Here is a 114,350-nt window from a genome sequence, read left to right on the forward strand (position 1 = left end):
AGATTGTGTTGTTTTACCAGAGCCGTCTATTCCTTCGAAAGTTATGAACATAAGTTTTATAATTATAATACTAAAAAAGAATATGCAAACAGTATACATAGAAACCGTTTGACATTTAAATAATAAGACCGTAAATTACATATGGTATAATAATAGTCTATGGTTGCTCTGAATACTCCTAAAGTCGATTTTAGTTTTACTGCAAAAGATTTTAATCTTTTGGGAGTAGACAATAAATACTATACATTAAGTGACTGTTGTGGAAAAAATGGTCTTATTGTAATGTTTATATGCAATCACTGTCCTTACGTTCAGTCAATTATTAGCAATTTGGTAAGCGATGTTGATCAATTGAAAAAAGATTATCAGGTAAACACCATTGCAATAATGCCAAATGATGTAAATGAATATCCAGAAGATTCCTTTGAAAATATGATTAATTTTGCCAAGGAAAATAAGTTTACATTTCCATATTTAATTGATAGCACACAGAAAATAGCTAAAGAATACGGGGCTGTTTGCACTCCTGACTTTTTTGGCTTTAATTCCAATTTAAATCTTTGCTATCGTGGACGTTTTAACGACACAAAAAAAGAAAAAATTCAAAGCTATGAAGTAGGAAGTAGTGACTTATTTCAAGCTATGAAATTTATTGCAGAAACTGGTAATTCTCCAATTGACCAAAAATCAAGTATTGGCTGCTCAATTAAATGGTCTAATTCTACAGGTTAAATATCATGCACAGTGGCTCTCAGCATTTGTTTGATATTATAATTTTACTTTCTGCTGCTGTATTTATAGTCATAGCGTTTTGGAAAATGAATATTAGTCCAGTGCTTGGTTACTTCGTTGCAGGTGCAGTTATTGGTTCTCATGGATTTAATCTGATACACTCAGCTGAAGCAATGGATAATCTTGCAGAATTTGGTGTAGTTTTTCTATTATTCATTATAGGCCTTGAATTGACATTTGAACGCCTGATCGCTATGCGTATTCATGTATTTGGGTTCGGTTCTCTTCAAGTTATAGTTACCATGGTAGCAATATGGTGCATCGCTCTTGCTTTCGGAGTGAATACGAATATAGCGACAGTTATTGGTGGTGGGCTTGCGCTATCCTCAACAGCAATAGTGTTGCAGGTTCTGCAAGAAAAAGGTTCTCAAGCAAGTCAGGTTGGTAGGTTGTCGATAGCAGTGCTATTAATGCAAGATTTTGCAGTGGTACCATTAATAGTATTGGTACCTTTACTTGCTGGCAATTCTGAGCACAGCCTGATAAGCTCATTGGCAGGCTCATTAGTGCAAGCAGCTATTGCATTAGTGCTGATATTTATAACTGGTAGATTATTGCTTAGACCTTTATTTTCGGTTATTGCTAAAATGGAAAGTAATGAGATCTTTATATCAACAACGCTTTTAATAGTATTAGGAGCAGCATTTATTACTGAGCAATTTCATTTATCGTTGGCATTAGGTGCATTTGTCGCTGGATTGTTAGTTGCAGAAACAGAATATAGACACTCAGTGGAGCACGCAGTATTACCATTTAAAGATTTGTTTCTTGGCTTATTTTTCATGACTGTTGGTATGTCCATCAATACCGAACTTTTACTCAATAAGTTACCACTAATTACTTTATTATCGATTATCCTTATCGTTTTAAAAACATCTATCATATATATATTGTGTAGATTTTTTGGGTTTAAGAGTGCACCTGCTATACAAGCTGGGTTACTACTTTCACAAGGCGGTGAATTTGCGTTTATTTTATTTCGCTTAGCAAATGAACTAAATGTGCTACCAAGTGAAATCGCTCAAGTACTTATGATGGTAACTACAGTAACCATGGCTTTCACTCCTCTTTTATCGGGGCTTGGAGATTGGATAGCAAACTCATTTAGCACTGAGAAAACAATATTAGATGATGAAGCTGTTGAAACAGATACACAAGATCTTTATAACCATGTGATAGTTGCTGGATTTGGTAGAGTGGGATATATGGTAACAAAAATGCTTACGGCAGAGCATTTAAGTTACGTTGTTGTAGATATTCAATCGAAAATAGTCAAAGAAGGAAAAAGTGATAGTTTTCCTATATATCTTGGAGATGTTACAAGATGTGAAATTTTAAAATCGGTAGGAATAGAAAGAGCTCAAGCTCTCGTGGTTTCAATAAAGAATGAAGTTACTATAAAAAAAGTTGTTTCTTTAGTTGCTGCAAATTTTCCGCATGTAAATATTGTAATACGCTTACCAGATCTGAGTAATGTGGAGGTTTATAGAGATCTAGGAGCTAGTAAAATTATTCCTGAAACATCTGAGATAGGATTGCAGCTAGGTGGAGCTGCACTGAGCCTCAGTGGTATTAGCGAAAGTGGAGTTACGTCTTTAAAAAGTAGATTCAGAAAAGGCAATTACAGTATGTTAAAAGACCTTGGTAGTGATAAAGATGAATAACTACTTTTCTAATTTTATGTACAGAAAGCTTCAAGCTTTATTGAGGTTTTGCCTATAGTAAATTACGCACATAATCAACCAAGTTAAGGAAAGTGCAAACCAAGTGATTGCATATTCCAAATGCTTCATTGGCTGTATAGCTACTTTGCTGCCAAAATTGTTCGGCCACAATACACACTTCTCTAGCTTAATACCTAACTCATTGGAAATTTCCTCTGTACTCAGGGTAAACCATGTATTCGAAGCAGTATCGTTTTTGATGAACCAATTTTTGCTTTTATTGCTATCGCAATATAAAGTTCCATCTGCAACTACTTTTTCAATTTTTACTTTTTTCTCCTTTTTTTCTCTGACTATTCCTTTATTCACCAACATGTAACGTCCAGTGGTGAGCAACATAGGAGACAGCACGTGATAGCCGTGTTGCCCTGCAAAAACATATAGTTCTATGTCACTTAGAATCCCATCGATCTTGACATGCCTATAGTTAAATTTTTCAAGGTCGTTATTGGGCAATAGATGAACAACTGGAAGACTCATACTTTTAATAATATTATTCTTCCAGTTCAATCTGAATACTTGCCATAATCCTAATAAAAAAAGAAGCAAGCAAGGTATAATTAAAATAAATACTGTTTTTTTTAACACTCTATATTTGTGTTCTTAAATAGTTTTCAACACCCATTAGTTCAATAAGGTCAATCTGTTTCTCAATCCAATGGAAGTGCTCTTCTTCATTTTTTAACATCTCTTCTAATAACATTACACTAACAAAATCTTTTTCTTTCTCAGCGATAGAAATCGTTTCTTTGATATCCTTAATACCTTTTCCCTCTAATTTCAAATTAGCTTCTAAGATTTTCCGTATTGTGTCTTTTGTAAACTTTCCATCATGCTTTGATATTTCGTTTGTATCCTGAAAATTTGGAACTCCTTTGAATAACAAAATTCTTTCTGCCAACTTGTTTGCATGTTCAAGTTCTTCGTTAAGCTCATTTTTTACCTTTTCTGCAAGTCTATTAATTCCATTGTTTTTGAGAACCGCAAAATGCAAAAGATACTGACGTACAGAAGTCAGCTCATTGGTCAATAATTTGTTCAAATGTTTTACTATCTCTTCATTCATAATCTTCCCTTAGTTCAATTTATCAGCATAATTTATATGATAACGATGATTATAGCAACTCATTTAATAGTTCCTTTGATAACAACCGTATTAAATAGCATGTCGTGGTATGTCTGTTTCTTTTTAGAAAAACAAGCAACTAGATACCAGCAGAGAGTGAGCAGCACTATCATTACTTTCAATGCACTCAAGACATTCACTAATACCTCCTGATCTTGCAAAAATTCAGTAAGGACAACTACTACACTGTTTAACAAAGGAAGAAAAAACTGGGAAGTGCTTCTGTCAAACGCTAAATTCAAGTCTATTTTAGAATTATCTAAATTGATAGTACATATATTCATTAACCGTTGACCTGGAGTTGCTTGGGCCTTTGAAGATATAAAATATGTGAAGTAACTACAATTTACACACATGTATGATAGATGTAAGATCAACGAAGAATCCTCTAATAGCAGTATAATTAATAAAGTTGGAATTAATAAAATTGCTACATCTATTAAATATGCGCAAAAGCGCCTTTTTATGCTGGCAATCTCTGTCATTACCTATCTTCCAAATATTTTATTATGAAATCTGTAAGCTTATCAAAATGTTGAAAACATAACAAATCTTCATAACCGCTTATTGATTGACCGTATATAATAGGTAAACAATTGGCATTTTGTGCACACAGAACATCTGTGATGCTATCACCAACGAAAAACACATTTTCTCTATTTATAGGCAACGTACTCTCTTCTAGTGCGAATAGCAGTGGGATTGCAGATGGTTTATCTTCTGCAGTATCGCATGACCCAACTACTCTTTCAAAGTAAGAATCTAGTTTAAAATAGGTAACTTCTTCACGTAAATTAGTATTTTTCTTATTACTTACTATTGCTAGATAAATATTGTAGCTTTTCAGTGTCTGCAACATTTCCTCTACTCCTTGATTCAGAGCAATGTTTTGCAATAGTGCATCATCTAAATATTGTTGATATATCTGATTTGCTTTTTTCCACTGATCGCCAAATAAATTGACCATATAGCTCTTTCTCGACTCATGGGAATTTCTATCAGCAGCTTTATTACTATACCCCATTGAGTTTATGGTATGTTTAATAGCATTAAAAATGTTATCTTGAGTGTCAACTAAGGTATTATCCCAATCGAATACTACTGCTAACGGGCTGTTTTTCATTTCTATATTGTTATATATTTTAAGTTAATAAGTAAATAGCATTTTAATAAAAAAAATATAAAGAGGACGCTCTTGATAAACACTCTTTACCACAAGTTATGTTAACTGTTTTTTATATAATTAGCTAATATACTGGTTATATGATATATTTTAATAGGTAATAGGTATGGCTCAGACATCTAAAGAAAGTGTTGAAAAAAAGTTTAAAGATGTTTTTGAATGTTCTCCAGGTGCTTTTCCAGAAGGTACCTCATTAGAAGAGAAGGTTAATTATATCGCAAAAGGAACAGAGGCTCTAAAAGCTGTGAACAGTAAGGAGCTTGAGAACAAAATGAAAAACGTTGCAGAATTGAATCAGAAATTTGAAAGTCAAAAAGGACGTGCAGATGAAAAAGTACGTCAAGATTTTGAAAGAATTGCTGAGCTTGACCAACAATATAAAGGGAAGGGCATCTTCACAAGTGAAAAAGTTGCAGAATTAAAAAATGACAAAAAATTTCAAGAAGCAGCTAACACTCTTAGAGAAACTACAACAGAAGGTAAAAGTGTTGAACAGAGTGGACAAAAAAAGACTTCTGAGGCTTCTGTACAAACAGATACACAGCCATCAAGAGTTGAAGGGTTACGTAATCCAGAATTTCAAGAAGCAGCTAACACTCTTAGAGAAACTACAGCAAAAGATAAAAGCATTGAACAGAGTGGACAAAAAAAGACTACTGAAGCTTCTGTGCAAACAGATACACAGCCATCAAAGCACGATTCACAAACCGTTAGTCCTTCAGTGAGCAAGAGTTCTGTAAAAGAGAAGCTCAACAATAAAAAGCCTGAACAGGACAAAAAAGATAACATGCCTCAACCACAAGAAAATCAAAAAGAAGAAGGGTTTTTGAGTCTTCTGAAGCGCTTTGTTAAGAAAATGTTAGAAAAACTTTTGGGTGAGGATGAAAAGAGTGTGGAGAATACTCATGACATGAGAGAAGCGGCTCAAAAAAATACATCAAATAATGAAATGCAACAAAAAAGTATGGATCAGAGCTCTTTCATAAATATAAATGGAAAAGAGTTCAATTTAGAACCGGAAAAGGCTTTTAATTATCAGGATAAAGCTCTCAACATTAATATTACATACAATAGTCCTGAGACAAAGCAAAATCTGCAGCAAGATACAACTTCTCCCAATATTGCTAATGCGGTTAACTTAAATATTAATGGTAAGGAATATAGTGTCCAACCTGGTGAGTCTTTCAATCATAAAAGTCCCGGCTTAGAAATTAGCGTGGTGAATGGTCATCAACAAAGTAAAAACTTTGACAAGATTTTAGATCAAGATCGGAGCATAAGTGAAGGTTTAAAGCAAGCAACACAACTTGAAAACCCAATGATAACGCCTATTCATACTCCTAAAGTGAATGAAGTAAACACAGGTCGTGAAAGGTGATCCGCTTTCAAGCTTCATTAGTTTAAAAAAGTATTTAATTATACAATAATCCCAGTCGTCTAAGTGAGGAAAGTCACCTCTCCCCACTAGACTTCAAAACCGGACTTGTGGTAGAGTGGGCAGCCAGCGAGTTACTTGTTAAGTACTTTTCCAACAGCCCCTCTCCGAACCTTACTATTACCCATAAATCTATAAATGGTGAAAAAGCTGCTATTTTACTAATTCAACTTTCTACTATAAATAGATCTGACCTTACCCAGAAAAAGTAGAGAGAAAGTTAAGACGTTTTTGGAGTAAAATAAAACGTTTTTTCAAAGAGGTGTAATATGACAAATAGAAGAGAATATACAGCAGAATTTAAATTGGAAGCTGTTAAGCTGGTTAAAGAAACAGGTCAAACAAGTACAAAAATAACAAAAGATCTAGGTATAGATGGCAGTATGTTAAGTAAATGGGTAAGAAAATATGATGGAAAAATGTCTGGAGCATACGCATTTCCAGGCAAAGGAAAACTAGCTCCTTATGACAAAGAAAGATTTGATCTAAAAAAAGAGTTAGCAAGAGTAAGAAGAGAAAGAGACATTTTAAAAAAAGCCCTGGGATATTTTGCCAAAGAAAAAGAGTAAAATATTCTTTTATAAAAGAGCATAGAAATTGCTATAAAATACAGGAACTATGCAGGGTTTTGTGCTGGTGGTTATTATAAATGGATTGCTAAAGAAAAAAGCAATAAAGAATTAGCAAGGGAAGGACTTCTAGCAGAGATTCAAAAAAAGCATCTAAATGCAGATATGGAGCCCCTAAAATCCATAAAAGCTTTAGGCAAAAATTATAACATCAAAACAGTGCAAAATGTTATGCAGGAAAATGACATTATAGCCAAACTTAGACGAAGATTTAAAACTAAAAAACAACCAAATAATATGGTTATTGCTCCTAATATATTAGATCAAAATTTTATCACTGAGCAACCAAATAAAGTATGGGATTACTTATATAAAAACCAAGGAAGGTTGTTGGCAGCAATAATTCTCACGCATGGTAGTTAATGAGTCATACAATGACAAAACAATTAATTGTGGATTCTTTGCTTATGGCTGTTAACAAACGCAAACCCCCTGAAAATCTACTGTTACATAGCGATCAAGGGTCACAGTATACCTCTCAAAATTACCAATTTCTATTGAATACAAAAAACATCATTTCCAGCATGAGCCATAAGGGCTGTTGTTACGATAATTCTGTTGCAGAAAGCTTCTTCAGTTCACTCAAAAGGGAGCTGCTTATTGATACTTCTCAACATTCTGCTCAACAAACTAGAACTGCCATATTTGAATACATAGAAATCTTTTATAACAAACAACGTAGACATTCTACTATTAACTATTGCATTCCTGCACAATTTGATGCATCATTCTCATGACAAAATCGTCTTAACTTTCTCTCTACTTTTTCTGGGTAAGGTCAGTTAGAAATAGCTGTATGGGAAAAGGTGAAAGATGTACTAAAAAACCCAGAGATGATAAAAAAGGAATACCAACGTAGAGTATTAGAAAATAAAAATGATGAATCATCAGAGAAAAAGTTTGCAAGAAGAGAAAATCAAATAAAAGAAGGTATCGAAAAATTAATGGAAGATTATTATAGTCAAGAAAATGCAGGAGAGAAAGGATATATAAGCGAGGAAGAATTTAAACAGACAATGAGAAAAATGAAAGAACGCTTACAAGGGATAGAAGAAGAGAAAAAAAAGGTAGTTGATCAGAAGGCAGTAGAAAAAGGAATAAGTCTTATTATAAATAGCATAAAGAATTTTTATTCTAGTGTAAAATCGAACCTGGAACAGCTAGATTGGCAAACTAAGCGCGGCATTATTAAAGCATTAATAGGACAAATTAACATTGGTCGTGATCAGGTAGAAGTAGGATTTCAGATCGAAGAACCAGAGCAGGATGGGGGAATTCTTAATTTGTATCATTGTACTACATATCATGATAAGGGGGCTGGTGAAGGGTGTCAAGTAAGTTTTTTGTTTCTGTGGGCTACCTGGATGACAGGATTGCTCTTGAATTTGTATAGCTACATTGTCGGTAAATCTAAATTGCTTTAGTTATAGAAATAAATTTCGAGTCAGATGTGTATAAATTCTATATAATTTTTATCCTACTACTAATTTAATAAGATGGATCACATAGATATTATAAAATCAAAATTATTATTATCTGAAATAGTAGGTAAAAAAGTCAGGCTAATAAAAAGAGGAGATAGTTTTGTTGGGCTCTGTCCATTTCATAACGAAAAAACCCCATCTTTTTCGGTAAGTAATACTAAAGGATTGTATTACTGTTTTGGTTGCTTAGCTAGTGGTGACGCATTTGAATTTATTTCACAAACTGAAGGATTAAGCTTTAAAGAAGCATTGGAAAGATTAGCACAAGTTACAGGTGTTGAGTTACCTAAAAACCTTAATGTTACCAAAGAAGACAATAAACTATTTTCAACACTAAGCTTAGCTGCAAATTGGTTTGCACAAAAAAATCAGGGCGTTGTAGATTATTTAAAGCAGCGCAAGATTTTACCTGAAATCATAGATAAATTTAAGATAGGTTATGCACCAAGCTCTGGTTTGAAGGAGTATTTAAACTCTTCAGGTATTGAAGACAAAATTTTAATTGATATTGGATTAGTAAACAAAAATTTTCATGATTATTTTTATGACCGGCTGATATTTCCTATATACAACATTGCAGGAAGAGTTATTGGTTTTGGCGGACGTGCGCTGAGTTCTGAGCAACAGCCGAAATATTTAAATAGCCCAGAGAGTCAGCTCTTCAAGAAGAGGGAGAATTTATACGGATTAAACTTTGCTTTAAGCGAAATACGTAAAAAACAGCACATATTTGTTGTTGAAGGATATATGGACACTATAGCGCTACATCAAGCGGGAATTAGTAATGCAGTTGCTCCACTTGGTACCGCAATTTCTGCAGAACAGATAAAAAATCTATGGAGATTTGCTAAAGAAATCTCCATCTGTATGGATGGCGATAGTGCTGGACGTCATGCTGCTACCCGAGTTGCAGAACTTGCTCTGCCAATATTAGAGCCTGGATACACGTTAAAGTTTGTGACTTTGCCGAGTAATAAAGATCCATACGATATATGTAACGAACTGGAATACAAGAAAGAAGACGTATTGACTGCTCTTGACCATTCAACAAAACTGCATTCTGAATATTTATGGCATCACATAATCGATAGCAATTTGCAAAATTATGAAAAACTTGCTCCGGAAAAATATTCAATTCTTGAGCACAAGTTCATGGAATATGTAAATACTATTAGCAACAGCAGTATTAGAAGGTATTACAGAGATTATTTTTACAATAAGGCTAGTGAACTAAGAAGTAGCTTCAAAAAACAGATTTTTAATAGTAAAGCTAGAGCAACAAAAGGTGAGTATCTTCATAGCAAATCTCCAGAGCTAATTGAAGCAGAGCAAAATCAGGCCGTAATTTTACGTATAGCCGTAGAATTTCCTGAAATCTTGAACCGTCCTATATTTTTTGAGCAATTTTCTCATTTTGAATTTACTAATGAGATGAAAAGATTACAACAGCGTATAATTGATGTAATAAGTAACAAAAGCAAACTTGGTAAAGAGGCTTTGTTACAAGAATTGAAACAGTTTAACGTTATAAAGTATGTATTTGAAAAAACTAGCATACTAAGTAGCCAACTGAACGAGAGAAAATCTGCAGAAATTGTGTGGAATAATATAGTGTTACTAAAAGAATTAAATGCATTACGAAAAGAAAGAACCGAAGCGAGGCTGAGCGGTAATCTTGACTTAGAAGAAAGGTTGATAGAACAAATAAAGCAAATAGAAAGTAGTATACAAGAAATGCAAATGAAGTTTATTGAAAAGTAGACTGCTACAGTTAATTATTTTTAGATTGTTTGTCATTCTGCTGCTTTTTAACGGAATTTATACTGCCTCTTAGCAATAAAAAACTTACTTATAGTAGGAAAATGACATATTCTTGTGTTTGTTCTCACATAAAACTATTTATGGAGTGACAATGGTGCATGTATTATACTTACGTTTCTGATTCGAAAATTTATGCAGTTGTTTCTAACAAGATTGGTCAACAAATTCTATTATTTAAAGGTGAGAAACAAAGCAATCATCCTTTCTAGTATTGCTTTTATTCTACTGTTTTTTATCAGCAGTGCATTTTTAAAAAAAGATCAGGCGGTTCATAGTGATAATGCAACTAGTAGCTTTTCAGTAAAAACTCAAGAATGTGCGCCGCAAAACCGCACTATATATTTAAATTTTTCTGGTACAGTAAATCCCTTACATAGAGCTAGCCTTGTCTCAAAAATAAGTGGTAAGATTATTGCTATTTATTTACCTGATGGTGAAAAGGTAAAAAGAGATGATGTAGTGTTAAAGATAGAAAATTATGACAGGATTGAGCAAGCTCAGAAAGCTAAAGCTTTATTAAAGCAGCGTGAAATTGAGTATGATTCCTCTCACAAACTGAATAAAAAAGGCTATGGAGCACAAATAAAAGTAGAAGCAGCTTTTACTGCGTTACAAAGTGCAAAAGCTGACCTAAAAAGGCTAGAATTGGATTTAGAAAACACTGCAGTCAAATCTCCTATAGATGGTTATATTGATAAAATCAATGCAAATGAAGGGGATTTTGTTAATGTTGGGCAAAAAATAGCTGACGTGGTTGATTTCGATCAAATTCTTGTAGTGTTATATGTTTCGGAAAATGAAGTAAGTAAAATAGAGCTAGGCAGCACAGCTCAAATTAATTTACTGGACGGAAAAGAATTGGCAGGTGAAGTAAGTTTTATTAGTAAAATTGCTGAGCCTAAAACTGGGTCTTATAGGGTAGAGGTAAAGGTGACTAATAATAAAATGATATCCTTGCAGGGACTAACTGCCAACGTAAGACTACCTTCAGGCGAAAGATTTGCATATAAAGTTCCTTCTTCAGCCCTGAGCTTAAGTGACGAGGGTGCTCTTGGAATAAAGATTGTTGATGACAATAATTATGTAATATTTGCACCAATAGAAATTGTTGATCATGAGAGCGATGGGGTTTGGATAGTAGCAAATAACGAAGATAAACCCATAAAGTTAATAGTATTGGGCCACCTATTTGTTAAGCCTGGTGATAAGGTTTAAGACATAAGATACCGTCTTTATTGTCAACAAATTATTTAGCTACAAAGAATAAAAAATAATAAAAAGTTTTAATTTAGACTGATATCTTCTATAAATTAGTAACTCTGGATAAGTACTTTCAGTTTGTGTGGGCGTACTTATCCAGAGTTACACTAACTATAGTATTTCCCAAAATAAATGATAAAGGTATAATATGGAATTAATGAAATATGAGGTAAGTAATGGCATACAGTGTGGACTTAAGGGAGAAAGCTATCTCTTTGGTGGAAAGAGGGAAGTCAAAATCTGAAGTAGCAGATCTTCTAGAAATAGGAATTGCAACCTTGTACAGATGGCTGAAAAAGAAAGGAAACGGTGAAAGCCTGGAGGCAGGAAAGAATGGAAGTTTTATTCGAAAAATAGATCCAGAAGTACTCAAAGGATATGTCAAAAAACACCCAGCTAGCAGAAATGAAACAAAATCTAGGATTTGGAATAAATTCAATTTGGTATAGGTTAAAACAGCTAAAAATAACCTTAAAAAAAAGTCACAGAACGTAGTCAAGAAGATAGGCAGCGCTTTACCGATAAAATCTCAAAAATAGACCACTCTAGCATTTTATATATAGATGAAGCAGGAGTTGATAATAGATTATACCGAGAATATGGACGAGCTCCAAAAGGAGAAAAAATATATGCTCTGGAAAAAAGCGAGAGAGAGTAAGTATAATAGGCGGATGAGAAGTTCATTGCACCAATAACTTTCACGGGAGAAAGAAGTATTTAATGCGTGAGATATTACTGCCACAGTTAAAGCGTGGTACAACTATAGTTATGGATAATGCTATATTTCATAAGACTCCTAAAACAAAGTCATTAATAGAGTCTTTTGGCTGTCATTTGTTGTACCTTCCAGCATATTTACCAGCTCACTTTTACCCACAAATATAAAAAGTGAGTAAGCTAAATAATTTAGGATCAAAATGATAGAAACAAGTACAAGCGTGCAATATACAGATGGCTTAGGGGATAAATGGCTGGAAAGAGAGTTAAAACACATTAATTTGGGAGATATAAGGCTTAATAAAAGACTTATAAAAACAAGTTATTGCATAGAGGGTAAGGCATCTGAATCAAAGCTGTAGTGGGTGGAAAGAAGCTAAGGGTGCATATAAGCAATGAAAAGCTTGAAGATAAGGAAATTTATTCTTCCCATTATAAAGAAACTAAGGAAAGAATAAAAGGAAACCAGTTGGTATTTTCAGTTCAAGATACAAGTTATTTGGATTTTGACTCTCATATAAAGACCAAGAGACTAGGCAGTATTTCTAAAGCTTATACAAAGCATAAAATGGGTTTACTGTTGCATAGTGCCTAGCAAAGACGGATTACCTTTAGGTCTATCTTCCCAACAATGTTGGGCGCGTTCTATTAGGGAAGAAGAAACGGCACAAGAAAAAGCAAACAGAAAATACCGTACCTCCATAGAAGAAAAAGAAAGTTATAAGTGGATAACAGCTCTCAAAGAAACTATAAACAACCTTCCTCCAAATGTACAACTTGTTACCCTTGGTGATAGGGAAGCAGACATCTTCAAATTTTTATGGGTGGCTGAGACGTTAGGTAGTTTTTATGTAATCCGCAATCGAGCTAATAGAAGATTTATCTGTACTGAAGTCGGAAAAACAGATTTGCAAACACGCATCACTCAACTGCCAGTAAAAAAGAAAATTTCTCTAGAAGTTACTAAAGGTGGAAACCAGAGATCAAGGAAAGCTAATATTGAAGTTAAGTATATGAAAGGCTATATACCTATCAGATCTTCTTCCATTTATGGGTCAAAAGATACAATACATAAAATAAGTGATAAAATCCCTGTATATGTGGTAAGTGCAAAAGAAACAAATCCTCCTGATGGATTGGAAGCTGTCGACTGGACTCTACTAACTAATGTACCATACTTTAGATGCCATAGAAAAGATAAATTGGTATAAGCTAAGATGGAAAATTGAAGAGTATTTTAGGATTTTAAAATCAGGATGTAAGATAGAAAGCTCTCGCTTAGCTACAAAAGAAAGATTACAGAAGTTAATTGCTATAAAAAGTATAATCGCGTTTAAAATTTTATATTTGACAAAAGTGGCTTTATCAAATCCCATGGAAACTTGTACTAAAATTTTAAGCAACGAAGAGTGGAAGGTCCTTTACATGCGTGAGTATCGGGTAGCAACATTACCCGAAGAACCTCCAAACATAAAACAAGCTATTATTTGGTTAGGAAAATTGGATGGATTTATGAATAGAAAAAGTGATAATTTACCAGGGTCTATGACTCTATGGCGGGGCTATGAAAACCTTAAGGAGAGCATTGTTATGCTTCACATCATAACCTCTCAAAATTGTGGGTAAAAGTAAGATTTGAATCCTATAGAACACTATTGGCATATCATCAAAAGTCGCCTCAGACCTCTAATGCACCACTATACAGACTTGCAGCTTTTAGTTGGTAGTACCATAATGGAATTTTATCATTCATTTTAGAAACTACTATAGTTAGCGGAATCTATGCCAAGATACCGCGGCGGTATGACATGGGGAAACCTTGCTTGGGTCAGCTATAGTAAAAAGATTACTAAACATTTCTCCTTAATTAATTTTATTAAATATTAGCATAATAAATTAAGTTTAATATTTTTTTATTAAAATATTAAATTAAAATATTGATTACTTAAACAGTATGAATTATGATATTATTAATTTATATAGTTGAAATTTTAGGAATATGTTTATGCCAAAATATGTTAAGGAGTATATTAAGGAATATGTTAGTAATATTGCTGAGTCTAATATATTAAAGGTTTATACTTTCAAAAATGAATCTCAAATTCAGGTATTTTTCAAAATTGAAAATGAAGAAATTGATAGAATTTTTTCAGGACAAGAAATAGTAACATTTTTAAATTACACTACCAAAAAGAACTTAAACCTGAAAAAAAATATGATAGATCGTAAAAATAACTTTACCATTAGTAAAAACGTAAAACAAGGCATTATTAAAGATGTAGAAGGTATACGTAGAAAAAATGGTAGATATTCATATAAAGTACCAGTTTTATCACCTGAAGAACAATACGAGGAATTGTTTGAAAGCAAGCAAGCTATCCGATTTGATTTGAATCATTTTATGTCAAGCAACATATCAAAAAGCATGAACTTGAAGAATAGATTTGAAGAAACTTTGGGTTTTGACCCCATAAGTGTTGAAAGTGCAATCACACAAGGTGATTAATGGTATGTAAATCTCCTCTTGATATCAACCTTCGTTGTTGGGAAAGCAGATAAACCACGTCGAAAATTCGCTTAAACCTTCTAACCACAGGCAAAAAGGCGCTTTTTTAATTTATTTTATTACCATTGAAATTTATGCCGTTAACCACCTTATATAATGCCACTTATAGCACTTTCAACACTTATGGTTTTGACCCCGAAGAAGGGCTATGTCATCCGTTAAATTATTTTATTACTGCTATAGGACTAAAGAATAAAGAAGATTTTGCTAAGCTTCTCAAGCATGAATATGTTGTATCTGAGCAAGATTTTATAGCTTATGTTGATACAGGACAAGGACAAACGACTAAGTTATTAGCAATACAGGTTTTAGCGCAATGCTTACCTGTTCTTGATGTTCAGAGCATTGACAGGCGTGAAGGAGAATCATTTTATGATGAAATGATATACGATCAACTATGTAAAGATTCATTCTTGATGAGAAGACAAGTTAACATTGATCAAGAACAAGTCAAACGTGCTTTAAAGGATGTAGGAACAGAACGCTACTTAGAATTTATCTTTGCTTGTGGTACTTACTGTAAAAAGAATGGTACTGATAATTCCTATTACACCTCCAATAGTGATAGCGATTACCCCATAGATAATAATGATTATAACGTAAGCTCTGCACATTCCATGTTGGTGTATAAAGCAGAAAATAGTAAATATATATTTTTTGATCCTAATGAAGGGGCAGTTGGCTTTTGCCCCGATACAGGAGTTGCTAATTTAACCTCTGAAGAAATTTGTAAGACACTAGAGTTGGCTGTAAACCTTTATTCATACGATCAATATATTGAAGATTTTTTGATTGTTCCAGACAGTTTTTACACTTATGTTATGCTTGCAGATGCAACATTAATGTTAAAAAAAGCTGAACAATTTTACGAAACAGCAAAAGATCCAAGCTCAAAAATTGTAGATATATCTGTTAATAAAAATACTGGTAATTTATCATTTATACCTGTAATACCATAAAAGTGTATAATTGCTACAAGACTTGATTTTTAACCTTTCATGTAATACAAGTGCAATATAGTCAATTAAAGCAAAGCTATGCATCCAATCATATATCTACTCAACACGTTACTTGATTTTTATAGCTTCATTCTAATATGTTGGATTATCCTAGATTTGCTGATTAGGCTTAATATAGTGAACGTGTATAATGATACTGTCAATCGCATAATGCGCACCTTGAATCAGTTGACTTATCCACCACTAAAAATTATCAGAAGATACATACCACCGTTCAACGGATTAGATTTATCTATAATGATATTGCTAATAGCAATTCGCTTTGTACAATATACAATGAATTACTACTTTTAAGTAGATGCTAAAAAGATATCTAAAAGCAGCAGTATATCTATCACTCTTAATATATATATATATATCAGTTTTTAGCTACAACTATAAAGATCCTTCCTTAAACACAGCTACAAATGAGGAAGTGACAAATTTAGGTGGAATAGTAAGTTCATATTTAGCTGATATATTGGTTCAATTTCTTGGATTAACTAGTGTTACAATAGCTACAACCATAGTTTACTTGTTGATCTTCAGGCCATCAAAAAGGCTGCTAAAAATTCTCTATTTAATATTAATCAATTTAGGGATATGTGCTATACTACCACAACTTTCGCTAGGCATCACTGCAAGGTACAGACACAGTGGAATAATAGGGAATGCACTAATTAATAACTGCCCGTTTTATGTATTTGTGATAGTAACATCAATAGGTCTTATAGGATCGGTTGGTTGGAAGAGAACAATTTACTCTCTATTCTTCTTATGTAAAAAAATAGCTTGCTTATTTGTAAATGTTCCATTCTTCAGATCACATAAAACTGCTGAATATTCAGTTGCACCATTAGTAGTAGAAGAAAAACATAGAATTACTAAACAACAACCAAGAAAAAGACAGACCGAAGAAATTTTTAAACCTTCCAGTGAGTTCGAGTTTCCAAGCATTCATTTACTTTCTAAAGCAGAGGAGTCTTTGCAGAGAAAGCAGCTGAATAAAATGGAGAGCAATAAAAATTTATCTCTGCTGGAACAAGTCCTGAGTGATTTTGGCGTGCAAGGAAAAATTATCAGTGTATGCTATGGGCCGGTTGTGACTTTATACAAACTTGAACCACAAGCTGGCACGAAATCTGCAAGAGTGATTGGCCTTGCAGATGATATTGCACGTTCAATGAGTGCACTCTCTGCACGTATTTCAATAATTCGTGGGCAAAATGCTATGGGAATAGAGTTGCCGAACAAGGAACGAGAAATTGTAATGCTGCGTGATTTGCTTGAATCCCCAGAATACCAGAATGCAAACTTAAATCTTCCAATTGCGCTTGGCAAGGAAATAAGCGGAAAACCAGTTATTGCAGATCTGACTAAAATGCCCCACTTGCTTGTTGCTGGAACCACAGGGTCGGGTAAATCAGTTGCGATTAACACTATGATTCTTTCACTCGTTTATCGATTAAGTCCTGATGAATGTAAGATGATAATGATCGACCCCAAAATGCTTGAGCTTTCGATATATGATGCAATACCGCATCTAATAACGCCAGTGGTAACAGAGCCAAAAAAGGCTGTAGTCGCTCTTAAGTGGATAGTGAAAGAAATGGAAAATCGTTATCGCATGATGTCGTATTTGAATGTGCGCAACGTAATAAACTATAATCAGAAAATCACAGAAGCGATGAATAGTGGAATAGAATTGGAGCGCGTTGTGCAGATTGGCTTTAATTCAACAACAGGCAAACCTTTGTTTGAAAAAATACCAATCAAGATGGAGACATTTCCATATATTGTAGTGATCGTGGATGAAATGGCAGATCTAATGCTTGTTGCCGGTAAAGAAATAGAGTGCTCTATTCAACGTTTAGCTCAGATGGCTCGTGCTGCAGGAATACACATCATAATGGCAACACAACGTCCATCCGTGGATGTGATAACAGGTGTGATAAAGGCAAACTTTCCAACAAGAATCAGTTTTGCTGTTACTTCTAAGATAGATAGCCGCACAATACTTGGCGAACAAGGGGCTGAACAATTGCTCGGCATGGGTGATATGCTCTATATGGCCTCTGGTGGTAAGATCATTCGAGTTCACGGCCCATTTGTAAGTGATAATGAGGTGCAAGATATAGTTGATCATCTGAAAATGCAAGGTGAGCCGAATTACATGGAGGAAATCACCAAAGAAGATGAAAATTCTTCTGTGGAATCAGAAGGTGAAACAGAGGATGAAGAAAACGACCTTTACAACCAAGCAGTGGCCATCATTCAAAGAGATCAAAAAGTTTCAACCAGTTACATTCAACGACAACTTAGAATAGGCTATAACAGAGCTGCAAACATCGTTGAAAGAATGGAAAAGGAAGGTATTATCAGCGCTCCAAATTACTCAGGGAAAAGAGAGATATTGGTTGAATAACAGGGCTTCTTTTTTTGCAACCTTGTAAATACCTTAATTTAAGTTTCCGCACTTTCAAAAAGCAAGTCAAACAAAATTATTAAAAGGTCAATACATAATGACAGTTAATTTAATAATAATTTAAACATTGGGAATGTAAAATTATAATATATTAATTAACTAGGGGGTAAAAATGAGTGTAACTAAATGGGTACTTGGCTTTGATAAGTCAGATATAACAGCATTGCAGGGAAGTCAACAGATTGATGCTGAGCAGTTTCAAAAGGTATTTAGTGCATTAAAAGAATGGCAAGAAGCTCAAAAGATTGATGCTAAACAGTTTGAAGAGGTATTTAGTGCATTAAAAGAGTGGCAAGAAGCTCAAAAGATTGATGCTAAACAGTTTGAAGAGGTATTTAGTGCATTAAAAGAAAAGATTGGTACTGAGCAGTTTCAAGGTATGCAAGAGCACTTAAACGGCCTGCAAGAAAAAGTGGAAACACTTACAGAAGCAGTAGGAGAACAAGAAAAAACACTACTAATTTGTACCATAGCCACTGCTGTTGCTGTAACAGCGATAACTTGTTTTGTTGCATTCTGCATCTATCAGGGAGTTAAGCTTGAGAGGGAGAAAGAAAAGAACTCGCTTGATCAAGATACACCAAAAGCAAAACTTAGTAATGTAGATACTACCGATGGTACTGAAAAACTACAGAATAACTTAAAAGTGCAAACTATATAGCTGCATAACACTCTTCTTAAGAAGGTGTTACATAGCTTGTAACACCTTACTCTTCTCTTAGCCTATGTAGGTTTTTTGATAGCAAACATATCACTTTTTAGAAAAATATTTGTGACATATTATTGTAAAGTTAGTAAAGATTCTGGTTTACTTAAAGTTTGTTAATTGCTATCTTTTAAAACACGATATTTACTATAGCACCATATGCTTAGGATTTTTTCTAAAGTTTTGTTCATATTAATGTTTTTGGTTTCTAGCTTTTTTACTGTGCATAGTGCTGAAGCTAAGTCTAAGGTAAAGCTCAGTAAGAAATACATACCTCCTGGTAACCCTGGTGGTGCAAACTTTCATACAGATGAGGATTTTGCTGAGTCATATAAACTGTATGAGAAGCGTAGGGAATTGCTCAAGAAAAAAAAGTCACAAGATCGAGCTATAAATAAAGAAGATCTAATCAAAAAATTAAAAGAGAAAAAAATTGCTAGTCTTGATAATGAGCCAAATGACATGGAAGCTTGCATAGTCGACGATGAAGAGAGCGCTATGATAAATCAGCATGGTATTAATATCGCGCGTTTAAGGGGTGCTGTATTTATAGATCAAGAGCCAGTTTCCCAGTATGAAAATAAGCAGTATGAAAGTGAGCAGCATGAACAAGAAGGAAAAAAAATTACTTCAACACGAGAAAAAAAAGTTTCTCCTATGAATATCACTATAAAAAAAACTCCATCAAAAAGAACATGTTCACATGATTCTATTGCTAATTTGGATAACGTAGATGCTTATAGTTTGAATGGTTCGAGTTCATTTGGCAGTGTAGCTGACACAGTAAAATAGTATCACAATTAATAATATGCTAGATAAAGACCTAATATTGAATGATGATGCATATGAATTATCGCCGATTTCCAGGCACAAAACTCATGTTGTAGAAGTTGGAAAAGTAAAGATAGGTGGAAATAATCCTGTAGTTGTACAATCTATGGCGCTTGGCGTGCATATAGATTCTGATAATATAAAAAGTAGCGCAAAACATTATGCAAAAGAGATAACAGAACTAGCGCGTACAGGTTCAGAATTGGTGCGAATTGCCTTGAACTCAGAGGAGGTAGCAAGAGCAATACCTTATATAGTAGAAGAGATAAATAAAGAAGGTTTTGACGGTAAAATATTGGTAGGCTGCGGTCAATATGAGCTAGATAAATTAGTTCAAGATTATCCAGACAACATCAAAATGCTGGGTAAAATTAGAATCAATCCAGGCAATATAGGCTTTGGCCACAAACGTGATGAGAAGTTTGAAAGGGTTATAGAGTATGCAATAATGCATAATCTTCCGGTTAGAATTGGAGTAAATTGGGGTAGTCTTGATAAATACCTTTTACAAAAACTGATGGATGAAAACTCTTCGCTTAGTAATTCAAGGCCTTCTGATGTTATACTGCGCAAAGCACTTGTAATGTCTGCTCTTGATAGTGCAAAAAAAGCTGAAGAAATTGGTCTAAGTTCAAACAAAATAATCATTTCATGTAAAGTTAGCAAAGTACAAGATTTAATTTTAGTTTATACGGCACTTGCAAAATCTTCCAATTATGCACTGCATTTGGGTTTAACTGAGGCTGGTATGGGCAATAAAGGTGTGGTAAATACCGCAGCAGGGCTTACTTATTTATTGCAAAATGGCATTGGAGATACCATACGGGCTTCTTTGACTCAACGTCCTGGTGAATCGCGTACTAATGAAGTGGTGGTGTGTCAGGAAATATTGCAGTCTATAGGCTTGCGACACTTTAACCCTCAGGTTAATTCATGTCCTGGTTGTGGGCGCACGAGTAGCGATCGTTTTCGTATATTAACTGAAGAGGTGAATGGCTATATAAAAACTCATATGCCGATGTGGAAGAAAAAAAATCCAGGTGTAGAGCATATGAGCATTGCTGTTATGGGATGCATAGTAAATGGTCCTGGAGAAAGCAAACACGCAAATTTGGGAATCAGCTTGCCTGGATATGGAGAAAAACCTGTTTCAGCAGTCTACAAAAACGGCAAATATTTCAAAACTTTACAAGGTGATAATGTCTCTGAAGAATTTAAGGCAATTATTGATAATTATGTGAAGGAGCATTACACGTAACCTTTCACGGTTAATTAATAGATAAATCGCAAATAAAAAAGAAAATTAAACCTTGTTTTTCTTTTTTCGCTATTAATATATTTATAACACAATTGAGTTTAAATAATTGATATGAAAAGCTTTTTACTTATTTTACTATTAGTTTTGTCTCCATTTTTAGCATCATCTATAAGCATTGAGGACATCGAAGAAAATTGCAATTACGAATATTACCCTAAATTAGATTCTTCTTCTGCTGATGAGTTATACGTTATAAAGCGAAATTATTATAGATATGGTGAGAAATTAAAAATATTAGCAGATGAGAGGATAAAGGAGATCACTTTAGGCACTAGTGATAAATAATTGTAACCAGACTGCATTCTGTGATTTTTAGCAAAACACGATCTTTCATTTGAGCTTTCTTCAATTTAAAGTAAATACAGAAACTAGCTATTTTCAAAAATATGGTTGAATAATTGTTAATAACAGTGTATAATTATTAATAATTTCAAGCATTTTTGCCATGGCTCTTTCAAAATTTCTCGATCCTCGCAATGATTTGTGTTTCAAAAAAATCTTTGGAACGGAAAAAAATAAGAATATTCTTATCCACTTTTTGAACGATATTTTAGGGTTTACTGAGATAAATGCAATACAAGAAGTTGAGTTTCTTAGCACTATTATGGATCCCGAAGTTGCCTCTGATAAACAAAGTATTGTTGATGTTCTCTGCAAGGATTCTCACGGAAATAGATATATAGCAGAAATGCAGCTTGCTAGAGACAAGGGCTTTGAGAAACGTGCCCAACTGTATGCTGCTAAGGCTTATTCAAGACAATTAGATAAATCTGGCAACTACATTGATTTAAAGAAAGTCTTCTTTATTGCTATATCAAATTGTAACTTACTTCCTGAAGAAGTTGGTTATATCTCTACTCATAATATACGTGATATAAAAACCAACGGCCACTACTTAAAAGATTTTCAATTTATCTTTATAGAATTGCCCAAATTTTCAAAAAGTAAAGTAGAGCAGTTAGAAAGTATAGTAGAAAGGTGGTGTTTCTTTTTTAAATACGCAGAAGAAACAACAGAAGAGGACTTAAAAGAGATAGCAGAAAAAGCACCAATAATAAAGCTAGCATATGATGAGTTAGATAAGTTTCGTTGGAACGAAAAAGATTTAGTAGCTTACGAAGAAAGGATAATGGATCTACGCAAAGAAGAAGCTATTCTTGAATACAGACTTGATCTTGCTACTGAAAAAGGCAAAAAAATTGGTAAAGAGGAAGGGAAAATTGAAGTCGCAAAAGCAATGCTGGCTAATAATGTTGATGTCAACACTATTGTCAAGTTTACTGGCCTTTCTATTAGTGAGATTGAAGAATTAAGTGGAAATTTGTGAGCGGTTACAAATAATTTACCATTTCTTCTGGTTTCACTATCCTTTCAAACTCCTCCTCAGTGAGCAGTTGAAGTTTTGCTGCTGCTTCTTTTAGAGTGATATTTTCTTTATAAGCAAGCTTCGCTATTTTTGCTGCATTGTCGTACCCTATATGCGTATTTAATATAGTGACCAACATCAACGACTGATTCAGTAAATCTTTTATCCTCTCTTCATTTGCTTTAATACCAACTACACATTTTTCTGTAAAATTTAAACTTGCATCAGCTAAAAGTCTTATAGACTGCAAAACATTGTAAATTATCACTGGCTTAAACACGTTCAGTTCAAAATGACCACTTGAGCCACCAATTGTTACAGCAACATGATTTCCCATAACTTGAGTGCATACCATAGTCACCGCTTCACACTGAGTTGGATTCACTTTACCTGGCATAATTGAAGAACCAGGCTCATTTTCCGGTAACATTATTTCCCCAATTCCGCATCTTGGACCAGAACCAAGCAACCTTATATCATTTGCAATTTTCATTAAACTGACTGCTACTGTATTGAGTGTTCCACTGAGCTCAACTAAAGCATCATTTGCTGCTAGCGCTTCAAATTTATTGCCTGCTGAAGTAAATGGAAGGTTAGTAATTTCTGCAACTTGGCTTGAAAAATCTTCAGCAAAACCCTTTTTAGTATTGAGTCCCGTGCCAACTGCAGTGCCACCTTGTGCAAGCTCATATATATCACTTAAAGTTGATTTTACTCTCTCTATCCCCTTTTTAATCTGGGCTGCATAGCCAGAGAACTCCTGTCCCAGTGTTAGGGGCGTTGCATCTTGCAGATGAGTACGTCCTACTTTTATTATATCTTTAAATTCCTGAACCTTATTATCCAGCACCTTATGCAATTTTTCAAGATTTGGAATAAGCAAGCAGTTTATTTGCTCTGCTGCTGCTATATGCATTGCTGTTGGAAAGGTGTCATTTGACGACTGACCATAATTCACATGATCGTTTGGATGTATTGGAGATTTACTACCCAAATTACCACCTAAAATCTCTATTGCGCGATTGCTGATCACTTCATTCATATTCATATTAGTCTGCGTTCCGGATCCGGTTTGCCAAACAACAAGCGGAAATTCATTATTAAATTTGCCATCTATTACTTCCCTTGTGGCTGCGCAGATTGCGTCCCCTACCTTATTATCTATGCTACCCTGCTTCATGTTAACACGTGCTGCTGCAAGTTTTACTATTGCTAATGCTTTAATCAGAGGCTCTGGCATTTTTTCTGTGCCAATCTTAAAATTTTCTAAAGAACGCTGAGTCTGCGCTCCCCAGTAATGTTCACTTGGTACTTTTACTTCCCCTAAGCTGTCTGATTCTATTCTTACCATACTTTCTCCTTTGCATTAGAATTCTGTTACTCTACTACTTATAGCTGACCTAAGCAACATGTCATACCGCGAATGAATCGCGGTACCTCGGCATAGATTCCGCTAACTAGTAGCGGAATGACGAATTTGTCATTTTCCAAATTGTCGGTAAATCTAAGTCAGTTTAGCTATACTACATTTCTTGGTTAATTAAATCATATTGGATTTTAGTGTCAAGTGTACAAACATTGCAATATGGTACAATGTTACGACGATGTCATGCAAGTAGCCGACACTGGCATCCCAGTACCTTCATCCTGTCACCCCAGTGACCATGTAAGGAGGGCGTTATTCCAGTGCCAGCTACTCGTATGACAAGAAAGTAGCACTGGGATCTGGTAGACTCAAATCACAATGTTTGCACAATTGTACGCTTAGTTCTGGTCGCACGCTACCATTCTTGTACAGCCACAGATAGAAAATTTACGCTTTAAAAGGATCATATACATCGATTTCCTTAGAATTACTCTTTTTCAATTTTTTACTTAATAATCTCAAAATAGGCTGTAAATCACCATTAATTGATAAGCACAGCACTTCTTTATTAAGATAATTGGCTAGGTGATTCTTCTTTTCCAGAATTTCTGCTTCCCTCAATAAGTCGCATTTGTTCAGTACTACAATTTCTTCTTTTTTAACAAGATCGCTATCGTAAAGCTCCAGCTCATTATGTGTACAATTATAAGCTGAAATAACATCATCGTGAGTTGCATCAATTAAATGAAGTAAAATTTGACACCTTTCTATGTGCTTTAAAAATTTATGTCCGAGCCCAACTCCAAGGTGAGCATCAGTAATTATTCCAGGAATATCTGCTATTACAACTTCGCTATCATCCACTTTTGCCACACCTAAGTGGGGTCTTACGGTGGTAAATGGATAATCGCCTACTTTTGTATCGGAATTTGAGCAGCGAGTCAAAAATTTTGATTTACCTGCGTTTGGCATGCCAATAATTCCAACATCTGATAAAACTTTTAGTTTTAACAATACATGTTTTTCTTCGCCAGGCTGACCGTAAGTAAAATGTCTTGGTGCCTTATTAGTAGAAGATTTAAAATTAGTATTTCCAAGTCCACCTTTTCCACCCTGTGCTATTAAAAATTCCATATCAGGCTTGTCAAGATCGACTATTATCTCTTCACTTTCTTCATCAATTATTTGTGCACCGACTGGAACTCGAAGTATAACGTCTTTCCCTGCTGTGCCAGATCTATCCCTGCCTGCACCATTTTTCCCACTATCTGCTTTAATGTGTCTTCTATAACGAAAATGAAGCAAAGTGTTGAGATTAGCGTCGCTGATGAAAACTATGTTTCCACCCTTTCCTCCATTACCACCATTTGGACCACCAAATTCAACGAACTTTTCTCGACGAAAACTTGCACAGCCGTCACCACCGTCACCGGCTTTTAAACACAATTTTACTTCGTCTATAAAACCCATGCTAACCCACGATAATATTTAGCATCCTTTCCTAATGCGCTTTCTATTCTCATTAGCTCGTTATACTTCGCGAGTCTATCAGAACGCGATAGCGACCCGGTTTTTATCTGCCCGCAATTTGATGCAACTGCTATATGAGATATTGTTGTGTCTTCTGTTTCACCTGAGCGATGAGAAATAACAGCTTTATAGCCATTTGATTTTGCCATTTCAATAGCAGCAAAAGTTTCTGTTAACGTCCCTATTTGATTTGGCTTGATCAGTACAGCATTTGCCATTTTTTCCTCTATTCCTTTGCATATCAGTTCACAATTTGTAACAAACAAATCATCCCCTACTAATTGAACTTTACTCCCCAATTTTGCAGTAAGTAATTTCCAACCTTCGTAATCGTCTTCACTCATTGCATCTTCTATAGAAATTATTGGATATTTTTCCACAAGGTCACAATAGTATTCAGCCAATTTCTCTGAAGTAAGATCTCTGTTTTCAAATTTGTAAATTCCATCTTCATAAAAAGTAGATGAAGCAACATCAAGGCCTAGTGCAAAGTGATTTTGTGCTGAATAACCTGCTGATTCTATAGCGTATATGATCAAATCAAGTGCTTCTTCAGTACTTTCAATATTTGGTGCAAAACCACCTTCATCTCCTACGTTTGTGCTATAACCTTTTTTCTTAAGAATGCTACGTAAGTTGTGGAACACCTCCGCAGATATTCTGATTGCTTCACTGAAAGTCTCAGCACCGACTGGAAGAATCATGAATTCTTGGAAATTGAGCTTATTGTCTGCATGTACTCCACCATTAATTATGTTAATGAATGGAACCGGCATAACACTCATCTGCTCTCCTCCCAAATATCTATACAACGGTATTTTGAAACTGTTTGCTGCTGCTTTTGCAACCGCAAGAGACACACCCAAAGTTGCATTTGCTCCAAGTTTAGATTTATTTTTTGTTCCATCTAGTTCAATTAATGCTTTATCAATTGCATTTTGATCTGTTGCATCCATGCCGATAATTTTATTCGCTATCACTCCATTTACAGCTTGAACAGCTTTCAGCACTCCTTTACCACAATACCTTTTCTCATCTTGGTCCCTGAGTTCCAAGGCTTCTAATTTACCGGTTGAAGCTCCAGAAGGTACAGATGCTCTGCCTATTGCTCCATCACAGAGCTCAATCTCTACCTCAACAGTGGGGTAACCCCTGCTATCTAAAATTTCTCTTGCAAATACGTTATTGATTATCTTATTCATTGCATTAAATCCCTACTGTAAACTTTCTGTACAAACGTGTGATCTGAAGATAATTCTAGTTGTCATCCCAGTGCTCCGACACTGGGATCCAGTTTTACTACACAATTTTATCATATAAATCCTCCCAGTCTGGATTCTCTTTCTCGATTAAATTCATTTTCCATTTTCTTTGCCAACTTTTTAAAAGCTTTTCTCTAGTAATAGCTAAATTTATGTCTTGGAACTCTTCGAAATAAACCAATCTATAAACACCGTATTTTGACGTAAAACTAGAAACAGTTTCACTTTTATGTTCATAAATTCGTTTTATCAAATTTGATGTCACACCTACGTATAAAGTTCCGTTGCGTTCACTTGCAAGTATATAAACATAATAACTCTTCATATATAGTTGACTGGATTCCAGTGTCAAGCACTGGAATGACACCGGTACTTGCATTTATTCTATCGTTTAACTAGATGTTTGTATAGTTTCTGCTATGAGCTTCGCAGCTTCCTTTGCCAATTTAGCTATATTACTACCAGCACCAATAAATAATACTATATCACCTGGACTTGTCGAATCACTAATAAAATGTGAAATGAGTAGAGAATCATTCATGATTTTTACGCTATCAAACCCATTACTGATTAAAGCTTCTTGTATATCATTAATCCCACAACCAGGAATAGGCTTGTCTTCTGGGGGATGAACAGGGGTGAGGATGACATAATCAAATATCATGAAAATTCGTATGAATTCATCAAAAAAATTACGAATGCGAGCAAAACGAAGTGGTTCGATAATTCCTATTACTTTTCCTTTAGTAATCGAACGTGCAGCCGTTAAAGTTGCATATATTTCATTTGGATGATGGGCATAATCCTCAATTAACTTAACACCTTTAATATCGGCAATCAAAGAGAATCTTCTTGCTACTCCTTGAAATTCCAAAAGGCCTTTTTTAATCTCTGCATCGCTAATCCCGAGTTTTATTGCAACCGATATTGCAGCTAAGGCGTTGCTGACTTTGTGAATTCCAATTGCGTTTGACAGCACTACATTTTTTATATTTCTGGATCCCAGTGTCACGCACTGGGATGACAGATGGTGATGGGATGACACCTGTTCTTCTGTCATTCCAGTACTTGATACTGGAATCCAGTTGTTCAATACATCAAATTCTATGCTGTTAGCATGCTGCTTAATATTAACAGCTTTAATATTGGCACCCTCAAATCCAAACATCATAGAGTTACTTGCATCATAATTAATGCCTACAGAATCAGGCAAAACTGCAAAATCTGCTTTGCTTATAAACTGAGAGAATGCATTTTTAATATCGTCGAATGTACCATAATGATCCATATGATCGTCGTTAATACTCGTTATGACAGCAATATTTGCAGGAATCTTCAGCATAGTTCCATCTGATTCATCAGCTTCGATTAAAAAAATGTCACTCCTTCCAAGTCTTGAATTACTTTGATATGAATTCAGTATTCCTCCCACAATTACAGTTGCATCGACATTAGAATGATCAAAAATGGAAGCAATCATTGCCGTTGTCGTTGTCTTACCACTTGAACCTGAAACCGCTATCACATATTTATCTCTTAAAAGTTCAGCAAGTATGTCTGATCTATGCAAAATGGTTTTATTGTTATTTTTTGCCGCAATTAACTCCACATTATCAGATTCTATCGCAGAAGAATGTACAACTATTTGAGCTTGGCTTATATTATCAGCATTGTGACCAATGTAAACTTCTATACCCAGCTTTTGTAACCTATCTACATTGTCGTTTGACTGCGCATCACTGCCTTGAACTTTGTAATTGGAATTATGGAGAATTTCAGCAATGGCACTCATTCCGATTCCACCTATACCAATAATATGTATTATTCCTTTTTGAGTTTTGTTAATATTTAGCAGTAGATGTTTACTCATTACTAAATTTATTATAGTATAATTTAAAATCCTCATAGTATCGAACCCTCTTACCGAATACAATGATAAAAAACCTAACCTTTCTATGTCTAACATTTGTTTTGATAAGTAGCTGCAGTTTTAGCAACAGGTTTAATTGCACTGCAGGTCATTATAAAATTGGCAGCAGCTACACAATAAATGGTATAACTTATCACCCAAAAAACTGTAAACATCACGAAGAAATAGGAATAGCATCGTGGTATGGAATAGAAGATCATGGCACGCTTACAGCAAATGGTGAAGTGTTTAACCGCCACTTGATCTCTGCAGCGCATAAGACTTTGCCTTTACCCTGCTTTGTTCTTGTCACTAATTTAGAAAATGGAAGAAAGCTTGTTACAAGAGTTAACGATAGAGGACCATTTATTAAAGGCAGAATAATAGACTTATCAGAAAAAGCAGCTCAAGTCTTAGGATTTCATAAAGTAGGGCTTGCAAAGGTAAAAGTCCAATACCTAAGAAAGATGTCAGAACAATTGATACAAAATACTCCTCATTATAGAAAGCAATATGAAAAAGAAATGCAGAAACATCACCCGAAACAAGACAGTGCAGAAAGTAAGGGATATGTTGCATTTTTTAAAAGTGCTCAGGCTGCTAAATCAGCTGCATCGAAGCTTCGTAATCAAGGAATGAAAAATGTTAGATTGCTTTTTAAGAACAATCAATATTGTGTGAAAGTGAGTTATAGGTAGCGGTGAGTGCAGAATTTGAAAGATTTGGTTAATGTAAGAAACGCTGGCTAACTATTGTAAGTTAAAAATGTGATATAAAAAAGATATCAACAATTTATAGCTATACCGCCGCGGCGCTAACTAGTAGCAAGATGACGAGGTTATCGTCATGCCGCCGCAAACCGTCATACCGTGATTCATTCCACAACTGTACGAACATTACAATTTGAGCCTACCAGAAGGATGTCATCCCAGTGCCCAGACACTGGGATCCAGGAATTTTGATTGGGCACTAAGTTGATAAGCATAAAAGTGGCTGATCTTATGTTAAAACACAACGTTCTTGATGAGATTACGGCAAGGCTGGATTCCAGTGTCAAGCACTGGAATGACACCATTTGCTGTGCAGTTTACCTTCAAAAATGAATGTTCGTACAGCTATGGATTCATTCGCGGTATCTCATCCGCTAACACGTAGCAACTGTTCTCCCTTGTCATACCGTCACGGTATCTCTAGATCCCGCTAACACGTAGCGGGATGACGGTTTTTCAAATTGTCGTAAGTCAGTTTAGCTATAGCATTATAGAGACAAAGATCAAAATTTACTTATTTACGTCTCCAATTTCATTGTGTATAATGGAGACAAAGATTTATATTTTGTATTTTATGTCTCCATTATTTATTGGTAGGCAAAAAGCAACTACTGGAACTTACAGAAAAAAATACTGCTTCTTTTGTAGTAGTCAAAGGAAGACGTCGTATAGGAAAAAGTCGTTTAATTCAAGAGTTTGGTAAGCATTTCGAGCAGTATTACTCATTTATAGGTTTGCCACCAGAAAAGCATACTACAACATCCCACCAACTTAATGAATTTTCTAGACAAGTTGCTAGACAATTTTTTTGCTAGATATGATGACTGGAGTATGGGCAGTTGGTGAACGTCTACTATCAGGGAAAATATTATTGCTATTTGATGAAATTTCTTGGATGGGCTCAAAAGATCCAACTTTTTTAGGAAAAATAAAGAATTTTTGGGATACACAGCTATAACAAGCTAGTTTTTGTTGTTTGTTTCATCCTGAAAACATACTTAGTAGTACTGGTTTTGTAGGAAGAATATCGTTGACTTTAACACTCGGGACTTTCTGATTGCAACAGATTTTGGCCAAAAAATATTTCAGCATACGAAAAGTTTAAGGTGCTTGCAGTAACCGGCAAAATATTTGGAAGAGGTAAATTTTAAACATGGTGCTGAAGAAAATATTAAAAAGCTTTGTTTTACAAAAGGTGGGTTTTTAGTTGAGGAGTTTGACCAAATATTTTCAGATCTATTCATGCGAAAAACAGCTTTTTATAAGCAAATAGTGAGAGCTCTTTCTACTGGAGCTAAAGAACAGGAAGAAATTTGTACTGCTTTAGATATTGCAAGACATGGACGCATTTCTGAGTATCTACATGAGCTGGAGCTTGCTGGTTTTATTGCAAGGGATCACACTTGGAATATAAAAACTGGTACTGATTCACGACTCAGAAGGTACAGACTTCAAGATAATTATTTAAGGTTTTATCTAAAATATATTGAAAAAAATCTAGGAAAATTAATCGTGACACCTATTCTATAGGGTTATTCACGTCCCTGCCAGAGTGGATTGGACTTCAGTTTGAAAATTTGGTGCTGAACAATAGAAAGAGCATACATAATATCTTAGGAATTGACGAGCGAGAATCCATTTTTTCAGAGGAAGACAGGTGCTGGTTGTCAAATTGATTACATGATTCAAACAAGGTTTAACACCCTCTACATTTGCGAAATCAAATTTTCAAAAAATAAAATCGGTCATTCAATAATACAAGAAGTACAAAAGAAAATAGATACACTAAAGCGTCCAAAAGGCTTTTCATGTCGTCCAGTTCTTATTCACGTTAATGGTGTGAGTGATGACGTTATAGATAGTGATTACTTTTCAAACATAATTGATTTTGGAGAATTATTGAATTGTAAGTAATTCTTGCTCTACTTTTTCAACTTTGTGTCATTTAACATTGGAACAAGATTCCAGATGACATCTTTCTTGAACTCTTACTATAACAATGTTCGTACAGATATGTGCCACGCGCTGGAATGACATGGTGAGGCGTCATCCTGCTGCTCCTTTCTTGTCATGCCGCCGCGAACCGTCATACCGTCACGGTATCTCTTAGCCGCTAACACGTAGCGGAATGACGAATTACTTGACTTTTACAGGGATGACGGTTGTTGTTTAGCCATAAATATTTAAGAAATTTACCAAATGAAAAAAAAGGCAAAAGAAGCCCTGGGGTTATTATCCGCTTTAAAATATTGGCGTTTTTTATGTTTTAAACGCTTGATAAGCGAGATTCAGCCGCTTTTAATTGCAACTAACTTACGCTGCAAATGTTTAAGAAATTTACTAAGCAGAAAAAAAGACAAAGAATCCCCGAGTTAGCTAGTCTTTTACTATCTCTGTCGAGTATTGGCATTTTTTGATGTCTTGTAACGCTTTATAAGCGCGTTCAGCTTATTTAGATAAAAATCTAGATGTAGATGAAGTTTTGTAAAGACATACAGTATCTATATACTGCAAAAAATTAAACATAAGACGCCGATACATTAAGTAATCCTTACCTTTTAATCTGCAGATTGGCGAAAGCAAATACAATAGCTTCAGTTTCATGATAAGGGGGCTGGCGAGGCTTGTCAAGTAGTTTCTACCTGAAACCACAATATTCGCACAGTTGGAAAATGGTTGCGGGAGTAGGATTTGAACCTACGACCTTCAGGTTATGAGCCTGACGAGCTACCGAGCTGCTCCATCCCGCGTCGTTGCTTATTTAGTTATTATATATACAATAATAGAAAATAAAAGAATAAAATTACATTATGGTGTATATTTTGTGTATTTATTAACTTTTCTTGACATAATAGTTAGTTATATACGTCATAACCTACACAATGAAAAATATAACTTGATACTATGGTTTCCTGTGTGTCAGTGTGTAGGGATTTTAACCTATTTTTCCCTAAGTTTTGAACCAAGCTGCACTTTTACCATATCTATTTTTCTTTTGCTTTTACCCACACTAATTCTGATTGCAATATTGTATAAAAGGTACGCGATATTATGTATCGCTTTAATTGCAGTGCTCATAGGGTTTACAGCTAGTAAATTAAGAACAGCTTTAGTTGATACTCAAATTCTTGATAAAGAGAGATATGTAAAAGATATCGTTGCCACAGTGAAGGATATTAATGACAGGGGCTCATATAAACAATTTCTGCTCCATGTTGTAAAGCCCTCTGTCATCCCAGTGTCAGCTACTTGCATGACATCTTTGATTGATGATATATATCCAATTTATCACTCAACTGGACGTTCATGTAGTTATGCGTCACGCGCTGGCCACATTGCTCTAGATAACATCAGAATATCAGTTAGAACCAAAGTGGAAAAAGGCATTAAAATAGGCGATCAAGTAAAATTATCAGCAAAACTCTTCCCTCTAAAGATTGCGCCCTCGGAGTATGCATATGATTTTGCAAGAATAGCATATTACCAGAAAATAAGTGCAACAGGTTTTGCAACAAGCAAAATAGCCCTGCACAAAAAGGCTGAAGCAAGGAAATTTCTAGAGTATATAGAATCTTTCCGTCAATATATTTATGAAAACCTGCAGCAAAATATCAAAAAACCACATGCGGATATAATCTCTGCATTACTAATTGGTAAAAAAGATGGCATAGATCAAAAAACTATGGATGCAATACGAGATTCAGGTATAGCACATTTGTTTGCCATATCTGGTTTGCATTTATCATTCGTTGCTGGTCTGTTTTTTGTAGTGTTTCGTAATTTATTCGCAATATCTGAAACTTTGACTCTTAAGTATAACACCAAGAAAATATCTGCATTCCTTACTATCTTGCCAACCACGTTTTATTTGTTGATTACCGGTATGCAAATTTCTGCTCAGCGTGCCTACATCATGGTGATTTTAGTACTTGTTGCAATAATGATAGAGAGAAAATATCGAGGGTTAATAGCAATTGCGTTTGCTGCTTCAGTGATACTCTCAGTAGAACCAGAAGCAATTTTAAAGCCAGGCTTTCAGATGTCATTTTCTGCGGTTTTGGCACTGGTTGCCAGTTATCAAATTAATGCTAATAAATTGTTCAAAATAAAAATAATGAAATATTTTGTATCGATAATGATCAGCTCAGTAATAGCAAGTTTAGCAACTGTTCCGTACACGATATACAATTTTAATTATTTTTCAATTAGTGGCATTATCACAAATTTAGTTGCTATACCAATAGTTACATTAATTATTATTCCACTTGGAATAATTTATGTTTTGTTGATTCCTTTAGGTATTGAATGGATTATAGCGCCATTTATAGAGCGCCCAATTGACAGTATTTTGTATATAACAAACGCTATCGCTAGTCTTCAGTATTTGGTTATTCCCATTCGCACTTTTCCTGCCTCATCAATTATTATAATAACATTTGGGTTATTATGGCTGTGCTTGTGGGAAAGAAATTGGCGCTTCTTCGGAATTTTCTTTATTGTGCTGGGTATTTTCTCTAGTGCTATGTATAGAACTCCTGATATCTTGATAAGTGCTGATAATGTTGCTGCAAAGGAGAGTGACAACTTACTATATTCTCTCACCAGAAAAAATAGGAACTTTGTTGTCAAAACATGGGCAAAGCAAAATGGGCAGAACCAAATTTTGAATCATAAAAAATACAATAACTCAGATAAAAGGCTAAAATGTAACGATTATGGCTGCATATATAATAAAGGAAATAATAAGTCAGTGTTGCTAGCTTATAAAAAAGAAGATATTCTAGAAAATTGTGATAAAGTTGACTTAATAATTCAATTAAGTGAATTCGACTATTCAGTTTGTAATACTAAAACTATCAAATATGCCGATTTAGAAACACATGCAATTTGGTTAACAAATCGTTACATAAAGATTAATAAAGTGCGCTCCAATAGGCCTTGGCACATGTTGAAAAATTAAGAAACTTGATTTTAAGGTTTGGTTAATGTATACCTAAATAAATTTAAACTAGAAAAATGTTATGGTTACAGACACTAAAGATCCTTTCAAAGACTATTTTGATTTTTTAGGATTTAGAAAACTTTCTGACCAGCCCAGTAGAATTTTGAGCTCTATAAGAAAGTATTCTGGTACTATATCGATAGCAAGTACCATTGCTACTCTTATAGCATTTACTGCCTTTTCTATTCAGCCTGTTATAGTGGCCCTACCCAGATGGTATGAATTAGGTATTGCTTGGTTGGAAGCAAGAGAAGATAATCACTTCTCAGAGTGGATAGGGTCAATCCAAAATATTTAAGGTTAACCATGCAAGTATCGATGATGAGAAAACAAGGGAACTGGGATCAAGCAAAACAACTGCGTCAATTAGTGCAGGGTATGCCATCTAAGGATTCTTGCGATCCAAATTATCGACGTCTTTGGTATGTTAGAACCTGTTTAAAATCTCAAAGAGATGAGCTAAAGTAGGAACAGGTAAATAATGAGGTATATAAATGAGTCAAAGGTATCCAAGCGACATAAGTCGTGAGCAATTTGAAAAAATCAAACCAATTTTAGAAAGTAGGAAAAAGAAAACAAGACCAAGATTAATTGATATATACAAAGTATTTTGTGGAGTGTTATACGTGCTAAAAAGTGGTTGTCAGTGGAGAATGTTGCCAAAAGAGTTTCCAAGGTGGGAAAACATATATTACTATTTTCAAATGTGGAGTAAAAAGAAAGGAAAGGAGCCAAGCTTGTTGGTTAAAAAAAATTGGTTGCGACAAAACAGTGGTCGGAAAGAGAAAACCAGTTTCTGCATAATTGATGCTCGAAGCGTCAAAAACGCAGATACTGCTGAAAGAAAGGGCTATGATGCAGGTAAAAAGATTTTAGGGTCATATCGCAGTTGATACACAACACATGCAATTCATATAACAACGGCAGAAGCAACTGATCGTAGCAACCCCAGTTGCGAATTAGAAAGCAGTGAAAAAGCCAGGAAAATAGGGTAACCTCCGTAAATTATTCACAAAATAGAGAGGTTACCCATGAATAAAAATATAACAGAATTATTTTGCCTGATCGACGATTTTTGCAATTCAGTTGACAAAAATTTTGCAGAAAAACTTCTACCAAGTGGCAAAAAACCAACCAGGACGCCAGAGATTACGCATTCAGAGATTTTTACCATAATATTGCTATATCAAGTGCGACAATTTTAAAATTTTCTATGTGCATTATTTGAAATTATTATACGAAACAGCGTTTCCAAAATTGCCATTCTATAGTAGGTTTATTAGGCTAAAATCGCGGGTTTTATGGTATTTAGCGCTCTTAATGCAATGGTTTTGCGAACAGTCAAAAGTGACAGGGATTTCGTACATAGATGCAACATCTATCGCTGTTTGCCATCCAAAAAGGACCTCGAGAAACAAAGTTTTCAAAGGGTTGGCAAAGATTGGAAAGACTACCTATGGGTGGTTTTTCGGTACATCTAGTAATCAACGAAACTGGCAAAATTCAAGGGGTTACGGTGACAAAAGGCAACGTTGATACCTGTGCCAAATTTAACTCAGAAATTGACTGGATTATTGTTTGGAGATAAAGGATATATCAAAAAAGATCTTTTTCACGAATTATTCGATAGAGGGTTAAAGCTTGTAACCAGTATAAAAAAGGGTATGAAAAACTCATTAATGGCGCTAAATGAGAAGATTTTGTTAAGAAAAAGATCGATTATTGAGACAGTTTTTGGCTCTCTGAAAAACAAATTTGAGATTGAGCATACTCGCCACAGATCACCGATAAATTTTTTGGTACACATTTTTTCTACGCTTGTTTCATATTCCATGCAGCCGAAAAAGCCCTGCATTTCTAAGCTTTACTTCGTTGGCTAATCCGCAACTGGGGTTTTCAACAGTTTTAATTATATGACTGTCTAATATCTTTCTTTCAGAAATGGCATCGTTTTGGAAAAATCTATAAGCTGCTTTACTTTGATGCCAATCTTCACAAGCTTGATTTATTGAATGTTCAGGCGATTCAGCAAAACTATTAACTATTTTTAAAAGCCTTTTACTTAATCTTTTATCACCAAAATTAACAATTCCAAATTCACTTTCTGCCCATTCACCAGTTGAGGTGCTTAAATTTCTTTTTACCATATATTTCCATTTTTAGACCATAGATCTATTTATAGTAAAAAGTTGAATTAGTAAAATAGCAGCTTTTTCACCATTTATAGATTTATGGGTAATAGTAAGGTTCTGAAGTCGAGGGGAGAAGGCATAAGTGTTGAAAGTACCAAAAATGGCGTTATATAAGGTGATTGACGGCATCCTCCTGATATTAGGATAATTGAGCGTATAAAAGAATCATTAAGGTCTAACGTAAACTGTAATAGCGCTATTTTAAATCCGCGTAAGTTGTTTCTGATTTTATAAACGAGAAATAACAAAGCTGTAATAATGATCATATAAATATACACTTTGTATCCGTTCAGGCAATGGCGTCAACTTAAGGAAAAATATAAGCGATAGTGTGTAAAATTTCTCTCTAAATTTTTTACCATTAAATTATCCAGAAGCCGCAGGAAACAGCACTTTTGTTTCTATTTTATTTCAACAAAGAAGTTTAAAATGTGTCCTTTTTAGGTGAAACATGCAAAAAGGAAAAAATTTTATTCTACAAATTAAAAATATAATATACTCGAAAGCTTTTCAGAGAATCCATTGTGTTGAGTTTCACGCGAACAAGAAAACTCCCTTTTACGACAGTATTTTCTATGATTTTAAAGTTAGTTAAAAAAAGTTTGGGAATAGAATGTGAACTTATGGATCCACTAACTTGTAAAGTTCCACCCTCAAAGCAAGCTTTTTCTAAAGCAAGATATAAGATTTATCATACAGGTTTTAAAGAGTTATTGGAGCTAAGCATCCAAACAGCCTATCAAGATGAACCTGAGCTGGAGAGGCTATAGACTTATTGCAGCAGATGGTTCTGGTATGAGATTACCCAGCTCTGAGGAAATTGTATCCGAGTTTGGCCGTTTTAAACCAAATGGAACAACAGGCACAATGCCACCATTGGCAATTTGTTTGTTGATTTATGTACTTCACTGATTTGCAGTGCTCGCCTTGCGGCTTGGAATATAGGCGAACAAACGTTGGCGGAAGAGCAATTACCCGAAGTTATCACTCAAATGCGTTCATTAAATCAAAAGAAATTATTATTTATCTATGATCGTGGTTATCCTTCAGTAAAATTCATTCAGCAGCATTATGATTTGGAAGTAGATTTTATTTTTCGCTTGCAAAAAAGAAATTATAGCAAGCTATGGGAACGAATTGCATCTGGCGAATTAGATTTCGATTTTATATTAGAAAATGAAAAGCTAAAAAATAAAATGAAAGGACAGAAAGTAAGAGTTATAGTGCTGACATTAGCCAACGGAGAAACAGAGGACTTCACTTTTTGATCGAGAAAAATTTACTTTGGAAGATATCAGTAAAGCTTATGTATTAAGGTGGCACATAGAGGAGTGCTATAAACGACTCAAAGTAGGAGCAGAGTTAGAGAATTTTTCTGGGGTGAATTTAGAGGCTGTATTACAAGAATTTTGGGCAAACTTGGTCATGTGCAATATATTATCGCTTCATATGTGTGATGCACAAGGGCCTTGGAACCCAGATCAAATTGCTGAGTATCGTTTAAATTTTTCAGTTTTATTTGGTGTGATGAGACAGAAACTTTATCAAGTGCTTGTTGGAAATTGTTCGCCAAAAAACTTTCAAGCCCTTTTTGATAGAGCAAGTATACGTGCTAAAGTTAAGATCCGACCAGGGCGATTATATAGCCGCAACAAGGTAGATAAGCCCAAACGCCATCATGTCTTTAGGAGAGTTTGCTAATGAAAGCTCTTAAGTTGACGCCATTGGCTGAACGGATACTACACTTTTATCCCATTCATGGCATAACTTAAAAAGTGCTTATATCCAAGGTTTTGCTTTATAAACTTAAAAAATACCTCTATGTCCCACCTGCGCCTATATAGTTCTGTTACTTCATAAGCTGGCATTTCAAACAAGTTGGTTAAAAACCGTATTTCATTTCCAGTCTTGTTTCGTATTTTTATTAAACGTAGGTCATTGCCACTTTACTTTTTGCTTGATAGAGATTGACTGTTATATCCTCCAAAATTTCTTGGTTGTTGTTTTTGAGCAATTTCATTCTTTTCCATAATGTCATACCTTCTTTTTAAGTGAATTCTTGTAATAAATTTATATTCCTTTTTATCAAACTCAATGAAAGTTCCGGTTTTTGCAATTCCCCTATCAAATATCCTCTTTTTCAACTTTAGCTTCATTAATTGCTCTTACTAATGCTATATCTTCGCTACCTTCTTCTTGCCCTTTACAAAATCTTATGCTTGTCGGCTTTAATCCAACACTGACTTTCACTTATTACTCTTACCACCTACTTTTAACCCATCTTTTATAAGGTAACCTGATAAATTTATGATTGTTGAATCAAATCTATGTAAGTTATTAGATGTTTTTTTAGGTAATAATTTTTCAACTTTATTTATTAAATCGATATATATCCCTTTAAAATAATCAGAACTTTTAACCTTTTCGACAAACCGCTGTATGTTTTCATCATCATTTTTATCTATTACACATCTGTTTATTACCACTTCTAGCGCTCTTAGGCTTGTTTTCTGCCCCATTAATATTAGCTTCATTAGACCCTTAAATATAATTTTGCCCAATAGTTTACTTATCTACCTCACTCCAATCTTTCTAGGTCCTCATCTTTAATTAATTTTAGTATTCCTTCTATTTGATCCATTATTACCTCCATTTTTTTGTAATAATAGCTCTTTACATCCTTTCAGCACCACTTTCAACACTTATGGGGGAGAAGGGTGACTTTCTCTCCTTAGATAACCTCTAGCTATACGCAACAACTTTACTTTCAACAATTTTATTAGCAATAATACGACTTTCACAATCAATATTTATTATATCAGATAGTGAATTAATATCAGTATAACTATCAAAACTTTCCATTGTTGATTCCACTACCTCTACTATTTTTAAAAAGCCGATTCGTGACTTCAAAAATTCATTAACAGCTATTTCATTTGCAGCATTGAGCACAATACTGTTTGTTTGTGGAGCAGAAGAGTTTAACACTGCCATGCTAAGCTTTAGCGCAGGGAAATGCTTATGGTCTGGCTCTTGAAAGGTCAATTTTCCTTGCTTTGTTAGGTCTAGTTTATAATTTAAAGCTGATCTTTCTGGCCAAGATAGAGCATATGAAATAGGAATTGCCATGTCAGTCTCTGCAAGCACAGCAAAGTTGAAACCATCCTTATAAACTACGATTCCATGTACTATTGACTCAGGATGCACTACTGCTTCAATTTTATTCGGGCTGATATTAAACAAGTTATGTGCTTCTATTATCTCTAGTGCCTTATTCATCATTGTTGCGCTATCAACCGAGATTTTCTTTCCCATATTCCAAGTGGGGTGACTAAGCGCCTTATCTACCATGACATTTCTTAATTGCTCAAGACTATAATTTAAGAATGGTCCACCAGAAGCAGTAAGTATGATCTTTTCTACGCATTTATCGTCATTTTGCAAAACTTGAAAAATTGCGTTGTGTTCAGAGTCGATAGGGATTATTTGTACGTTTTTTTCTTTAGCTTTTTCGAGTAATAACTTTCCACCGCAAACAATGCTTTCTTTGTTTGCCAATGCAATGACTTTGGTACCGCTTTCTATAACTTCCATAACTGGCCCAAGGCCTGCAATGCCAACTATTGCAACAACTGAGAGATCAACAGGTATGGTAGCAATATTTGTAGCGCCAATTGCTATTTTTGCATCTGTACCAAGTAGACTTTCTTTTAAATCTTTGTAAAACCTTTCATCGGAGATAGCAACGTATTTTGCATTCAGCAGTTTTGCTTGGTGTGCCAGTAGAGCAAAGTCTGAATGGGCACTTAGTGCTTCCACTTGGTATTCTTCTTTTCTCTTTGAGAGCAAATCTACAGTCTTTTTTCCAATGCTTCCTGTTGATCCTAAAACTGAAACCTTTTTCACTAAGACAAACTCATAACAATAGCAACTTTTCTTATTAGGCCTTCTTGCATACTATTCAGCAGTTTTTAAGCGTTTAACCAAGTTCATGCCCGTGGTCATCGCCAACAGACGGTGAAGGACCAGGCGAAAAAGATTGACCATGGTGGTCACCTGCATCATGCATGTCTTGCAAACCATCAGCATTATGAGCCATTTCATTATTGGCATGAGGGTAATCATCTGAGTGAGGTCCATCATCACCATGAGCCATATCCATTCCTTCTGATGGCATATCTTCTCCACCTCCACCTGAAAAATATTCTGCAAGGCTTTCAAGAAATTTTATGCCAAACATATTACCTGATTTTCCAAGCAGTGTTACTAAACTACTGCCACTTACCAAACTTTCAAACACATTATTATAAGCAGCAATCGCCCCTTCATGAAAGTTGAACAACCACTTCATTCCATCGACAACTGTTGAAACAGAGTCACTATGACCAAGACCAAAACCACTTTTCTCACCAGCGGCTTCCTGGTGTTGCTGCTGCGCTTGCCATTCTGCAATATTTGGACCTTGAGCTTCACTCATAAATTTTTACTCTCAACCTTAAGCTATTATTTTATCACAAATATTGCAAAATATCAATAGAGCTTTTGAATATAGCTAATACAAACAACTTCTGCCACCTTATATAGGATCCAGTTTGAAAAAAATCTGAATTCCAATGTCTGCTACCTTTTACAAAGTTAAAACTTAAAAATATGACTGTTAGCAACAGTGTATATATCTTTAGCTATATATAACGAATGAATTTTTTTATATATTCGTTATTAGTATTTTGTATTTCCTGAACAGTTCCATGGGAAATGATCTCCCCTTCATATAATACTGCTATTTTGTCAGCTATTTTAAATGCGCTATGAATATCATGTGTAATCGTGATAATTGTAGTGTTAAGATCTTTAGATAATTTTATTATTATCTCGTTTACTATATCTGACATAATTGGGTCCAATCCTGAAGTTGGCTCATCTAATATGATGATTTCTGGATTGTGTGCAATTGCCCTTGCAAGTGCTACTCTTTTTTTCATTCCACCTGACAACTCTATTGGAAACATATCTGCTATATTTTCTTCCAATCCAACATCATTTAGCTTTTCGATTGCTAGCTGTTTTGCCTCCTTTTTGCTGATATTAAAGCGCTTTTTATAATTAAAAGATATATTTTCCCACACTGTAACGTAGTCAAATAAAGCGGAATTTTGAAATAAAACCCCAAATTTATTTTTGCTTTTACTATTTATTTTAACAGACCCTGAGTCTGGAGCAAGCAAGCCGATAATTGTTTTTGTTAGTACAGATTTGCCGCTTCCTGAGCCGCCAAGTATGACTAATGATTCCCCTTTTAATATATCAAAATTTAGATCTTTTAGTACTGTCCTATCATCAAAAGATAAGCTTAAGTTCAATATTGATATTATGGGATTACGCATGTATCAAAGTAATCATGTAGTTTGCTAAAATGATCAGTATGGACGATAAAACAACAGTTGATGTTGTAGCAACACCTACTCCTCGTGCACCTTCTTTGCAATGGTAACCGTAATAGCAGCTTGAGACAGAAATTATGGCACCAAATGCAGTTGCTTTAGTTAGCCCAGTTATAAAATCGTACGTATTAAAGAACTGAGCTGTGTATTTAATGTATATATTTAAATTGTGGTTAAATTCGAAGACTGCAGTGATACATCCTCCAAATATTCCTATTAGATCTGCACATACTGTAAGTATGGGAAATACTATGATTGACGCTAAAATCCTTGGTGCAATTAAATATTTGAAAGGGTTGATGTTCAAAGTTGTAAGGGCATCTATTTGCTCGGTGATGCGCATTGTACCAATTTCTGCCGCAATTGATGATCCAACCTTTCCTACCATTATTAAGCTGATCAAAACTGGTCCTAACTCTTTAATGATAGTGATTGTAACAAGTTTGGGTATTATCTGTTCTTGGTTAATTAATGAGTCACTCAAGCTGCTTTGTAAAACTATCGCCGCTCCTATAAAAACTCCAGTGAGCCCAACAATTGGCAGAGAGAAAAAGCCTATCTCTATAATTTGTCTTGCTACGTTGCTAAAATAATATGGCGGCACGAAGCAGTGGTATAGAGATTGAATAAAAAATATGAATGCACTACCAAGCCTTAACAAAAAATTGATAAAGTACCTACCAATTATTCTAACACTATTTATATCAAAAAAGCTCACTTTGTGTTCATTTTAGCTAGAGGTTAGTCTTACTGATTTTATTAAAATTTTTATTAACTTTATCGCAAAGTATAGCTGAGATATGTTTTAAGTTCAATAGCTAACGTAACTTTACCTTATACCGCACACAACTATACGAACGTTTATCTTTCTAAAAGCAATTTGCATAGCAAATGATGTCATTCCAGTCTGGAATGGCTTTGTTGCATAGCGTTCAGAAAAACTAGCAGTTACTGACAAAATTCATTATAAAATAGCCATTTAACCTTTGAAGAAAAAATATGCCACAGAAAATGAAAGTCAGTAACCAAAACGAGTATAATAAATTTCTCCAGGAAAGAGGAAATATTTTTCATTATATCAACGAAGCTATAGAAAATTGGTATGAAATTGGGCCAAAAATGCAGGGTGGCAACAATATTTATAGCAATAAAGTGGTGATTTTGATACATATAATAACCCATCTATTCAGAATAGGTTTGAGGCAAACAGTTGGATTTATAGCAGGATACCTTGAGCAAATTGGGAAAAATTTGCAAGTTATCAGCTATTCACAAGCATCAAAAGAAACTTAATATTAAGATCAATGATTGCAGAATTGATAAAAATAATATGGAAGATATCGAAATTGCTATAGATAGTACAGGTATCAGCATTTACAACCTGGCCACAGCAAGGAAAATAGCGAAAATAGAAAGTATCGCGGCTATAAACAAGTAAGAAAGCTACACGTAATGTTGAATATAAACAGCAAAAAAGCCATAGCTGTAAAATACAGTAACGGTGTCTACTCTGATCACTATGGAGCTTGCGATTTGCTTAAAGAAGTTAATTTTCAGCATGTCATAAAAGCACTATATGCAGATAGGGCATATGATAGGCACAAGTTTTATAAATTGTGTAACGAATATGATATAAAGACAAAAATTCCACCAATAAACAATGCGGCAGAACATCCAGAGATAGATTATATGTCTGACAGAAATGCTGCTATTAGGTTAATAAAATTATACGGTGAAGATGGCGTGGAAGAATGGAAAAAAGAAGTAAATTATGGCTTACATTGAAGGGTTTTTCTCAAGATTAAAGCAAATATTTGTTTAGAAATAAATCCGAAGTAAATCGTGAAAAAGAACTGCTCATTAAGTGCTATTTGCTTAATCAATTTACTGACATTGGTATGGCTAAATTCGAAATGGCTACATGAATTTATCGTAAATTACTACCAGTATAAGGTGCGATGCAACAAAGCCCGCTGGAATCCAGTTTCTACACAATTTAATCAAAACGCTGTATGATATGTTTTTTGTAATCAAGTTTCCTGGATCCAAGTAGTCTGGGCTACTTGGATGACACCATTGTGCTTGAGGTAAAATTGACTCCAGAATTTAATGGACTGCCTGCAAAAGCAAATATTTGTATAAATTGCAAGCTTCGCAAGAAGGATTTATAACTTAAATTATATAAACAGACCTTACTTATTTTACTATCCCTGTTTACTTCCTGTAAAAAACATGTTACTAATGAATTGAATTTTGTAGTAGAATGGAGGAAGTTTTGGCAGTTCCAAAAAGAAAAAAGTCAAAGTCAAGGCGTAATATGCATCGTTCTCATCATGCTATTGAGCCTAAGAATGTTGTGGTATGTTCAGCAACTGGGGAATTCATGTTGCCTCACAATGTAGCAGTCGATGGCAGTTACAAAGGAAAACGAGTTTTCATTAAGCAACAGGCAGAATGACTATTATGGTATGTTATCTACGATCAATAATAATATAGTTATTGCACTTGACGCTATGGGGGGCGATTTTGCGCCTCTTTCCGTAATTCAGGGCGCTGGTTTTTTTTTGGATAATCTTGTTGACCCAGGCATTAAAGTTCTTTTTCATATTTATGGAGATAAGGAAAAAGTATCTCCTTTGCTTTTGAAATATAAAAAAGTAAGTAACAATTCTGAGTTTACTCATTGTTCTGACAATGTCCTTGCAAATGATAAGCCATCTTTTGCGCTGAGACATCGTAAAGACTCAAGTATGAAAGCTGCAATTGTTGCAGTGAAAGAAGGTAAAGCTTTCGGAGTGGTATCTTCAGGCAACACCGGGGCGTTGATGGCAATTTCCAGATTTATTTTAGGAACATTACCAAGTATTTATCGTCCTGCTATTGTCTCTATCTGTCCAACTAAGACAAAAAGCTTCGCTTTGCTTGACCTTGGTGCAAATGTTGATTGTAATGCTGACTCATTATTTCAATTTGCGTTAATGGGTAGTATATTTGCAAAAATAGCATTAAAAGTTGACAATCCTGAAGTTGCTTTGCTAAATATCGGTACAGAAGAAGTTAAAGGTAATGACTCAGTGCGCGGCGCTTTTGAGTTGCTTAAAAACGCTCCAGGCATTAATTTCAAAGGGTATATAGAGGCAAGTGAATTTTTAGAGGGTAATATAGATGTGATTGTTGCTGATGGTTTTGTTGGCAATGTAATGCTCAAAACAGCTGAGGCAACCGCTAGTACCTTTATCAATCTAATAAAGCAGGAAGTATTCAACTCGTGGACAGCGAAAATGCTTGTTGGTATATTGTTAAAATCCAAACTGAATAAAGCATTAACGCGTTTTAATCCCAAAATTAGAAGTGGAGCTATGTTTTTAGGGCTGAATGGTATCATCATTAAAAGTCATGGAAATTCTGATGCTGTTTCTTTTGCCCATGCTATAAAATTTGCAGTAAATGCAATTAGTGAAAATTTAAATCAAAAGATAATTAACGGGGTAAGTCATATTGAATAAAAGTTTCATATTAAGCACTGGATCTTACCTACCAAGAAAAATGTTGAGTAACAACGAAATTGCATCGATAGTTGAGACAAGCGATGAATGGATAAGGCAGAGAACAGGAATAGCTCAAAGGCATATAGCAGATGAAGGAGAATTAACGTCAGATCTAGCTGTAAATGCAGCAAAAAGTGCTATAGAAAAAGCTAAAATTTCAGTGGATGAAATTGACTTGATTATAGTTGCAACAACAACGCCTGATAAAACTTTGCCTAGCTGTGCAACGATTGTACAAAGTAAGTTAAAATGTAAAAATGCATTTTCTTTTGATGTACAAGCAGCATGCTCTGGTTTTATATATGCAGTTACAGTTGCTGATTCGCTCATAAAATCTAACAATAGAATTAAATATGCGCTCGTTATTGGTGCTGAAATAATGTCTAGGATTGTTGACTGGGAAGATAGGTCAACTTGTGTACTCTTTGGTGATGGTGCTGGTGCAGTGATAATAAAATCGGAAATGGGTAGCAGCGGCATCATATCAACAAACTTACACTCTGATGGCAATGTGGACATATTATGTACGAACGGAGGGACATCCTCTATTGGTGATTCTGGAAAAATATGCATGAATGGAAGAGAAGTGTTTAAACATGCAGTGGATAAGTTAACAGCCTCAGTAGAGGAAACACTAAGATGCAATAATTTGAAAATCACTGATATTGACTGGTTAATTCCCCATCAAGCAAACATTCGTATTATTGAAGCAGTAGTAAAGAAATTAGATTTTCCTATAGAGAAAGTGATTAATACCGTTGATAAGCATGCAAACACCTCAGCAGCGTCAATTCCACTGGCCTTAGACTATGCAATACAAGAATCAAAAATAAAATCAGGAAATCTGGTACTGCTGATTTCAATAGGCGCAGGCCTGACCTGGGGTTCCGTGTTGCTGCACTATTAGACTTCCTGCATTACCTCCTGTCACCCAAGTAGCTATACTTGTAGAACATCACAGATTGCACCCATAGGGCACAGCCCTTACTATTACCCACAAATCTATAAATAATAAAGATGAAGGCTTTTATTTTATTAATTCGACTTTTTACTATAAAAAAAACTATAGTCTAAAAATGGAAATATATGGTAAAAAGAAATTTAAGCACCTCAACTGGTGAATGGGCAGAAAGTGAATTTGGAATTGTTAATTTTGGTGATAAAAGATTAAGTAAAAGGCTTTTAAAAATAGTTAATAGTTTTGCTGAATCGCCTGAACATTCAATAAATCAAGCTTGTGAAGATTGGCATCAAAGTAAAGCAGCTTATAGATTTTTCCAAAACGATGCTATTTCTGAAAGAAAGATATTAGACAGTCATATAATTAAAACTGTTGAAAGAGCTAAAGAATACTCAACTATCTTAGCTATCCAAGACACGAGTTATATTTCATATAAAAATCATAAAAAGACCGAAGGATTAGGGATTATAGCAGCAAGATTAAGATCTAAAACAACTGATTTTAAAACCCATGATGCATACAACGTTTGCAGTTACAACAGAAGATAGGATTATTGGATCAAAAAATTAGTACTAGACCTTCCTTAGCTGAAGACCTAAAGGAGTTGAAAAGAAGAAGCCATAATACTGCTCTTCCCATAGAAGAGAAAGAAAGCATACGGTATCACTTAAAGACTCTACTAAACATCCTGGATTAAAGGATGTTAAGGTAGTTACCGTTTGTGATAGAGAAGCAGATATTTATGATTTATTTGAAGTTGCTTCCACTAATCAATCTCTTTTTGTAGTAAGAGGAAATCAAAACAGAACAGTAAACAAGAAGTCGACTTATTCTGAAAAAGGTGGTAAAAGATTGTGGGATTTGATGAATCGCATGTCTTGTCAAGAAGAAATTCAAGTCTGCTCGCGATAATAAACCTCAAAGAACAGCAGTTTTAGAAGTAAAGTTTAGTAACTTTGTGATGAATGCATCAAAAAATAACGCTAGACGTAAAACCCAAAAACTTCCTAATTTAAATTTAAATGCTGTCTATGTTATAGAAAAATATCCCCCATTTGGCGAAGAGCCTATGAACTGGATTTTATTGACAAATATAAATATTAATAATTTTGAAGAAGCAGTAGAAAAAATACAATGGTATTGCTTAAGATGGAGAATAGAGGTTTTTCATAAAATTTTGAAATCCGGTCTTAAAGTTGAAGAATGTAGGCTCCAAACCGCAGATAGATTAATCCGCTTTCTTACAATTATGAGTATAATTGCATGGAGAATATTCTTTATCACATTGGTAGCTAGCAAACCTTTCTTGTACTGTCATACTGACTGATGATGAATGGAAGGTTTTGTATACCAAAATGCTTAAGACAAAAAACTATCCTGTGACCCCACCACCTATAAGAGAAATCGTGAGGTGGGTGGCCAAATTAGGAGGGTTTTTAGCCCGCAAAAATGACTTAGCTATAGCTCTGTGGAAGGGATGGAAACGTCTCTTTGATTTAGCAGAAGGATGAAGACTTGCTCATGAATTCTATACTTGTGGGTAATAGTAAGGGCACAGCCCAGTCGTCTAAGTGAGGAAAGTCACCTCTCCCCACCATAAGTGTTGAAAGTGGTGCTGAAAGGATGTAAAGAGCTATTATTACAAAAAAATGGAGGTAATAATGGATCAAATAGAAGGAATACTAAAATTAATTAAAGATGAGGACCTAGAAAGATTGGAGAGAGGTAGATAAGTAAACTATTGGGCAAAATTATATTTAAGGGTCTAATGAAGCTAATATTAATGGGGCAGAAAACAATGACCTTACCCAGAAAAAGTGGAGAGAAAGTTGGTACGTTTTTATAATAAAAAAATGTTTTTATAGAGAGGTACAATATGTCAAATGGAAGAGAATATACAGCAGAGTTGAAAGAAGAAGCTGTAAAACTTTTTAAAGAAAGAGGAGAAACAATTTCGAAAGTAGCAAAAGATCTAGGTATAAGCTCTAACGTATTAGGTAAGTGGATAAAAAAATATAACGAAAAGAAGTCAGTAGCAAATGCTTTTCCAGGTAGGGGTAATGTAGCTCCTTACGACAAAGAAAGATTTGATTTAAAGAAAGAGTTAGCAAGAGTAACAAGAGAGAGAGACATTTAAAAAAAAGCCCTGGGCAGTCAAAAAGAGTAAAATATTTTTTTATAAAAGAACATAGCAGCTGCTATAAAGTACGGGAATTATGTAGGATTTTGAATGTATCTGCTAGTGGCTACTATAAGTGGGCTGCGAGGGAAATAAGCAATAGAGAATTAGCAAATAAAAGCAGATATTCAAAAAAAGCTTCTAAATGTAGATATGGAGCTCGTAAAATTCATGCTGAATTAAAGGCTTTGGGTAAAAGTTGCAACTTGAAAACAGTGCAAAGTATTATGCAGAAAAATGGTATTCAGGCTATATTGAGAAGAAAATTTAAAATTAAGAAACAACAAACGGACAGTAGAGTCGTAATATTAGACCAAAACTTTATTGTCGATCAACCAAATAAAGTATGGGATTACTTATATAAAAACCAAAGAAGGATGGCTATATTTGGCAGCAGTAATCGACCTATACTCACATATGGTGATTGGCTGGTCAATGAGTAGTTCAATGAATAAACAATTGGTCATGGACTCTGTATTAATGGCCGTTAATAAACGTAAACCTGCCAAAAACCTACTGTTACATAGTGATCAAGGTTCACAATATACTTCACAAGGTTATCAATATCTCTTAGCCATAAAGAATATAGATGAGCCATAAAGGTTGTTGTTACGACAATTCTGTTGTAGAAAAGTTCTCTAAAAAGGGAGTTACCAATAGACACTTCTAAGCACTCTAAACAGCATATTAAAACTGCTATATTTGAATATATAGAAATTTTTTATAACAAACAACGTTACTATTAACTATTGCATCCCTGAACATTTTGATTCATCATTCTTTTTATAAAAAAACATTCTCAACTTTCTCTCCACTTTTTCTGGGTAAGGTCAGAACGCCACTAACTTCCTCCATCCCAGGTTGATTTTAAATTGTCCGGAATGCTGTATTATTTAAAATCCTAACATTTAACTCTTTTTTTGATAAACTTGTTTATTTGCTGTTTATTAAAATTTTCACTTCAAAATTTAACCTCACCAAAAGTATAAGAAGCCTGTCCAATGAAAAATTTGCAGTCCTTAACCTTCTATAGCTAACCCAAGAAAGGTTTCCCTACGTCATACCGCCGCGGTATCTCAGCATAGATTCCGCTAGCAAGTAGCGGAATGACGAATTTGTTGTTTTTCAAATTATCGGTAAACCTAAGTCACTTTAGCTATAAAATTATAAGTTATTGATATTTTTGCTCTTTTTTATCCTTAATCCAGAATTCGGATTAGTAGGGTGTCATCCAATTCTCAGTGGTAAATTAAGAAGGGTCTGCAATAACGAATGTAGCTAGGGATATAGTTGTTCTATTTTCCAATCGCTTCCCTCAACAAGGGTGTATCTAAATCTAATATGCTTCCTATATTCACCTTCTTGCCAAAATTCAATTACTTTTGGGATTACGCAAAATCCCACCCAAAAGTCAGGACGAGAAACTTGTATATTGTAAAATTCTTTTTCCTTCAATTTTATAGCTTGCTCAAAATCTTGCCAATCTTTCAGAATGCTCGATTGTTTTGAGCACCATGCGCTAATTTGACTATCGCGCGCTCGAGAAGAGAAGTATTTGTCAGTTCTTTCATCGTTTAGAAGTTTAACCTCTCCTTCAATTCGTACTTGCCTAGCAAATTCTATCCAATGAAACACTAACGCAGCTTTGGGGTTCTCAGTCAATTCTTTCCCTTTTTTACTGTTTACGTTAGTGAAAAACACAAAACCTTCTTTGCTATATTCCTTTAGTAATACCACTCTTGCAGATGGAATGCAGTCTTTGCTACAAGTTGCTAGCGTCATTGCAGTTGGTTGTTTACACGGAGAATTAAGTACTGCTTTATACCACTTTGAAAACAAATCAAACGGATCTTTTTCAGGTGAAAATATCATATCAAAAAATAAAATCTTAATTCTGGCACGCATTGCAAAAATAAGTGCTACGGCCATTTTGTCGTATAAGTGTTATGATATTGTTGCAGATCTTGCAAGGTTTTTGAACTTTACCATATACGTAAAAGTTATTTTGAAAGTATCCAGCAGATCCAGATGGCTGTGCATAATCTTTCAGTGTTGAACCGCCTGCAGCAATTGCATCACTCAGAGTATTTTTTACTTCAGTAGCAAGTTTTTCGCACTCTCTATAGGTCAAGTCTTTTGCTGACCTGAGTGGTGATATGCGGGCTCTAAACAAGCTCTCAGAAGCATATATGTTGCCTACGCCAACTATTAATTTATTGTCCATTAATGCTGATTTGATATTTGCTTTTTTGTTTTTCAGCAACTCCTGTAAATAGTCTCCACTGAATTCATCTGTGAGGGGCTCTATTCCGAAATCATCAAAAAAATTTACTTCTTGTTCTTTATTTAAGACAATGACTACTCCAAATCTTCTTGGATCATTAAAGATTATTGAAGTATTATCAGAAAATAAAAATACCACATGATCATGTTTATTCTTCACTTGATCGTGGTCAGCATATATAAGCTTTCCACTCATGCCAAGATGTATGATTACAGCCATACTACCATCTGTATTCCAGATCGTATACTTACCTCTACGCTTGATGTTGCGTATGACTTTGCCCTTTAGCATATCATCAATATTTTTTGTTATTGGGGCACGTAAATTCCAATTATTAACTATAACATTACTAATTTGCTTGTTTTTAATTTTATCAAGCAAGAAGTTAGAGATTACTTCCACTTCCGGTAGTTCTGGCATCTTGTCTACTCTGTTGCTGCTTTTTTCTTTTCAAAATATTTTGCTTTAAAGCTTTCGCTAATCTTTTTTTCTCCTCTTCTTTTTCCTTATTCTTTTTTATATTATTCATTATCATTATATATAAATCCTGCCGTTATAGCTCAGGTGGTAGAGTACGTCATTGGTAATGACGAGGTCCCAAGTTCGAGTCTTGGTAACGGCACACTGATTACACTTATAATATTGCATAACTTGTAAGCAAGGCTTAGAAGAAAGTTACAGAGGTAAGTTGTCATGCTTTTTCCATATCCTTTCTACTTTCTTGTTTTTGAGTAGCTCTAATGCTTTACAAAAGTGATGCCTTGTTTTACTTGGCACTATAATGTCATCAATGTATCCATATGATGCAGCAAAAAATGGATTAGCAAATTTTTCTTTATACTCTTTAATCAGTGTTTGCTGATCTTTTTCGTATCGAAATATAATCTCAACTGCACTTTCAGGGCCCATCACAGCTATTTCAGCAGTTGGCCAGGCATAATTTATATCACCTTTTAGATGTTTCGAGTTCATAACGATGTATGCACCACCATACGCTTTTCTGGTGATCAAACTAATTTTCGGCACGGTCGCTTCAGCGTAAGCGTAAAGCAGTTTCGCTCCGTGTTGTATTATATTATTGTATTCTTGATTTGTACCCGGCAGAAATCCTGGAACATCAATAAGTGTGATGATAGGAATGTTAAATGCGTCACAAAACCTTACAAACCTTGCAGCTTTTCTTGAAGAATCAATATCCAAACATCCTGCAAGGTGCATGGGTTGATTTGCAACAATACCGACAGTATTTCCTCCAATTCTACTAAAGCCAATTATGATATTACGAGCAAAATCAGGTTTTAGTTCAAAAAATTTCCTTCCATCACACACTTTTTCGATAAGTTCGTACATATCGTAAGAAGTATTGGGATTGATTGGAATTAGAGTGTTTAAGGATTCATCAATCTCATTAACATCATTACAGGTTGGTACAGATTTCGGTAGTTCTTGATTATTTGCTGGTAAAAAGGTAAGGAATTCACGCATTTTGAGTAGCATCTCAACATCATTATTGAATGCAAAATCTGCCACTCCTGTTTTGCTTGTATGAATTTTTGCTCCACCGAGGTCTTCGAAGCTTACATCTTCATAGGTAACCTTTTTTACTACATCTGGTCCGGTTATAAACATGTATGAACTATTCTTTACCATGAAAGTAAAGTCAGTTAATGCTGGAGAATAAACTGCACCTCCTGCACATGGGCCCATAATTAAAGAAATTTGTGGTATAACACCCGATGCATTTACGTTCCTTTGAAAGATTTCTCCATAACCAGCAAGAGAATTTACTCCCTCCTGAATTCTGGCTCCACCAGAGTCATTTAGTCCGATAATTGGAACCCTGGCATTAATTGCCATATCCATAATTTTGCATATTTTTTTTGCATGTGACGCACCAAGTGACCCACCAAAGACAGTAAAATCTTGCGAGTAAACGAAAACTTTTCTGCCATAAATAGTACCATGACCAATCACTACTCCATCACCTAAAAAATTAGCATTTTGCATGCCAAAATCAGCTGCGTGATGCTTCACGAATTTATCGTATTCTTCGAACGAATTTTCATCAAGCAATATACTGAGTCTTTCTCTAGCAGTTAATTTCCCTTTTTCATGTTGTTTGGTAATCCTGTCAGAACCGCCTCCTTTTTCAGCTTCTAGTGCTTTGGTTTTTAGATTTTCTAGTATTTTAAAGTCTTGCATACAATAAAGTAGTTTTCAAATTAGTTGTAGACTTTATTAAGTTTACAAACCCTATTAACTATACACATACACTATTGCTATATGCAACAGTGTATGTGTATCGTAATCATTAAAACTTTTTCAACCTAGACTTTGGCCACTACTCTGTAAACTTTCGACATTACTCTGAAGCTGCTGGACATTAGCATCGTCTATAGAAGAAAGAGGAGATTTATTTTGCACAAAACTTTTAGCAGCTTCAACAACCTTGCTTATACGTGGTTCTTTTTCTAGCTCTTTTAGGTACTTTGAGAAGATTTTACAACTTCTATCATCCATATTACTATTATTTTGCCAAAGCTTGAGGCATTTTCTGGTTTGTCAGCCTTTTCAGAAGATAGAGTCATTACAATCTTTTCACTGTTGCTTATTGGAAAAGTCATCTGGAATCTGCCCTTTATATCATGATATTTTCCATCTTGTATTCGTATTACATCATCTCCTTCCCCGATCTTTAATGCTCCATCTAAATTTTGAAATTCTGGATTACTCAGGAATTTTGCAGGAATCACAATGCTTGCTTCTGGACACTGTATACAATAAAATTTATTATCTCTTTCTACTATAACATCTTTTATCACATTTTCTTCTCCATCTTTTTCAATGCCCTCACATACAATTTGTTTTAGATTTGATAAATAGCTGGTATGTTTTTCCAGTAGACTTGTTGGCAATAACTTCAAAGCTTCCTCACTCATATAAGTGCCTGTTGAAACTAGATCGGACATTTTTGATGAAAGAAGATCTAGTTGATATCTTTCATAAGTGGACAACTCTTGTGTTTTTAGGATATATAAGTTGCGCACCAAAAAATCTATTAATGATGTATTCTCAGAGAACGCATAACATGGCATGCCAAACATTATCTTTTTGTCTTTTCCAAGTGCTATGAGCTCTAGCGATTCCTTTATCATTCCCTCTGCAACTGTCTCATCGCTATACAAGTGTAAGGTGCTAGCTTGACGTCTTGTGCTCAATAATGTACTCAAGGTATTTTCACGTATACATTCATCAACTTGTTTATACATTGTTATGTCTGATTGAGATGCGTTCGTCGCTTCTAACGCTTTAGGCTCACCTTCACCATCTTCTATTATAAAAGCTTTATTTAGTATATTGTGATCAAGTGTATCTTCTATTATAAAAGTTTTATTTAATACATTGTGATCAAGTGTATCTTCATCCTCAGGCTTATCCATATCCTTTATATATTCTGGTTTGTATGATACATTGAGTGTATCTTCAGACTCATCTACATCTTCATCATCCATGATCTTATCTTCAAAACCCTTGTAACTACCTGGAGAACCACAATACCCCTCATCTATCGAATCTGGATTATGCTTTTGTATACCTTGACCTACCATATATCCCCCTACTTGACATAATAAAACAAGAAATTCTAGTTATAGTATGCTCGCGTGATCTATAAAGTCAATAGTTAAATTGCAAGATTTCGGTTATAATTTACTGTGTATAGAAGGTGCTCTTAAATTATGCTAAAAATCGCTATAGTAGGCCTACCAAATGCTGGTAAATCAACTCTTTTTAATAGATTGGTGGGAAGAAAAGCAGCGGTGGTCAGCAATATTCCAGGGGTTACACGAGATAGAAGAGAAGGAATAGGCAGAATTAGCGATTTAGAGTTTAAAGTTATAGATACAGGAGGATGGAACGACCAAACTAGTTTTTCACTGCAAGTTATTGAGCAAATAGAATTTTCTTTATTGAGTGCAGATGTCATTTTCTTTCTTGTTGACGCAAAAGTGCAAAATGAGCAAAACAAAGAACTTGCAAAGTGGCTGAAGAGAAAAATGAATAAATCTGTAATCCTCATAGCAAATAAATGCGAGAGTCATAAGTCTGAAAATGTTGATTATTTGCAGTTTTTTGATTTTATAGGCCCGGTATACATCTCTGCCGAACATAATCTTGGTATGGTTGATCTTTATGATGCACTAGCTGGTGTTATTGAAGATTTAAATGAGGACACTGAACTACTTGAAAATGAATCCAGCAGACTTAGAATTGCAATCATCGGTCGTCCAAATGTCGGAAAATCAACTTTTTTAAACAGCTTGCTTACAGAAAACAGAGTAATAGTGAATTCAGAGCCAGGCACAACACGTGATTCTTTAGATATTGTATACGATCATAATGGAAAGCTAATTACTCTCATCGATACCGCAGGAATCCGCAGAAAGGCTAATGTTACAGATAAATTAGAATCAAGATTTGTTGAGAAAAGCTTAGAATCAATAAAGCGCTCTCATGTGGTAGTTTTAATGCTAGACTCCCTACTTGGTATTGAGCAGCAGGATTTATCAATTGGTGAAGCTGCAATCAAAGGAGGAAAGGGGATTATCGTTGTTTTAAATAAGTGGGATTTAATAAATAAAGATGACAGAAGTAAATTAATAAAATTTGTCAAACAACAGGAAGTGACTCGGTTATTCTTGGGAGTGCCAACTATAACAATTTCTGCGTTAAAAGGTATGCGCTGCGGTGATGTGGTAGATAAGTGTCTTGAAGTGAGTGAATCTTTGAACAAGAAAGTCAGCACTGCAAAACTGAATAAGTGGCTAATTGAAGCTTTAGATAGGCACTCTCACCCGCTTGTAAAAGGCAAAGCAGTTAAAATGAAGTATATCGCTCAAATTGGTACTAAACCTCCAGCTTTTTCTTTGATATGTAACATACCTGAAAGTGTTGATGAAAGTTACAAACGCTATTTAATTAATGATCTTAGAAAAAATTTCTTTGCTGAAGGCGTGCCAGTCAGATTACTTTTGAAAAAAAATAAAAATCCCTATGCAAAATGAATACTCTGCTTTATACTTTCAGGGATAATTTACTTAAAGTTATGTGTAATAACTCCAGAATTCCTACAGTCTTTCTGCTATCAAGTGCTTTTGCTCTAATTTTTGCATATGTGCTAGAATATTTTTTCAACATGCTGCCATGCAAGTTATGTACATACGAGCGAATAGTTTACTATATCGCCGGATTACTTGCAGTAGCGTGCATGCTTAAAAACAACAAAATTCTAATCTATGCAATGTTTTGCAGTTATCTCGTAGGTGCAATAATATCTTTTTACCATGTAGGCCTTGAACTTCATTGGTTTCATGACATTTTAGGATGCACAGAGCAAGTAAGTAGTAACGCTAGTGTAGAAGAGTTAAGAAATAATCTGTTAAACCCTAATTACTCTCCATCTTGTGACAGACCTCATTACGTTCTAGGTGTTTCCCTAGCAACATGGAATCTAATTTATCTCATAGTAGCTCTGTTCGTATCAGGTAAAGTGTATTGTGGAGAAAGAAAGAAATCTAAATAATTTAAGGTACAGCAACAATCGGTTCTTGCAACAAGCAATTAGAGTAAATCATGCTGGAGAATATGGAGCTATTTGCATTTATTCTGGTCAAAAATTTATTCTTAAAAAATCTTCTATAATCAATGAAATAATTGAAATGGAAGAGCAGGAAAAAAAGCATTTTCATTATTTTAATGAGAAAATCAAGGAGCAAAAAGTTCGTCCTACTGTTTTGTTGCCAGTTTGGCGTGTGTTAGGAATGTCGCTTGGCGTTGCAACTGCCATTATGGGCAAAAAAGCTGCTATGGCTTGCACTGCTGCAGTTGAAGAAGTTATAGGGGAGCACTACAGAGAGCAAGTTTCACATTTAGAAGATGGAGAATTAAAAGAAACTATAAGTAAATTTCGTGACGAGGAGTTAGAGCACAGAGATATTGCAATTCAGCACAATGCTGAAAGCGCATTTGGCTACAACATTTTATCTTCATTCATAAAAACAGGCTGCAAAGCTGCTATTTACTTGTCCAAGTTAATTTAACTAAGCAGCTTTCTTAAAGTGTTTTTAATGTTCTGATGACAACAGAAACCAGGAAGAAATTCAAGTGTAACAGTTACTTTATAACTATATTTACATATCACTATTATTAATAAATAATTAGTATTTGTAAATTAACTACATCCAGAGTATAGATTACTAAAGAGGGATAAAAGTGCGTTTTAATTTAGAACCAGGAGATACTGCTTGTGATGGTAGAAGTAAGCTCGTAGCTGTCAAAATAAATAACGAAGAAAGAATTAACTTACCTTTCACATCTTACATTTTCGATAAGGATCATTTTGTCATATCTAACTTTAGACACAATCCGATGAACGGCGTACTAACCAATTTATCTCAAGGACTACAATTAAAGCTAGAAAAAGCAGGAGATGATTATTGACCTTACCCAGATGGTATGATACTTAGTCAATTAAATAAGCAGATGATCTTAGCTACAAAAATATTTTTTACCTCATTTGTTTTTGGATTTATTCTTTTTCCCTATTTTATAAAGCTTCTAAAAAAAATAAGTAAAGATGGGCAACCAATTAGATCATGTGGACCAGAAAGTCATTTAATAACAAAAAAGAATGTACCACCTATGGGCGGAATAATAATACTGATTTCTTCTTTATTACCAATTTTACTCTGGGCTCAGTTAACACCAGAAATCTTGCTGCTGATATTGACAACTCTATTTTTTGCTCTACTTGGATTTATTGATGATTATTTAAAATTGAAGACAAATCACTATCGAGGTTTAAGTGCAAAAACCAAAATACTTATTCAGTTTATTGTTGCTCTGGTTGGTGTGTTTATACTTAAGCTATACTCTGCTGAAGGTTTTACAAAAACGTCCCTATTTAAAGGAGTAATAATTGATTTTGGCTATCTATATGTCCCATTCGCTGCGTTTGTAATTGTCGGCTCTTCTAATGCTGTGAATCTCACAGATGGTTTGGATGGCCTTGCTGCAACTCAAGTCATCACTTCCTTTGCTTTTTTGGGGCTAATTGCATACATAACTCAAGCAGATATGAATATTACTTTATTCTGCATTGCATTTATAGGAGCTATTCTAAGTTTTTTGTGGTTTAACACACATCCAGCAAAAATATTTATGGGTGATGTTGGTAGCTTGTCGGTAGGCGCAGCTTTAGGGTTAACTAGTGTCCTAATTAAAAGAGAAATGCTTTTTGCCGTTATTGGAATAATCTTTGTAATAGAGACTCTATCTGTAATTATTCAGATATCATATTTTAAATATACAAAGTTTAAATATGGAGAAGGAAAAAGAGTTTTTCTTATGGCACCAATACATCATCACTTTGAGAAGAAGGGATGGTCAGAAAATGTAATCGTTATGAAATTTTGGATAATTTCTATTATCTGTTCAGTTTTTACTATAACTTTCTTATTATAAAAACCTATGAAATACCCAGACTTTACATTAGAAAATAAATTATCAGGAGTGATAGCAGGAGTGGATGAAGTTGGAAGAGGTCCACTTGCTGGTCCAGTAATGTCTGCAGCTGTAGTGTTTATCGATAGAAATATAATTATTGATGGTATTAATGATTCAAAAAAATTGACTCCTCAATGTAGGCAAGTCCTATATGAAAAAATAACATCCGTTGCAAAATTTGGTATAGGAATGGCAAGCGTAGAAGAAATAAATTCATACAATATCTTGCAAGCAACAAAACTTTCAATGAAACGTGCGTTAATAGACTTGGACCTAGAATTAGATTATGTGCTAGTTGATGGTAATCAACCACCTGAAGTGAAATGGCAAGTGAAATCCATAGTAAATGGTGATAATTTGAGTACATCAATTGCAGCAGCTTCAATCGTTGCAAAAGTTACGAGAGATCGGCTTATGCAAGAATTGCACAATAAGCATCCTGAATATAATTGGTATAAAAATAAAGGATATGGGACAAAAGAGCACCTTAACGCTATTGGCCTTTATGGAATTACAGAACACCATAGAAAAAATTTTGCACCCATATCTCGGGCATTATAGCCTTTAATCACTCACCCTTTTTTGAAAGGCGCATTTTCATTAAATAGGCAAACTGTACTTGATCCATTCCTTAAGGTAAACACTGAACTCACCCTTTCGATTATCAGGTAGTCGTCAACTGTACGGAAGTTTACTAAAGACTCATACCCTGCAGAATCAACCATAAAAACTGCCGGGAAATCAGAGTTTATTTTATTGAATTGCAGATATGTAAATTTTCCATCATCAAAAACCTTAATTGGTATTATTGACTGACTGCCTTTAACGTGCGAGATGGAATAATTAAAATTTAATCCCTTCTTTACAACTTCAATGTCGTTTATATCAGGAATAATGTTATGACTAGCTTGTTCGAAGATATCACCGTTATTTGTTGTGTAAATCTCATCACTGCTAAATAGTGGATAAAGAAACCTTACTTCATATGCTAATCTTGGATCATCTAGTCCAGTTGCTTCTTCAGCATGAAGCTCAAAGTAATAAACTCTTTTATTGGTAATTATAGTTGCGTTAGTATCGGCAATATCATCTATAGGCTTAATAAACAATCTGTTACCTTGAGGAAGGAGTTGCCAACCAGTTGAATCACCCATTGAAAGGTTTTGTATTACCTCCCCTGGTTCAAACAATATGCTGGATTGATAACCATAAAAACCCGTATACTTATGTATAGCCTGTGGGTTATAATTTATCACCTTTATGTGATCATCTCCAGCTATTGAACGTGGCTCCTGTTTTGCAAGTGCATCACTACCACAGAGGAACAACAGTACGGCAAACAGTAAACCAATCATAATATCAAAATAAATTAATCTTCATTTTATCATTGATAGACATGCACTGCAACTGTTAAGCTATACTATAAACCCCAATTATAGGTTAGCAAGCGGTAGAAAAGGCAAGAAATAAGGCGAACTCCTTAAATACTTTAGAACTACAGGAGGCTTCACCTAAACGGATATACTTGGAATCCTGCCATTTTCACTTCGTAAACATACCAATAATTTTGTCCATTATTCCACCCATATTTGCTTCAGCTTGAGTATGCTCTATTTTACCACCATTCAAAATTAGTTTAGCATCTGACCCAGGTGATATATTAACAAATTTACTACCAACAACTCCACTGCTAGTGATCAGAGCTGAACTATCAATTGGCAATTTTATGTCTCTGCTTATACACATATCGATTCGTGCTACGTAGGTAGCTTTATCAAGTGATACACCAGTTATGCTTCCAACGTCCACACCAGAGATCTTGACACTATCACCAACTCCTATACCGTTAGCGTTAGCAAAAAGACCATATATTTTATTGCAATCCTTATAGTTTTTCTTTATGTAAGATAGCTTATCAATAGCAAAGAAAATCAGAAAAATAGTAAAAATTAATACAAATAATCCAGCGGTTATTTCAAGTATATTTGACCTTCGCATCTTTAGTTATCAGGACTCCAGCTTTTATAGTAATTTTTCACTTTTTGGTTTGGATAGTATGCATCTTTTGTACCCGTTAAATTAGGAGTATGTTTTACTTTTCTTTTTTTATTATTAACTGGTACTACATTATCAGTATAGTGAAGCCATATATGCCATTCCGGAGGCACTGTTGTAGGCTCAGAGACACTGCTATATATAACCCACCTTTTCCCTTTACTTGATTCATAGTAAGAATTTCCATTTTCATCTCTTCCTACAAATTTATCTTCTCTTCGTAATAGGCGTTTTATTGCATTACAAACTTTAGATAACATAAGGGTATTAAAACAAAAAGTATTATATATACTAATACTTTAACGATATATTAACAACAATTTAATGCAATTACCAATTTTACAAGTTATTATACCAATAATTGCATCAATGTTTTGCTTTCTTACCAAGAAACACAAGGTATCTTGGTTTATTTCTTTTATTGCAACAACAATCACTCTTATCATTTCATCGATACTACTCATTAAAACATATAAAGGCGAGATTATAACTTATCACCTTGGAAATTGGGCTCCTCCGTACGGCATAGAGTTAAGAATCGACGTGTTAAACTCCTTGATTCTAACTTTGGTGAATTTTATAGCGCTGATTAGTGTGCTTTATAGCTTTTATATTAACGAAAAAGAAATTAGCAAAAACAAAATCACTGGTTTTTACTCTCTATTTCTACTGTGCTTAAGCGGACTGCTCGGGATTCTAGTAACAAACGACATATTCAATCTTTATGTTTTTTTGGAAATTTCATCTCTTTCTTCTTATGTATTAGTTTCAATGGGAAGGGATAAAAAAGCTCTAGTTGCAGCATTTGAATATCTAATTAGTGGAACAATAGGCGCAACATTTTATTTATTTGGCATCGGGCTTTTGTACTCCATGACAGGAACGCTCAATATGTCTGACATGGCTGAGAGAATAGTGCCATTATACGATAATAACATCATGAAACTTGGCACATTGTTCATTTTTGTTGGTCTCTCAATCAAAATGGCACTATTTCCATTAAGCAGGTGGCTGGTTAATGCATATAGTGAGGCACCAAGTTTCATTAGCATATTCTTTTCAGGCACAGTAACTAAAGTGATGATATATGTTTTCATCAGAATCTTTTATACCATTTTCCAACAAAATTTTTTCTTGTTTAAGCCGCTGTTGGACAATGTGATAATTATCCTCGCACTTTGCGCTATTGTATTTGGGTCGATATTTGCAATAACCGCAAAAGACATAAAAAGACTGTTTGCTCACTCTAGTATTAGCCAAATTGGTTATATAATTTTAGCACTGAGTTTTAACTCAAAAACAGGTGTATTTGCAGCAATTCTTCACATAGTAAACCACAGCATAATAAAAACATCTTTATTCATGGCTGCAGGATGTATTTCTTACAAATTTGATACAACAAAAATAGAGAATTTATCGGGACTCAAGAAATCAATGCCTTATACAGCACTTGCGTTCACTCTACTCAGTTTAGCATTAATCGGTGTGCCTTTAACAAATGGCTTTGTAAGCAAGTGGTATATAATGAAAGCAATTATCGAATCTCATGCGTGGATTTCCCTTGTAACATTTGCTGCTGGCTCTTTCCTTGCATTGATATATATGTGGAAGATGGTAGAGAAAATGTATTTTGAAGATGATGCAACGTCACGCACTGGAATGACACCGGACAAAATTAATGATGTGCCATTTCCTATGCTTTTCTGTCTATTATTTATGGCAGCTTTAACAGTAGTAACTGGAATATATAGCACTTCAATTCGGTTAGTAGTTGAGAAGTTGGTTTTTTGATTTTTATCTTTGTTTCATATTTTACTATACTTTAAGGTTATAAGGTCTTTATTGTGGATAGGCTGAAGAAGATTCATTGGTTGTTAGTCATTAACGTGATAGCTCTGTTTTGCGTTGGCATTGTTGTTCAATACTCTTCTGCTGGAGGAAAGTGGGTGCCATTTGCGATTCACCAACTGGTCATATTCTCCTTCTTTTTCCTACTCGCTATAGCTATGTCATTCATAGAATTAGATTTTTATTTGAAGCACGCCTACTTTTTTTATATAGCAGAAACGATTTCGCTATTAGCAGTAAATTTTTTTGGCTCACACATAATGGGTGCGACGAGGTGGATAAGAATTGGGTCGATTAGTTTGCAACCATCAGAATTTGCAAAAGTGGGCTTAATACTTGTGCTTGCTCGCTATTTTGATAAGCAGAGTGTGTATAAAATGATGGAATTTAAAAGATTGCTTAAGGCACTTATAATTATTTTCTTACCCGTGTTCTTGGTGTTAAAGCAACCTAATTTAGGCACAGCTGTAATAATGTTACTTATAGGGATGTCAATTATATTCACAGCAATAATAAAAAGATCTCATTCAGTAATATGTGGAACTCTTGGCATTTTTGCAGTACCGGCTATTTGGCCTTTTTTACGTCCTTATCACAAGCAAAGGATATTGTCGTTTTTGGATTCATCAGTGGATCCACTTGGGATAGGTTATAATGCGCAGCAATCTCAGATAGCTATTGGTTCAGGAGGTTTACTTGGTAAGGGCTTTGTTAACGGAAGTCAAACTCAACTTGGATTTTTGCCGGAAAAGCGTACAGATTTTGCTTTTGCAGTGCTGAGTGAGGAGTGGGGCTTTTTAGGTAGCATGGCTTTAATTTTGCTTTATACCTCATTACTTGGAATAATTTTCTCTATCGCTTATAGGTCGAAAAATTATTTTTCTAAGTTAGTATCTATCGGAATTTTCGCCTTTTTTAGTGCTCATTTCTTTATAAACATCGGAATGTCAATAGGCCTCTTGCCTGTGATAGGCGACCCATTGCCATTTCTGTCCTATGGAGGAAGTACAACTGCTGCAAGTTTGATATGTATAGGATTATTGCTGGCAATAAAAGCAGATGAACAACAAAATGCTTGTATTTTACCTATGCTAAAGTAGAATTAAACTTTACTTAATAGTTTTTATGCTAGATGAAATGCGTGAGGAGTGTGGGGTATTTGGCATAAGTTGCAACCAAAGTGCTGCTTTTAACTCTATACTTGCTCTCCACGCTTTGCAGCATAGAGGTCAAGAGTCTTTTGGCGTAGCAACCAGTAACAACGATAAGCTGCACTCTTATCACTTTCAAGGTCAAGTGAGCAGCGTATTTGATGATATAGATGAAATAAAGAAATCCTTACCTGGAGATTGTGCAATAGGTCATGTTCGATACTCAACAAGTGGTAGTAAATTTGGAGTGCAGCCCATGTTTGGCAAAAGTGGCAAATTTGGGGATTTTGCCATAGCACATAATGGTAATTTAATTAATATTTCTCCGATACGCGAACAATTAATTAAACAAGAGTGCGTTTTTCAGTCAGATATTGATACAGAAGTAGTAGTGCATCTAACAGCAAGCGGTGAAAAAGATAGCTTCTTAGAGAGTTTTATATATGCATTAAAGCGAATACAAGGTGCTTATTCTTTTGTGGCAATCAATCAAGAAGTAGTTATTGGAGTACGTGATCCATCTGGAATCAGGCCTCTTGTTTTAGGAAAGTTAAACGGTTCTTACGTTCTTGCATCTGAAACTTGTGCTCTTGATATAGTAAATGCAGAATTTGTTAGAGAAATAGAACCAGGCGAATTAGTTACCATCAGTTCGAATAGTAAGCTAGCCTCAATGTTTCCTTTCCCACAGCAAAAATCAAGTTTTTGTATTTTTGAATACGTTTATTTTTCAAGACCAGACAGCATAATGGAGAATAGGTCTATATACGATACAAGAAAAGAAATAGGAAGAATACTTGCGAAGGAAAGTCCACCAAAAAACAATGTGGATATGATTGTACCAATACCTGATTCTGGAATACCTGCAGCTATTGGATACGCAGAACATTCAGGATTACCTATGGAACTGGGGATAATTCGTAATCATTACATAGGAAGAACTTTTATACAACCAACCGCTGAAGTACGTAAAGTTAGAATAAAATTGAAATTCAACGCTAATAAGCACATTTTAAAGGGTAAAAACATAATTTTAATAGATGATAGTATAGTGCGTGGTAGTACGTTAACAAATATAATAGTTATGTTAAAGGATGCAGGAGTAAAAGAAATTCACCTCAAAATTTCAAGCCCACCAATTAAGCATTCTTGTTTTTATGGAATAGATACGCCAGAGTGCAAAGATTTAATTGCTGCAAATAAATCTGTAGAGGAAATTAAGGAAGTTATAGGAGTAGATAGCCTAGCCTTCTTGAGTATTGATGGACTATATCAGGCTGTTAAAGCAGAAAAGCGTAACAATGCTACACCACAATATTGTGATGCTTGTTTCACTGGTGATTATCCGATTGGCAAATAGTCTACACAAGATCACTGAAGCTCAATTGTACCCGTTCAGCCAATGGCGTCAACTTAAGGGAAAATATCAGTGATTGTGTATAAAACTTCTCTCTAAATTTTTTACCATTAAATTACCCAAAAGCTGCAATAAACAGCACTTTTGTTTCTGTTTTATTTCAACAAAGAAGTCTAAAATGTGTCCTTTTTAGGTGAAACATGCAAAAAGGAAAAAATCTTATTCTACAAATTAAAAATATAATATACTCGAAAGCTTTTCAGAGAATCCATTGTGTTGAGTTTCACACGAACAAGGAAACTTCCTTTTACGACAGTATTTTCTATGATTTTAAAGTTAATTAAGAAAAGTTTAGGAATAGAATGTGAGCTCATTAAGTTCCACCCTCAAAGCAAGCTTTTTCTAAAGCAAGATATAAATACAGGTTTTAAAGAATTTAAGCATCCAAACAGCCTATCAAGATGAGCCTGAGCTGGAGAGGCTATAGGCTTATTGCAGCAGATGGTTCTGGTATTCAGCTCTGAAGAAATTGTATCCGAATTTGAACCAAATGGAACAATAGGCACCATTGGCAATTTGTTTGTTGATTTATGTACTTCGCTGATTTGTAGTGCTCGCCTTGCGGCCTGGAATGTGGGTGAGCAAACTGACCTTACCCAGAAAAAGTAGAGAGAAAGTTAAGACGATTTTGTCATGAGAATGATGCATCAAATTGTGCAGGAATGCAATAGTTAATAGTAGAATGTCTACGTTGTTTGTTATAAAAGATTTCTATGTATTCAAATATGGCAGTTCTAGTTTGTTGAGCAGAATGTTGAGAAGTATCAATAAGCAGCTCCCTTTTGAGTGAACTGAAGAAGCTTTCTGCAACAGAATTATCGTAACAACAGCCCTTATGGCTCATGCTGGAAATGATGTTTTTTGTATTCAATAGAAATTGGTAATTTTGAGAGGTATACTGTGACCCTTGATCGCTATGTAACAGTAGATTTTGGGAGTGTTAAATAAACCATACGCGTCAAGTTAAGGAATGTAGAGAGCTTAAAGTAGATACCCTGGTCTTCCTATATCTGTCTTTCAAAGAAAACTTTGACCAGATTATAGTAAGCTTTTTTAGAAAAATTTTTAAATTATTGACAATATTGTTTAATATCAAAAAGAGCTCTCTAACCCGCCTTTTCAATTCAATAAATGCCTTTGTTAAACTGAGCTCCGTGTTCTTTTTTAGTTTTACACAGCCAATCATTCCGTGAAATACGAGAATAGCACATAATTTTGCGTATAGCTCGCACAATACTCTAAATGGATTTGTCTTTCCTTTTAGTTTATCAAGATTGATATGACTTTTATATAGTTTAAATAGTAATTCGATTTGCCATCTTACTCTATAAACCGTCAATATTTGTTCAGCATTAATTTTACTCTCTGGAACATTAGTTACAAATATTGACCAATCTAATAACTTTTGATTCTTTTGAGAAGATGTATATCCATGTGACTTTGCTAATTTATTAGCCTTTCTTCTTCTAGCCATAAACTGTTCTTCAGTTAGCTTTTGACATATAATTCTTACCTTAATTTTTACTTCCTTTCCTAATAATACTTCTTTTTCTAAAGATAATTGACCTTCCAAATACTCCAATAGCTCTATTTTTTGATTTGTTTCTATATCATATATATTGGTATCAGACTTATAACGACTAACAAAATATGCACCTGCTTCATCAATCTGTTTAAAAGAACTAGGCACAAAGTAGCCCAAGTCAAATATTAGCAAATCATTGGCTGATAAACCGTTCAGATAATCCCTATAACCTTGATCCGACCTTATTCCTTCCATTAAATTTAACTTATCTAGCGCTTGATTCAGGTAATCAAAGACTAACTGTAGCTTTATTCCTGATTTGGTATTATTCTCACAATCTCTATAGCTACTGCCATATCCTTTATACATATCTTCCATGCTACTGGGCAGGCTAATGTAGCTGCTATCCAATAATTTAACGCTTCCAAATTGCTGTAAAATTTTGCAATCAATCTGTAGACTTTTTTTAAATAAACACAAAGCTTCGTTATACATTTTTTTCATGAACTTAACTGCTTCTTCACTAAACCTAAAATCTAAACCCTGTTTTGTAATTTCTATCGAGTCTTCATTTAGCAATTGGCACATTGTTTCTATGCTGCAATCATCAACTCCTATGTTACCAAAAACCATGGCTTTTATGAATGATGAGCCATTAAGTTTTCTCTTTCTTTTTATGAAACCTACTGCAATTGATATTTCGTCTGCTTTTTCATTAAAGAATTCATTGAGGTCTTTTGATAAGCAAGCTATTCTGTCCATTGTAAGTTCTCTCATTCATATATCCAAGAGAACTTATACCTTATTATTTTCCTTCACTCTATCAACTTTACTTACACTTTTCCTTAACTTGACGCGTATGGTTTATTTAACACTCCCATGCGTGAGAATTATTGCTGCCAACAACCTTCCTTGGTTTTTATATAAGTAATCCCATACTTTATTTGGTTGCTCAGTGATAAAATTTTGATCTAATATATTAGGAGCAATAACCATATTATTTGGTTGTTTTTTAGTTTTAAATCTTCGTCTAAGTTTGGCTATAATGTCATTTTCCTGCATAACATTTTGCACTGTTTTGATGTTATAATTTTTGCCTAAAGCTTTTATGGATTTTAGGGGCTCCATATCTGCATTTAGATGCTTTTTTTGAATCTCTGCTAGAAGTCCTTCCCTTGCTAATTCTTTATTGCTTTTTTCTTTAGCAATCCATTTATAATAACCACCAGCACAAAACCCTGCATAGTTCCTGTATTTTATAGCAATTTCTATGCTCTTTTATAAAAGAATATTTTACTCTTTTTCTTTGGCAAAATATCCCAGGGCTTTTTTTAAAATGTCTCTTTCTCTTCTTACTCTTGCTAACTCTTTTTTTAGATCAAATCTTTCTTTGTCATAAGGAGCTAGTTTTCCTTTGCCTGGAAATGCGTATGCTCCAGACATTTTTCCATCATATTTTCTTACCCATTTACTTAACATACTGCCATCTATACCTAGATCTTTTGCTATTTTTGTACTTGTTTGACCTGTTTCTTTAACCAGCTTAACAGCTTCCAATTTAAATTCTGCTGTATATTCTCTTCTATTTGTCATATTACACCTCTTTGAAAAAACGTTTTATTTTACTCCAAAAACGTCTTAACTTTCTCTCTACTTTTTCTGGGTAAGGTCACTTCCTTTAACTTATTACAGATTGCTGTATGTAAATTACTCCAAAACATCTATCTGCTGCTGAAAATATTTCTCAAATACTCTTTCTACTTCATTATCAACTAACTCTTTCATTATTTCCCGAGCTTGCGTGTTTACTTTAATTTCATCTATTGGCAAAGACGTGGTATACCTTCGTCTGAAGATTCCTATATGACCATTTTTCATTGTTGCTATAAATGCTCCTTCATACGTACGGCTCCCTACCTTTGCTCCTCTCTTTGTCTGTTTTATACTCCCAAGTTTTGCAACTCCTATCCACTGGGAACTGAGCTTTACTACCGACCATAAGCGCTTTCTATTTGCTTTATCCACACTTAACTTTTTTCTCATTGCTTTTTTTGGTATTTGCTTTTCTTCGCTTACTTGTTTGATAGTTTGCGATCTTACCCATAGTGCTGTTTTGTTTAATGCTCTCACTGTTGCTAATTCTATTTTTCTTCTTTCAGCATCTATGCTTTGCATAACTTTTTCGATGCTATCGGTGACTTCGATGTTAATACGCATCTACACCCCTGACGCTTGAATTTTCCACAATACTCCTGAATTGTCCCTAAGTGGTGCTACCTATGGCACATCTCTTCCTTATTACCTGCAATATTTCATCTGCTGATATTTGGATCAATGCACCTATACACACCTTTTTTCTCAGTTGTAAAGTAGTAATCCCCAACTGCAAGATCAGTTACAGGCGTATGATACACATCTTCTGGAATGCTGACTATCTCTTCTATCATGCCTGACTTCTCATCTAATAGAAACATGATTCCCTTATTGCTCACAATAAATAATTTTCCATCTATCACCGGTCTAGCATAATATGTGTCTTTTAGTTTATCATTTAGCTCATCATTCACCACTAAGTTAGTACTCCAAATTATCTGACCATCAGGTATTGCAACTTTCATAACTTCATTCTTTGTGTTTACTACAAAAAATTCGTTACCATTTATATCATCGGGGTACAGCCATGGCATAATCCCACCACCACTGATATTTTTTGCTTCCATGGCCTTTAACCACAAAAGATCTCCTGATCCTATATCAATCGCAACAATGGTAGAATTGTTTGTAGCTATTAATGTGTTATTCTTTACTACTGGAGTAGTTGTGATATCTGCAAGCTGAGTGTCTAAAATATTTGTAGAAGGTAACTTATAAGACCACAACTTTTTCCCATCTTTGTCAAAAGCTACTAACTCTCCATTTGAAAATGGAACTATTAGCTTATCGTGTATAACCACAGGAGATATGTAATTTGATCTTGTCATTTGATTACTACCATTAGACATATGATAGAACCAGCTTGTATTACCATTCTCTATGTTCAGCATGTATAAATAGTTATCTACAGTCAAAATTGCTATTCTATCATTAAAAATTGTAGGGTTTCCTTTCACCAAAGACTTTAACTCCTTTTTCCACATAACTGCGTCTTCATTTATTTCATATTGTGTATTATCTCTATTTATTGCATATAGCACATTATCTATTGCTAAGTAAATTTCTCTACAATATTCACTGCAAGTAGCACTCATTCTACCAATTGTTTTATGACTACCAGATAAATCTACATCCTTCCAGTACCACCCTGTGTTGTACAATACCCCATCACCACCAATAATTAGCTCATAACTTTCGTGTATAGGAATTGGTTGTATATAACCTTGAGAAAACTCTCTACTTGGATTATTCCACGGGTGACACCTATATTTATTTTTTATTTCTAAGCTAGGCTCTACCCCATCTTTTGCAATAACACAACTTGTGCTCAATAAGAAAGCAATAAAAAAAATGGCTAGTTTCATAAAACTTTTCTAGAAAGATCACTTTATATACACATTAAAGATACGATATATTGAACAATTTCACTATCGTTAGTTTTGATTTTAACACGAAAAACCATTTTACATTCTCACTGCGTTTATTTTCCACAATATTCCTGAATTATCCCTGAGCGGCGGTGAATGTACTTTGTATCTACGGTTACCAATAACAAAAGTATCTCCTACTACTGGCTGCAATACATCAAAGACACTCACCTCCAAAATCAACATCTCCCCTACAAATTGTCCTTCACCGATCTCGTATAATTTATCCGGCTGTTGCTTTAATATCTGCACCATATATGACTTATCCTTTGACTCATACAAAGCTTGCTCTCCTAAATGTGCAAAACAATCTTTCAATAACCTTTTAATATTTTCTTGCATCTTGTTCTTTTATGTACTATAGTACTTTCAAAAGCGAATGATAAAGGTATAATATACTTTTTAGTGTATAGGAAAAGTGATGGTATATAGTGTAGATTTAAGGAAAAAAGCAGTGTCTTTGGTAGAAAAAGGAAAGTCAAAGACTGAGGTTGCAGAGCTTTTTGAGATAGGAATAGCAACACTATATAGATGGCTGAAAAAGAAGTCTGCTGGTCAAGATCTCAGAGCGACAAAAAGTGTTGGTTTTATTCGGAAAATAGACCCAAAAATACTTGCAGACTATGTTAAAAAACACCCAGATCACACACTAGCAGAAATGAAACAAAACCTTGGCTTTGGGATCAGTGCAATTTGGTATAGGTTAAGACAGCTAAAAATAACCTTAAAAAAAAGTCACATTCTATCAAGAGCGCAATCAAGAAGATAGGCAGCAATTTATCGATAAAGTCTCAAAAATAGACCACTGTAGCATTTTATATATAGATGAAGCAGGAGTTGATAATAGACTATACCGAGAATATGCACGAGCTCCAAGAGGAGAAAAAATGTATGCTGATGTTCCAGGAAAAAAGCGGGAAAGAGTGAGTATAATAGGTGGATGGATTGAAAAGAAGTTTATTGCACCAATGACCTTCACAGGAGGGTGTAATAAAGATGTATTTAATATATGGTTAGAGCGAAGATTACTTCCACAATTACAGCGTGATACAACCATAGTTATGGATAATGCTACATTCCATAAAACTCCCAAAACAAAGTCATTAATAGAGTCTTTTGGCTGTCATTTGCTTTATCTTCCAACATATTCACCTGATCTAAATCCTTACTTTTACCCACAATTTTGAGAGGTTATGATGTGAAGCATAACAATGCTCTCCTTAAGGTTTTCATAGCCCCGCCATAGAGTCATAGACCCTGGTAAATTATCACTTTTTCTATTCATAAATCCACCCAATTTTCCTAACCAAATAATAGCTTGTTTTATGTTTGGAGGTTCTTCGGGTAATGTTGCTACCCGATACTCATGCATGTAAAGGACCTTCCACTCTTCGTTGCTTAAAATTTTAGTACAAGTTTCCATGGGATTTGATAAAGCCACTTTTGTCAAATATAAAATTTTAAACGCGATTATACTTTTTATAGCAATTAACTTCTGTAATCTTTCTTTTGTAGCTAAGCGAGAGCTTTCTATCTTACATCCTGATTTTAAAATCCTAAAATACTCTTCAATTTTCCATCTTAGCTTATACCAATTTATCTTTTCTATGGCATCTAAAGTATGGTACATTAGTTAGTAGAGTCCAGTCGACAGCTTCCAATCCATCAGGAGGATTTGTTTCTTTTGCACTTACCACATATACAGGGATTTTATCACTTATTTTATGTATTGTATCTTTTGACCCATAAATGGAAGAAGATCTGATAGGTATATAGCCTTTCATATACTTAACTTCAATATTAGCTTTCCTTGATCTCTGGTTTCCACCTTTAGTAACTTCTAGAGAAATTTTCTTTTTTACTGGCAGTTGAGTGATGCGTGTTTGCAAATCTGTTTTTCCGACTTCAGTACAGATAAATCTTCTATTAGCTCGATTGCGGATTACATAAAAACTACCTAACGTCTCAGCCACCCATAAAAATTTGAAGATGTCTGCTTCCCTATCACCAAGGGTAACAAGTTGTACATTTGGAGGAAGGTTGTTTATAGTTTCTTTGAGAGCTGTTATCCACTTATAACTTTCTTTTTCTTCTATGGAGGTACGGTATTTTCTGTTTGCTTTTTCTTGTGCCGTTTCTTCTTCCCTAATAGAACGCGCCCAACATTGTTGGGAAGATAGACCTAAAGGTAATCCGTCTTTGCTAGGCACTATGCAACAGTAAACCCATTTTATGCTTTGTATAAGCTTTAGAAATACTGCCTAGTCTCTTGGTCTTTATATGAGAGTCAAAATCCAAATAACTTGTATCTTGAACTGAAAATACCAACTGGTTTCCTTTTATTCTTTCCTTAGTTTCTTTATAATGGGAAGAATAAATTTCCTTATCTTCAAGCTTTTCATTGCTTATATGCACCCTTAGCTTCTTTCCACCCACTACAGCTTTGATTCAGATGCCTTACCCTCTATGCAATAACTTGTTTTTATAAGTCTTTTATTAAGCCTTATATCTCCCAAATTAATGTGTTTTAACTCTCTTTCCAGCCATTTATCCCCTAAGCCATCTGTATATTGCACGCTTGTACTTGTTTCTATCATTTTGATCCTAAATTATTTAGCTTACTCACTTTTTATATTTGTGGGTAAAAGTAAGATCTAAATCCGATAGAGCATTGTTGGCACACCATTAAAAGTCGCCTCAGACCTCTAATGCATCAATGTACAGACTTACACCTTTTAGTTGGTAATACCATTTTAGACGTTTATCATTCGTTTTAGAAAATACTATAGTTGTAGATGCTTTGTTGATGGCTGTTAATAAGCGCAAACCCGCTAAAGATCTACTGTTACATAGCGATCAAGGGTCACAATATACTTCAAAAAATTATCAATATCTATTGGATACAAAAAGTATCATATCTAGCATGAGTCACAAAGGTTGTTGTTACGATAATGCCGTTGCGGAGGGCTTTTTTAATTCACTTAAGAGGGAGTTACTTATTGATACTTCGCAACACTCTGCACAACAAACCAGAACTGCCATATTTGAGTATATAGAAATTTTTTATAATAAACAACGACGTCATTCTACTATTAACTATTGCATTCCTGAACTTTTTGATTCATCATTTTCATGACAAAATCGTCTTAACTTTCTCTCTACTTTTTTTGGGTAGGGCCAATGTTTACAGACCTAAATGTTCAAGCAGCATGGGAAATGGCGCGGGGTAAGTCACTATAGATCACTCAGTAATAACCTTAAGTGTTAATAATGATAAAGAGAAATTAAGGCTAGATATCTACATAGCTGAAAAGTGCAACATATCACGCAGTAAAGCTCAAAGATTGATACAAAATGAGCAGGTAAAATTACTTGGCACACCGATAATTAGTAATGACCACATAGTAAAACCAGGTGAAGAGTATATAGTACATCTCGTTCAACCTGACATATCCACATCAATTGAGCCTAATTATGACATAAAACTTGATATCGTCTATGAAGATGAGGACATTATAGTTCTGAGTAAACAAAGTGGATTAACAGTGCACCCAGGTGCTGGGACAAACAATGATACGCTTTTGAACGCAATTATCGCTCACCTTGATGTAAGACCAGGAATTGTTCATAGACTCGATAAAGATACCAGTGGGCTGATGGTAATTGCAAAAAATGAAGGAGCCCATGGTTTTTTGTCTGAATTGTTATCAAATCGTAAAATAAAGCGAGAATATTTAGCAGTAGTTTGGGGAATATTATCTTCTCAGCAAGGCACGATAAAAACTAACATTGCTCCCAAACGCGGTAATAAAGAAATGATGTGTGTAACAAAAATCACAGGCAAATTAGCAATCACTCACTATTTAGTGCAAAAAGTTATAGGACAAGTAAGCCTCGTTAAATGCACTTTAGAGACAGGCAGAACACACCAAATTCGAGTCCACATGAGCCACATAGGACATTCCATAGTTGGTGATCAAGTTTACGGAAAAAATAGTAGTAAAAGCACAAAATATGCTAAAAACTCTAGTTTTATTCGTAATTTCAATAGGCAAGCACTACATGCTTATACACTGGGCTTATATCACCCAAAAAGCAAGGAATACATGGAATTTGTCTCTGATTTACCGCAAGATATAAAAACTTTAATTGGTGAGTTTAACAACATATCTTAATAACATTCGTATTAACCTGTCAATATTATCATCCATGTTATCAGGAAGTTAATTAATGAAAGAAAAACTGCTGCACTACCTAGATCTTTCACCTTTTTTGAAAGTATGTGTTGTTCACTGGAAATACGCTCAATTGTCGTTTCAAAAGCAGTGTTAACAATTTCCACAATTAACACCAGGAATAGGCTGCTTATCATTACTGCACGTTCTAGATTACTTACATCCAAAACAAACAAAGTTGAAACACATACTATAAAAAGTAGTAACTCCTGTCTGAACGCAACTTCTGATATAAAAGCTGATTTTATTCCTTCACAAGAGTATTGAATTGCTTTTATTAGACGAATAATGCCCTTCTTCATTATTACTCACAAAACCCTTTAATCAAAATTTTAACTCATTTGGATTTGCTACACCCTATAGCATTTTATCATTTGTTCACCCTATTGGTTTTGAAATTAAGATTTACTGCAACTACAATAAGTACTCTTGTTATCACATTTTGGTGTTAAGTCAGGATAAAACGTAAGTATAGCATCATTCTTTCTTACAAACACTGATTGATAATTGTCATCCTCCATTTTATACAGGCACATTCCATCTTTTCCTAATTCCTTGAACGCCTTAGTTGCAGAAATTAAAATATCATCGGCATGAAGGTTATATGCGTATCCATTTGAGCATTTAACTTTTATGATAAAGGGGCTGGCAAAATGTGTCAAGTAAGTTTTTTCGTTTCTGCGGGCTACCTGGTTTTCCTACTGAAATTTTGAAAAATGTAATCTACTTCTATATTCAAATATATCAAGCAGTAATTCAAAATCAGCCATTGCACCTTTTGCGTTATTATACGCGAGGTTGAGCAGCTCTCTGTCCTGATATAAATCAGCAAATTTAAATTCCATACATCCTGATTGTTTTGTGCCTAAGATATCTCCACTGCCTCTTAGCATCATATCCCTTTCAGCAATGTAAAATCCGTCCTGTGACTCACACATGATCTTTAACTTTGAAGATGAGCTTCTACTTAAATTATCGTATAATAATACACAAAAAGATGGCTTGTTTCCTCGTCCTACTCTACCTCTTAATTGGTGTAATTGCGATAACCCAAATTGCTCTGCATTTTCTATAATCATAATGGTTGCATCTGGTACATCTATACCAACTTCTATCACAGTGGTTGCAACAAGCAGAGAAAATTCATTTCTTTTGAAGGAAAACATAACTTGATCTTTCTGCTCCTGAGTCAATTTTCCGTGTATTATGCTAACTTTATCAAAAAATGTTTTTTGTAATTCCTGAAAACGCATCTCTGCTGCAGCAATATTGGTCTCTTCGTTTTCTTCTATGTATGGACAAATCCAATATGCTTTTTCGCCCCTGTTTATAGCACCTTTTAGCTTTTCAATAACATCTGGCACCCTACTAATGTTCATAGTTACAGTTTTTATTGGCAATCTGGATTTTGGTTTTTCTTTCAAAATTGAACATTCAACGTCACCATACATAGCTTGCTGCAAGGTTCTTGGAATGGGAGTTGCAGTAACGAAAAGTATATCGGCATTTTCTCCTTTTCCTACCAAGCGATTTCTCTGCATCACTCCAAATCGCTGTTGCTCGTCTATGACTGCAAGCCCTAAATTTTTAAATGTAACGTTAGCTTGAAATAGTGCATGAGTGCCAATTACTATATTTAAAACACCACTTGCAAGTTCGTTCATGATAATCTTTCTTTCCTTGCGCGAAGTTTTACCAGTAAGCAGCGCAACTTTTATATCGGTACAGGATAAAACTTCCTCAATCCAATTATAATGTTGCTCCGCCAAGATAGTAGTCGGTGCCATTAGAGCTGCCTGCATGTTGTTTTCTACCACATTTAGCATCGCAAAAAGTGCAACTACGGTTTTGCCACTACCAACATCACCTTGCAGCAAGTTTATCATGCGGTACTTGGATTTTTGCCTCTCTGAAATTTCATCTATTGCACGAATTTGATCGTTTGTTAATTGAAACGATAATTCATTTAAAACTTGCTCTTTATATTTACTCAATACTATAAATTCTCTTCCCCTTTCTTTTACATGATTTTCTCTTGCAAGTTTCAGTGCTAGCTGATACGCAAACAATTCATCATAAGCAAGCCTTTTTCTACAAACCTCGGCTTCCGCCAATGAGCTTGGTCTGTGCAACTTTATGATGCTTTCCCTCCAACTTAGCCATTTTTTTTGCTTGATTAATGTATCATCTATCCACTCTGGCAAATCAGGCAATTCTTTCAGGTTAGAGCTTATTATGTTCCCAATGCTCTTATTAGTAATGCCACGGCATAATTGGTAGACTGGCTCTATGCGAGCTATTTCTTTAAATTGGTTGATGTCAAGCGACACGTAATCTGGGTGAGTAATCTGCCAATGCTCAGCAAATTTTTCGAGTTTGCCACTGATGATTACAGAAGCTCCAATTGGAAATAGTTTATATAAATACTTAACTGAGTAATTAAAAAAGACTATGAACATATACTGACTCTCACTTTCAACAACTATTTTATATGGTCTACCTCTCAAAGTGGGAGGCTGATGTTCATAAACTTTTGCCATGAAAGTTGTAAATTCTCCAACTTGAGCATCGGGCAGTGACTTACTTCTATCCACATAACTAAGTGGCCTATAAAATAGCAGGTCCACCACTTTGTCCCCACTACAAAGTTTAGGCAATATTGTGGAATGAAATTTAGGTATATTCTCCAGCCTGCTATTTAGAAAAATCTGATTGCTCATTGAGATTCATACATGTGTAAAACTGTTTATCAATAATAGAGTCTTTTTAAAATCCTGTCACCTTATGGTCAGGTATGCACTATAGCTAGCACAGCTCTCTAACGTCATACCGCCACGGTATCTTAGAATAGATTCCGCTAACACGTAGCGGAATGACGATTTGTCGTTTTTAAAATCATCGGTAAGCCTAAGTTACCCCTAACTATATTTGCTATCATAGGGCTTATAGCAGGTATTTTATTGACTTATTAATCATTTTTATGTATTATTATACTATCAGCAGTCTATATCAAGGCACTAATAATGAGTAGCTCTACACCAGAAGAAAAGGAAAATCCAATAGTTACACTAAGAGCTCAAGCAGAAAAGTTTGATTATAGTAAGTTAAGAGCTGGTAAAGATAATGCTGAAGCGAACTCTGGTAATACAGCGTTCTGCGATCTTCGCAGAATGGATTTTGTTATTAATAAGAAAAGCACAAGTAGGGATTTTATTGCCAAGCTATACAAAGAACATGACAGTTTACTGCCAAAAAGTGAAGGTAAAAATGAAGACTACCGCCCATTTGCAAGAAAAGTTTTTAAGGAGATGTTCGAACATGCTGGAGCTAAAGTTCCAAGTGATCCTATTTTGGAAGAACTGGTTATCAATTGTAATCAAGCAGGGTACGTAGGTGCATTATACGATGAAGATAAACCTCTTTTCCATGTAATGAAGACACATGAGTTAGTTTTCAGTTCTAGTCATACAACACATATTAATTGTAGTGATCCAAGTCATGCAACAATCAGAATTGAAGAAAAAATTGCAGTTTGCACTTTAGCAAAACCAGAAGAAGAATTATGTAAATTGGATAGCTCACTAGAATTCACGCTTAAGTCTCAAGATGATAAAAATGTAACATACGAAAATGGTAGATTGTCTCTTACTATTCCTGACAGATTAAAGAATTATAGTGTAGACGATAAAAGCTTATTTGGCATTATAAAAGAGTGTTTTCAGAAATTTTGTGAGAGGCTTGGATTTTTTAAAATAAAAATAGAGCATGATTTAGGTAATCCACTAGAAGTAAGCGACCATCTGGAAAATATGGAACCCCCTATTCATAGTAATGAGCACGGCCTGAATTAAAATATCTTGAGCTCATTTGCACAATCAATCACTTCAGCATTTGGAAATTGGTTTTTAAACCAGGTATACTGACGTTTCGCGTAGTGTCTTGTGTTTGTTTGAGCAATTTGTATTGCTTCGTCTAAAGTAATCTCACCTTTCAAGTACTTTATAATTTCTGGCACTCCATGTGCTTTCATAGCTGGCAAATGTGGGGCTAGGTTCATGCTAAGTAGCTTTTTTACTTCATCAATTGCTCCATTTTCAATCATTGTAATGAAACGAAAATTTATTTTTCGGTATACATCTTCACGTTTAGGCAGAATTGTATATATCTTAAAATTATTGAATAAAGGAGGCTGTCTATTTTCTTGCCATACAAAGATTGTCTTACCAGTTTCAGTGATAACTTCAAGTGCCCTTGAAAGGCGGTGCGAGTCATTCATGAACACTTTACCTTGAATCCTTGGATCTTTGCTTAGCGCTAATTTGTAAAACTCCTCTTTACTTAAATTTTTTCTTAATTCACTTACATTTCTCCTCACTTCCTGACTTATTTGTGGCATTGATGATAAGCCTTTGATTAAACTGCTGATGTAAAGCCCGCTTCCTCCAGTGATGATAGGTATTTGAGCATTTTCTAATGCGTGATTAACTTCTTTTTCTAAATCCTCTAACCATAGACCCACGGAATAATTTTCTTTTGCTGAGACATAACCATATAGTTTATAAAATACTTCTTGCTTTGGTGGTTGAGCAGTAATTATGGGAATTTCTTTGTATACCTGCTTTGAATCACAATTTATTATGCTGATATTATTATATTTTTTTATCAGGTTATCACACAATTCTGATTTACCTGAGGCCGTAATTCCTGTAATAATTACTATATTATTTTTCATTTATATTAATTTAATTAACATATGATAGAGTGTAGTAAAAATTTGGGTCCTACAATCTAAAGTTTGGAGATTTTTATGGCAGAAAACAACGACAATAATTCATTTATTAAGCGTTTCACAAACAGGACTCCTGGCGGTACAGGGGAAGGTTTTTCCAGCAAGTATTCGTCTCAAAACACCAAAGAACGTGCATTAGGGGAAAAAGGGAAAATTTCTGAATTAGCAGGCAAAAAAACCGAATCCAAGGAAGCTTTTTCTGAAAGTGGCGGCATAAAAAGTAAAAGCAGAACTGTCAATGAAAGATCTTTTGCTGATGCAACAAAAAGAAGTAGATCAGATCTCGTATATTTAGTGCGTGGTAAAGATCGTGGAAAATCAGCGTGGCATTATGTATTAGTTGATAAAGAGAGAAGAGAAATGTTTCTAGCAAAAAGCAGAACTGGCTCTATAGATGTTGCAGACTATGGAGAGATTTTATATTCAGGATGGGGAGAAGATCCACCACAGGAAATAGTTGACAAAGTCAATGAAGAGTTTGGGCTGTAGCAAATCTGTATAACAAATGGTAAGCTGCGTTGTATTATATTCACAAAAACTAGCGTATCTGTTTAGAGGAGTGGCTAATGTGCAAATATTGAAGCAAAGTGCGTGACACACAGCTGTACGAACATTGCAATATGGTACATAGTAAACGATGTCATTCCAGTGCTTGACACTGGAATCCAGCTTCTATGCAACCTCATCAAAAACATTCATTTAGTGTAAGATCAGCTACTTTCCATGCTAGTTTGCTTGTTCACAAGCAAACTATTTCTGGATCCCAGTGGGCTTTGTTGCATAGCACCTTAAGCAGTGATGGTTTACGACAAATTTATGTAATGATTTCAAATTTAGCCATACCAATATCAGTGAATTTGTTGAGCAAATAGCACTTAATTAGTAATTCTTTTTCACGATTTACTTCAGATTTATTCCTAAAGCTAAATCCAAATACTTGCTTCAACCTTGAGAAAAATCCTTCTATGTAAGATCTCTTTCCATAAATTGCTTCCTTTTTCCACTCTTTTACACCATCTTGTCCATATAATTTTATTAACCTAATAGCAGCATTTCTGTCAGACATATAATCTATTTTTGAATGTTCTGCTGCATCCTTTTTTGGTAGAACTTTTGTCTTTATATCGTATTTCTTACACAATTTATAAAGTTTGTGCCTATCGTATGCCCTATCTGCATATAATGCTTTTATTTTGTGCTGAAAATTAACTTCTTCAAGCAAATCGCAAGCTCCATAGTGGTCAGAGTAGACGCCATTACTGTATCTTGCAGCTATAGCTTTTTTACTATTCACACTTAACATAACATGTAACTTTCTTACTTGCTCGTAGCTTCGGTACTTTCTATCTGCACTGTTTTCCTTACTGTGGCCAGGAGTGTTACTGTAAATGCTGATACTTGTGCTATCTATGATAATTTCAATATTTTCCATGTTGCTTTTATCAACCCTGCAATCATTTATCTTAATATTAAGTTTTTTAAACCTTCTTGATGCTTGTGAATAGCTGATAACTGCCAAATTTTTTCCTATTTGTTGCAGATATCCTTTTATAAACCCCACCGTTTGTCTTAAACCAATTCTAAAAAGATTGACAATTATATGCACCAAAATTACGACTTTATCACTGTAAATATAGTTGCCGCCCTGCATTTTTGGACTATTTTCATACCAATTTTCGATAGCTTCATCGATGTAACGAAAAATATTTCCCCTTTTTTCAAGGAATTTGTTATATTCGTTTTGGTTACTGACTTTCATTTTCTGTGGCATATTTTTTCTTCAACAGTTAAATGGTTATTTATAATGAATTTTGTCAGTAGCCACCAGATTTTTTCGGTTGCTATGCAACAAAGCCATCCCAGTGTCAAGCACTGGGATGACACCATTTGTTGTAAACTCACTTTTACTCTATGGTCTTGCCGCTATCCTGAACAGATACAAACTAGCAGTTACTATATAAGATACAATGCAACAAAACTGATCTAGTTGTTATGAACAAGTTTCTAGCTATATGGTATCTAAAATAATAAATGCAATACAGAACAACTTGTTAGTGTGTTTTCCAACAGAAACAGTGTATGCTCTTGCTTGTAATGCACTAGATAATGAATCTATAGGAAAAATATATCAGATAAAGAAACGCTCTCAGAATAAGCCACTCTCCATATTTGTTAGTGATATTTACAATTTGACAAAAATAGCAAAGCTAGAGAAAAAGTATATTGGTTTAGTAAATCACTTTTCTCCTGGACCAATTACCTACATTTTACCACTTAAAAACAACAACATATTGCCAAACGAATTCTTTAAAGATAGTATAGGCATCAGAATCCCTGAGCATCCTATTGCAATTTCAATATTAAATAAACTGAAAGTTCCAATAGTTGCAACTAGTATAAATATTTCAGGAGAAAAAAGTGTATGTAAGGCAGACGATATACCACAATCCATTAAGCAACATTTATCTGTAGTGATTGAAGATGACGAACTAGTTTCTGGTATAGAATCTACTATTATTGACTTAACCGAAGATAAGATTAAGGTTTTAAGGGAAGGTGCAATTTCATTACAAACAGTAAACAACGCATTTTCAAACTAAGATCTATAGGAGCAAGAATGAAAAAAGTAATAGGTCACAACCAAGCCAAAAAAAAATTAATGAACAACTTGTCTGTTCAGTCTTGGCTGATCTGCGGTAAAAAAGGTATAGGGAAAGCAACATTTGCAAAATCCTTCTCCAATTGGTTTCTTACAAAAAACTATGACGTGGCAGCATTGGACTTACACATTGTTGAAGGTGATACTATCGGAATAGAAAAAGTCAGAGAAATGAAAAACTTTCTACACTTAAGTCCCATTCAATCAGAACACAAAATAGCTATAATAGATAGCTTAGAGGTAATGACTAATAACGCTAAAAACGCAATATTGAAAATATTAGAAGAGCCGCCAAAAAATTCTAAGATATTTATAATTAGCCATAAGCCATATGATATACAAACCACTATCCGGTGTAGGTGCTTTCAGCTGAATTTACTCCCATTAACTTATGATGAAACAAAGCAAGTTGTTTCATCTCAATGTAAATTTGATGATCAAATATTTGATGAAATCATTACTTTATTTCCTGGAATGCCAGGAATGATAATAAATGCAATAAGTAGTGATGCTTATGAAGCATACAAGTGCTTTTATAAATTTCTTCATGATTTAAAGAATCCCAATATGATTAATAAAGTAATTAATAGCGAAATCGAACTAGAACTAGCATCATATATAATTCAGGCCTTCATTTTAGAAAGCATAAAGAGAGAGGTAAATGATGTTGAAATTCTGCTAAGTCAGTGGAAAAAAATAGATGAACTTTTTGTTGTTGCTAAGCAACTCCACTTAGATAAAAAGCATGTTTTAGCTAATGTAGTTAATATCATGACATAAGTTTACGAAATATAATACTTTTAACATAAATTCATGATAAAATCCTGTTAATTTAATACTTGAAGTATATAATTTGACTAATAATAAATTAACTGTATGGCAATCAATAGAAGTTTTGACAAAAGCCATACTGAACATGCAAAAAGAATTGAGTTCAATCAAGAATATAGCTTTAGACCAGGACGTCACCTTAGAAAAAGGAGAGGAGTTATTAAGTGGCATTTATGAAGCAAATTTTAAGCTAAACAAGGCAATCAATATAGCCACTTTGCCAAAAATTGGCTATCATATGCTCAATGGTGAGCTTGTTGTACGTAATCATATTACGGAAGAGGAAGTAAAGATTCCTAGAGATTTTCATTACCTTAAAGTCGTTAAATCCAATCATGATGATTATAAATTAACGTTTTGTAATTTTTTAGGTAACGAGTTTTTTGAATATAAAAAATATGATCCACAATATTCTGGTATTTCAGATGAATATAAATTTGTGAATTTTGGTAGTGTAAAAAAGACTCATAATCTAAAATTTAAGGAATATGTTGGTCATGCACCTAAATTTTTTGCTGCAGAAGGGCCTATTGAGCCTGGATCCCAAAACCATGTAATTGATCTATTTGAGCTAGTCAAAAGTGGTAAAGGTAGCAAAATGGGAACCTTCGCTGATGAATTTGGTTATTTTGATGATCAAAATAAATTACATTATTATAATTATCACAAAAGTGCTGAAAGTAATACTTATGATCCTGAAAATTTTAGTGTAAAAATGATAAATATAGATGTGAGCAAAATCGATAAATTCTACCTTATTGCGGAACAAGGTGATATAATCATTCATCCTATTTTGGAAAATTTAGACATATTTTAAAGTTTTTTAGAGTATCTAATCTTATTGTTATTATAATTGGGTTTGGTAGCATTATGTTATGGAAGATAAATTGCTTGAATCAGTAAAAAACAAAAGTTATTTCAGTAAAGCAGTCGAATGGTACTGCCATAGGTATCTGTTTTGTGTAGCAGAAAGATCTTGGATGGCATTAATAGTATCGCTTCTCCTAGTATGCTTATGTTTATTAACATTAAACATATACCTGTTATTTCCTGTTAAAAAAGATTTAAATTTTGTGAAGTATATGAACCACACAGAAGATGAGTTCTCTGCAATGCATAAGCTTAGTTTCAGTAAAAAGGAAGATGAATACATTTCCACAGCGAGGTACTTAATAAGTAAATACATTGAAATATACGAGTCCATTAAGATCGTTGAACCGAAGTACCAAGAAAATTTTATAAGAAACAATTCTATACATAAAATCTATCAAGGCTTTCAGGAAAAAACGAATAATGAAGCTGGTAATTTGTCTTTATCTAAAAGAAAAATTGCCAACATAAATGTAATAACATTATCTATTGATCGATCGACCAAGGACTTAGTTACATTTGCTGGAAATGCTACTGCAGTTTTTACAACCGAGCAAAATAAGGAGGATACTGTGGAGATTAGCTTCACTTTGTCGAATATAAAAGCAACTCTGGCTGGTATAATACCATTTAAATTTATTGTTAATGGTTATAAATATAGATGATTACATTTAAAACATTATTTGGTAGCTAAAAAAAATAACTAAAGTGCATGTAGCAGTAATAACTGGAGGTAAAACTAGAAGAATTGGCGTTTTTTTAATAAAGTAATTCTGAGAAGGTTTTAAGAAAAAGGCATTGTAAATTATCGGTAAAAAGTACAGAGCGTTAAGTATAGTACTAACAATTAACACTAGAGTTACAAACACAGAAAGTATTACATTGCCAGAGTTGAAAACAGCTTGAAAAATGAGAAATTTACCCCAAAAAGTCGGAGCAGGCGGCACCCCTATCATAGACAATGCACCTATAGCAAATGCTGTCATGCTAATTGGCATACTGCGTCCTATACCGTGAATCTTATCTATATATTTCTCGCCTGTTTTCGTTATTATTGCTCCGGCAACGAAAAACAAAGTGATTTTTGCAAATGCGTGGCAAACCAATTGAAAAATTGCAACCTCCATGCTGAGCTCACTAAAAATTGAAGCAAATAATATAATATACGACAATTGAGAGATGGTAGAGTAAGCAAGCAATTTCTTTAATTCTTTTTGCTTTAGTGCAATCAATGATGCAGTAATAATAGTAAATCCAGCAGCGTACGGAAGCCACCCTCCAGCAAACCAATTTTGCTGCACAAAACGTTGCATGTTATCGACGCCGAAAGTGTATAATATAACTTTTATGATGATGAAAACTCCGGATTTCACAACAGCAACAGCATGTAATAGTGCACTCACAGGAGTTGGTGCAACCATTGCTTTTGGTAACCAAAAATGCATTGGCATTAATGCAGCTTTTCCTATTCCGTAAATCAGCATAGCAAAACACACTGCAATGAAAGTGATGAGTGAAGTATCAAATTTGAATATTCCACCACTTACAAAGTCTAAAGTATGAAATTCATTATATAAAAGGCCTATTGCAGGAAAAAATAATACCAAAGAAGAGAAAAATAGCACGCCAAAGTAATAGCGTCCTGCAATCATTGATTCATTTGTTGAGTTGTAAGTAATCAGAGGGTATGTACTAATAGTTAGAAGCTCATAAAAGACAAATGTAGTGAGCAAGTCTCCAGAAAAAGCAATAAACATTGCACAGCTAATCGATATTGAAAAAAAGCATAGAAAACTCGAGTGATTGCTATCAGCATAGTTATTCTGCATATAACATATTGCATATATACTGGTCAGTACCCATAAAAAAGATATTAATAAACTGAATATTACTCCGGTAGACTCTAGCTTTAAACTAATGTGCAAATTATTACCAAAATCCATGAGAATAAATTGAGAATGATCACCATATACCCAATATAAAGTGCACAGACACGTATACGTAAACAGAAGTACAGAAGAAGTGACAGTAATACTATTGTTCACTCTGGACCATTTACCAGTAAAAAAGGTAACAAAAGCACTTAAAAGCGGAATCAACGCAGTAATTAATAAATAATTCTCGGTAATTGAAAATGGTAAGGAAAGATACATTAAGATATAGTCCATTAAATTTTCTGCTTAGGTAAAGCTAGAATTATACTCAAATCATAGAAAAACTGCTATGTTTTTTTGGTAAACTAGTTGTTTGTGTATGCTATAGCTAACACGTCATACCGCGATTCATTCCACAACTGTACGAACATTTGTTTTTGTTAAACACAACAAAGATGTCATCCCAGTGCTTGACACTGGGATGGCTTTGTTGCATCGCTACTTATGAAAGGCTAACTATAGCTAGGATTATAAGCAACCTATTGAAAATCTTGTTTTTTTGCAATCAATCTGATCAAATTTAAGAATAGTAATTTATTATTTATATTAATAAACTTAATTCTATTGAAAATAGCTAAAGCATTGAAATTCTTGAATTTTAGCCGGATTAGTGAGTGGTAGTGAAATTTCTTTTACTCAAATTTAGGTATTCACTGACCGTTCTTGTTATAAATACCAGAATAATAAGCTACTGATATTCTCCATCTTTTTTATCTTTAATCCATCATAGCTAGCGATGCAACAAAGCCCACTGGGATCCAGGAAAGTTTGCTTGTGAGCAAGCAAACTAGCATAGAAAAACGTTTTCGATGAGATTGCAGAAAGGCTGGATCCCAGTGTCTGGGCACTGGGATGACAAAGGAGGACAGTGTCAAGCACTGACCATTTGCTGTGCAGTTTACCTTTAAAAATGAATGTTCATACAGTAAGCCATAAGATGACAAAAGAGTAAACTTTATCTGTGTGAGCTATAGACGCAAATTACAACAAATGCAGTAGCATAATCTCCATCGTCACTCAGAGAAAGATGAATTTTGGAGATAAAATCCTTGCTAACGGTAAGATACGGCTTTCCTTTTACACCACTGTATATTTCTATATCTTTCATTATAATGCCCTGGCTAAATCCAGTACCTCGTGCTTTAACAAAAGCTTCTTTTGCTGCAAAGCGTTTGGCAAAATACCTTGCTCGCATTTCTTGACTATTATACTTTCTACTTAGCTCTATTTCTTTTTCAGTGTAGATTCTATTGAGAAATTTTTCCCCGTATTTTTGTAATATCCTCGATACTCTTGGTATATATACTATATCAGTGCCGATACCGTGTATCATTTTGTGCTAAAGTGATTTATTGCTTCTTCAATCTGCATTTCCTTTACCTCTCCAGTTGCTCTATTTTTTACTTCAACTATCTTTTCATCTATTGCCTTTTTTCCGACAATTATTTGCCACGGCAAGCCTATCAGATCCATCCTAGCAAATTTTACTCCTATACTTCCTTCCGTATCATCGTAAAGCACTTCATCGCTTTTCAAAGCTTTGTATATTTTATCTGCAGCCTCCGTTACTTTCGTTTGTAAATTGATTAAACCAATTCTGAAAGGAGCCACCGATTCTGGCCAGATAATTCCTTTATCATCATGAAAAGCTTCTATTATCGCACCAACAAGTCTTGAAACCCCAATGCCATACGAACCCATATGTATATTGACATTTTTTCCATCTTGAGAAGTAACACTTGCCTTCATAAGCTTTGAGTATTTGTCGCCAAAATAAAAAATATGCCCTATTTCAATACCTTTACTAACATTTAACTGCTCTTGCGGCACAAGGCAAGTTTTAGGATCATGCATATCATCTGCAACTGCGTATATACTCTTTAAACTTTCAATATCTTCACTCTCTAGTAGTTCAGAAAATTTATTGTCATAATATAAAGTGCTCTCACCAGTGTTTGCCAATATATGAAACTCGTGGCTCAAATTTCCTCCAATTGGCCCCGTATCAGCTCGAACTCCAATTGGAGTAAGTCCCATGCGTTTGAAGATTTTTATGTAAGTTTTGTACATCAAATTATATGAATTCAGTGAGCTTTCGTAATCTACATCGAAGCTATATGCATCCTTCATCAAAAATTCCCTGCCCCTCATAACACCATAACGTGGTCTTACCTCATCACGGAATTTCCACTGGATATGATACAAACAAAGTGGCAAATCTTTGTAACTTTTTACCACATCTCTAATTAAATCAGTTGCCACCTCCTCATGCGTTGGACCGAAAAGCATGTCTTCCTCATGCCTATCCCTTATACGCAACATTTCCTTACCGTAATCATCGTAACGCCCTGATTCTCGCCAAAGACTTGCCGGTTGCACACAAGGCATCAACACTTCAATAGCACCGGATTTGTTCATTTCATCTCTGATAATGTTTCCAATATTTTTAAGCACGCGCAGACCAAGTGGTAACCACGTATAGATGCCAGATGCTATCTGCTTTATTAAACCTGCACGTAAAGAATATTGATGGGAGATAATTTTAGCATGAGCAGGCTTTTCCTTTAAAGTTGGTAAGTAATACTTGGATAAACGCATATAATAGATCTGATTGTACTGAGTAATCTTAATACAATCAGATCTATAGGTAAACTTATTTTAAGAAGAGCGTGGAACACCTCCCTTTGAAGCAAAAAATTTTGTGCGGTCCTCGACAGGAGGAATAGATGAATCTTACACCTTATTATCCACTGGGTTAACATTATTCGCTTGTGCTGTAGAAGGTGAATCAACACACGAACTTGGTGGCTCTTCTGTCTTTTGTTCAGAATATGACGGAGATGCGGCTCTAGATCCTATACCACTGTCAAGACCCCCGCTTCCTTCTTCCTTGCTTGATGGGGAATTTGTGTGTTTTGTCTGCTCCTCTTTTTCCTGCTCTGGCTCTGTTTGATCGTGTCCATCTTTATCACTTGCCCAGCTAGAATACTCACTTTCATTATCTGAGAGTGCCATGATTACTAATCTCCTCTCAAGTATCTTGTTAAGACCTGAATCATTCTCATTCCTCTTCTTTCTCTCTTCTTGCAATTTATCAACTCTCGCATTATACTCTTCTTGTGTTTCTTTTTTGTCAGTGCCCTTATTACTTTGTACTGCATCCAATTCCTTTACAGGATCTTGTTGTACAGTAAAAACTTTTCTAAGCCCAAATGTTCCTCCTTTTGCTTTTGCTTTGAATTCTTCATCTACATTATCAAATGCACTTGCAGTAGCGTTAGTTTTATTTTCTTTTCTTTTCTTAGACACTTCAGGTGGATCGACTTGTGCTACAGGAAGAGGTGGTGGTGGTGGTATACTATTACATGTTTGCGGAGACTGTGAAGGGGAAGTAGGCACACTTGATTTATCCTGCGAACCAGTACCACTATCAACTTTTATCTGTGATCCACTATCTTTCTTAATAAGATCTATTTTTTTCTTATCACCAGCTCTAGAAACGGCCAGTCTAATAAGACATATCACTGAAACCAGCGCAACAATCGTAGAAACAGCAAAAATTGCTAAGGGAACTGCTTCAATTGCACCAGAACCAGACACTGCTGCAATAACATAAGGAAGATGTATATAAATTGCAACGGCAGATACACATAATGATAAAGCAGCAATCGAAATTTTAAGGTTAGATGTAGACATTTTTTACCTCATTAACCAATGGAATACTAATAATAACTAGATTATCAATAGTGTCAATAATTAATTATGAAAATAAAGTTACAATTTGAATAGATAAGCTATAAGTAATATACGACCAGCAATAGCTATACAATAGACTTCTTGCATAACCCAAACTAAGTAGAAAAAAGGTATAGCTAACACGTCATACCGCCGCGGTATCTCTTAACCGCTAACACGTAGCGGGATGATGAGCTTATCGTCATTCCGCCGCGAACCGTCATTCCACCGCGAACCGTCATACCGCCACGAACCGTCATACCGCGATTCATTCGCGGTATCTCCAGATCCCGCTAACACGTAGCGGGATGACAGCAGTCCTACGTCATACCACCGTGGTATCTCTTAGCCGCTAACAAGCAGCGGGATACTTGACCTTTACAGGGATGACGGTTGTCGTTTAGCCATAAATATTTAAGAAATTTACCAAACGAAAAAAAAGGCAAAAGAAGCCCCGTGGTTGGCTAGTTACTTACATTATACTTTCAAGTATGGCGTTTTTTTATTCTAAACGCTTAATAACCGCGATTCAGCTGCTTTTTAATGCAACTAACCTTAGCTATAAATGTTTAAAAAATTTACTAAACAGAAAAAAAGGCAAAAGAAACCCTAGGGTAGCTAGTTATTCACTATCCATTTTTTAAGTTGGCGTTTTTTGATGTTTTAAATGCTTTATAAGCGTATTTCAGCTTGTATAGGTAAAAACCCAGAAATTTGATAAAGACATAAGGTGCACATAGTGCAAAAAATTAAACATGAGACGCCAAATACGTTGAGTTTTTTTGTCATTTAATCTGTACAGAGAAGATAAATAAATAGCTTCAGTCTCATGATAAGGGCGCTGGCGGAGCTTGTCAAGGAAGTTTTTTCGTTTCTACCAGCTACTTAAATGACGCCACATAAATTAATAAATAGGAAAATTACTACAAATCTTTTCAACTTTAGTTTTCACCATTCTTTCAATATCAGGGCTATTTCCGCTGATTAATCCTTGAATTACTTCATTTATTAGACCAGCTATCTCTTTAAAATTTTCTGCCTCAAGTCCGCGTGTTGTTTCAGCAGCAGTGCCAAAACGGAGCCCTGAAGTGATGGTCGGTTTTGCTGTATCAAATGGTACAGAGTTCTTATTGCAGGTAATGCCAGCCCTCTCAAGGCTATCTACAACGTCTTTTCCAGTTAATTTCTGCGATCTTAAGTCAACTAGCACTATATGAGAGTCAGTGCCACCGGTTATAATGTTGAGTCCATGCTTTTGCAATTCTTGAGCTAGTACTTTCGCATTTTCCACGATTTTCTTGCTATAAGTTTTAAACTCTGGCGCTAATGCTTCTTTAAATGCAACAGCTTTTGCAGCTATCACATGCATAAGTGGCCCGCCCTGCAATCCTGGAAAAACTGCAGATTGAATTTTTTTGTGCAATGCTTCATCATTGGTCATCACTATTCCACCACGAGGACCACACAAAGTTTTGTGAGTTGTGGAAGTCATAACATGTGCATATTCAGCAGGAGACGGATATTCGCCTGCTGCAATAAGCCCCGCATAGTGAGCAATGTCTGCAAGCAAATAAGCACCAACTTTATCTGCAATTTCGCGAAAGCGTTTGAAGTCCATTTTTCTTGGATAAGCAGAAGCACCAGCTATGATCAATTTTGGTTTATGCTCCAGCGCCAGCTTTTCTATCTCATCCATATTGAGCAGATAAGTGTCTTTATTTACTGTATATTGAATCGACTTAAACCATTTACCAGAAAGGCTTGGCGCCGCACCGTGAGTTAGATGCCCACCGCAATTCAGTGACAATCCAAGTATTGTGTCACCTGGAGTAAGCAGTGAAGCAAACACTGCTTGATTCGCCTGAGAACCAGAGTGAGGTTGAACGTTTGCAAATCTTACACCAAACAACTTACAAAGTCTTTCTATAGCCAGACTTTCAACTTTGTCCACATGCTCACAACCACAGTAATATCTTTTTCCTGGATAACCTTCTGCATATTTATTAGTCAGAAAAGAGCCTTGTGCCTCCATTACCGCTTTGCTTGCAAAATTTTCTGATGCAATTAATTGCAATTGTGATTTTTGGCGTTGTAATTCTTTTTCTATAGATTGATAAACCTCGTTATCAAAAGACTTTAAACTATTTTTAGAGCCACAGATTTTTTTTAAAGCACTTATCATAGATCAAACCCCGCTTTAATTTGCTTTAATTCAATGATATTAAGATGTACGTTTACCACAAGCAATTTTAAAACTGCTTGTCCTGCTTTTTTAACCATAAGAGCCCAAAAACAGCTATTAGCAAACATACAGGAATAATAGATGTTGCTTTTATCAGCAATTCAGCACTATACACAGGATTTCCTTGTATTACTGTTTTATCCCAACACAAATCTATTATTTTTGCGATCCCAGTGTGAAAAAAATAGCCAAAAACCATGACTATCATGTTTGACACAGCTGTAGCCAGGCCTACCAAGTTATTATTCACATAACTTAGTGCTTTATAAATTGTAACTACTTGATATCCAGATGCGAAGCCAATAATAAAAAGCGTAGGTAATACAACATACAAGCCACCAATCTGAGTAAAAAGTAATAGAAAACCGGCGATCATTGCAAATGAGCATGAAATTATTACTTCATAATGCTTATTTTTATACTTTTCCAATAAATAAGCCAAAGAGAATGATCCTGTTAACATTCCTATCAATATTACGGAAGAGAGAGCAGATGCCAAGTCTTCATTCATTTTATATACTTCAAAAAAGAATGCTTTCGCCCAACCATCGGCAAAACCTTGCATTGGACCGACCATGAGTCCACCAAAAAAGCTAATTAGAATAATATGCTTGTTGAGAAGTATGTTTTTTAAGTCTCTAATGCTAACTTTTTCCTGTTGAGCATTGCTTTCAGGCGTTACTAAGAACAGTAACAGAGCAAGTAAACACCCGAATGCTGAGAAGGTATAGATAACATAATTCCAGCCAAATTTATTGAGTAAGAAGTCTAACGGTAATCCGCCACATATACCCCCCAACACTCCTATAATTATGGATAAACTGGCCATTCTTGCTGATTTTTCTTGCGCAAAATACATGCTTGCAACTTTAAAAAGCCCAATTGCTGAAGCGGACGACCCAATTCCAACGACTATTCTGCCAAGTATTGAATAATACCACTCATCAAAGCATATAAGTGGTAATGTTCCGGTAAATGTTAAGATAATACAAATAGGCAAAACAAATTTTGGCCCGAATTTGTCAAGAGCAAGACCAATAGGTATATGAGCTAGCGTATAGCCTACATAGTATAACCCGCCAAACTGGCCAACATCTGCAATACTTATGTTAAATTTTGTTATCAATTCAGGTGCAATTATGTTTGGAATTACGCGCAATATATATTGGTATGCATAAAACAGTGATGCCAACAACCAAACTAAAAAATTCCTCTGCAACATGAATCTCAGCTAAAATTTAGGATTATAGATACTTTAGTTATAAAAAACAAAATAAATATTTATCAAAATTTAATAAATATTTATTTCGATCTATTGAAATTTAATATAGATAACTAGCGTAAGCAACTATACATATTAACTAAATCTTCCAGATCCCAGATTGGTATGGCAGAGAGTAATGTAAAAAGTCTATTTTACTTTTGCAATTTTTAAAAGAGACTTTTTATTTTACTTACAATTTTTTCTACCATATCTACAACTGGCTCATGAATAAGGTATATGAAAAAAATTACACCACAAATGATAAGTACATTTATGATTTTGCCCTTATTCATCTTTATCTTGAGCTTCACTTTTTTTACAAGATCCATTTTGTTTATGTTTTTATTTCATGTTGACAATTATATCTTAAATATCATAATTTTCAGTAAAATTTGACTTCAGAAGTACCCTATTAACTCAATATTAACCTTTCTACATGTAAAATAGTTAATATAACATTGAGGTAGGCTGATGAACATAAGCACAATAGATAATACACTGCAAAATTACATAACAAAATACATCGAACAAACATTCGCTACACACGTGCTAGGCAATAGATACGACAAATTGTATAGGAAACTTCTAAGTGGTATAGAAGAGATAATAAAACTCACTATAAACGAAGCAAAACATTATGACAAAAGTTTGGAAAATCTATATAACGATTCAAGATTTAATAAGAAATTTATTCAAGCTGTTGCTAAACATCAGGTGTCGGAATTTTTAAATACTCACCCGAAAAGAAAAGAAATTGTTGCAGAATTTTACAATGAACATCACATTAACGAAAGTGATTTAAAGACTCTGGAAAAGGGGAAAGATTTAGTAAATAAAATAAATAATATTAACCTACTGCAACGAAGTGAAAAAAATGAGGAATTCAATATTAGAAAGACACTTGCTCAATCAATAAAAATGCCTTCCATAGAAAAACACAAGTTAGAACATTCAAAATAACCTTAGCGAAGTATGGCAAAATATACAACTTATGGATAGTCTATTTCATTTTAACTCCTGGCACGCTTTAGTAATACTATCACATCCAATTTCTAATTGTTCCTGAGAAGTTGCATAAGAAATTCTGATAAAATTTTCTAGACCAAATGCAATTCCTGGAATTACAGCAACTAAATGATCTTCCAACAAGTATTCGGTAAAATCTAAATCATTATTTATTATCTTACCACTTTTTGTGCTTTTATTGAGCAATCCTTCACATGAGACAAATAAATAAAACGCACCTTGTGGAACAGATGCTGATAATCCCGGAGCAGAATTTAGCTTTTCCACCATAAAATCTCTACGACTCTTAAAAATCCTTGTTCTTTCTTTCAAAAAACTATGGTCACCGTTTAATGCTTCAACTGCTGCTGCTTGTGCTATCGAATTTGGATTAGAAGTGCTCTGAGACTGCAGCGTAGAGATAGCTTTTACCACATCACTCCTACCTGCAATATACCCTATCCTCCAGCCTGTCATTGCATAAGCTTTTGACACTCCATTGACCACAAAAACTCTGTCATAAAGCTTCGACTCAACCTGAGCGATAGTAAAAAATTTTCCGTCGTATATTATATGCTCATAAATATCATCTGTAACAATATTCACATGTGGATATTCAAGCAATATCTGTGATATATCTTTCAATTCGTCATACGTATACACAGCTCCTGCTGGATTATTTGGCGAGTTAAGAATTAACCATTTAGTCTTTTTAGTTATTTTGTTTTTCAATAATTCCGGTGTCAGTTTAAAATTTTGTTTGCACTCTACCACAACTGGCAGGCCGCCAAAAAGGTTTATCATATCAACATATGAAACCCAATAAGGAGCTGGAATAACAACTTCATCTCCAGAGTTAATTGTTGCCATGAACAAATTGAATAACACCTGCTTAGCACCTGTACCAACACAGATTTGGTTAAGCGTGTACTCGAGGTTATTATCCTTTCTTAACTTATTAATTATTGCTTCTTTCAGCTCACGCGTTCCATCAACAGTAGTATATTTAGTTTTACCTTCACTTATTGCTTGAATAGCTGCTTTTTTTATATGATCTGGAGTATCAAAATCTGGTTCTCCTGCAGCTAAAATACAGATCTTTTTTCCTTCATTTTTCAACTTATTTGCCTTATCAGTTACAGCAATCGTAGGTGATGGTTTTATTAGGGACATTCTTTTTGCAAGGTCTGACATATCTTACTGAAGCTAAATTCAAATGATAAACCCCGTACAACAAAAAAGCTAGGAATTTTGTGTATTGTATTAGTAGCTTTTTACCAGGTTTACCAACGCAGCAATATTTTCAACTGGAGTATCAGGGAGTACTCCATGTCCGAGATTAAATATGAAGGGTAAATCTCTAAAGCAATCTATTATACGTTTTGCTTCTTTGATTGCTTCCGTTTTATTATAGGCTAAAAGATTAGGATCAAGGTTTCCTTGTAGAGGGATTTTTAGATTCGCTTTTGCCCATTCTATTGGAACATTATAATCTATACTTACTGCAGATACACCTGTTTGTTCGCAGTAATCCTTATAAAGATTTCCAGCAGACCTTGGAAATCCTATTATTGGAAAATCAGAAAATCTATCCTTTATTGCCAAGATAATTCTCTTTGTTGGTTCGATAACATATTCTTTAAACAATGGTTCCGATAATGCACCAGCATTACTGTCAAATAGCTGAATAACATCTGCTCCAAATTCTATCTGTTTAATTAGATAAATAATCGTTGCTTCCGTTATTCGTTCAATTATTGCCTTCAAATACGAAGGATAAAAATTTAATACTTTGGAAAAAGTTTTGCTACTCCCACCTTCTATGATGTATGAGGCTACTGTCCATGGTCCACCAGCAAATCCTATGAGAGATTTTTCTTTTGGTAATTGGCTTCTGACTTTTTTTATAGCGTTTAGAATTGGTAAGGTTTTAGTTTCAATGTCTTGTGGACTTTTCAATTCTTTAGGATTTTCTATAGGTTTTATTCTTGGGCCCACATTGCGCAGGAAATTCACGTCACAACCCAAAACATCAGCTATTACTAAAATGTCTGAAAAAATTATCGCCGCATCCACGTCAAATCTTGTCACCGGCTGTAATGTCAATTCTGTCACTAAATCTGTGTTGTAGCATATCTCCATAAAATTATTCATATTCTCTACTGCTTTGCGGTACTCAGGAAGAGACCTGCCAGCCTGACGCATTAGCCAAATAGGCACTCTTTCACTTGGCTCATTTCGTTTGATAACTTCTACTATTGTTGTTTTACTGCTTTCCAATCTATTTTATCTATTCTTCTATATATTAAAGTATAGTAGTAATAATAGTCCTATCAACAACTTGTTACTAACTTAAAATTCGGTAAAAATTGGTGTTGTTCAATTTGTGGATAAATATGTTAACAACTTCTGTATGCTATTGATTTTCTGTTATGATTTATGTGTATAAGTAAGATGTTCAGAGTGTTAGTAATTTTCTTTTATGGAAAAAATTTTACCATCATGCATTGTTACATAACTATGTATATGTTGTTGAAAAAGTTGTTGATCAATTGTTGGTATTTTATATCAACAAATAATTCACAAATTAATTTGACATTATTCACATGCTTATTAAACATTTAATAACAGTTTTCTTGATAAATCTAATCTGAAAACGTTTTTGCCATTACAGAGAATAAATTGAGTAAAAAAAGAACCTTAGTAGAAAAAATAGCATATAGAATTTTTCTCTTCCTTTTCAAAAAAGCTTCTGTGTTGAAAAAGTGTGCGACTGAGGCATTAATGAAAGATCTGCCAGACCTTAATATATTTAATGGTCTATTAAAATTCCGCGATTGTGGTATAATGGATATAATGACTCCACGTACAGAGATATGCGCAGTAGACATTGAATCAAGCGAGCGTGAAATAATAAAGAAGATAAAAAACACTTGCCACACTAAAATACCAATTTATAGAAATAACTTTGATAACGTAATAGGCTTTTTTTATGTAAAAGATGTTATTTTTAATAGGGATAAAAATTTTAATCTGAGAAATATTATACAAAGCGTAATATTTGTTCCGCCCTCGATGAAGACAACTAATCTTTTTGTTAGGATGAACTCTTCTAAATCATGCTTAGCTATCGTATTGGATGAATATGGTGGAACTGATGGTTTAATTTCAATGACCGATCTTATAAAGGAGCTAATACCAAACATTGATAGTGAAAACGAAGTAAATTCAGAATATACCATTACTGAATTGTCTCAAAATAAGTTTGAAGTGTCAGCAAGGGCTCTTATAAAAGATATAGAAGAGGATCTAAAAATAGAATTACGTGACCCTGAAGAAGACTATGTTACACTTGGTGGTTTGATTCTTTCGATTGCTGGTAAAGTGCCTTCTGTAGATGAAGTCATTAAATATAAAAATGGTATGAAGTTTATCATCAAAGATGCAAATGAGCGCTACATTAATAAAATAGTACTAGACTTAAGTAATTACGAAAATTAGATTTGGTACCCCTTGTCGGGGAATGTCTTGCCTTGAAACGAAGAAAAAGTTGTAATAACCAAATATGCAACTCAAGTTATAGTTAAACCTATCTCCAGCAAATTATTTTCGCAAGTACAATGCATTTCAGTGTTATAGTACTCTAATAATAAAGAGGTCATATAGATATTAATATCTTTTGTATTTAAATTAGTGTCATTTTTTTTGATTAATTTGTCTATTAATGATTTGCTTATTGGTTTGTGTTCATTTAGAATTTTTATAGTTAATAGCATTTTATCTTCTGTTTGACTCAGTAAAACAGACACTAGTTCAACTTCCGCCACTGCACTGGCTATAGTTAGCACCATATTAGAAATTATCTTATTTATCTTTTCAATTAAATCTTCCTTATTTTCTGCAGAGTATGCGTCTATTTTCCACGTAAGCTTTACTTTTTTTTTAATAAATAATTTTCGATATTAGATTTGGTCTGATCAAAGCTATAATTATCCATTGAAGAAGAATATGCCTGCTTCATAACTTTATATTTATATATTAAATCATCGGAGCTTTCTTTAAGCAACGACAACGCTTCCTTCTGCGCATCAGCATCGTTCTTATCTATTACTTCAAGCTCTTCCAAGCCAAACATTATTCCATTCATAGAGTTAGCAAAGTCATGAAGCAGCTGTCCTGATAGCAGTTCCGTTATTAACAGTATGTTTTTGGTATTTTTGTTCATTGGATAATTATAAATGATTTAAGTTACCCTATATTGGTAAGCATATAATAGTCAATTAAGAGAAAGTTTCGTTGCACTTTTTATATCAAGGCATTAATATAGTATTAACAATTTTAAAATTTATAGAAGGATTATGAATACTTATGTCAGATCAGGAATAGATCTTGAACTATATAATAAGTTAATAAAAGAAGTCAAGCCTATTGCTCAAGAAACTACTAGAGAAGAAGTAATCAGCGAAATAGGTTCATTTTCTGCGTTGTTTGATTTTGCTGCACTAAGTAAGAAATATGACCATCCAGTACTCGTTTCCTCAACTGATGGAGTAGGTACGAAACTTTTGATAGCTCAAGAAGTGAATAGGCATGATACTATAGGTATAGATTTAGTTGCAATGTGTGTAAATGACTTACTTGCACAAGGAGCAACGCCTTTATTTTTCCTTGATTACTTTGCAACAGGCGTTTTGAGCAAAGACGTTTTATTATCTGTGGTCCAGGGCATTGCAAAGGGGTGCAAGCAAGCTAAAATAGCATTGGTTGGTGGAGAAACTGCAGAAATGCCTGGAATGTATGGTAATAATCACTATGACCTTGCAGGGTTTGTGGTTGGTGTAGTTGATCGAAAGCAAATTCTTCCAAACTGTAGCATGATGAAAGCAGGTGATTATATAGTTGGCTTAGAGTCAAGTGGAATTCACTCAAATGGGTTTTCTTTGGTGCGCCATATTTTCAAAAGCTTAGGTATAAATTATAACGATACATCTCTATGGAATAATAAATCTTGGAGTGAAATACTACTTGAACCAACAAAAATATATGTTGATTCTTTGTTGCCTATTATGCCAAAGGTAAAAGGCATTGCACATATAACAGGTGGTGGCTTGATAGATAATATTCCGCGGATTCTTCCAAAAAACTTATTTGCAAACATAGACATTAATTCCTGGAAATGGCCAGATATATTTTTATGGCTAACAAAGGAGGGTAAAATAGAGAAGAAAGAAATGCTAAAAACATTTAATTGTGGTATTGGCATGGTATTGATCGTAGGTCCTGAGAATATGCAAAACGTGAAAAATCATTTCCAAAAACGTGGAGAAAAAATTGAAATTATTGGAAAACTTGATGAGGCATGTAACCCTCCACTTGATAGAGTAGTATTTAGTTAATCTAACTTTACTGACAGTCTTTTTGCAACTTCTAGGTACGCTTCCTTTAAATCTTCTAAATTCAAACGAAAGACGTCTTTATCTAGCTTTTTATAAGTATTTTTATCCCATAACCTGCAGTTATCAGGGCTGATTTCATCGGCTAAAATGATTTTAGTACTGTCATTTATTAATCTGCCAAATTCTAACTTGAGATCAACTAAATATATACTTGCATTTGAAAATAGGTGGACTAAGATTTCGTTGATTTTTAAAGTTGTAGTTTTAACTTCATCCATTTCTTTGCTAGATAGCCAATCAAAATACAGTATGTGATTTTCATTCACCATTGGGTCGGCTAGGTCATCATTTTTGTAAAAAAACTCGATTATAGGAGATGTAAGTGCCTCACCTTCTTTGATATTAAAACGTTTGCAAAAGCTGCCAGCTGCAACATTTCTAACTACCACCTCAAGAGGTATTATCTTGAGCTTTTTGACTAGCTGTTCTCTTTCGTTTAGAGTTTTTATAAAGTGCGTGCTAGTTCCTGCTTTCTCAAGTTTTTCCATGATAAAAGCACTAACATGATTATTAATTATTCCTTTGCCCTCAATAATTTCATATTTTTCCTTATTGAATGCTGTAACATCATCTTTAAAGTGCTGTATAACAGTTAATGGGTCTTCAGTTTCAATAATGGCTTTCGCTTTACCTTCGTATATCGTTTTATTCAGTGACATGCTTAATTTAACTATATATTATATCAATTTACTGTTTTTAGAGTATAGCCCCAAATAACTTAAAATAAACCTTAATGGCATTCAATGTTACAATATTAACCATATTTCCAGAAATGTTCCCTGGGTTTTTGAACTATTCTCTTGCCGGAAAAGCGTTAGAAAAAAAAATATGGAACCTTGAAGTAGTAAATATTCGTTCTTTTGCTAAAGATAAACATTCAACGATAGACGATGTTCCATATGGAGGTGGAGCAGGAATGGTTATGCGCCCTGATGTAATTGGTAGTGCAGTAGATAGTATGCTCTCTGTTCATAAAAACACTAAGTTTATTTACATGACTCCATCTGGCGCAAAGTTTAATCAGAATATTGCTAGAGAATTATTAGAGTTTCCTCATATAACAATATTGTGTGGTCGATTTGAAGGTATTGACCAAAGGATAATTGATGCGTATACTCCTTATGAGTTAAGTATCGGAGATTATATACTTTCAGGAGGTGAGCCAGCTGCGATGGTGGTTCTTGATGCATGCATTAGGCTTCTTCCAGGTGTAGTAAATAATTCCGATAGTATTACTGAAGAAAGTTTTAATTATGGTGGTGGTATGCTTGAATATCCTCAATATACTAGACCTGAGCAGTGGAAAGGATATAAAGTACCTGAGGTTCTGTTATCTGGCAATCACAAAAAAATAAGTGATTGGAGGCAGAAACAGTCTCAAGTTGTAACAAAAAAGCGTCGGCCTGAATTATTAGATGGAGAGATAAATGACAAATTTACTTGAAAAGTTCAATAAGCAACAAATGCAAATGTTAGCTAAAGAAGTACCAGAATTTCGTCCTGGCGATGATCTGAAGATTACTTTCAAGGTAGTTGATGGTGCAAGTGAGCGTATACAGATATTTGAAGGTGTATGTATATCAAAAAGGAACCGCGGGTTACATTCTTCTTTTGCGGTCAGAAAAGTAAGTCATGGAGAAAGTATAGTGTCTCAATTTTTTGTTTATTCTCCTGCACTGGTTTCAGTGCAAGTGACAAGAAAAGGAAAGGTTCGTAGAGCAAAACTGTATTATCTGTGCAAGCTGTTTGGAAAAGCTGCAAGGATCAAAGAACGTACCACTTATGTTAAAAAGAAATCTAAGTAGGTACAACAGAGAATGATATCAATGGTGTCATCCAAATGTATTTTTTCACTGTCATCTAAGTAGCTGACACTGAGATGACACCTTTGTGTTTGAGGCAAAAGTGGCTATAACATTTAACATACTACCTTCGCAAATAAATGTCCATACGGCTGTGTGTCAACTACTTGGATGACAAAAGAAAAGTAAATGAGTATAAAGAAAAAATTCCTTAAATTACTTCAGTCAAGGCGTGTGCACGCTCGTATAAAAAGGAAAAATAAAAAGAACAGAGCATTACGCTTTTGCTCTTTCACGGCACTAGTTATCTCACTTGGCTGTCCTATATGTATATTGTTAAGTATATTAGTTAATTCCTATAGCGCCTTAACAGTAACGAAAATTTTATTGCCAGTTGAAATAAATGCTGATCTTACTTTGGCGAGTAGTCCTAGTGATTTGCGGTATAAGTCCATTGGCTTACTCAACGATTCTTTACGTAAGGTGTTTAAAGGAACTGATTTTAAAGACAGTGACGAAATTTTAAGTCGTAATTCTTACAAAGAACTAGAGAAATTTTTTCGTAAGAAAGTAAAAGATAGTGGTGAATATGAGATCTGGTTTACCGCGTCAAGTATAATTAATTCAATAAATAAAGATAAACATTTGAATGATCATTATGCTAAATTACTTGATTGGCTAAAAGAAAAGAGGAGAGTGAAAAAATTTTTTAATAAGTCTTTATTCCTTAAATCTGACTCTCGTGAACCTGAAAATGCAGGGATTTTAGGAGCGTTTATCGGCTCATTGATGACAATTATAGTGTGCCTAGCATTAGCATTACCAATAGGAATTATGTCGGGCATCTGTCTTTACGAATTTATGCCTAAAAATAGGCTAATGACTAATATTGTAGAAATTAGCATAAATAATCTTGCTGCAGTGCCTTCAATAATATTTGGTGTAGTAGGCTTAACTCTCTATCTTGGCATATTTGGGCTACCACGCTCTTCACCACTTGTTGGTGGAATGACTCTTTCATTTATGATGTTACCTAATATTATAATTGCAACAAAAAATGCCTTTGCGAATGTTCCTATTACGATAAAAGATGCAGCGTTTGCGCTCGGTGCACCTCACATCAAGGTGATATTAGATCACTCTCTGCCGATTGCATTACCAAGAATAATACATGGTACTGTGCTTGCAATTGCAAGGATTTTAGGTGAATCTTCCCCTTTACTTATGATAGGTATGGTAGCATTTATTGCTGATACACCTATGTCCTTCTTCGATCCGGCAACTGTTCTACCTGTGCAAATATACATATGGTCAAGCAGTCCTGAAATTGCATTTGTTGAACTTGCTGCTATCGCAATTATAGCTTTATTATTGGTGTTATTTGCGTTAAATTTAGTAGCAAATTTTGTAAAAAAGAAATTCGAATTTTTTAATTTTTAGCAATTCATGAAAATCACAGTCCTATCTGGTTATGGCTTAAATTGCGAAAAAGAAACTGCATTTGCATTTATGGAATGCAGCAGAAAACTTGGTATTGGTAATATTGAAGTAAAAATCGTTCACATTAACGATATCATAGATAATCCAGGTGAACTGAAATTAAGCAATATACTTGCAATTCCAGGGGGTTTTTCCTATGGTGATGACACTGGTGCTGGTAATGCGTTTGCTTTACGTATTAAAAACAACTTGTTGGATGAGTTTCAAGAGTTTTTATCTCAGGACAAGCTGATTATAGGAATATGTAATGGTTGTCAGATATTAGTAAAGTTAATTCCAGAATTCTCTAGTCTAGCTTTAATCCATAATGATATAGGCAATTATCAATGCCGTTGGATTAGAGTGAGAGTTAATTCAAAGAGTAATTCTGTTTGGCTACGGGGCCTGAGTGAACTATATCTCCCTATTGCTCATGGGGAAGGCAAATTTTTTATGGATCAAGATATTTTGAACCAATTGATTGAGAGCAATTCCACCGCATTACGTTACATTGATGAAAATGGCAACTATGCTAACCTACAAGTTCCTTACAATCCGAACGGATCTACATACGATCTGGCAGCTTTATCAGATAAAAGTGGGAGAGTATTGGCTTTAATGCCCCATCCAGAAAGGGGAATATTTTTTACTCAGCAAGATAATTGGCCTCTTGAAAAAGAAAAATGTAAACGTTTAGGAAGTGCTATACCAAAATATGGCGATGGAATGCTTATATTTGAAAATGCACTAAAGTATTTTTGTTAAAATTTATTGATAGGGATTTATGGTCGAAATTATCCCCTGATATTGCAAAAAACTTGCTTGACAAGCCTTGCCAGCCCTCTTATCATGAAACTGAAGCTATTGTATTTGCTTTCGCCAATCTGCAGATTAAAAGGTAAGGATTACTTAATGTATCGGCGTCTTATGTTCAATTTTTTGCAGTATATAGATACTGTATGTCTTTACAAAACTTCATCTACATCTAGATTTTTATCTAAATAAGCTGAACGCGCTTATAAAGCGTTACAAGACATCAAAAAATGCCAATACTCGACAGAGATAGTAAAAGACTAGCTAACTCGGGGATTCTTTGTCTTTTTTTCTGCTTGGTAAATTTCTTAAACATTTGCAGCGTAGGTTAGTTGCAATTAAAAGCAGCTGAATCTCGCTTGTCAAGCGTTTAAAACATAAAAAACGCCAATATTTTAAAGCGGATAATAACCACGGGGCTTCTTTTGCCTTTTTTTTCATTTGGTAAATTTCTTAACGTTTGTAGCTAACATGAAGCTAAGTACGAACTTTGTTAAACACAACAAATGGTGTCATCCCAGTGCTTGACACTGGGATGACACCGAAGGAGCTACTGGGATGACAGGGGAAGCTGACAACCGTCATCCCGCTGCTTGTTAGCGGGATCTAGAGATACCGCGGCGGTATGACGTAGATTGCTGTCATTCCAGTGCTTGGCACTGGAATCCAGCCTTTATTATGCAGCCACTTGGTTGAAATTAAGTCTTCTGGATCCCAGTGGGCTTTGTTGCATCGCTAGCTATGATGGATTAAAGATAAAAAAGATGGAGAATATCAGTAGCTTATTATTCTGGTATTTATAACAAGAACGGTCAGTGAATACCTAAATTTGAGTAAAAGAAATTTCACTACCACTCACTAATCCGGCTAAAATTCAAGAATTTCAATGCTTTAGCTATTTTCAATAGAATTAAGTTTATTAATATAAATAATAAATTACTATTCTTAAATTTGATCAGATTGATTGCAAAAAAACAAGATTTTCAATAGGTTGCTTATAATCCTAGCTATAGTTAGCCTTTCATAAGTAGCGATGCAACAAAGCCATCCCAGTGTCAAGCACTGGGATGACATCTTTCAACATTATATCATGAACTTTCTAAAATTCATTGAGTTATGCTTTCAAACGGTGGTGCCGGGGTGTGAGTATAATGATTATCAGTACATAAAAGTCATAGCAGACAGGCTAGAAGCAGTGAGCGTTGGTGAAGTGAGGCGAATAATATTCAATATGCCTCCGCGTTCAATGAAGTCCCTGTGCGCTAGTGTTGCATGGCCCGCATGGATACTGGGAAATCAGCCAACCGCGAGGATAATAGTTGCAAGTTACTCTCGGCTGCTCAGCGAAAAGCACTCGCTTGATACAAGGTGCGTAATGCAATCTGGTTGGTATAAAAAGCTATTTCCAGAGGTAGAACTATCCAAAGATCAGAATACCAAATACAAATTCCAAACAGTGCAAAGAGGATACAGAATCGCAACATCAGTTGGAGGAACATTAACCGGTGAAGGTGGTGATTTCATCATCGTGGACGATCCGCTCAGTTCTGCTCAAGCTTTGAGTGAAATGTTTAGAAAGCGCGCTATAAACTGGTTTGATCAGACTCTAGTAACCAGGCTTAACGACAGAAAAAAAGGAGTAATCGTTCTTGTGATGCACAGGCTACATCAGGAAGATTTGACCGGACACCTTCTCTCCAAGCCAAAAAACATATGGCATCATATTTGTTTGCCAATGATTTCTGAAAATAAGCAGGTTATTTATTCAATCAAAAAGCCAATGCCTCCTGTTCCTGTCATCCGAGTAGCTCAGCACTGTGCGACCAGGCGGTTGTATAATAAACCAGCGTCACCTGTAAGGATATTATATTCAAGAGAAGAAGGTCAGTTGCTATATCCCCTCGATGGAGGAAAAGAAGAAGTTGAGATGATAAAGGCTGAACTTGGGAGTTATGCTTTTGCTGCACAATATCAACAAAATCCTCTGCCACTTTCAAGTGGTATAATTAAACGAGAGTGGCTGAAGCGCTATAGAAATTTTCCTGATAGTCTCTCGCATGTAACTCAAAGCTGGGACACTGCAGTTTCAACAAGCAACACTAGCAACTTTAGCGTCTGCACCACCTGGACAAAAGTGGGCAATAAATTCTATTTACTCGATGTATATCGCGCAAAGCTTGAGTATCCAAAGCTTAAAGAGCAAGTTCTATCACTAGCTGCAAGATGGACGCCACACGCAATTTTAATCGAAGCAAAAACAAGTGGTCAGCAATTGGTGCAAGAGCTAAAGACAAACAGTGATTTACCAATTATCGAAATAGTACCACATGATGACAAACTCACTCGATTTTATCAAATTGTTCCGATTATAGAGTCTGGCAAGGTTTTTCTGCCGCACCAAGCAGTATGGCTGAACGATTTTGAGTATGAGATTTTAATGTTTCCTGAAACTCGACACGATGATCAAGTGGATAGTACCGTGCAATATTTGCAGTGGGTGAGAGATAGTAGCTCTAGGGTCGCAGCTTTACGGGCATTGTGATTTGAGTCTACCAGATCCAAGTAGTCAGCTACTTGCATGACACCCTGACAACCGTCATCCCGCTACGTGTTAGCGGGATCTATGCTAAAAGATACCACGGCGGTATGACGTAGGACTGCTGCTTGTTAGCTGATGAGATACCGCGAATGAATCGCGGTATGACGGTTCGCGGCGGCATGACGATAAGGTTTATACCTTGTCATTCCAGCGCGTGACGCTGGAATCCAGCCTTTATTATGCAGCCTGCTTGGTTAAAATTAAGTCTTCTGGATCCAAGTAGTCAGGGCACTGGGATGACAATTACCTTAACAATTTCAAAAGAAGCCTAGTGAGCTATCAGCTATGTGTAGCTAACATTCTGCACGTCCATAAAAAACAAACCTTCTTTTTCGTCTTGAACGCTAATAATAGCGTGAGTGTTAAGAGGTAAAGGGTCATTTGTATGTCTATGGCCTACCCCTTTCATTGTAAATACAGGAAAGTTAACACTTTTTGCAAACCTTTCTTTTACAACTTCAACAAGATTATCATTATAACAGTTAACGAAATCCCCAAAGATTACTGCATGTACTCCATCAAAGATGTGGGCTTGCTTTAAGTGATCTAAACTGCGCTCTATTGCGTATGGGTAGACTCTTATGTCCTCTAAAAATAGAATTTTACCTTTCGCATTTATTTGCCAAGCAGTTCCTATACTGTTTTCAACTAAAGTCATATTACCACCGATGATTTTAGACTCTAATCTGCCATCTTTTAGTCTAATGCCATTATTTATCATTTTTAGGTTATCAAATCTGATAGAATCCCGCTTGTTAAGAATTAACTCTTTCAATTTTTCAACAGAGCTTTCAGAAACGGAGTTATTTACTATCATTTCCAACATGGTACCATGAAGAGTTTGCCAATCATATTTGACTTGTAGATAGATGTGCAAGGCAGTTATATCGCTATAGCCTATGAGGATTTTTTTGTTTTGAGCAATCCTTTCTTTTTTATCATTGGGTAACTTTTCTAGATAGGGAATTAACCGAGAAGCCCCTTCTCCTCCTCTGATACACCAAATTATTTTACTATCATTAGTTAGTGCATTAATCAAATCATTTGCTCTGAATTCATCAGAGTTGGAATAAAATGGATTATCATTACTATATATTTTCTCCGAAATATGGGGATTAAAGTCCAAAGCTTCTACATACCCTTTTATGGTAGTCAGATCTGATTCTTTTCCTTTCGAAGAAGGAGCAATAATATCAACTTGGTCGATTGCATGAATACCTGTGTTAGCACCATAGCTGTACGAACATTCATTTTTGAAGGTAAATTGCACAGCAAATGGTGTCATTCTAGTGCTTGACACTGGAATCCAGAAATTTTGCTTATAACTGAGCTGATGAGCTAAAGGTAGTTGTCTTACGCTAAAACAAACGTTTTTAATTAAGTTGCATAGAAGCTGGATCCCAGTGTCTGGGCACTGGGATGACACCCCACTGGTGGGAATTGCTCCCAAACTACAACGTTCGTACAGTTGTGTGTTAGCACATAAAGTGAGAATGAAATATAAAAGATAAACAATCATTAAAATATCTTATAAAACTCTTTTTTTAGTATATCATCCAATTCAGAGAGTGGAACTTTCACTCCTAGTTCTTCCATTGACGTGACGCCATAATCTTGCAGTCCACAAGGAATAATACCCTTATAATGAGAGAGGTCTGGAAAGACGTTAAGCGCTATGCCATGATAAGTTACCCATTTTCTTAAACGGATACCAAAAGCTGCAATTTTTTTTTCTACTCCGTTATGGTTTACCCAAATACCTATTCTATCCTCTTTAAATTCTCCAAGTATATTAAATTGCTTTAAAACATTTATTATCCACTTACTTAGGTCTCTAATATATAGCTTTATGTCGCATTTATTTCTTTTTTTAAGGTTTAACATTAAATATATGATGCGCTGTCCTGGACCATGATATGTGTGTTTACCACCCCTTCCTGTTTTATATATAGGAAATAGTTTTTCAACAATATCATCATCTGTTGCACTGATTCCTGCAGTATAAAGTGGAGGGTGCTGGAGTAGCCATACTAATTCGTCTGCTGAATTATTGTAAATTTGTTGAATTTTTTCTTCCATAGATTTTACGGCACAGTTATAATCAATAAGCTGATTAGATATTAGCCATTCTGTCATATTCTATTTCTTTTTTTTTAGTATAGCAGTTCGTTTTTTCCTGTTATTCCAGTGTGTGACACTGAGCGCAGCCTTTCTTATTCCTAATATACTTAATACTAACTTCTGTGCTATTTCTCCTTAACAAACATAGTACATGACAAATGTTTAATTGTTTGTCAACACAGGTCCTCTTTACGTATAGGCAACTTTTTTTATTGAAAAATTCAGAAAAATGTTGTATAATTATTAGTAGATTTTAGGTAAAATATATGGCAAACTCAAAATTTAGCATAACTTTCAACAACGAAATTTCAGAGTGTCTTGCTGGACTGGCTAAAATAAGAAATAAGTCCATTAAAGAACTAACAGAGAAGCTAATACAAGAAGCAATTGAAAATGAGGAAGATAAAATACTAATTGAGCGTGCTGCTAAACGTAATGTTTCAGGTGTAAAGAAAATTAGAAGTGAGGATGTAGACTGGAATACAATATTATCTTCATAGAAAGCGTTCTTGAGAAAGACCTTCCAGCTCTTCCAAAAACAATAAGATTAAGGATCATAAATGCGATAAATAAGCGCCTTACAATTGATCCCATTAACCTTGGTGAGCCATTATATTACAGATTTAAAGGACAAAGAAGATTAAGGGTAGGTGATTATCGCGTTATCTATTCCGTAAATATTATAAAATATGAAGTGGTTATCACAGAGATAGGACACAGAAAAGATATTTATAAGTAAGTACATCATATAAACATTAAATATATTTTTACTCCTTCCTGATTCATTTTCTACCTTAGGTGGCTTCGCTCAGCTCAAAAAAAAAGCTCATTCTTTTTGCTACCCCTTATTGTGCCTGCCATTTAACTACTGTGTAGAGATTGCTCTCAAACATAATGTTCGTACGTTAGTATATCCTTCCTGTGACACCAATTGATATAATTCTACCACAAATTCAATTTTTTAGGAGGCACATATGAATTTCAACATTTTTCAAAAAAAGAAAAGCAGTGAATACTCTGCTTTGCAACTAATGATGGAACCAAGTTGGAGTAAGCGTGATTATGTAAGTTTTGCTGAGGAAGGTTACATAAAAAATGTTATTGCCTTTCGAGCAATCAATATGATTGCAAGTGCTGCATCTTCGGTACCTCTTACTCTCTGCCGGCTTACTGATCAGGGGAAATCACAATTAAAAGTTCATCCATTACTGAAATTACTTTATTCTCCTAACCCAATGACATCAAAATCGGAATTTATTGAGGGAATTGTAACTTATCGGTTAGTTAACGGCAATTCTTATATATTGATGGTTGAATCGCAGAACAATAGAAAACCACCAACGGAGCTTTATCTTCTGCGCCCCGATAGGGTTGAAATTGTTCCAGGGAGAAATAACGTTCCTTATATCTATCGTTATGCCATAAATAACAATAGTTATGACTTTAAAGTTGATAAACTAACTGGATGTTCAGCAGTGTTGCACCTAAAGACCTTTAACCCTTTGAATGATTGGTATGGGTTATCACCAATTGAAGCAGCCGCGTACAGTATAGATCAACATAATCAGGCGGGTGCTTGGAATCAAGCGATGTTGCAAAATGGGGCAAGACCAAGTGGTGCAATAGTTGTGAAATCAGCGAAAGATGGAAGTGGTGGAAGTTTAAGTCAAGAGCAGTACCAACGCTTAAAAGAGCAAATAAATGATCATTATTCAGGTCCTGTCAATGCTGGAAGACCGATATTGCTTGAAGGAGGCTTGGAGTGGAAAGAAATGAGCTTATCGCCAAGGGATATGGATTTTATTGAGTCCAAACACAGTTCAGCCCGCGATATTGCCCTGGCTTTTGGTGTCCCGCCGCAGTTGCTTGGCATACCAGGTGATAACACTTATAGCAATTTAGTCGAAGCACGCTTATCCCTCTGGGAACAGACGGTTTTACCAACGCTAGAAAATATTATCTGTCACCTGAATTCTTGGCTGACACCAAGATTTGGTGAAGATCTGTGCTTGTCGTATGACAAAGATGCAATAGAAATTCTCATGGAAAAGAGACAAAAGTTGTGGAAATACGTAGAAAATGCAAGCTTCATGACGCTCAATGAAAAAAGAGAAGCATTTGGCTTGCCACCACTGCCAGGTGGTGATATATTGAATTGAAATTTTGATATTTATTACTAAGTATAGTAATATTGTTGATAGGTGTAAGTTGTGATAGGTTAGTAAATTGGAGGTAGTTTATGAATAGACAACAAGAAAATTTAATAAATAGTTTTAGATTTACTTCTTCGCATGAAAACAAAGCAAATGTTAATGTAGCAAATCATTATAGTGCTACTCCTTTATATCATGCTGTTCGCGCAGGGTGCGTAGTGGAGGTGGAATTATTGCTTGCAAGTGGAGCAAGTGTTAAAGCAACAGATAATTTTGGGCTTACTCCTTTACATTATGCTACTCAGTTAGGCCGCGGAAGGATAGTAAGATTGCTGCTTGCAAGCGGAGCAGATGTTAAAGCAATAGATAATTTTGGGCTTACTCCTTTACATTATGCTATTCATTCAGGCTGCGAATGGGTAGTAGAATTGCTGCTTGCAAGCGAAGCAAATGTTGAAGCAGTAAATAATTTTGGGCTTACTCCTTTGCATTATGCTGCTCGCGCAGGTTACATAGAGGGGGTGAAATTATTGCTTGAAAAAGGAGCAAGTATTGAAGCAATAGATAATTTTGGATTTACTCCTTTACATTATGCTGCTTGTGCAGGTTGCATAGAGGGGATGAAATTATTGCTTGCAAGCGGAGCAAGTGTTAAAGCAACAGATAATTTTGGGCTTACTCTTTTACGTTATGCTACTCAGTTAGGCCGTGAAGAGATAATGCGATTATTGTTTGCAGGTGGAGTGGATGTTAATACACCAAGCACAAGCTTTAACAACACAAACACTGAGCAATTTCAAACAGTTGGTCGGTCTTATTGTTAGTTAGACATAGGAACTTATGTGCTCTTCACCAAAATATCTAACTTGGAGATAGATGAGTTCATTGTCCCCTAAACCGTACGCCTAAGTAAATCAACCATTTCTCTTGCTAACTAAAGCGGTGAAGATTTGGTCTACATCAAAACTCATCTTAGGACGCCAAATAGGGCCATCCAAATGCATATCGATATAGATTGGATTACTATAACCTGGTGGAATGAAAAAGAACCTGAATATAGAATTTAAAGTGAAGTTAGATAAGGTTAAATTAGAAGAGATTGACCCTGATGCTTGATCAATCCCGAATTGTAAACTAGTTGAACATATACCACTCTTAATACTTGCTTTTCCGCTAATATTTTCAAAAAATGTCTTGCCATTATATATATCAACATAAGCAAATGTGGAAATTTCAGATTTATTCTTACTGCTTAACAAATTAGTGATAAATGAATTAAAATCCACATTAGTAAATTCTATTCCCTGCGCTTGTAAATTTACATCTCCTGATAAGTTACTAGCCCAATCATGAAAACTTTTTCCTTGAGTTTTGATTTCACCATTTAAGCTTACCTGACCATTTACATTGTCAATTCCTATAACCTTACCAATCTTTTTAGTGTCCAAATTTACAATAGAAAACCTTGTATTTATTGAGTCTGATCTTAAATAACCCTGAAAAAACACTTGCCCGTGTTCTAATACGTAACTTGCCTGCCTGATAGTGATAGTGTTGTTTCTCATTACCGCATCCAAATTAAAATCTTTCAAAACATTCTGCTCGGTTTTAAATTCTGTAGTATTGATTTGCACATTTGCATCAAAGCCTTTTTTGTCATCCAAAAAATCAAGCTGCTTTGTTGACCATTGAATTTGATCTATCTCATTTCTTGAATTTCTTTTTACCTCTACTAAATTCGGTAATTTAAAGATATTTCCATTAAATTTACTGCCCGTGAGGTTCACATCTAATAAAGGTTTGGCGTATTTTTGATCTACTAATATTTTTGCATTACCGGTAATATCGAAATCTTCTCCAGATAGTTTTATTTTATCTGCAACTAGCTTACCTTTTTCCATTTTCAGCAAAAAATCTAAATTTTTAATTTTCGTATCATTCAATGTAAGGTTATTAACACTGGCCTTTATATTTGCATCATACTGAAAATTTTTCAGCCGTTGCATTTTAGATAAACTGCTAAATAATGAATGATCATATTTATCTGCATCAAGATTATGCATGCTAAATTCACCATTGATCACATTGTGTTTTTTTGTGTGGCTTACTCTAATTGATCCTTGCAAGGATTCCTTATTATTTAGCAGTCTAATGTCTGAGATAGATAATATTCTTGGTGCAAGGTGCAGTTTAGAACTTAGTGTAAATTGATTTTTCTGGTCTTCTTTCATCTTTATAGAAGGAAAAAAACATGAAATGAATGACCCAAAATCATTTCCTTCTACTAACAAATCACCGTTGAATTCAGATAGGGCATTATTGTTTGAGATCTCTCCTGATAAATAAGATATATTATTGATTCCAGGAAATTTGAGAAGCGTATTAACTTTTACTTTGCCATCAGTGGATTTTAGTACAGCACGGAAATTGTCCAATATTTTGTTTTGATATTGAATGTTAGAAGCTTCCATATTAAAATTTAAGCTCAAGTTCTTTGGCACAACTGCTCTAAAACATTCCAGAAGGTCTTTTATATTCGTTGTTTTTTGTGAATTGTCTTGTATGGAATCTAAGTCGACTTTACTGAAGCTAATATTGAGATTAGTGTGATCGCCTTTTCTATCATTTTGTATTGTACCACTGGCTTGCATGCTTTTGGAATCAATTTTTAAGTCAGTTGCCGTAAACTCACTTTCATTAAGACTTATATTGGATGATATCTTGATATTTTCGCTAGGAATAACACAAGAGAGAAAGCTAAGATTAATGATTTTTGCTAAATCACTCACAGAACCGGAACTGTTATTAATTGTTAATGTTAAATTACCCTGGAGTTCTTCTTGATTTCTATTACCTGTAAATAGCAAATTTACAAAATTTGATTCAACACTAATGTGTACATTCTTTTTTGTGATATCAACCTTTCCTGAAAAATCGTAATTATTATCACCTACCTTTACTTTACCGGAGAATTGCCTATTTTTTTTTACAGCAACCTCCTTTATGTTAACAATATCAGCGAAATCACTCTTAAAACTTACTTGGCTGTCTTTTATTACTATATCGACTGTGTTACCACTGGCTTTTGTATTTATAATATTAAGTAAATTTTCTTTGTTGCTTTTCATACCAAACAATGTGATTGACTTTGGTTGCAACGAAAATAAAAACAACGATAGGAGTGACGGTTTTACCTCAATTTTTCTTACACTAATTAAATCTGACAACTTTTGCTCTTTATTTTCGTTGTATTGTATATATACATTATAGATAGTGAGCTTTGGGGTAATCAATGAAACTTTAACTTTCCCTCCAATATGCACTTTAGCATCATACGTCCTCTCCAACTCTTTTATGATATATTTCCTGTAGCCACTCCAATCCTTAAAAGTTGCAGCAACGTGCATGAGAATTAATAGCAACGAGATTGATAATATGGCATATAAAGAAAGTCTCATAGTAGACCTCTCATTCCAGCATCCTTTCGTCTTGTCATCCCAGTTCACCTTTTTCCTGTCATCCCAGTGCTTGACACTGGGATCCATCTTATTTTCATCATGGACATTATTTCAGCGTATGCTCCTAGAATCTGTTGTCTATTGCATAATTTGCAAATATTTTTATATCTGGATCCCAGTGTCAAGCACTGGGATGACACCATTTGTTGTACCTTCAGATTACATTTATACATGTTTTCAAACTTCCTCTAAAAGTTAGGTAAAGAATACCAAAATAAACAATAACACTCAAAGCTATTAAAGTCGTTAAATAAACAATACGAGCCAACATTTTATCAAAAAATAATCCTGCCGATAAGGAATTAGCAACATAAAGAACTATTGACATAACTACCGTTGCTACAAAAATTTTCATGACATTTAACAATAACGCTTGGCTAACCTTATACATTTTATTTATTGTTAAATAACTAATTAATAGAATGGAGTTTATCCAAGTGGAAACGGAAGTAGCAATAGCAATCCCCGTATGCTGATACTCGTTCATTAACAAAAGGTTTAGCACTACATTAATTCCAAGGCACATTAGCGAAAATATGGTTGGTATTTTCAGATTGCCTTTAGCAAAAAATGTAGGTAGCAATACTTTATTTATAATAAATGCAGGTAAAGAAAAAGAAAATGCTATTAACGTGGGAGCAGTTTGTTGCACTGCATAATGATCAAACCGGCCGTAAGAAAAAAGCGTAAGTAAAATTATGTCGGGAATAATGATAAAGGCAGCAGTTGTTGGCATAATTAACATTAATCCTATGTTGAGAGCCTTGTTCTGTATTTTGACTATATTTTCAGTATTATTCACCTGTTTTGAAATTAAAGG

At 34.6% G+C, this 114,350-nt stretch carries 125 protein-coding genes, 2 tRNA genes and 14 pseudogenes (2 of these 141 cut by a window edge); 75 read left to right on the top strand and 66 right to left on the bottom strand.

Annotation, left to right across the window (positions count from 1 at the left end; translation table 11 throughout):
- Window positions 1–51: the beginning of a dTMP kinase gene (tmk, locus tag ACJZL1_RS04195; RefSeq protein ID WP_265034877.1), read on the bottom strand. The gene continues 540 nt to the left of window position 1, outside the view; 51 of the gene's 591 nt are visible here — the first part of the coding sequence; it begins with the start codon at window positions 49–51; its stop codon lies off the left edge, out of view.
- Window positions 52–159: 108 nt separating this feature from the next.
- Between tmk and ACJZL1_RS04200 the strand changes: the two genes are divergently transcribed.
- Together ACJZL1_RS04200 and ACJZL1_RS04205 are read left to right on the top strand one after the other, a co-directional pair.
- Window positions 160–732, top strand: coding sequence for a thioredoxin family protein (locus ACJZL1_RS04200; protein WP_419247043.1), 573 nt, complete (start codon window positions 160–162; stop codon window positions 730–732).
- Between the two features lie 5 nt (window positions 733–737).
- Window positions 738–2,456 (top strand): monovalent cation:proton antiporter-2 (CPA2) family protein, encoded by a 1,719-nt coding sequence (locus ACJZL1_RS04205; RefSeq protein WP_265034876.1) that lies wholly within the window; start codon window positions 738–740, stop codon window positions 2,454–2,456.
- 30 nt (window positions 2,457–2,486) lie between these two features.
- Here the strand turns inward: ACJZL1_RS04205 and ACJZL1_RS04210 are convergent, their stop codons facing one another.
- From ACJZL1_RS04210 to ACJZL1_RS04225, 4 genes are read right to left on the bottom strand one after another with little or no spacing between them, the layout of a single operon-like run.
- Complete coding sequence (locus ACJZL1_RS04210; RefSeq protein WP_253309892.1) at window positions 2,487–3,104, bottom strand: SURF1 family protein; 618 nt, start codon at window positions 3,102–3,104, stop codon at window positions 2,487–2,489.
- 1 nt (window position 3,105) lies between these two features.
- A complete protein-coding gene (gene bfr / locus ACJZL1_RS04215) occupies window positions 3,106–3,582 on the bottom strand; it encodes a bacterioferritin (protein WP_155969303.1) in 477 nt (158 codons plus the stop codon).
- 59 nt (window positions 3,583–3,641) lie between these two features.
- Entirely contained in the window at window positions 3,642–4,127 is a 486-nt protein-coding gene (locus ACJZL1_RS04220) for an RDD family protein (RefSeq protein ID WP_265026536.1), read from the bottom strand.
- Window positions 4,127–4,765, bottom strand: a complete 639-nt coding sequence (locus ACJZL1_RS04225; RefSeq protein ID WP_265026535.1) for an HAD family hydrolase — start codon at window positions 4,763–4,765, stop codon at window positions 4,127–4,129. Before ACJZL1_RS04225 ends, ACJZL1_RS04220 begins: the two co-directional genes overlap by 1 nt.
- 166 nt (window positions 4,766–4,931) lie before the next feature.
- Here ACJZL1_RS04225 and ACJZL1_RS04230 point away from each other — a divergent pair, with 166 nt between their 5' ends.
- From ACJZL1_RS04230 to ACJZL1_RS04325, 20 genes and pseudogenes are all read left to right on the top strand, one after another.
- Window positions 4,932–6,203, top strand: coding sequence for a hypothetical protein (locus ACJZL1_RS04230; RefSeq protein WP_419247044.1), 1,272 nt, complete (start codon window positions 4,932–4,934; stop codon window positions 6,201–6,203).
- A 326-nt stretch (window positions 6,204–6,529) separates the two neighbouring features.
- A pseudogene (locus ACJZL1_RS04235) lies at window positions 6,530–7,626 on the top strand (IS3 family transposase).
- A gap of 69 nt (window positions 7,627–7,695) precedes the next feature.
- The gene (locus ACJZL1_RS04240; RefSeq protein ID WP_419247045.1) at window positions 7,696–8,313 is read left to right on the top strand and encodes a hypothetical protein; all 618 of its coding nucleotides are present in this window, start codon (window positions 7,696–7,698) and stop codon (window positions 8,311–8,313) included.
- Between the two features lie 72 nt (window positions 8,314–8,385).
- Window positions 8,386–10,134 (top strand): DNA primase, encoded by a 1,749-nt coding sequence (dnaG, locus tag ACJZL1_RS04245; RefSeq protein ID WP_265034867.1) that lies wholly within the window; start codon window positions 8,386–8,388, stop codon window positions 10,132–10,134.
- A 192-nt stretch (window positions 10,135–10,326) separates the two neighbouring features.
- Complete coding sequence (locus ACJZL1_RS04250; protein WP_419247046.1) at window positions 10,327–11,409, top strand: efflux RND transporter periplasmic adaptor subunit; 1,083 nt, start codon at window positions 10,327–10,329, stop codon at window positions 11,407–11,409.
- A gap of 221 nt (window positions 11,410–11,630) precedes the next feature.
- Window positions 11,631–11,903 carry a transposase gene (locus tag ACJZL1_RS04255; RefSeq protein WP_265025917.1) on the top strand — a complete coding sequence of 91 codons (273 nt, stop codon included), beginning with the start codon at window positions 11,631–11,633 and terminating at the stop codon, window positions 11,901–11,903.
- 271 nt (window positions 11,904–12,174) lie between these two features.
- Window positions 12,175–12,339, top strand: coding sequence for a transposase (locus tag ACJZL1_RS04260; RefSeq protein ID WP_406830923.1), 165 nt, complete (start codon window positions 12,175–12,177; stop codon window positions 12,337–12,339).
- 32 nt (window positions 12,340–12,371) lie between these two features.
- Complete coding sequence (locus ACJZL1_RS04265) at window positions 12,372–12,533, top strand: transposase DNA-binding-containing protein (RefSeq protein WP_182319418.1); 162 nt, start codon at window positions 12,372–12,374, stop codon at window positions 12,531–12,533.
- Window positions 12,533–12,766 carry a hypothetical protein gene (locus ACJZL1_RS04270; protein ID WP_265025918.1) on the top strand — a complete coding sequence of 78 codons (234 nt, stop codon included), beginning with the start codon at window positions 12,533–12,535 and terminating at the stop codon, window positions 12,764–12,766. Before ACJZL1_RS04265 ends, ACJZL1_RS04270 begins: the two co-directional genes overlap by 1 nt.
- Window positions 12,759–13,382 carry a hypothetical protein gene (locus ACJZL1_RS04275; RefSeq protein ID WP_419247047.1) on the top strand — a complete coding sequence of 208 codons (624 nt, stop codon included), beginning with the start codon at window positions 12,759–12,761 and terminating at the stop codon, window positions 13,380–13,382. The genes ACJZL1_RS04270 and ACJZL1_RS04275 overlap by 8 nt, the downstream gene beginning before the upstream one ends.
- The gene (locus ACJZL1_RS04280) at window positions 13,339–13,797 is read left to right on the top strand and encodes a transposase (protein ID WP_265025920.1); all 459 of its coding nucleotides are present in this window, start codon (window positions 13,339–13,341) and stop codon (window positions 13,795–13,797) included. Before ACJZL1_RS04275 ends, ACJZL1_RS04280 begins: the two co-directional genes overlap by 44 nt.
- Before the next feature lie 379 nt (window positions 13,798–14,176).
- A complete protein-coding gene (locus tag ACJZL1_RS04285; protein ID WP_419247048.1) occupies window positions 14,177–14,677 on the top strand; it encodes a hypothetical protein in 501 nt (166 codons plus the stop codon).
- A 134-nt stretch (window positions 14,678–14,811) separates the two neighbouring features.
- Entirely contained in the window at window positions 14,812–15,696 is an 885-nt protein-coding gene (locus ACJZL1_RS04290) for a hypothetical protein (protein ID WP_265025923.1), read from the top strand.
- A 78-nt stretch (window positions 15,697–15,774) separates the two neighbouring features.
- Window positions 15,775–16,050, top strand: coding sequence for a YggT family protein (locus tag ACJZL1_RS04295; RefSeq protein WP_341818369.1), 276 nt, complete (start codon window positions 15,775–15,777; stop codon window positions 16,048–16,050).
- A gap of 4 nt (window positions 16,051–16,054) precedes the next feature.
- On the top strand, window positions 16,055–18,160 hold the full coding sequence (locus ACJZL1_RS04300) for a DNA translocase FtsK 4TM domain-containing protein (protein ID WP_419247049.1): 2,106 nt from the start codon (window positions 16,055–16,057) through the stop codon (window positions 18,158–18,160).
- Between the two features lie 172 nt (window positions 18,161–18,332).
- Window positions 18,333–18,881 carry a hypothetical protein gene (locus ACJZL1_RS04305; RefSeq protein ID WP_419247050.1) on the top strand — a complete coding sequence of 183 codons (549 nt, stop codon included), beginning with the start codon at window positions 18,333–18,335 and terminating at the stop codon, window positions 18,879–18,881.
- A gap of 204 nt (window positions 18,882–19,085) precedes the next feature.
- Window positions 19,086–19,718: a TRP75-related protein gene (locus tag ACJZL1_RS04310; RefSeq protein ID WP_265025927.1), complete on the top strand. Its 633-nt coding sequence runs from the start codon at window positions 19,086–19,088 to the stop codon at window positions 19,716–19,718.
- 16 nt (window positions 19,719–19,734) lie between these two features.
- Complete coding sequence (ispG, locus tag ACJZL1_RS04315) at window positions 19,735–21,015, top strand: flavodoxin-dependent (E)-4-hydroxy-3-methylbut-2-enyl-diphosphate synthase (RefSeq protein ID WP_265025928.1); 1,281 nt, start codon at window positions 19,735–19,737, stop codon at window positions 21,013–21,015.
- A 111-nt stretch (window positions 21,016–21,126) separates the two neighbouring features.
- Window positions 21,127–21,360, top strand: a complete 234-nt coding sequence (locus ACJZL1_RS04320) for a hypothetical protein (RefSeq protein WP_265034796.1) — start codon at window positions 21,127–21,129, stop codon at window positions 21,358–21,360.
- Between the two features lie 160 nt (window positions 21,361–21,520).
- Complete coding sequence (locus ACJZL1_RS04325; protein WP_265025930.1) at window positions 21,521–22,402, top strand: Rpn family recombination-promoting nuclease/putative transposase; 882 nt, start codon at window positions 21,521–21,523, stop codon at window positions 22,400–22,402.
- 4 nt (window positions 22,403–22,406) lie between these two features.
- On the opposite strand, the gene fumC is transcribed toward ACJZL1_RS04325, so the two are convergent.
- From fumC to murC, 5 genes are all read right to left on the bottom strand, one after another.
- Window positions 22,407–23,792, bottom strand: a complete 1,386-nt coding sequence (gene fumC, locus ACJZL1_RS04330; RefSeq protein WP_265025931.1) for a class II fumarate hydratase — start codon at window positions 23,790–23,792, stop codon at window positions 22,407–22,409.
- Window positions 23,793–24,254: 462 nt separating this feature from the next.
- Window positions 24,255–25,277, bottom strand: a complete 1,023-nt coding sequence (gene cgtA, locus ACJZL1_RS04335; protein ID WP_265025933.1) for an Obg family GTPase CgtA — start codon at window positions 25,275–25,277, stop codon at window positions 24,255–24,257.
- The gene (gene eno / locus ACJZL1_RS04340; protein WP_265025934.1) at window positions 25,265–26,539 is read right to left on the bottom strand and encodes a phosphopyruvate hydratase; all 1,275 of its coding nucleotides are present in this window, start codon (window positions 26,537–26,539) and stop codon (window positions 25,265–25,267) included. The genes cgtA and eno overlap by 13 nt, the downstream gene beginning before the upstream one ends.
- A gap of 97 nt (window positions 26,540–26,636) precedes the next feature.
- A complete protein-coding gene (locus ACJZL1_RS04345; protein WP_406830905.1) occupies window positions 26,637–26,978 on the bottom strand; it encodes a GIY-YIG nuclease family protein in 342 nt (113 codons plus the stop codon).
- Between the two features lie 12 nt (window positions 26,979–26,990).
- Window positions 26,991–28,505 carry a UDP-N-acetylmuramate--L-alanine ligase gene (murC, locus tag ACJZL1_RS04350; RefSeq protein ID WP_419247051.1) on the bottom strand — a complete coding sequence of 505 codons (1,515 nt, stop codon included), beginning with the start codon at window positions 28,503–28,505 and terminating at the stop codon, window positions 26,991–26,993.
- Window positions 28,506–28,531: 26 nt separating this feature from the next.
- Here murC and ACJZL1_RS04355 point away from each other — a divergent pair, with 26 nt between their 5' ends.
- The 5 genes from ACJZL1_RS04355 to ACJZL1_RS04375 all read left to right on the top strand — a co-directional run bounded on the left by ACJZL1_RS04355 (window position 28,532) and on the right by ACJZL1_RS04375 (window position 31,192).
- A complete protein-coding gene (locus ACJZL1_RS04355) occupies window positions 28,532–29,206 on the top strand; it encodes a septal ring lytic transglycosylase RlpA family protein (RefSeq protein WP_320109921.1) in 675 nt (224 codons plus the stop codon).
- Between the two features lie 325 nt (window positions 29,207–29,531).
- Entirely contained in the window at window positions 29,532–29,663 is a 132-nt protein-coding gene (locus ACJZL1_RS04360) for a hypothetical protein (RefSeq protein WP_419247052.1), read from the top strand.
- 423 nt (window positions 29,664–30,086) lie between these two features.
- Window positions 30,087–30,236, top strand: a complete 150-nt coding sequence (locus ACJZL1_RS04365; protein WP_265025939.1) for a hypothetical protein — start codon at window positions 30,087–30,089, stop codon at window positions 30,234–30,236.
- 173 nt (window positions 30,237–30,409) lie between these two features.
- Window positions 30,410–30,808, top strand: coding sequence for a hypothetical protein (locus tag ACJZL1_RS04370; RefSeq protein ID WP_419247053.1), 399 nt, complete (start codon window positions 30,410–30,412; stop codon window positions 30,806–30,808).
- A 90-nt stretch (window positions 30,809–30,898) separates the two neighbouring features.
- Entirely contained in the window at window positions 30,899–31,192 is a 294-nt protein-coding gene (locus tag ACJZL1_RS04375; RefSeq protein ID WP_419247054.1) for a hypothetical protein, read from the top strand.
- 77 nt (window positions 31,193–31,269) lie between these two features.
- Here the strand turns inward: ACJZL1_RS04375 and ACJZL1_RS04380 are convergent, their stop codons facing one another.
- Both ACJZL1_RS04380 and ACJZL1_RS04385 read right to left on the bottom strand, forming a co-directional pair.
- A complete protein-coding gene (locus ACJZL1_RS04380) occupies window positions 31,270–31,398 on the bottom strand; it encodes a hypothetical protein (protein WP_341812812.1) in 129 nt (42 codons plus the stop codon).
- Window positions 31,399–31,951: 553 nt separating this feature from the next.
- Window positions 31,952–32,028: transfer RNA gene (locus ACJZL1_RS04385), tRNA-Met, on the bottom strand.
- A 98-nt stretch (window positions 32,029–32,126) separates the two neighbouring features.
- Between ACJZL1_RS04385 and ACJZL1_RS04390 the strand changes: the two genes are divergently transcribed.
- The 6 genes and pseudogenes from ACJZL1_RS04390 (at window position 32,127) to ACJZL1_RS04415 (ending at window position 36,160) form a co-directional block, all read left to right on the top strand.
- Window positions 32,127–34,238: a ComEC/Rec2 family competence protein gene (locus ACJZL1_RS04390; RefSeq protein WP_419247519.1), complete on the top strand. Its 2,112-nt coding sequence runs from the start codon at window positions 32,127–32,129 to the stop codon at window positions 34,236–34,238.
- A 61-nt stretch (window positions 34,239–34,299) separates the two neighbouring features.
- Window positions 34,300–34,578: a hypothetical protein gene (locus ACJZL1_RS04395; RefSeq protein WP_265025942.1), complete on the top strand. Its 279-nt coding sequence runs from the start codon at window positions 34,300–34,302 to the stop codon at window positions 34,576–34,578.
- Window positions 34,579–34,586: 8 nt separating this feature from the next.
- Window positions 34,587–34,748: a hypothetical protein gene (locus ACJZL1_RS04400; RefSeq protein WP_265025943.1), complete on the top strand. Its 162-nt coding sequence runs from the start codon at window positions 34,587–34,589 to the stop codon at window positions 34,746–34,748.
- Window positions 34,749–34,774: 26 nt separating this feature from the next.
- Window positions 34,775–34,961: pseudogene (locus ACJZL1_RS04405) on the top strand (transposase); the annotation flags it as partial.
- Between the two features lie 104 nt (window positions 34,962–35,065).
- Window positions 35,066–35,221 (top strand): annotated as a pseudogene (locus tag ACJZL1_RS04410) (transposase); the annotation flags it as partial.
- 90 nt (window positions 35,222–35,311) lie between these two features.
- Window positions 35,312–36,160, top strand: a pseudogene (locus tag ACJZL1_RS04415) (IS982 family transposase).
- A gap of 15 nt (window positions 36,161–36,175) precedes the next feature.
- Here the strand turns inward: ACJZL1_RS04415 and ACJZL1_RS04420 are convergent.
- Window positions 36,176–36,427 (bottom strand): annotated as a pseudogene (locus tag ACJZL1_RS04420) (transposase DNA-binding-containing protein); the annotation flags it as partial.
- A 496-nt stretch (window positions 36,428–36,923) separates the two neighbouring features.
- On the opposite strand from ACJZL1_RS04420, the pseudogene ACJZL1_RS04425 reads away from it, so the two are divergent.
- Window positions 36,924–38,173: pseudogene (locus ACJZL1_RS04425) on the top strand (IS4 family transposase).
- Window positions 38,174–38,211: 38 nt separating this feature from the next.
- Here ACJZL1_RS04425 and ACJZL1_RS04430 read toward each other — a convergent pair.
- The 8 genes from ACJZL1_RS04430 to ACJZL1_RS04465 all read right to left on the bottom strand — a co-directional run bounded on the left by ACJZL1_RS04430 (window position 38,212) and on the right by ACJZL1_RS04465 (window position 42,631).
- A complete protein-coding gene (locus ACJZL1_RS04430) occupies window positions 38,212–38,340 on the bottom strand; it encodes a transposase (RefSeq protein ID WP_406830958.1) in 129 nt (42 codons plus the stop codon).
- 78 nt (window positions 38,341–38,418) lie between these two features.
- Window positions 38,419–38,616, bottom strand: a complete 198-nt coding sequence (locus ACJZL1_RS04435) for a hypothetical protein (protein ID WP_419247055.1) — start codon at window positions 38,614–38,616, stop codon at window positions 38,419–38,421.
- Window positions 38,597–38,722 (bottom strand): hypothetical protein, encoded by a 126-nt coding sequence (locus ACJZL1_RS04440; RefSeq protein WP_265026112.1) that lies wholly within the window; start codon window positions 38,720–38,722, stop codon window positions 38,597–38,599. The genes ACJZL1_RS04435 and ACJZL1_RS04440 overlap by 20 nt, the downstream gene beginning before the upstream one ends.
- Window positions 38,719–39,033, bottom strand: coding sequence for a hypothetical protein (locus ACJZL1_RS04445; protein ID WP_419247056.1), 315 nt, complete (start codon window positions 39,031–39,033; stop codon window positions 38,719–38,721). Before ACJZL1_RS04445 ends, ACJZL1_RS04440 begins: the two co-directional genes overlap by 4 nt.
- A 181-nt stretch (window positions 39,034–39,214) precedes the next feature.
- Complete coding sequence (dxr, locus tag ACJZL1_RS04450) at window positions 39,215–40,378, bottom strand: 1-deoxy-D-xylulose-5-phosphate reductoisomerase (protein ID WP_419247057.1); 1,164 nt, start codon at window positions 40,376–40,378, stop codon at window positions 39,215–39,217.
- Window positions 40,379–40,451: 73 nt separating this feature from the next.
- Window positions 40,452–40,949: a hypothetical protein gene (locus tag ACJZL1_RS04455; RefSeq protein WP_265026115.1), complete on the bottom strand. Its 498-nt coding sequence runs from the start codon at window positions 40,947–40,949 to the stop codon at window positions 40,452–40,454.
- A 205-nt stretch (window positions 40,950–41,154) separates the two neighbouring features.
- Complete coding sequence (locus ACJZL1_RS04460) at window positions 41,155–41,856, bottom strand: ABC transporter ATP-binding protein (protein WP_265026116.1); 702 nt, start codon at window positions 41,854–41,856, stop codon at window positions 41,155–41,157.
- Window positions 41,849–42,631, bottom strand: coding sequence for an MlaE family ABC transporter permease (locus ACJZL1_RS04465; protein ID WP_419247058.1), 783 nt, complete (start codon window positions 42,629–42,631; stop codon window positions 41,849–41,851). Before ACJZL1_RS04465 ends, ACJZL1_RS04460 begins: the two co-directional genes overlap by 8 nt.
- A gap of 281 nt (window positions 42,632–42,912) precedes the next feature.
- On the opposite strand from ACJZL1_RS04465, the pseudogene ACJZL1_RS04470 reads away from it, so the two are divergent.
- The 6 genes and pseudogenes from ACJZL1_RS04470 (at window position 42,913) to ACJZL1_RS04495 (ending at window position 49,390) form a co-directional block, all read left to right on the top strand.
- Window positions 42,913–43,838, top strand: a pseudogene (locus tag ACJZL1_RS04470) (IS5 family transposase).
- A 350-nt stretch (window positions 43,839–44,188) separates the two neighbouring features.
- Complete coding sequence (rpmF, locus tag ACJZL1_RS04475; protein ID WP_096617771.1) at window positions 44,189–44,371, top strand: 50S ribosomal protein L32; 183 nt, start codon at window positions 44,189–44,191, stop codon at window positions 44,369–44,371.
- Window positions 44,372–44,381: 10 nt separating this feature from the next.
- On the top strand, window positions 44,382–45,419 hold the full coding sequence (gene plsX / locus ACJZL1_RS04480; RefSeq protein ID WP_419247520.1) for a phosphate acyltransferase PlsX: 1,038 nt from the start codon (window positions 44,382–44,384) through the stop codon (window positions 45,417–45,419).
- Complete coding sequence (locus ACJZL1_RS04485) at window positions 45,412–46,368, top strand: beta-ketoacyl-ACP synthase III (protein WP_265026122.1); 957 nt, start codon at window positions 45,412–45,414, stop codon at window positions 46,366–46,368. Before plsX ends, ACJZL1_RS04485 begins: the two co-directional genes overlap by 8 nt.
- 179 nt (window positions 46,369–46,547) lie before the next feature.
- Window positions 46,548–47,933, top strand: a pseudogene (locus tag ACJZL1_RS04490) (IS4 family transposase).
- Window positions 47,934–48,298: 365 nt separating this feature from the next.
- Window positions 48,299–49,390, top strand: a pseudogene (locus ACJZL1_RS04495) (IS3 family transposase).
- A 489-nt stretch (window positions 49,391–49,879) separates the two neighbouring features.
- Here ACJZL1_RS04495 and pdxH read toward each other — a convergent pair.
- From pdxH to ACJZL1_RS04510, 3 genes are read right to left on the bottom strand one after another with little or no spacing between them, the layout of a single operon-like run.
- Window positions 49,880–50,473 (bottom strand): pyridoxamine 5'-phosphate oxidase, encoded by a 594-nt coding sequence (gene pdxH, locus ACJZL1_RS04500; RefSeq protein ID WP_265026668.1) that lies wholly within the window; start codon window positions 50,471–50,473, stop codon window positions 49,880–49,882.
- A 16-nt stretch (window positions 50,474–50,489) separates the two neighbouring features.
- The gene (mutM, locus tag ACJZL1_RS04505) at window positions 50,490–51,305 is read right to left on the bottom strand and encodes a bifunctional DNA-formamidopyrimidine glycosylase/DNA-(apurinic or apyrimidinic site) lyase (RefSeq protein WP_265026126.1); all 816 of its coding nucleotides are present in this window, start codon (window positions 51,303–51,305) and stop codon (window positions 50,490–50,492) included.
- Window positions 51,271–51,414, bottom strand: coding sequence for a hypothetical protein (locus tag ACJZL1_RS04510; RefSeq protein WP_265026127.1), 144 nt, complete (start codon window positions 51,412–51,414; stop codon window positions 51,271–51,273). The genes mutM and ACJZL1_RS04510 overlap by 35 nt, the downstream gene beginning before the upstream one ends.
- A 20-nt stretch (window positions 51,415–51,434) precedes the next feature.
- Here ACJZL1_RS04510 and ACJZL1_RS04515 point away from each other — a divergent pair.
- Window positions 51,435–51,507, top strand: a tRNA-Thr gene (locus tag ACJZL1_RS04515).
- Window positions 51,508–51,560: 53 nt separating this feature from the next.
- Here the strand turns inward: ACJZL1_RS04515 and ACJZL1_RS04520 are convergent.
- From ACJZL1_RS04520 to ACJZL1_RS04530, 3 genes are all read right to left on the bottom strand, one after another.
- The gene (locus ACJZL1_RS04520; protein WP_419247059.1) at window positions 51,561–53,087 is read right to left on the bottom strand and encodes an acyl-CoA carboxylase subunit beta; all 1,527 of its coding nucleotides are present in this window, start codon (window positions 53,085–53,087) and stop codon (window positions 51,561–51,563) included.
- 120 nt (window positions 53,088–53,207) lie between these two features.
- Complete coding sequence (locus ACJZL1_RS04525; RefSeq protein ID WP_419247060.1) at window positions 53,208–53,405, bottom strand: hypothetical protein; 198 nt, start codon at window positions 53,403–53,405, stop codon at window positions 53,208–53,210.
- The gene (locus ACJZL1_RS04530) at window positions 53,366–54,493 is read right to left on the bottom strand and encodes a hypothetical protein (protein WP_419247061.1); all 1,128 of its coding nucleotides are present in this window, start codon (window positions 54,491–54,493) and stop codon (window positions 53,366–53,368) included. The genes ACJZL1_RS04525 and ACJZL1_RS04530 overlap by 40 nt, the downstream gene beginning before the upstream one ends.
- Window positions 54,494–54,622: 129 nt before the next feature.
- Here ACJZL1_RS04530 and der point away from each other — a divergent pair, with 129 nt between their 5' ends.
- From der to ACJZL1_RS04560, 6 genes are all read left to right on the top strand, one after another.
- Complete coding sequence (gene der / locus ACJZL1_RS04535; protein ID WP_265034747.1) at window positions 54,623–55,948, top strand: ribosome biogenesis GTPase Der; 1,326 nt, start codon at window positions 54,623–54,625, stop codon at window positions 55,946–55,948.
- Window positions 55,945–56,466, top strand: coding sequence for a disulfide bond formation protein B (locus ACJZL1_RS04540; protein WP_320157464.1), 522 nt, complete (start codon window positions 55,945–55,947; stop codon window positions 56,464–56,466). The genes der and ACJZL1_RS04540 overlap by 4 nt, the downstream gene beginning before the upstream one ends.
- Window positions 56,441–56,983 (top strand): demethoxyubiquinone hydroxylase family protein, encoded by a 543-nt coding sequence (locus ACJZL1_RS04545; RefSeq protein ID WP_265026130.1) that lies wholly within the window; start codon window positions 56,441–56,443, stop codon window positions 56,981–56,983. Before ACJZL1_RS04540 ends, ACJZL1_RS04545 begins: the two co-directional genes overlap by 26 nt.
- A 172-nt stretch (window positions 56,984–57,155) precedes the next feature.
- Window positions 57,156–57,383, top strand: a complete 228-nt coding sequence (locus tag ACJZL1_RS04550) for a hypothetical protein (RefSeq protein WP_264705335.1) — start codon at window positions 57,156–57,158, stop codon at window positions 57,381–57,383.
- A 42-nt stretch (window positions 57,384–57,425) separates the two neighbouring features.
- A complete protein-coding gene (mraY, locus tag ACJZL1_RS04555; RefSeq protein ID WP_419247521.1) occupies window positions 57,426–58,406 on the top strand; it encodes a phospho-N-acetylmuramoyl-pentapeptide-transferase in 981 nt (326 codons plus the stop codon).
- A gap of 6 nt (window positions 58,407–58,412) precedes the next feature.
- The gene (locus ACJZL1_RS04560) at window positions 58,413–59,009 is read left to right on the top strand and encodes a ribonuclease HII (RefSeq protein ID WP_265026131.1); all 597 of its coding nucleotides are present in this window, start codon (window positions 58,413–58,415) and stop codon (window positions 59,007–59,009) included.
- Between the two features lie 11 nt (window positions 59,010–59,020).
- Here ACJZL1_RS04560 and virB9 read toward each other — a convergent pair whose 3' ends face one another.
- The 3 genes from virB9 to ACJZL1_RS04575 all read right to left on the bottom strand — a co-directional run bounded on the left by virB9 (window position 59,021) and on the right by ACJZL1_RS04575 (window position 60,763).
- The gene (virB9, locus tag ACJZL1_RS04565) at window positions 59,021–59,803 is read right to left on the bottom strand and encodes a P-type conjugative transfer protein VirB9 (protein WP_265026132.1); all 783 of its coding nucleotides are present in this window, start codon (window positions 59,801–59,803) and stop codon (window positions 59,021–59,023) included.
- A gap of 187 nt (window positions 59,804–59,990) precedes the next feature.
- Window positions 59,991–60,446 (bottom strand): outer membrane lipid asymmetry maintenance protein MlaD, encoded by a 456-nt coding sequence (gene mlaD / locus ACJZL1_RS04570; RefSeq protein ID WP_265034744.1) that lies wholly within the window; start codon window positions 60,444–60,446, stop codon window positions 59,991–59,993.
- 2 nt (window positions 60,447–60,448) lie between these two features.
- Window positions 60,449–60,763, bottom strand: a complete 315-nt coding sequence (locus tag ACJZL1_RS04575; RefSeq protein WP_264705331.1) for an NADH-ubiquinone oxidoreductase subunit NDUFA12 family protein — start codon at window positions 60,761–60,763, stop codon at window positions 60,449–60,451.
- A gap of 64 nt (window positions 60,764–60,827) precedes the next feature.
- Between ACJZL1_RS04575 and ACJZL1_RS04580 the strand changes: the two genes are divergently transcribed.
- From ACJZL1_RS04580 to ACJZL1_RS04595, 4 genes and pseudogenes are all read left to right on the top strand, one after another.
- Window positions 60,828–62,294 carry a proton-conducting transporter membrane subunit gene (locus ACJZL1_RS04580; RefSeq protein ID WP_419247062.1) on the top strand — a complete coding sequence of 489 codons (1,467 nt, stop codon included), beginning with the start codon at window positions 60,828–60,830 and terminating at the stop codon, window positions 62,292–62,294.
- Window positions 62,295–62,347: 53 nt separating this feature from the next.
- Window positions 62,348–63,451 (top strand): rod shape-determining protein RodA, encoded by a 1,104-nt coding sequence (gene rodA / locus ACJZL1_RS04585; protein ID WP_419247063.1) that lies wholly within the window; start codon window positions 62,348–62,350, stop codon window positions 63,449–63,451.
- A gap of 25 nt (window positions 63,452–63,476) precedes the next feature.
- Window positions 63,477–64,862, top strand: a complete 1,386-nt coding sequence (purF, locus tag ACJZL1_RS04590) for an amidophosphoribosyltransferase (protein ID WP_265026137.1) — start codon at window positions 63,477–63,479, stop codon at window positions 64,860–64,862.
- 197 nt (window positions 64,863–65,059) lie between these two features.
- Window positions 65,060–65,507: pseudogene (locus tag ACJZL1_RS04595) on the top strand (IS4 family transposase); the annotation flags it as partial.
- Window positions 65,508–65,550: 43 nt separating this feature from the next.
- Here ACJZL1_RS04595 and ACJZL1_RS04600 read toward each other — a convergent pair.
- The 6 genes and pseudogenes from ACJZL1_RS04600 to ACJZL1_RS04625 all read right to left on the bottom strand — a co-directional run.
- Window positions 65,551–65,856: pseudogene (locus ACJZL1_RS04600) on the bottom strand (IS3 family transposase); the annotation flags it as partial.
- Window positions 65,857–65,877: 21 nt separating this feature from the next.
- Window positions 65,878–67,206: an IS4-like element ISWosp9 family transposase gene (locus ACJZL1_RS04605; RefSeq protein ID WP_419247522.1), complete on the bottom strand. Its 1,329-nt coding sequence runs from the start codon at window positions 67,204–67,206 to the stop codon at window positions 65,878–65,880.
- 126 nt (window positions 67,207–67,332) lie between these two features.
- Window positions 67,333–68,037 (bottom strand): annotated as a pseudogene (locus ACJZL1_RS04610) (transposase); the annotation flags it as partial.
- Between the two features lie 114 nt (window positions 68,038–68,151).
- The gene (locus ACJZL1_RS04615; protein WP_265026140.1) at window positions 68,152–68,661 is read right to left on the bottom strand and encodes a phage tail protein; all 510 of its coding nucleotides are present in this window, start codon (window positions 68,659–68,661) and stop codon (window positions 68,152–68,154) included.
- Between the two features lie 95 nt (window positions 68,662–68,756).
- Window positions 68,757–69,962, bottom strand: a complete 1,206-nt coding sequence (locus ACJZL1_RS04620) for a PQQ-binding-like beta-propeller repeat protein (protein ID WP_265026141.1) — start codon at window positions 69,960–69,962, stop codon at window positions 68,757–68,759.
- 99 nt (window positions 69,963–70,061) lie between these two features.
- Complete coding sequence (locus ACJZL1_RS04625; protein WP_265026142.1) at window positions 70,062–70,367, bottom strand: head-tail joining protein; 306 nt, start codon at window positions 70,365–70,367, stop codon at window positions 70,062–70,064.
- 79 nt (window positions 70,368–70,446) lie between these two features.
- Between ACJZL1_RS04625 and ACJZL1_RS04630 the strand changes: the two genes are divergently transcribed.
- Together ACJZL1_RS04630 and ACJZL1_RS04635 are read left to right on the top strand one after the other, a co-directional pair.
- On the top strand, window positions 70,447–70,794 hold the full coding sequence (locus ACJZL1_RS04630) for a transposase (RefSeq protein ID WP_265026143.1): 348 nt from the start codon (window positions 70,447–70,449) through the stop codon (window positions 70,792–70,794).
- Between the two features lie 28 nt (window positions 70,795–70,822).
- Window positions 70,823–71,212 carry a transposase gene (locus ACJZL1_RS04635; RefSeq protein ID WP_419247523.1) on the top strand — a complete coding sequence of 130 codons (390 nt, stop codon included), beginning with the start codon at window positions 70,823–70,825 and terminating at the stop codon, window positions 71,210–71,212.
- On the opposite strand, the gene ACJZL1_RS04640 is transcribed toward ACJZL1_RS04635, so the two are convergent.
- Genes ACJZL1_RS04640 through ACJZL1_RS04655 form a run of 4 tightly spaced genes read right to left on the bottom strand, consistent with a single transcriptional unit; the run spans window position 71,197 to window position 72,622 of the window.
- A complete protein-coding gene (locus tag ACJZL1_RS04640; RefSeq protein ID WP_419247064.1) occupies window positions 71,197–71,655 on the bottom strand; it encodes an IS4 family transposase in 459 nt (152 codons plus the stop codon). The two genes, ACJZL1_RS04635 and ACJZL1_RS04640, sit on opposite strands and share 16 nt — an antisense overlap.
- Window positions 71,612–72,235: a hypothetical protein gene (locus ACJZL1_RS04645; protein WP_419247047.1), complete on the bottom strand. Its 624-nt coding sequence runs from the start codon at window positions 72,233–72,235 to the stop codon at window positions 71,612–71,614. Before ACJZL1_RS04645 ends, ACJZL1_RS04640 begins: the two co-directional genes overlap by 44 nt.
- The gene (locus ACJZL1_RS04650) at window positions 72,228–72,461 is read right to left on the bottom strand and encodes a hypothetical protein (protein ID WP_265025918.1); all 234 of its coding nucleotides are present in this window, start codon (window positions 72,459–72,461) and stop codon (window positions 72,228–72,230) included. Before ACJZL1_RS04650 ends, ACJZL1_RS04645 begins: the two co-directional genes overlap by 8 nt.
- Window positions 72,461–72,622 (bottom strand): transposase DNA-binding-containing protein, encoded by a 162-nt coding sequence (locus ACJZL1_RS04655; RefSeq protein WP_182319418.1) that lies wholly within the window; start codon window positions 72,620–72,622, stop codon window positions 72,461–72,463. The genes ACJZL1_RS04650 and ACJZL1_RS04655 overlap by 1 nt, the downstream gene beginning before the upstream one ends.
- A gap of 191 nt (window positions 72,623–72,813) precedes the next feature.
- Here ACJZL1_RS04655 and ACJZL1_RS04660 point away from each other — a divergent pair.
- Both ACJZL1_RS04660 and ACJZL1_RS04665 read left to right on the top strand, forming a co-directional pair.
- Window positions 72,814–73,161 (top strand): annotated as a pseudogene (locus tag ACJZL1_RS04660) (transposase); the annotation flags it as partial.
- A 115-nt stretch (window positions 73,162–73,276) separates the two neighbouring features.
- Window positions 73,277–74,200: an RluA family pseudouridine synthase gene (locus ACJZL1_RS04665; RefSeq protein WP_419247524.1), complete on the top strand. Its 924-nt coding sequence runs from the start codon at window positions 73,277–73,279 to the stop codon at window positions 74,198–74,200.
- Between the two features lie 11 nt (window positions 74,201–74,211).
- Here ACJZL1_RS04665 and ACJZL1_RS04670 read toward each other — a convergent pair whose 3' ends face one another.
- The 3 genes and pseudogenes from ACJZL1_RS04670 to recG all read right to left on the bottom strand — a co-directional run bounded on the left by ACJZL1_RS04670 (window position 74,212) and on the right by recG (window position 76,980).
- Complete coding sequence (locus tag ACJZL1_RS04670) at window positions 74,212–74,562, bottom strand: diacylglycerol kinase (RefSeq protein WP_265026148.1); 351 nt, start codon at window positions 74,560–74,562, stop codon at window positions 74,212–74,214.
- Window positions 74,563–74,658: 96 nt separating this feature from the next.
- A pseudogene (locus ACJZL1_RS04675) lies at window positions 74,659–74,895 on the bottom strand (EndoU domain-containing protein); the annotation flags it as partial.
- Window positions 74,896–74,958: 63 nt separating this feature from the next.
- Window positions 74,959–76,980, bottom strand: coding sequence for an ATP-dependent DNA helicase RecG (gene recG, locus ACJZL1_RS04680; protein ID WP_419247065.1), 2,022 nt, complete (start codon window positions 76,978–76,980; stop codon window positions 74,959–74,961).
- Window positions 76,981–77,283: 303 nt separating this feature from the next.
- On the opposite strand from recG, the gene ACJZL1_RS04685 reads away from it, so the two are divergent.
- Window positions 77,284–78,111, top strand: a complete 828-nt coding sequence (locus tag ACJZL1_RS04685) for a hypothetical protein (protein ID WP_265035720.1) — start codon at window positions 77,284–77,286, stop codon at window positions 78,109–78,111.
- Here ACJZL1_RS04685 and miaA read toward each other — a convergent pair.
- Window positions 78,108–78,992: a tRNA (adenosine(37)-N6)-dimethylallyltransferase MiaA gene (miaA, locus tag ACJZL1_RS04690; protein ID WP_265026152.1), complete on the bottom strand. Its 885-nt coding sequence runs from the start codon at window positions 78,990–78,992 to the stop codon at window positions 78,108–78,110. The two genes, ACJZL1_RS04685 and miaA, sit on opposite strands and share 4 nt — an antisense overlap.
- 75 nt (window positions 78,993–79,067) lie before the next feature.
- On the opposite strand from miaA, the gene ACJZL1_RS04695 reads away from it, so the two are divergent.
- On the top strand, window positions 79,068–79,538 hold the full coding sequence (locus ACJZL1_RS04695; protein ID WP_265034860.1) for a hypothetical protein: 471 nt from the start codon (window positions 79,068–79,070) through the stop codon (window positions 79,536–79,538).
- Between the two features lie 325 nt (window positions 79,539–79,863).
- Here the strand turns inward: ACJZL1_RS04695 and ACJZL1_RS04700 are convergent, their stop codons facing one another.
- Window positions 79,864–80,820 carry an IS5 family transposase gene (locus tag ACJZL1_RS04700; RefSeq protein WP_264735368.1) on the bottom strand — a complete coding sequence of 319 codons (957 nt, stop codon included), beginning with the start codon at window positions 80,818–80,820 and terminating at the stop codon, window positions 79,864–79,866.
- Window positions 80,805–80,951, bottom strand: coding sequence for a hypothetical protein (locus ACJZL1_RS04705; protein ID WP_419247066.1), 147 nt, complete (start codon window positions 80,949–80,951; stop codon window positions 80,805–80,807). The genes ACJZL1_RS04700 and ACJZL1_RS04705 overlap by 16 nt, the downstream gene beginning before the upstream one ends.
- 110 nt (window positions 80,952–81,061) lie before the next feature.
- Here ACJZL1_RS04705 and ACJZL1_RS04710 point away from each other — a divergent pair, with 110 nt between their 5' ends.
- The 4 genes from ACJZL1_RS04710 to ACJZL1_RS04725 all read left to right on the top strand — a co-directional run bounded on the left by ACJZL1_RS04710 (window position 81,062) and on the right by ACJZL1_RS04725 (window position 84,074).
- Window positions 81,062–81,649: an L-threonylcarbamoyladenylate synthase gene (locus ACJZL1_RS04710; protein WP_265026062.1), complete on the top strand. Its 588-nt coding sequence runs from the start codon at window positions 81,062–81,064 to the stop codon at window positions 81,647–81,649.
- Window positions 81,650–81,666: 17 nt separating this feature from the next.
- A complete protein-coding gene (locus ACJZL1_RS04715; RefSeq protein ID WP_265026061.1) occupies window positions 81,667–82,488 on the top strand; it encodes a DNA polymerase III subunit delta' in 822 nt (273 codons plus the stop codon).
- 73 nt (window positions 82,489–82,561) lie between these two features.
- The gene (locus ACJZL1_RS04720) at window positions 82,562–83,356 is read left to right on the top strand and encodes a hypothetical protein (protein ID WP_265026060.1); all 795 of its coding nucleotides are present in this window, start codon (window positions 82,562–82,564) and stop codon (window positions 83,354–83,356) included.
- A 58-nt stretch (window positions 83,357–83,414) separates the two neighbouring features.
- Window positions 83,415–84,074, top strand: a complete 660-nt coding sequence (locus ACJZL1_RS04725) for a conjugal transfer protein TraJ (protein ID WP_265026059.1) — start codon at window positions 83,415–83,417, stop codon at window positions 84,072–84,074.
- Between the two features lie 6 nt (window positions 84,075–84,080).
- Here the strand turns inward: ACJZL1_RS04725 and ACJZL1_RS04730 are convergent, their stop codons facing one another.
- On the bottom strand, window positions 84,081–85,577 hold the full coding sequence (locus ACJZL1_RS04730; protein ID WP_265034854.1) for a proton-conducting transporter membrane subunit: 1,497 nt from the start codon (window positions 85,575–85,577) through the stop codon (window positions 84,081–84,083).
- A gap of 143 nt (window positions 85,578–85,720) precedes the next feature.
- Between ACJZL1_RS04730 and ACJZL1_RS04735 the strand changes: the two genes are divergently transcribed.
- Entirely contained in the window at window positions 85,721–85,867 is a 147-nt protein-coding gene (locus ACJZL1_RS04735) for a hypothetical protein (RefSeq protein ID WP_419247067.1), read from the top strand.
- A 142-nt stretch (window positions 85,868–86,009) separates the two neighbouring features.
- Here ACJZL1_RS04735 and ACJZL1_RS04740 read toward each other — a convergent pair whose 3' ends face one another.
- The 8 genes from ACJZL1_RS04740 to ACJZL1_RS04775 form a co-directional block, all read right to left on the bottom strand.
- Window positions 86,010–86,222: a hypothetical protein gene (locus tag ACJZL1_RS04740; protein WP_419247068.1), complete on the bottom strand. Its 213-nt coding sequence runs from the start codon at window positions 86,220–86,222 to the stop codon at window positions 86,010–86,012.
- 76 nt (window positions 86,223–86,298) lie between these two features.
- Complete coding sequence (locus tag ACJZL1_RS04745; protein WP_265026054.1) at window positions 86,299–86,676, bottom strand: holo-[acyl-carrier-protein] synthase; 378 nt, start codon at window positions 86,674–86,676, stop codon at window positions 86,299–86,301.
- Entirely contained in the window at window positions 86,673–87,941 is a 1,269-nt protein-coding gene (proS, locus tag ACJZL1_RS04750; RefSeq protein WP_419247069.1) for a proline--tRNA ligase, read from the bottom strand. The genes ACJZL1_RS04745 and proS overlap by 4 nt, the downstream gene beginning before the upstream one ends.
- A 135-nt stretch (window positions 87,942–88,076) precedes the next feature.
- Window positions 88,077–89,039 (bottom strand): hypothetical protein, encoded by a 963-nt coding sequence (locus ACJZL1_RS04755; protein WP_419247070.1) that lies wholly within the window; start codon window positions 89,037–89,039, stop codon window positions 88,077–88,079.
- A gap of 204 nt (window positions 89,040–89,243) precedes the next feature.
- Entirely contained in the window at window positions 89,244–89,378 is a 135-nt protein-coding gene (locus tag ACJZL1_RS04760; RefSeq protein WP_419247071.1) for a hypothetical protein, read from the bottom strand.
- 20 nt (window positions 89,379–89,398) lie between these two features.
- The gene (locus ACJZL1_RS04765) at window positions 89,399–89,524 is read right to left on the bottom strand and encodes a hypothetical protein (protein ID WP_419247072.1); all 126 of its coding nucleotides are present in this window, start codon (window positions 89,522–89,524) and stop codon (window positions 89,399–89,401) included.
- A gap of 458 nt (window positions 89,525–89,982) precedes the next feature.
- Window positions 89,983–91,260 (bottom strand): serine hydroxymethyltransferase, encoded by a 1,278-nt coding sequence (gene glyA / locus ACJZL1_RS04770; protein ID WP_419247073.1) that lies wholly within the window; start codon window positions 91,258–91,260, stop codon window positions 89,983–89,985.
- 67 nt (window positions 91,261–91,327) lie between these two features.
- Window positions 91,328–92,542, bottom strand: coding sequence for an MFS transporter (locus tag ACJZL1_RS04775; protein WP_419247074.1), 1,215 nt, complete (start codon window positions 92,540–92,542; stop codon window positions 91,328–91,330).
- 513 nt (window positions 92,543–93,055) lie between these two features.
- On the opposite strand from ACJZL1_RS04775, the gene ACJZL1_RS04780 reads away from it, so the two are divergent.
- Window positions 93,056–93,544, top strand: coding sequence for a hypothetical protein (locus ACJZL1_RS04780; RefSeq protein ID WP_265034839.1), 489 nt, complete (start codon window positions 93,056–93,058; stop codon window positions 93,542–93,544).
- Between the two features lie 45 nt (window positions 93,545–93,589).
- Here ACJZL1_RS04780 and ACJZL1_RS04785 read toward each other — a convergent pair whose 3' ends face one another.
- Window positions 93,590–94,783 carry a pyridoxal phosphate-dependent aminotransferase gene (locus tag ACJZL1_RS04785; RefSeq protein ID WP_419247075.1) on the bottom strand — a complete coding sequence of 398 codons (1,194 nt, stop codon included), beginning with the start codon at window positions 94,781–94,783 and terminating at the stop codon, window positions 93,590–93,592.
- A 69-nt stretch (window positions 94,784–94,852) separates the two neighbouring features.
- Window positions 94,853–95,869, bottom strand: a complete 1,017-nt coding sequence (gene hemE, locus ACJZL1_RS04790) for a uroporphyrinogen decarboxylase (RefSeq protein WP_265026045.1) — start codon at window positions 95,867–95,869, stop codon at window positions 94,853–94,855.
- A gap of 402 nt (window positions 95,870–96,271) precedes the next feature.
- On the opposite strand from hemE, the gene ACJZL1_RS04795 reads away from it, so the two are divergent.
- Window positions 96,272–97,090 (top strand): transporter associated domain-containing protein, encoded by an 819-nt coding sequence (locus ACJZL1_RS04795; protein WP_265026044.1) that lies wholly within the window; start codon window positions 96,272–96,274, stop codon window positions 97,088–97,090.
- Between the two features lie 71 nt (window positions 97,091–97,161).
- Here ACJZL1_RS04795 and ACJZL1_RS04800 read toward each other — a convergent pair whose 3' ends face one another.
- Window positions 97,162–97,440 carry a hypothetical protein gene (locus tag ACJZL1_RS04800; protein WP_406830938.1) on the bottom strand — a complete coding sequence of 93 codons (279 nt, stop codon included), beginning with the start codon at window positions 97,438–97,440 and terminating at the stop codon, window positions 97,162–97,164.
- Between the two features lie 80 nt (window positions 97,441–97,520).
- Entirely contained in the window at window positions 97,521–97,814 is a 294-nt protein-coding gene (locus tag ACJZL1_RS04805; protein WP_265026043.1) for a hypothetical protein, read from the bottom strand.
- 133 nt (window positions 97,815–97,947) lie between these two features.
- Here ACJZL1_RS04805 and purM point away from each other — a divergent pair, with 133 nt between their 5' ends.
- Complete coding sequence (gene purM, locus ACJZL1_RS04810) at window positions 97,948–98,985, top strand: phosphoribosylformylglycinamidine cyclo-ligase (RefSeq protein WP_265034836.1); 1,038 nt, start codon at window positions 97,948–97,950, stop codon at window positions 98,983–98,985.
- Here purM and purC read toward each other — a convergent pair.
- A complete protein-coding gene (purC, locus tag ACJZL1_RS04815) occupies window positions 98,982–99,704 on the bottom strand; it encodes a phosphoribosylaminoimidazolesuccinocarboxamide synthase (RefSeq protein ID WP_265026041.1) in 723 nt (240 codons plus the stop codon). The two genes, purM and purC, sit on opposite strands and share 4 nt — an antisense overlap.
- 74 nt (window positions 99,705–99,778) lie before the next feature.
- Between purC and trmD the strand changes: the two genes are divergently transcribed.
- From trmD to ACJZL1_RS04840, 5 genes are all read left to right on the top strand, one after another.
- Window positions 99,779–100,489, top strand: coding sequence for a tRNA (guanosine(37)-N1)-methyltransferase TrmD (gene trmD, locus ACJZL1_RS04820; RefSeq protein ID WP_265026040.1), 711 nt, complete (start codon window positions 99,779–99,781; stop codon window positions 100,487–100,489).
- Window positions 100,473–100,850 (top strand): 50S ribosomal protein L19, encoded by a 378-nt coding sequence (gene rplS / locus ACJZL1_RS04825; RefSeq protein WP_265026039.1) that lies wholly within the window; start codon window positions 100,473–100,475, stop codon window positions 100,848–100,850. The genes trmD and rplS overlap by 17 nt, the downstream gene beginning before the upstream one ends.
- Before the next feature lie 186 nt (window positions 100,851–101,036).
- Window positions 101,037–102,287, top strand: coding sequence for a phosphate ABC transporter permease PstA (gene pstA / locus ACJZL1_RS04830; RefSeq protein WP_419247076.1), 1,251 nt, complete (start codon window positions 101,037–101,039; stop codon window positions 102,285–102,287).
- Window positions 102,288–102,293: 6 nt separating this feature from the next.
- A complete protein-coding gene (locus ACJZL1_RS04835) occupies window positions 102,294–103,091 on the top strand; it encodes a phosphoribosylformylglycinamidine synthase subunit PurQ (protein WP_419247077.1) in 798 nt (265 codons plus the stop codon).
- 701 nt (window positions 103,092–103,792) lie between these two features.
- The gene (locus ACJZL1_RS04840; protein ID WP_419247078.1) at window positions 103,793–103,942 is read left to right on the top strand and encodes a hypothetical protein; all 150 of its coding nucleotides are present in this window, start codon (window positions 103,793–103,795) and stop codon (window positions 103,940–103,942) included.
- A 142-nt stretch (window positions 103,943–104,084) separates the two neighbouring features.
- Here ACJZL1_RS04840 and ACJZL1_RS04845 read toward each other — a convergent pair whose 3' ends face one another.
- The gene (locus ACJZL1_RS04845; RefSeq protein ID WP_264736214.1) at window positions 104,085–104,213 is read right to left on the bottom strand and encodes a hypothetical protein; all 129 of its coding nucleotides are present in this window, start codon (window positions 104,211–104,213) and stop codon (window positions 104,085–104,087) included.
- 16 nt (window positions 104,214–104,229) lie between these two features.
- On the opposite strand from ACJZL1_RS04845, the gene terL reads away from it, so the two are divergent.
- Window positions 104,230–105,681, top strand: a complete 1,452-nt coding sequence (gene terL, locus ACJZL1_RS04850) for a phage terminase large subunit (RefSeq protein WP_419247079.1) — start codon at window positions 104,230–104,232, stop codon at window positions 105,679–105,681.
- A gap of 340 nt (window positions 105,682–106,021) precedes the next feature.
- Here the strand turns inward: terL and ACJZL1_RS04855 are convergent, their stop codons facing one another.
- Both ACJZL1_RS04855 and lipB read right to left on the bottom strand, forming a co-directional pair.
- On the bottom strand, window positions 106,022–107,023 hold the full coding sequence (locus ACJZL1_RS04855; RefSeq protein ID WP_265026663.1) for an LD-carboxypeptidase: 1,002 nt from the start codon (window positions 107,021–107,023) through the stop codon (window positions 106,022–106,024).
- Window positions 107,024–107,256: 233 nt separating this feature from the next.
- Window positions 107,257–107,874: a lipoyl(octanoyl) transferase LipB gene (gene lipB / locus ACJZL1_RS04860; protein WP_419247080.1), complete on the bottom strand. Its 618-nt coding sequence runs from the start codon at window positions 107,872–107,874 to the stop codon at window positions 107,257–107,259.
- 251 nt (window positions 107,875–108,125) lie between these two features.
- On the opposite strand from lipB, the gene ACJZL1_RS04865 reads away from it, so the two are divergent.
- The 4 genes from ACJZL1_RS04865 (at window position 108,126) to ACJZL1_RS04880 (ending at window position 110,836) form a co-directional block, all read left to right on the top strand.
- The gene (locus tag ACJZL1_RS04865; RefSeq protein ID WP_010081986.1) at window positions 108,126–108,359 is read left to right on the top strand and encodes a DUF6290 family protein; all 234 of its coding nucleotides are present in this window, start codon (window positions 108,126–108,128) and stop codon (window positions 108,357–108,359) included.
- Entirely contained in the window at window positions 108,356–108,598 is a 243-nt protein-coding gene (locus ACJZL1_RS04870) for a type II toxin-antitoxin system RelE family toxin (RefSeq protein WP_264688493.1), read from the top strand. The genes ACJZL1_RS04865 and ACJZL1_RS04870 overlap by 4 nt, the downstream gene beginning before the upstream one ends.
- A 235-nt stretch (window positions 108,599–108,833) precedes the next feature.
- Window positions 108,834–110,018, top strand: coding sequence for a phage portal protein (locus ACJZL1_RS04875; protein WP_419247081.1), 1,185 nt, complete (start codon window positions 108,834–108,836; stop codon window positions 110,016–110,018).
- A gap of 80 nt (window positions 110,019–110,098) precedes the next feature.
- Entirely contained in the window at window positions 110,099–110,836 is a 738-nt protein-coding gene (locus ACJZL1_RS04880; RefSeq protein ID WP_419247082.1) for an ankyrin repeat domain-containing protein, read from the top strand.
- A 90-nt stretch (window positions 110,837–110,926) separates the two neighbouring features.
- Here the strand turns inward: ACJZL1_RS04880 and ACJZL1_RS04885 are convergent, their stop codons facing one another.
- The 3 genes in view from ACJZL1_RS04885 to murJ are tightly spaced (at most 44 nt apart) and all read right to left on the bottom strand, a layout consistent with a single transcriptional unit that may run on beyond the window.
- Entirely contained in the window at window positions 110,927–113,470 is a 2,544-nt protein-coding gene (locus ACJZL1_RS04885) for an AsmA-like C-terminal region-containing protein (RefSeq protein WP_419247083.1), read from the bottom strand.
- A 44-nt stretch (window positions 113,471–113,514) separates the two neighbouring features.
- A complete protein-coding gene (locus tag ACJZL1_RS04890; RefSeq protein WP_265034819.1) occupies window positions 113,515–113,703 on the bottom strand; it encodes a hypothetical protein in 189 nt (62 codons plus the stop codon).
- Window positions 113,685–114,350, bottom strand: partial view of a murein biosynthesis integral membrane protein MurJ gene (gene murJ, locus ACJZL1_RS04895; protein ID WP_419247084.1) — the 3' portion only. It continues 834 nt past the right edge of the window; the window shows 666 of its 1,500 coding nt (coding positions 835–1,500); the start codon falls outside the window, past its right edge; it ends in the stop codon at window positions 113,685–113,687. Before murJ ends, ACJZL1_RS04890 begins: the two co-directional genes overlap by 19 nt.

The organism is Wolbachia endosymbiont of Rhagoletis indifferens (assembly GCF_048537595.1).
GTDB lineage: Bacteria > Pseudomonadota > Alphaproteobacteria > Rickettsiales > Anaplasmataceae > Wolbachia.

Excerpts from the sequence above, each read along its gene's own strand:
- mraY (WP_419247521.1), top strand. The coding sequence starts at position 57,426 with ATGATCTTAGCTACAAAAATATTTTTTACCTCATTTGTTTTTGGATTT.
- ACJZL1_RS04510 (WP_265026127.1), bottom strand. The coding sequence starts at position 51,414 with ATGAATAATATAAAAAAGAATAAGGAAAAAGAAGAGGAGAAAAAAAGA.
- ACJZL1_RS04845 (WP_264736214.1), bottom strand. The coding sequence starts at position 104,213 with ATGTCATCCCAGTGCTTGACACTGGGATGGCTTTGTTGCATCGCTACT.
- ACJZL1_RS04835 (WP_419247077.1), top strand. The coding sequence starts at position 102,294 with ATGAAAATCACAGTCCTATCTGGTTATGGCTTAAATTGCGAAAAAGAA.
- ACJZL1_RS04205 (WP_265034876.1), top strand. The coding sequence starts at position 738 with ATGCACAGTGGCTCTCAGCATTTGTTTGATATTATAATTTTACTTTCT.
- ACJZL1_RS04230 (WP_419247044.1), top strand. The coding sequence starts at position 4,932 with ATGGCTCAGACATCTAAAGAAAGTGTTGAAAAAAAGTTTAAAGATGTT.
- ACJZL1_RS04780 (WP_265034839.1), top strand. The coding sequence starts at position 93,056 with ATGAACATAAGCACAATAGATAATACACTGCAAAATTACATAACAAAA.
- ACJZL1_RS04455 (WP_265026115.1), bottom strand. The coding sequence starts at position 40,949 with ATGAGTGAAGCTCAAGGTCCAAATATTGCAGAATGGCAAGCGCAGCAG.
- pstA (WP_419247076.1), top strand. The coding sequence starts at position 101,037 with ATGAGTATAAAGAAAAAATTCCTTAAATTACTTCAGTCAAGGCGTGTG.
- ACJZL1_RS04855 (WP_265026663.1), bottom strand. The coding sequence starts at position 107,023 with ATGACACCATTTGCTGTGCAATTTACCTTCAAAAATGAATGTTCGTAC.
- trmD (WP_265026040.1), top strand. The coding sequence starts at position 99,779 with ATGGCATTCAATGTTACAATATTAACCATATTTCCAGAAATGTTCCCT.
- purM (WP_265034836.1), top strand. The coding sequence starts at position 97,948 with ATGAATACTTATGTCAGATCAGGAATAGATCTTGAACTATATAATAAG.
- ACJZL1_RS04755 (WP_419247070.1), bottom strand. The coding sequence starts at position 89,039 with ATGTCTACATCTAACCTTAAAATTTCGATTGCTGCTTTATCATTATGT.
- ACJZL1_RS04355 (WP_320109921.1), top strand. The coding sequence starts at position 28,532 with ATGATAAAAAACCTAACCTTTCTATGTCTAACATTTGTTTTGATAAGT.
- ACJZL1_RS04395 (WP_265025942.1), top strand. The coding sequence starts at position 34,300 with ATGGTTACAGACACTAAAGATCCTTTCAAAGACTATTTTGATTTTTTA.
- ACJZL1_RS04625 (WP_265026142.1), bottom strand. The coding sequence starts at position 70,367 with ATGCAAGAAAATATTAAAAGGTTATTGAAAGATTGTTTTGCACATTTA.
- virB9 (WP_265026132.1), bottom strand. The coding sequence starts at position 59,803 with ATGATTGGTTTACTGTTTGCCGTACTGTTGTTCCTCTGTGGTAGTGAT.
- fumC (WP_265025931.1), bottom strand. The coding sequence starts at position 23,792 with ATGGTAAGAATAGAATCAGACAGCTTAGGGGAAGTAAAAGTACCAAGT.
- ACJZL1_RS04785 (WP_419247075.1), bottom strand. The coding sequence starts at position 94,783 with ATGTCAGACCTTGCAAAAAGAATGTCCCTAATAAAACCATCACCTACG.
- ACJZL1_RS04575 (WP_264705331.1), bottom strand. The coding sequence starts at position 60,763 with ATGTTATCTAAAGTTTGTAATGCAATAAAACGCCTATTACGAAGAGAA.
- mutM (WP_265026126.1), bottom strand. The coding sequence starts at position 51,305 with ATGCCAGAACTACCGGAAGTGGAAGTAATCTCTAACTTCTTGCTTGAT.
- ACJZL1_RS04255 (WP_265025917.1), top strand. The coding sequence starts at position 11,631 with ATGGCATACAGTGTGGACTTAAGGGAGAAAGCTATCTCTTTGGTGGAA.
- ACJZL1_RS04260 (WP_406830923.1), top strand. The coding sequence starts at position 12,175 with ATGCGTGAGATATTACTGCCACAGTTAAAGCGTGGTACAACTATAGTT.
- ACJZL1_RS04400 (WP_265025943.1), top strand. The coding sequence starts at position 34,587 with ATGCAAGTATCGATGATGAGAAAACAAGGGAACTGGGATCAAGCAAAA.
- ACJZL1_RS04775 (WP_419247074.1), bottom strand. The coding sequence starts at position 92,542 with ATGTTGCAGAGGAATTTTTTAGTTTGGTTGTTGGCATCACTGTTTTAT.
- ACJZL1_RS04360 (WP_419247052.1), top strand. The coding sequence starts at position 29,532 with ATGAGATTACGGCAAGGCTGGATTCCAGTGTCAAGCACTGGAATGACA.
- miaA (WP_265026152.1), bottom strand. The coding sequence starts at position 78,992 with ATGAAAAATAATATAGTAATTATTACAGGAATTACGGCCTCAGGTAAA.
- ACJZL1_RS04725 (WP_265026059.1), top strand. The coding sequence starts at position 83,415 with ATGGAAGATAAATTGCTTGAATCAGTAAAAAACAAAAGTTATTTCAGT.
- ACJZL1_RS04745 (WP_265026054.1), bottom strand. The coding sequence starts at position 86,676 with ATGATACACGGTATCGGCACTGATATAGTATATATACCAAGAGTATCG.
- ACJZL1_RS04560 (WP_265026131.1), top strand. The coding sequence starts at position 58,413 with ATGAAATACCCAGACTTTACATTAGAAAATAAATTATCAGGAGTGATA.
- eno (WP_265025934.1), bottom strand. The coding sequence starts at position 26,539 with ATGAATAAGATAATCAATAACGTATTTGCAAGAGAAATTTTAGATAGC.
- ACJZL1_RS04670 (WP_265026148.1), bottom strand. The coding sequence starts at position 74,562 with ATGAAGAAGGGCATTATTCGTCTAATAAAAGCAATTCAATACTCTTGT.
- pdxH (WP_265026668.1), bottom strand. The coding sequence starts at position 50,473 with ATGATATTTTCACCTGAAAAAGATCCGTTTGATTTGTTTTCAAAGTGG.
- ACJZL1_RS04865 (WP_010081986.1), top strand. The coding sequence starts at position 108,126 with ATGGCAAACTCAAAATTTAGCATAACTTTCAACAACGAAATTTCAGAG.
- ACJZL1_RS04250 (WP_419247046.1), top strand. The coding sequence starts at position 10,327 with ATGCAGTTGTTTCTAACAAGATTGGTCAACAAATTCTATTATTTAAAG.
- ACJZL1_RS04325 (WP_265025930.1), top strand. The coding sequence starts at position 21,521 with ATGGCTCTTTCAAAATTTCTCGATCCTCGCAATGATTTGTGTTTCAAA.
- ACJZL1_RS04540 (WP_320157464.1), top strand. The coding sequence starts at position 55,945 with ATGAATACTCTGCTTTATACTTTCAGGGATAATTTACTTAAAGTTATG.
- ACJZL1_RS04695 (WP_265034860.1), top strand. The coding sequence starts at position 79,068 with ATGGCAGAAAACAACGACAATAATTCATTTATTAAGCGTTTCACAAAC.
- ACJZL1_RS04655 (WP_182319418.1), bottom strand. The coding sequence starts at position 72,622 with ATGATAGAAACAAGTACAAGCGTGCAATATACAGATGGCTTAGGGGAT.
- ACJZL1_RS04345 (WP_406830905.1), bottom strand. The coding sequence starts at position 26,978 with ATGCAAGTACCGGTGTCATTCCAGTGCTTGACACTGGAATCCAGTCAA.
- ACJZL1_RS04880 (WP_419247082.1), top strand. The coding sequence starts at position 110,099 with ATGAATAGACAACAAGAAAATTTAATAAATAGTTTTAGATTTACTTCT.
- ACJZL1_RS04305 (WP_419247050.1), top strand. The coding sequence starts at position 18,333 with ATGAGTGTAACTAAATGGGTACTTGGCTTTGATAAGTCAGATATAACA.
- dnaG (WP_265034867.1), top strand. The coding sequence starts at position 8,386 with ATGGATCACATAGATATTATAAAATCAAAATTATTATTATCTGAAATA.
- ACJZL1_RS04605 (WP_419247522.1), bottom strand. The coding sequence starts at position 67,206 with ATGGACAGAATAGCTTGCTTATCAAAAGACCTCAATGAATTCTTTAAT.
- recG (WP_419247065.1), bottom strand. The coding sequence starts at position 76,980 with ATGAGCAATCAGATTTTTCTAAATAGCAGGCTGGAGAATATACCTAAA.
- ispG (WP_265025928.1), top strand. The coding sequence starts at position 19,735 with ATGCTAGATAAAGACCTAATATTGAATGATGATGCATATGAATTATCG.
- ACJZL1_RS04220 (WP_265026536.1), bottom strand. The coding sequence starts at position 4,127 with ATGACAGAGATTGCCAGCATAAAAAGGCGCTTTTGCGCATATTTAATA.
- glyA (WP_419247073.1), bottom strand. The coding sequence starts at position 91,260 with ATGATAAGTGCTTTAAAAAAAATCTGTGGCTCTAAAAATAGTTTAAAG.
- bfr (WP_155969303.1), bottom strand. The coding sequence starts at position 3,582 with ATGAATGAAGAGATAGTAAAACATTTGAACAAATTATTGACCAATGAG.
- ACJZL1_RS04530 (WP_419247061.1), bottom strand. The coding sequence starts at position 54,493 with ATGGTAGGTCAAGGTATACAAAAGCATAATCCAGATTCGATAGATGAG.
- ACJZL1_RS04730 (WP_265034854.1), bottom strand. The coding sequence starts at position 85,577 with ATGGACTATATCTTAATGTATCTTTCCTTACCATTTTCAATTACCGAG.
- ACJZL1_RS04280 (WP_265025920.1), top strand. The coding sequence starts at position 13,339 with ATGTACCATACTTTAGATGCCATAGAAAAGATAAATTGGTATAAGCTA.
- murC (WP_419247051.1), bottom strand. The coding sequence starts at position 28,505 with ATGAGGATTTTAAATTATACTATAATAAATTTAGTAATGAGTAAACAT.
- purC (WP_265026041.1), bottom strand. The coding sequence starts at position 99,704 with ATGTCACTGAATAAAACGATATACGAAGGTAAAGCGAAAGCCATTATT.
- ACJZL1_RS04460 (WP_265026116.1), bottom strand. The coding sequence starts at position 41,856 with ATGCGTAATCCCATAATATCAATATTGAACTTAAGCTTATCTTTTGAT.
- ACJZL1_RS04805 (WP_265026043.1), bottom strand. The coding sequence starts at position 97,814 with ATGAACAAAAATACCAAAAACATACTGTTAATAACGGAACTGCTATCA.
- ACJZL1_RS04525 (WP_419247060.1), bottom strand. The coding sequence starts at position 53,405 with ATGGATGATAGAAGTTGTAAAATCTTCTCAAAGTACCTAAAAGAGCTA.
- ACJZL1_RS04285 (WP_419247048.1), top strand. The coding sequence starts at position 14,177 with ATGCCAAAATATGTTAAGGAGTATATTAAGGAATATGTTAGTAATATT.
- cgtA (WP_265025933.1), bottom strand. The coding sequence starts at position 25,277 with ATGGGTTTTATAGACGAAGTAAAATTGTGTTTAAAAGCCGGTGACGGT.
- ACJZL1_RS04310 (WP_265025927.1), top strand. The coding sequence starts at position 19,086 with ATGCTTAGGATTTTTTCTAAAGTTTTGTTCATATTAATGTTTTTGGTT.
- ACJZL1_RS04200 (WP_419247043.1), top strand. The coding sequence starts at position 160 with ATGGTTGCTCTGAATACTCCTAAAGTCGATTTTAGTTTTACTGCAAAA.
- mlaD (WP_265034744.1), bottom strand. The coding sequence starts at position 60,446 with ATGCGAAGGTCAAATATACTTGAAATAACCGCTGGATTATTTGTATTA.
- ACJZL1_RS04520 (WP_419247059.1), bottom strand. The coding sequence starts at position 53,087 with ATGCAAGACTTTAAAATACTAGAAAATCTAAAAACCAAAGCACTAGAA.
- lipB (WP_419247080.1), bottom strand. The coding sequence starts at position 107,874 with ATGACAGAATGGCTAATATCTAATCAGCTTATTGATTATAACTGTGCC.
- proS (WP_419247069.1), bottom strand. The coding sequence starts at position 87,941 with ATGCGTTTATCCAAGTATTACTTACCAACTTTAAAGGAAAAGCCTGCT.
- ACJZL1_RS04630 (WP_265026143.1), top strand. The coding sequence starts at position 70,447 with ATGGTATATAGTGTAGATTTAAGGAAAAAAGCAGTGTCTTTGGTAGAA.
- ACJZL1_RS04640 (WP_419247064.1), bottom strand. The coding sequence starts at position 71,655 with ATGTACCATACTTTAGATGCCATAGAAAAGATAAATTGGTATAAGCTA.
- ACJZL1_RS04225 (WP_265026535.1), bottom strand. The coding sequence starts at position 4,765 with ATGAAAAACAGCCCGTTAGCAGTAGTATTCGATTGGGATAATACCTTA.
- ACJZL1_RS04265 (WP_182319418.1), top strand. The coding sequence starts at position 12,372 with ATGATAGAAACAAGTACAAGCGTGCAATATACAGATGGCTTAGGGGAT.
- ACJZL1_RS04295 (WP_341818369.1), top strand. The coding sequence starts at position 15,775 with ATGCATCCAATCATATATCTACTCAACACGTTACTTGATTTTTATAGC.
- plsX (WP_419247520.1), top strand. The coding sequence starts at position 44,382 with ATGTTATCTACGATCAATAATAATATAGTTATTGCACTTGACGCTATG.
- ACJZL1_RS04615 (WP_265026140.1), bottom strand. The coding sequence starts at position 68,661 with ATGCGTATTAACATCGAAGTCACCGATAGCATCGAAAAAGTTATGCAA.
- ACJZL1_RS04300 (WP_419247049.1), top strand. The coding sequence starts at position 16,055 with ATGCTAAAAAGATATCTAAAAGCAGCAGTATATCTATCACTCTTAATA.
- terL (WP_419247079.1), top strand. The coding sequence starts at position 104,230 with ATGAACTTTCTAAAATTCATTGAGTTATGCTTTCAAACGGTGGTGCCG.
- ACJZL1_RS04890 (WP_265034819.1), bottom strand. The coding sequence starts at position 113,703 with ATGTATAAATGTAATCTGAAGGTACAACAAATGGTGTCATCCCAGTGC.
- ACJZL1_RS04800 (WP_406830938.1), bottom strand. The coding sequence starts at position 97,440 with ATGGTGCTAACTATAGCCAGTGCAGTGGCGGAAGTTGAACTAGTGTCT.
- ACJZL1_RS04715 (WP_265026061.1), top strand. The coding sequence starts at position 81,667 with ATGAAAAAAGTAATAGGTCACAACCAAGCCAAAAAAAAATTAATGAAC.
- purF (WP_265026137.1), top strand. The coding sequence starts at position 63,477 with ATGCTAGATGAAATGCGTGAGGAGTGTGGGGTATTTGGCATAAGTTGC.
- ACJZL1_RS04620 (WP_265026141.1), bottom strand. The coding sequence starts at position 69,962 with ATGAAACTAGCCATTTTTTTTATTGCTTTCTTATTGAGCACAAGTTGT.
- ACJZL1_RS04430 (WP_406830958.1), bottom strand. The coding sequence starts at position 38,340 with ATGCCAGCTTATGAAGTAACAGAACTATATAGGCGCAGGTGGGACATA.
- ACJZL1_RS04875 (WP_419247081.1), top strand. The coding sequence starts at position 108,834 with ATGAATTTCAACATTTTTCAAAAAAAGAAAAGCAGTGAATACTCTGCT.
- der (WP_265034747.1), top strand. The coding sequence starts at position 54,623 with ATGCTAAAAATCGCTATAGTAGGCCTACCAAATGCTGGTAAATCAACT.
- ACJZL1_RS04290 (WP_265025923.1), top strand. The coding sequence starts at position 14,812 with ATGCCGTTAACCACCTTATATAATGCCACTTATAGCACTTTCAACACT.
- ACJZL1_RS04580 (WP_419247062.1), top strand. The coding sequence starts at position 60,828 with ATGCAATTACCAATTTTACAAGTTATTATACCAATAATTGCATCAATG.
- ACJZL1_RS04710 (WP_265026062.1), top strand. The coding sequence starts at position 81,062 with ATGGTATCTAAAATAATAAATGCAATACAGAACAACTTGTTAGTGTGT.
- ACJZL1_RS04885 (WP_419247083.1), bottom strand. The coding sequence starts at position 113,470 with ATGAGACTTTCTTTATATGCCATATTATCAATCTCGTTGCTATTAATT.
- ACJZL1_RS04320 (WP_265034796.1), top strand. The coding sequence starts at position 21,127 with ATGAAAAGCTTTTTACTTATTTTACTATTAGTTTTGTCTCCATTTTTA.
- rplS (WP_265026039.1), top strand. The coding sequence starts at position 100,473 with ATGACAAATTTACTTGAAAAGTTCAATAAGCAACAAATGCAAATGTTA.
- ACJZL1_RS04700 (WP_264735368.1), bottom strand. The coding sequence starts at position 80,820 with ATGCCACAGAAAATGAAAGTCAGTAACCAAAACGAATATAACAAATTC.
- ACJZL1_RS04685 (WP_265035720.1), top strand. The coding sequence starts at position 77,284 with ATGAGTAGCTCTACACCAGAAGAAAAGGAAAATCCAATAGTTACACTA.